Here is an 88865-nt window from a genome sequence, read left to right as displayed (position 1 = left end):
TGAAGAGCCGTATGCGGGAAAGCCGCACGTACGGTTCTGGAAAGGATTATACATTGCGAAATGTGTATTTACTAAACAGGGCCGTCAAGACATAGGAACAGTACGGTAATTGAGATGTGCAGAGAATGGAGGCGGAATGTTTATTACAGGAAGGGTCCGCAGAACGATAGAAGAATTGGAAAAATACAGGGTGACTCATAAAAGAGGGCCGGACAGAATGTACATAGATACAAGAAGCCCCTTTTCCTTATATCCACCGGAATGCGGCCGCTACGAGGAGTGCTGTAATTCTGTCAGATGGGGTGGAAAGGATGCCCACTGCTGGATGAAGTTTGAGATGATCGTTCCGGAGAGGTTTGCAGGAAAAACACTTCTGGCAGAGTTTTCTACGGAACACACAGATGATTGGAATATTGCCAACCCTCAGTTTAAGGTTTTCCAAAACAAAGAACTGGTTCAGGGACTGGATGTTAATCACCGGGAAATGATCCTTTGTAAAGAGGCGGTGCCAGGTGAATGTCTGGTGTATGAGGTATCGGTGTATTCGGGCATGGATGATGCGGTATTTCCGGTCAGCCTGTCGTATGGGCAGTTTGATACCCTTGTGGATAAAGTGGTCTATGATCTCCAGGTTCCGATGAAAGTTATAGCGGAATTACATGAGGGGGACGAGAGACGGATTAGAATTGGAGCGATTCTGGAGCGTGCGGTAAACATTCTGGACTTCAGGGACAGCAGGACTTCGGGGAAGCTGTTCAGACAGAGCCTCCGTGAGGCGTCTTTGTACCTGGACGATGCGTTTTATAAAAAGGCAGAGGAAATGACGGGGCCTGCAGTATACGGAATCGGGCATACCCATATAGATGTTGCATGGCTCTGGACAGCAGAACAGACGCGGGAAAAGGCCGCCAGAAGTTTTACAAATGCGCTGAGGCTTATGGAGCGGTATCCTGAATACCGGTTCTTTTCGAGCCAGCCCCAGCTCTATGAATATGTAAAGGAAGATTACCCCGGCATATTCAGGCAGATTAAAAGGCGTGTGGAAGAAGGACGGTGGGAGGCAGACGGCGGAATGTGGCTGGAAGCCGACTGTAATCTTACATCGGGAGAGTCACTGGTCAGACAGCTATACTATGGAAAGAAGTTTTTTAGAGAGGAATTTGGGAAGGAATGCGAAGTATTATGGCTGCCGGACGCTTTTGGGTTCAGCGGCGCCTTACCCCAGATTCTAAACAAATCCGGGATCAAATATTTTATGACTGCAAAGGTCTGCTGGAATGAATATAACCGGCTGCCCTATGATTTGTTCGAATGGCATGGGATTGATGACAGCAGTGTTCTTGCTTATATTATAACATCGGTGCTTCCGAAAGAAGACCTGCAGGGGCTGAATGAGGGCTTTCCGATCAGTACGTATAATGGATTCCTGCAGCCGGATGTGCTGATCAAGACCTATGAAAGGTTTCAGCAGAAGGAGTTTAGCGACACCGTACTTCTTCCATATGGTTATGGAGACGGAGGCGGAGGAACGACAGACTGGATGCTGGAATATGGCAGGCGTCTCGAAAAGGGAATATCGGGCTGCCCTAAGTTCCGGTTTTCCAGTATATCCGGCTTTACAGAGCTTCTGGAAGAAAAAAGGCAAGGAGTACGCCTTCCCCAGTGGGTAGGGGAGCTGTATCTGGAATATCACCGGGGTACTTATACGAGCCGCGCCAAAACAAAAAAATACAACCGGAGGGCCGAATGCTTACTATCGGAGGCAGAGTTCCATGGTGCGCTTGCTTCTGCCTTAAGCGATGGTTATCAATATCCGCACAGCAGGCTGGAGCAGATGTGGAAAACTGTACTGCGCAATCAGTTTCACGATATTCTTCCCGGAACATCGATACCGGAGGTGTATGAAGTGTCTGACATGGAATACGAAAGTGTTTTTCAATGCCTTGGAGGAATTAAAAGTGAAGCGCTTGAAGAGGTTGCGGCGCTGATCAGCACTGACGGCCATTCACTGGCAGCTTTCCATGCGTCAGGGAGCACCTGTCCGCAGATTACCGAGGCAAAACTTCCGGACTGGTGCAGCGGAATTATGGATGAGAGGAACGGCTTTGTTCCGGTGCAGCCCCTCCACAGCGGAAAAGCACTGGTACTTTTGGAGGGCCTTCCGTCTTTTGGGTACCGTACTTACCGGTTAGCCGGGAAGGAAGAAGCGAAATGCGCACAACATCAGGTTCCGGATGTGAGAGCGACTACGGCAGAGATGGAAAACCAATACTGGAAGATCAGCCTGGATACGAATGGCGTTATTACTGGGATATATGATAAGAAAGAGAAGAGAGAGGTTCTGAAAAAGGGAGGAAAAGGAAATCAGCTTCTGGTTTTTGAAGATATGCCCCATAATTTTGATGCATGGGATATCACGGAATACTACCGCCAGAAAATGTGGAAAATAAACGAAGCTGAATCCGTATCCGTTACGGAAAACGGACCACTCCGGTGGACAATAGAAATTACAAGAAAATATCAGAGTTCCTGCATTGTTCAAAAGATGCATATGTATCATGTACTTCCGTATATTGAGTTTGAAACATGGATCGACTGGCACGAAGAACATACGCTTTTAAAGGCTTCATTTGAGGTGGATATTCATTCGGATTATGCAGCCTATGATATTCAGTTCGGCAGCATTCTAAGGCCTACGCATTCCAATACCAGCTGGGATGCGGCAAAATTCGAGGTATGCGGGCAGAAATGGGCTGACTTGTCTGAATATGGTTACGGAGCGGCTATTCTGAACGACTGTAAGTATGGATACGATATTCATAGAGGGGATATGCGTCTGACCCTATTAAAATCAGCCACTTATCCGAATACTAAGGCGGATCAGGGGGAGCATACCTTTCGATATGCCTTTTACCCTCATGCGGGAGACTGGCGGGAGGCCGGGGTGGTACCGTATTCAAAAGCATTTAACCAGATGGTCTTTACACAGCAGCTGGGCCCGCAGACGGGGAAGATACCAGGCCGTTACAGTATTGTGAAGGCACAACAGAACAATATTGTAATAGAGACGGTGAAAAAAGCGGAAGGGCGTGAAGGAATACTGGTAAGGTTTTATGAGGCATTTAACCGGCACTGCACGGTAGAGATCACATTTGGTTCCTGTATGAAAGAGGCCTGGGAATGCGATTTGATGGAAAATTTGATACAGGACATGGAATCGAATATCTCCTGCGGGGGCAATTCACTCTGGATTGAGGTAAGGCCGTTTGAGATAAAAACGTTATATGTCGTTTTAGACCTGGATTGACGGACTGATAAAAGGGCTAAAACGGAGGAAGAAAGGAAGGTTTCAATGACAACGAAGATAATAGAGACGAAAGAAACAATGACACCAAAACAGAGACTGCTGGCCGCACTGCGCGGTGAGAAGACAGACCGCACTCCATGGTGCCCGAATCTGGCATATTGGTATGATTTTAATCCGGAAGAGGCCAGGGGAAAGAGCATGATGCAGGTCATGCAGGAAATGGGTGCGGATCCATTGATCAGGGGATTTGATCCTACAAAAATAGAATATGAACATCTGCGGATGTATCAGACCGTCTATCAGGGGTGCTCCATTGAGGACGTATATGATAAAGAGAAAAGAACGATGACAATCCGTACCCCCATAGGATGTCTGACTGCCAGATATATCATTACGCCGGATGGTGAGACGTGGTTTTTATCGGAACATCCCATTAAAGAAGAGGAAGATTTTAAAATCGCCAGATACTTTTTTGACCATATGGAACTCATTCCGGATTATACTGCGTACAATAAAGCGGCGGCAGAGGTAGGAGAGGAAGCGCTCATTGTGCCTATGCTGATGCCAGAAATAAATCTGAAAAGCGCCTTTCAGTCATTGCTGGAATTCTGGCTTGGAACGGAGGAACTGGTATATGCTTTAATGGATTATCCGGAAGAAGTGGAAGCATTACTGGAAAGTATACGCAGAGTTGACCGGATTGCAGTGGAAATATCCGCTGGGTCAGATGCGGAAGTCTTCCTCACCTGGGAAGATACATCCACCACCAATATCTCCCCGTCCTATTACGAAAAATATATTCTGCCGGAATTAAATGAATGGTCTGAAATACTGGAGAGCCGCCAGAAGATGTATATGCAGCATGCCTGTGGCCACCTTCAGGCGCTTCTGGGGCTGATCGCCGGATCAAAGGTGCATGGGATTGAGTCGATATCCCCTGCGCCTACCGGCAATATAGTTATGAAAGAGGCACGCAGGGTGCTTCCTAAAGAAAAATTCCTTGTGGGAGGTATCGAACCGACAGAGTTTTTGAATTGGTCTCTCAGTGAATTGGAGGTTTATGTAAAAGAGTTGCTGAAGGACATGGAGGGATACCCGTTTATCCTTGCGAATTCCGACAGCTGCCCCCCGGGCGTAGAATATGAAAAGTTTTTAATGATTTCAAAAGTGGTCAGAAACCAAATTTAATGATCATGCCGTGGTCAGGTAACAGTTCAGGCCTATCTGAATCGTTGTCTGGACAGAGGGAGAAGAAGAATGAATACGTTATATCAGACAATAGCAGACTATGTCAATGACCTTACGATTATAGATACACATGAGCATCTGCCAAACTGGGAACAGGAACTGGAAGAGCCGGTGGATTTTTTCAGCGAATATTTATCATCGTATTTACAGGATGATTTGATCAGTGCGGGAATGCGCAATGAAGAGATGGCAACATTATCTCGATGCAAAACAGCGCAATCCGGGCAGGCACAGCTGGAAGAAAAATGGCAGATATTAAAGCCATATTTAAGCAGAGTTGAAAACACAGCATATTACCGGCAGCTGGACAGAACGGTGGAAGGATTGTACGGGATGCATTTTCCTGACTCACAGACGCCGTGGGACACCGTCCTGGAGTTGAATAAGAAGTTCCTCGCAGCCAGAGGGTCGGGAAGGTTTCAAGAAGTGTTATGGGAGAAATGTAAGATTGAAACTGCCGTCCAGGATACTTTTGACCTGGAATGCGACAGGCGGTATTACCGCCCGGCGCACAGGCTGGATGCCTTTATATTTCCGGAAACAAGGCAGCAGTTGGAACAGATTGAAGCGGACACAGGGATTAGGATCAATGGATTTGAGGATTGGCTTAAAGCATGTACACATTCAATGGAAACTGCTGTTGAAAACGGGGCAGTGGCCTTTAAGCTCGGGCTGGCCTACGCAAGAAGCCTAAAATACGGGCATTCCACAAAGAGTGAGGCGGAAAAAGACTTTCTGGACCTGTTTGAAGAGCGGCACCTGCCTGCGTGGAGAAGGGGGCTGTACGAGGGGGAAGCTTTTCAGAACTATATGATGCATTTTGTCCTGCATTTTGCAGCAGAACACAAGCTGGTTTATCAAATACATACGGGCATGCAGGCGGGATGTCCGAATTTCCTTGCAAACAGCAATCCCGAATTGTTAAACAATTTTTTTATAGAATACCCGGATATAAAATTCGATATTTTTCATATCGGATATCCGTATCATAAAAGCCTGGCGGCGCTGGCTAAGATGTTCCCTAACGTATATATCGATATGTGCTGGGCACACGTCATTTCTCCATATGCAAGCAGATGCGCGCTTGCCGAGTTTTTAGATACCGTTCCGGTTACGAAAATCAATGGATTTGGCGGAGACAGCCTGTTTTTGGATGCGGTTTACGGGCACCAGCTGATGGCCCGCGAAAATATCAGTATGGTACTTGCTCAGTGCGTGGAAGAAGGAACATATTCAATGGGGCAGGCAAAGAAATTTGCAGAAAGAATCTTATATCAAAATCCAAAGGAGCTGTTTGGACTATAATCCAAAGAAAAGGATAGAAAAATGAAAATTACAGAGTTTCGATGTGAACACAGGACTCATCCAATGGGGATTGATACCAGGAGACCAGAGTTTTCCTGGATATATGAGAGTGAAGTGCCGGATACCAGACAAGTACATTATCGGCTGCAGGTCTTTGACAAAGGCCGGAAATTATGGGATACAGGCGCGCTGGAAAGCGGGCAGTCGTTTGGAATAAAGTATGCAGGCCGGGAATTGGAGTCTTTTACAAGGTATGATATAGAAGCCTGTATTTGGAGTAATCATGGGGAAGCCGCTGAGTACAGCGGATGGTTCGAAACGGGACTTTTATATCAAAAGGATTGGACCGCAAAATGGGTGGTGCCCGAGCAGGTTCCGGCTTACCGAGAAAAACCCCAGGAGAGCGCAGAAATATCCTATTCAAGCATTCCAATAGATGACATCAAAATGCAGCCGGGACAGATGATACGTATGGAATTTAAAGTAAAACCATGCCTGCGGTCCGCCAGAATCTATGCAACCGCACATGGGATTTACCGTCTTGAACTGAATGGCCGCAGGGTGGGAGATATGGAGTATGCACCGGGCAACTCTTCCTATGACCATTGTCTGGAGTATCAGACGTATGATATCACGGACGGTCTGAAGACAGGAGATAACGCGCTGGGTATGACAATATGCCCAGGCTGGTACTGCGGGAAGGTGGGCCTGACCGGAGACAGCTGCCAGTATGGTACATTATTGGCCGGGCTGTTTCAGATAGAGGTCTTGTATGAGAACGGACAGCGTGAACGGTTTGGTTCGGGAGAGACATGCTGTTCCGAGATGGGACCGGTAAAATATGCCGATCTTTTTGTTGGGGAATGTTATGACGCCCGGGAGGAAAGAAAAAATTTCAGCCTGCCGGGATATTGGTCCAGGGAATTAAGGCCGGTTCAGACAGCAGATTATGGATATGAGAATCTGTGTGCGCAGACAGGTGAACCGGTACGTGTATGTGAGACATTGAGTCCGGCGCGCATCTATCAGTCTCCCAGGGGTGAAACAATACTCGATACGGGGCAGGTTCTGTGCGGCAGGGTAAAAATGAAAGTACGCGGAAAGCGCGGCACAAAAGTTGTCCTGGAGCATACCGAGACGGTGGATCAACATGGAAATTTTGTGCGCAATATCATCGGAGAATTCGTACTGCAGACGGATACCTATATTCTCCATGGAGAAGGTCCGGAAATATTCGAACCCAGCTTTACCTATCACGGTTTCCGTTATGTCAGAATCAGCGGATATCCGGGAGAGCCAAAACCAGAGGATTTTGAAATTCAGGTGATCTATACGGATATGGAAATGACAGGTGGATTTTGCTGCTCTGACGAGCGTCTGAACCAATTACAGCACAACATCCTGTGGAGCCAGAAAAGTAATATGGTATCCGTCCCCACCGATTGCCCCCAGCGGGAGAAAGCAGGTTTTACAGGGGATGCGCAGATATTTATACCGACAGCATGCAGAAATATGGATGTACTGGAATTCTTTATGCGCTGGCTGAAGCTCATGCGGGAAGAGCAATTGGAGGATGGCCAGATCCCCATTATTGTTCCTTATTTGCCGGCATATCATCCCAACAGTACAACTCCGTATCAGACCCATACCTCTGCGGGATGGGGGGATGCAGCCGTGATCGTGCCGTGGCGGCTGTATCAGGCATACGGCCAAAAGAGCATTTTAGAAGAAAACTATGCAATGATGGAAAAATGGATCGAATATATTCGATATACGGCAGAACACGAACATCCGGAAAGTACGGACGGCACCGGAGGAAATATAAAAAGGGAAGAGTGGGAAAAGTATCTCTGGAATACGAATTTTCACTTTGGGGACTGGCTGACTCCGAGTGTAAGCATAGACCAACAGACCGGAGATGTAGATATGCTGAGAAGCGCCTATCGTACGATGGACATCGTTCCCACCTGCTTTTACGCGTATTCTACAGAGTTGATGGCGCAAATTGCCCAAGTCCTTGGAAAATATGACGATGTGCAATACTATAAGCAATTAAATGAGAATGTAAGAAATGCATTTATCCGTGCATTTACTGACGGGAAGGGTATGATAAAGACCAAATTACAGGGTATTTATGTTTTAGCGCTTCAGTTTCATTTGATTCCGGAAGAATATAGGAAGCATACATCCGCGATGTTAGTCAGACTGATCGAGGAGAATGACGGCAGGCTTGACACTGGATTTCTCTCCATTCCGTTTTTACTGGATGTGCTGGTGGAAGAAGGATATACAAAGACTGCATTCGACATTCTATTTCAGGATGAATGCCCGTCCTGGCTTTATGAAGTGAAGATGGGAGCTACTACTGTGTGGGAGATGTGGCAGGCGGTTAAGCCGGATGGAGAAGTAACCTGCGCTTCTTATAATCATTATGCTTTTGGCTGTGCAGGAGATTGGATGTACAGGGAAATCGGCGGAATTCATGCGGCCTGTGAAGGCTACAGGGAGATTGTGGTAAAGCCTCTTATAGATCCCCGTATTACGTATGCATGGAGCAGGCATCGAAGCCCCTATGGAAATATCGAAGTATATTGGGAAGTAAAGAATGGACAGATATATATGGAGGCAGAGATTCCTTGCGGAACAGCGGCAAAGATATACATACCGCGCAGGAATGGGACCTATAAGGAAAAGCAGGCAAAATCGGGGCATTATATATTTCAGGAGCCGTTCGTCTGAGTGGAATAGATGAAAAAGGAGAAAGAAGAAATGAAGACAGAAAACAACAGATTGAGAGCCGTGACAGCAGGCGTGATGATATGCTTTTTCCTTTTTGGGTATTGCGATTCTGTTAGAGGGGCAACGCTGACGGATGTTACGAGTGCTTTTAAAGTCAGCTATGGTGTCGGCGGCGCTTTGATGGTGGTTCACTACATAGGATATTGTGCTTCTTCTCTCTTTTTTGGGAGTATGACAGGTAAAATCCACAGGAGGACAGCTCTTATTGTTTCAAATGTTAACATTGCAGCAGGAATTTTCATTTATACCTGCGCCCCGAATATATACGTATTTTTAATCGGCATCCTGTTGATCGGCTTTTCACTGGGGCTTTATGAGTATGCAGGAAATACGACGGTTGCGGACATTTATCCAGAAGAAAAAAGAGGAAAATATACCAATTTGGTGGCGGGGATGCATGGTATCGGCGCAATCATAGGACCTGCCGCCTTTGGGCTGATCTTAAGGAAGGGCGGAGATTATAAGACTGCATTTATGATCATACTGCCAGTTATTTTGGCGGCGGTTCTTTTGTTTCTCAAGACGGGTTACCCAAAACAGGCCTATCTTGACGACAGTCCATTAAGAATCAAGGACATTCTGAGAGCGATGCTTATTAAGAAGGCAGGAAAATATTATGCATTGGCAACCCTGTATATTGCGGCTGAAGCCGGTATTATCACCTGGATCACTGCATTTTTTGTAGATGAGAAGGGACAGGCGCTGAAACAGGCGGCGCTTTGGCTGAGCCTGTTCTTTGTTTTTCTGACTGCAGGCCGGTTTATCGGGAGTATGTATGTTGACAGATTCGGCATTAGAAGAGTATTAATCGCGCATTTTTCTTTGTCCGCCTTGTGTATTATTCTGGGTGTTACATTACCGGGGGAAGCAGCAGTGCTTCTGCCATTATCCGGACTTTTCCTGTCGGTAATTTTCCCGACGCTGGGGGCGGGGATCTCGGTCGAGTGTCATGAGAACACAGCGGTCACAATGGGCGCTTTCTTTGCATTTGCTGCGCTTGGCGGCGCAGCTGGCAGCTGGGCAATTGGGCTGTTTAGCCAGATTTTGGGGACGAGGGCAGGCATAGGATCAACTGCGGTAATCTGCCTTGCGGCATTGCTCATTGTCCACAAGGCTGTCCGTTAATAAGGGCGGCCACACGAAACAAGTCGTGTGGCCGCCCTTTTGCTTTGTGATCACTTTGCGGTATATTTTTGAAATTATTCTGCTACGATAGCACCTGTAGGACAGGCTGCTTCACATGCTCCACAATCTACGCAAGCATCAGCGTCGATTACGTATTTGCCGTCGCCTTCTGCGATAGCTCCTACTGGGCATTCGCCTTCGCAAGAACCACAGCTTACACATTCATCATTAATTACGTGTGCCATAGTATGTATCCTCCTTTATGATATAAATGGGCAGCCGCATCATTCGTACTGCCACTATCCCCATTCTAATACAAACGGGATAAATATACAAGCAGTTTTATGCTTTAAATCAGGTACAATTTTCAATAAGCATTTATCTTGAATACGGATAGGACTTCCAGGCATCAAGTTTCCGGTATTTTCATAAAATTTATTAAATTTAAGAAAATATTCCTTTTTTTTTCACAAGATTAGTGTATAGTATATAGGTAATAATCTGGGACAGCATATAAAATCTGGAGGCAGTTATTTTATGAAGAGAAAATGGACAATCATCACTACTGCGATGTTATGCATCATTTTGACCGTTTGTGCTTGCAGCAAGAAGGAGGACACTCCTACCTTTACCGGAGATACTACAGAGGAACCGCCATATCAGGGGAACCTGAATGCGATTTCCCCGTCAGCATATGATAACGCAGAGGGCCTGAAGCTTGAACCTGGCTCCTATATTTCTATTATAGGAAAGGATAACAGCTCTGCCTACTGGAAAGAGATTAAAAGAGGGGTTGAACAGGCTGCCGAGGATTTGAATAAGGCGCTGGGATACAGCGGGGATGACAAAGTAAAGGTGACCTATAATGCTCCGGGCGGAGTGGAAGACATTGACGAGCAGGTAAATATTCTGGATGAGGAACTGGCCCGCTATCCGGATGCTTTGGGGATTGCAAGCATTGATGCTGAGGCGTGTACGGTACAGTTTGACCTGGCAACGGAGAACGGGATTCCGATTATCGCGCTGGACTCGGGAAATTCCTATCAGGGGATACAGTGCACCATTAAGACTGACAACGAGGAGGCGGCAAGAACCGGCGCCTATAAACTCTGTGACGAGATAGAGGATAAAGGCAGTATCCTGCTTCTGGTGCATGATTCGAAGTCAGCTACAGGCAGGGAGCGCGAAAGCAGTTTTAAGAATGAGATCGAAAGCGGCCATCCGGATGTCACAATTGCCGAAACGCTTTACCTGGATAAGATGGATGATATGAAGAAGGCCATCGCAGAGGAGCAGAATAAGGCCAATAAAGAAGACAAAGAGGATAAGGACGACAAAGAACAAGTTAAGGAAGATAAAGAACCAGTTAAGGACGACAAAGAAGAGGTTAAGGAAGAAAAGGAACAAGCCAAGGAAGTCACTGCGGACAGCCTCACAGATGAGGATGTGATCCAATATTATCTGGAAAAGCATCCTGAGATCAAAGGCTGCTTTGGAACCAATGTAACAGCTACTCAGCTGGCAGTATCCGCACTCAGCCATGCAGAGAAAACAGAAGAAATCGTTCTAATGGGATTCGATGCAGGAAAAGAACAGCTGGATGCCCTCCGGGACGGAGAGATTAAAGGCCTGGTTGTACAGAATCCCTTCGGCATTGGATATGCATCCGTGATCGCAGCGGCACGTACGGTCCTGGAAGTGGGCAATGAGGCCGAGGTAAATACCGGGTATATCTGGGTTACGCAGGAGAACATGGAAGAGGAATCCATACAGAATATGCTGTATGAATAGATTGCTTAAGAAGATAAATAGAGTATAAAGAAGCAGCCGCAGATAGCAATATGCTATTTTGCAGCTGCTTTTTTCGCTTATCTGCCGGAATCTGCCCGGCTGAGAGAGAAGATGAATTCGGTTCCGACACCCTCTGTGCTTATGACGTTGATGTGTTCATCGTGAGCCTGTATGGCTTCTTTAACGATTGCAAGGCCAAGGCCGGTCCCCTTCTTGTCTTTGCCGCGGGAGAGATCGGATTTGTAGAAGCGCTCCCAGATCTTATTCAATTCTTTGCGGGGAATTCCGAGGCCGGAGTCTTTGACGGATATGAAGACCTTTTCGCTTCTGCCTGTGACTTCTACTGTTACGGTGGATTCATTCTCACTGAATTTAATGGCGTTGTCCATCAAGTTGTAAAGTACCTGCTGGATTTTACGTCTGTCCGCGTATACAAGCTGTACATCCGGAAGCAGGAGAAGTTCGATAGAGATCCGCTTGTTCGTACATGCGCCTTCAAATGAGGCAGCGGTATTCTTGATCATTTCCTGGATATCAAACTCTGTTTTATGCAGAAGTAGTTCTTTTGTATCGAATTCATTAAGGGTAAGCAGGTCCTTGGTCAGGTCAGTCAGCCGCTCTGTCTCGAACAGGATAATGCTGAGATATTTTCCGTGGAGCTCAGGCGGGATGGTGCCGTCCGTCATGGCCTGTACATAGCCCTTGATCGACGTCAGCGGGGATCGGAAGTCGTGGGATACGTTTGCCACGATTTTTTTCTGGTATTCTTCCATGTCCTTGAGCTGTGAGGACATATAGTTCAGGGACGCGGACAGATAACCGATCTCATCATGGGTAAAGACCGGAATCTCATAGGTCAGGTTGCCAGATGCATACTGAGTCGCCGCCTCCGTGATGGTGCGCAGGGGGCGGTATATGAAGAAATGGAATCCCAGCAGAAGTAGAAAGGAGAGCAGGAAAATCACGGCGACAGTAATGTAGATCGGGAACATCATCTGGCTGCATACCTCCTGGATCGCAGAAACGGGCTTGTGGATCAGGATATATCCTTTGATATAAAAACCCTGCGTTACCGGCGCCATAACAGTGATCATATCCTCATTGAAGTAACCGTGATAATCTCCGGTGATATACTGATTGCTCCCGATCTCCGCCGGGTCAAAATCGTCGATGGCCTCGGGCGCCTTTGTATTGTCCAGATTAGAGGAGGTGATCATAGTACCGTCCGACTCCACAAACCAAAGCGAAGAATTCAGATAAAGATTCATACCGTTCAACTGCGAATGTACCGCATATGAGGTGGAATCCCCGGTGAAGTAGGAGGGCAGGTAATCGCTGGCAACCAGATTGGCCTGACGGTAAAGATTCTGGGAATCGTTCTTTTCCAGCCTGTCCAGCACGAGCTGGCTGGACAGAATTCCCACGGTGAAGAAGCTCAGGAAACCAAATATGATATAAATGACAATAAACTTTAAGTACAAAGTACTTTTCATGCTGCACTTCCTTTTGCATCAGGTGCGCTGCGGCACGCTGCTATTTGACCTCAAACTTGTAACCAATGCCCCAGACGGTGCTGAGTCCCCAGGATGGATGATCCTTGATCTTTTCCCGCAGCCGCTTAATATGGACGTCGACGGTCCGAGTGTCTCCGATGTATTCATATCCCCAGATCTGGTCGAGGAGCTGTTCCCGTGTGAACACCTGATTCGGGGACGCAGCCAGGAAATAAAGCAGCTCCAGTTCCTTGGGAGGCATATCTACGGGATGCCCGTCGCAGACAACGGAATAGTTGGTCAGATTGATCGTGAGGCCGTCGTATTCAACGCATTTTGTCTTATCTTCCGCGGGCTCCTCGGGTTTGACGGGCTGATACCTGCGCAGGACTGCGCGGACCCGTGCGACCATTTCCTTGGAATCAAAGGGCTTCATAATATAGTCGTCGGCGCCGAGCTCAAGTCCGAGTACTTTATCAAAGACTTCTCCTTTTGCGGAAAGCATGATGATCGGCGTAGAGGATTTGGCGCGGATCTCACGGCACACCTGGTACCCGTCGATTCCCGGAAGCATCAGATCAAGGAGAATCAGGTTGGGATGATAGGTTTCATAGGCGGAGAGCGCATCCTCTCCATTATATACAATCTTTGTATCAAAGCATTCCTTTACGAGATAAAGGGAAATAAGTTCTGCGATATTTTCGTCGTCATCGACAATTAAAATCTTTTGTTTTGCAACCATGATTAGCCTCCTTGCTATTTCAGTTCTACGATTGTGACTCCGGCATCTCCCTCGCCGAACTCTCCGAGACGATAGGATTTGACGTGTTTTTGGCGGCGCAGGAATTCGTGGATTCCCTTGCGGAGCGCGCCGGTGCCTTTTCCATGTACAACACGGACGGTACTTAAATGAGAGAGTATGGCATCGTCCAGGTACTTATCCAGCTCGGATACTGCCTCATCCACTGTTTTCCCAAGGAGATTGATTTCCGGGCTGACGGACAAGGATTTGCTCATCTTCAGCTTTCCTTTCGAGGTACGTTTCATACTCTTAACGGTGTAGGACGCCGGCTCTTCTATGATCTCCAGATCGGAGATGTTCACCTGCGACCGGAGGATCCCCATCTGCACCGTCAGATTGCCGCGGGAATCCGGCATGGAACTGACGGTTCCGGTCAGGTTCATGCTCAGTACCTTTACGGATTCCCCGAGTTTAAAATCACTCGGTTTATATGCTTTTTTAGGCTTCTTGACGGTCATTGTGCCGGAAGAGGATGTCTCTTTCAGCTTCTGGCGGAGCCGCGCACGCTCTTTCTCCATCTCGGCTGCTGAGATGCCTTCTTTGCCGAACTTCTGGAAATTCCTGATTGTTTCATCGGCCAGTTCTTTTGCTTCCCGTAAAATGGTTCCGGCCTTTTCGTTTGCCTCCTTGAGGATACGCTCCCGTTGCTCCTCGATCTTTGCCTGCTTTTGTTTTGCCTGGTTTTTCAAGGCTTCCACTTCCCGTTTATAGGTCTCGATGGCCTCTCGTTCTTTTTCAATGGTGCGCTTGCTGGATTCCAGGTCGGTCAGCAGATCCTCAAAGGATGCATCCTGTTCTGTCAGATGCTGCTTTGCGTCCTCTATGATATAATCCGGAAGCCCCAGCTTTCCGGAGATGGCAAATGCGTTACTCTTTCCCGGGATACCGATCAGCAGGCGGTAAGTGGGCTTCAGGCTCTCTACGTCAAATTCACAGCAGGCATTTTCAACGCCGGGGGTTGAGAGGGCATAGACCTTTAACTCACTGTAGTGCGTGGTTGCCATGGTGCGGATGTTACGTTTATGCAGGTGTGATAAAATGGCAATCGCCAGTGCGGCTCCTTCGGTAGGATCGGTGCCGGCGCCCAATTCATCAAAGAGCACCAGAGAGTGCTCATCCACTTCCTGCAGAAAGGAGACAATGTTTGTCATGTGGGACGAAAAGGTACTCAGGCTCTGCTCGATACTCTGTTCGTCTCCGATATCTGCGTAGACCTGGCGGAAGATCGCAAGCTCTGAGCGGTCTCCTGCAGGAATGTGCAGGCCGGCCTGGCCCATAAGTGTGAACAGGCCCACTGTCTTGAGCGAGACTGTCTTGCCGCCGGTGTTGGGGCCGGTTATAATCAGCAGGGTGAAATCCTCTCCCAGCGTCACGGAGATGGGGACTACCTTACGTGGATCCAGCAGTGGATGGCGTCCTTCCCGGATGCGGATGCGCCCCTCTTGATTCAGGACCGGCCGGCTTGCATTCATGGAAAGGGCCAGGGAGCCTTTTGCAAAGATAAAGTCCAGATCGGTCAGAAGTTTGTAGTTGTTACGGATTTCTTCTATATATAATGCAGTGTCTTCGCTCAGCCGTGCAAGAATTACCTGGATCTCTTCCTGCTCCTTTGCATACAGTTCTTTCAAATCATTATTCAGCCGGACCACAGCCATCGGTTCTATGAATAAGGTGGATCCGGTAGAAGACTGGTCATGGATCATTCCATTCACCTGGTTTCGGTATTCGGCCTTGACAGGGACACAGTAACGGTCTCCGCGCATGGTGATGATCGGATCCTGCAGATAGGTGCGCAACGATCCGTTGACAAGATTCGTCAGCGTAGAGTGCACCTTATCATTCAGGGAGCCAATGCTGCGGCGGATACCCTTCAAAGTACTGCTGGCATCGTCGCTGATCTCGTCCTCCCCCTGGATACAGCGTTCAATCTCTGTGGTAAGAGGCGTCAAAGGTTCCAACTGTTCAAAATACACATCCAGGCAGTCCGCCAGATCATCCTGTGTATCGTGGCGCCCGTATGACTTGGCGCGTGCGGCTGTTTTCAGAAGCTTACATATGCGGAGCAATTCACCGCTGCCGAGGGTACCGCCGATCTCCAGCCGCTTAAGGGATTCACCTACAGGGAATGCGTCGCTTAAAGAAAGTCGACCTTTTTTTATAATCCTGGTAAATGCAGCTGAGGTCTGTTCCTGGCACGTGTTGATGCGTTCCAGATCGGTCATGGGCTTCAGTTTGCGGCAGAGCTGCCTGCCTCTCATAGAAGAGGCCTGCTCCTCCAATATAGCTATGATTTTATTGTATTCTAGTTTATTTAAAGTCTTTTGATTCATCTTTTTCACCTTTTGTCTGAGTTCACAGGTAAATTCTCTCGTTTACTGTACACGCCCGAATGGTGTACAGTAACATTCTACCCTATTTAACGCATATTGAAAAGGATAAATATTGAACAATCCGTATGAATCGGTTATACTATAAACTAAAGGAGATTAGAGTCTATGCCGTACGATGAAGATCCGAAACAGAAGCCGGACCAGGGCCATGAGGAGCAGAAGGAAGAACAGTTTTCTTTCCTGCAGGAGACGATTAAACCCAAACCAGTCACCAGAAAGAAAATCCTCACACAGCTTGCGAGAGTGGGGATATATGGACTGATTTTCGGGGCGTTCGCCTGCCTTAGTTTTTTTGCGCTTAAACCATGGGCGCAGAGCAAATTTCAGGGGAATCCCAAGACCGTAACGATACCGGAGGACGAAGAGGAGACGGACGAGCAGCAGACCGCAGAATCTACCGAAGGAGAGACGGTGCCGCCTGTACTTGATGCCGACAGTTTTCAGGAAATCATGAAAAGTGTGTACGAGACTGCAAAAGAGGCGGACAAGTGTGTGGTTTCTGTGAATCCGGTCAGAGAAGACACGGCATTCTCTGTGGATACCGGTCCTGGTGCAGGTGTTGCAGGACTTATTGCCGCCGATAACGGGCAGGAGCTGTTGATACTCTGTGATAGTTCCGTATGTCAGGATGCTGAAAAGTGGAAGATCACCTTTGCTGATGACAGCCAGTACGGAGCCTCCTTGAAGAAGCAGGACAAGAACAGCGGATTTGCAGTGTTTGCGATCCCGCGGGCCAAGATTACAAATACGACCTGGAACGCTGTGAAAGTAGCGGTTCTCGGAAATTCCAACATTACGACTAAGGGGGATGTGGTTCTCGCCCTTGGCAATACATTCGGGTATGCGGACGGAGTTGGATATGGAGTTGTAAGTTCCAACTCTTACGACGAAACTCAGGCTGACGGTCAGCGAAGCATTCTGGCCACCGATATTCCGTCAGAAGCCGGAGGTACAGGGATACTATTCAATATGAATGGCGAAGTAATCGGCATGATCGACCCAGGAATCTGGGGCGGCGCGCAGAACAATACCGCCAAGGCCCTGGCGATCTCTGATTTAAAGGCCACAATTGAACTGCTGGTGAACGGGGAGAGCGTACCGTATGTAGGTATTTACGGCACAACGATCAACGATACTCTGTCAGAAGCGCAGGACATGCCCGCAGGGGTTTACGTGATGGAGATCAATCCGGATTCCCCGGCCATGTCTGCAGGAATACAGAATGGAGATATTATTCAGGAAGTTGCGGGCACAAAGATATCGAATACCTTATCCTATGAGAAGGCGGTTATAAGCTGCAAAGCAGGAGAAAACGTCAAGATAAAAGGTAAGCGCCGCGGGGCGAATGGGTATGTGGATATAGACTTTACTGTTACAATTGGAAGTCAGGAATAAACGATAAAAAGGAAACTTAGAAAGGCTGCCGGGTAGATGGCAGCCTCAATTATGGGAGGATATGATGAGATATATTAATGATTTACACGAAGGAGAGACGATACGCTGCATTTATCTTTGCAAGGTTAAGCGTTCCGCGGAGACAAGGAATGGAAAGCCCTATGATAACCTGCTGCTTCAAGATAAAACAGGAACTCTGGACGGAAAAGTATGGGATCCCAATTCCCAGGGAATAGCCGATTATGATGAGAAAGATTTTATTGAAGTATTCGGCGAGGTCATCAGCTACAATAACAATCGGCAGCTCAATATTAAACAGATAAGAAAAGCCGCAGAGGGGGAATACGACCCGGCTGATTATATGCCGACATCCGATAAGAGTGTGGACGGTATGTTTGAGGAGCTGCGTTCCTATATACGCCAGATATCCAACGATTACCTGCGTCAGGCAGTGGAATATTACTTTGTGGAGGATGAAGAATTCATAACGGCCTTTAAAGGACATTCTGCAGCGAAGACAGTCCATCATGGTTTTGCCGGAGGGTTGCTGGAGCATACGCTGAGCGTGGTAAAAATGTGTGAATACTTTGCCGGAGCCTATGAGATCTTGAATAAAGACCTGCTCTATGCATCTGCGATCTGCCATGATATAGGAAAAACAAAAGAACTGTCCGCATTTCCGGACAATGATTATACCGATGACGGGCAGCTGCTGGGACATATTATCATCGGTGTGGAAATGGTAAGTGAGGCAGTCCGCGCGATTCCAGGCTTTCCGGAAAAGCTGGCGAGCGAGCTGAAACACTGTATCATCGCACATCATGGAGAACTCGAATATGGATCTCCGAAAAAGCCGGCTCTGGCGGAGGCCATGGCACTGAACCTGGCAGATAATGCAGACGCGAAGATGCAGACGCTGACGGAAATATTCAAGGACAAGACGGGAACAGACTGGCTGGGATATAATCGGCTGTTTGAGTCTAATTTAAGAAAAACTTCTATATAAAAGCAATTGTTATGCGGATCCTGCGAAAATGTGGAGGAGGCCCAGGCATCCAGCCCATCGCAAAGCGATTACAATGGCTCGATGCGTAACAGTTCTGAATTGTCTGAACTGTTACATAAAGAGGTATTCCAGAGTGTGTTTGACCAATTGCACTTCAGCCTGATTATGCAGATTAAAGCGAATCAGGCAGTGATTGTGAATTGTCAGACGCACTCAAAAACGTATTAGAGGAGTTTAGTTATGCAGAAAAATGATATTGTCACAGTGACAATTGAAGATATGGGTGTGAATGGAGAAGGTATAGGCAAAGTGAATGGCTATACCTTATTTATTAAAGATGCGGTGATTGGCGATGTCGTGAAGGCAAAGCTTATGAAAGCGAAAAAGAATTACGGGTATGCAAGGCTAATGGATATCATAGAGCCGTCAGCCGACCGTGTTATACCGAAATGCCGGTTTGCCCGTAAATGCGGAGGCTGCCAGATACAGGAGCTGGCTTATGAGAAACAGCTGGAATTCAAGGAAAAGAAGGTAAAAGGAAATCTGGAACGGATTGGCGGGTTTGCTACGGAGCTGCTGGAGCGGATTATGGAACCTGCACTTGGAATGGAGGAACCCTTTTATTATAGGAATAAGGCGCAGTTTCCCTTTGGGACGGATAAGGATGGGAACCCCATAACCGGCTTTTATGCAGGCCGGACCCATGATATTATTGCCAATACAGACTGTGCGCTTGGTGTGCCGGTCAATCAGCAGATTCTTGAGCTGATACTTGCCTTTATGAAAGAATATGGCATTGCGGCTTACGACGAAAAGACGGGCCATGGGCTGATCCGTCATGCGTTGATCCGATATGGATTTGTAACAAAGGAAATCATGGTATGTCTGGTGATTAACGGGAAAATGATTCCACATAGTGAGGTACTGATAAAAGAACTGCGGAAGATTCCTGGAATGACAAGTGTATCGGTCAGCGTGAATCGAAAGAATACCAACGTTATTATGGGAGATAGTTACGAGGTTCTGTGGGGGCAGGGATTTATTACGGATTATATTGGCAGTATAAAATATCAGATATCGCCGCTGTCCTTTTACCAGGTCAATCCGGTACAGACGGAGAAGCTTTATGGCCTGGCCTTGGAGTATGCGGGGCTTAAGGGGAACGAGACCGTTTGGGACCTGTACTGCGGGATCGGAACGATTTCACTGTTTCTGGCCCAGAAGGCAAAACAGGTCTATGGGGTGGAGATTGTACCTCAGGCAATTGAAGATGCAAGGAATAATGCTAAGATTAATGGTATTGGGAATGCGGAATTTTATATCGGAAGAGCGGAGGATGTGCTGCCGGAGTATTATAGACGGTATGTCAAGGAACATCCGGGGGAGAAGGCTCATGCCGATGTGATAGTGGTTGATCCTCCCAGGAAGGGCTGTGAGGAGTCGCTGCTGGAGACAATGGTGGAAATGGAACCGGATCGGATTGTTTATGTGAGCTGTGACTCGGCTACTTTGGCCCGGGATTTGAAGTATCTTAGCGGGGCGGGGTATGAGCTGGTGAGAGGGAGGGCTGTGGATCAGTTCCCTATGGGGGTGCACGTTGAGACGGTTGTCTATCTTTCCAAACTTAAATCTGATGAACATGTCAAGGTGGAAGTTGACATGAGTGAATTTGAGCCAACAGGCTCAGAAAGGCGTAAATTAGGGACTTATGAGGAAATCAAAAAGTATATTTTAGAGAAATATGGTTTCAAAGTTCCGACACTATATATTTCTCAAATCAAGAGAAAAGTGGGGGTAGATTTACGCCCGAACTATAATCCACCAAAAAATGAGAAATATAAGCAACCACAATGCACACCGGAGAAGGAAGCTGCCATTATGGATGCACTAAAATATTTCAAGTACATTGAGTAGCAAAAACTGAATAATCGTTGATGAGAAAAGGAATGTTTTCTGAGAAGATCACATTCCTTTTTTTGTTGCTAAAAACGAAAGGAGGAAGCGTACTATGGCAGTGTTTAGAGTTGAAAAGACAAAAGATTATACGGTGATGTCAAATCATCATCTTAAAAACAAGAATATCTCGCTCAATGGGGGAGGCTCATAAGGAAGGATAGAAAAAACCTTGTACAACCGGCGTGGCGAAAGTCACGCCGGTTGTGCTTTGCTCGTGGGAAGTTCCGGCTTTTGAAGCGGTATGCGTATCCTCCCCACATAAGTAAAGAACACTTCGATGGTGACGTGCTTTCGTCCGTCGATCCTTTCGGGGCTGTGGATCACGATCCTGTCGATCAGTTCGTTGGCCGTGGCTGCGTCAAGCTCCTGCAGTTCGGAATACCGCTCCGCAAGATTTAGAAACCGTTCCACGTCCACAGCCTGCTTTGCGTCATCCTCGATCTCCCGTTCCAGCACGGAGGCAAGCGTCTTGATCTCTATTTGCTCTGCTTCATATTGAGCAGACAGCTTTTGAAACCGCTCGTCGCTCAGCTTGCCGAACACCGAATCCTCATAAAGACGCTGGATGATCTTGTCCAGTTCCTCCATGCGCTTCTGTACCCCTGAAAGAGCCTTTCGTTTCTGCGCAAGCTCCGCTTTTCGGCTTGCCTCGTCCTGCGCCAGCATATCGTGTATGAAATCGTCCCGATACGCCCGCACATAGGTCAGCGTCCGCTGTACGCATTCCAGTACCCGCTTCTGCAGCGTGATCTCGCGGATAAAATGAATCTGGCAGGAGCCTGTATTGCTCTTGTAGTTGGAGCAGACAAAGTGATCCTGCGTGTCGTCCTTGTAGGTGTTGCAGGTGCAGAAATAGAGCTTTGCTCCGCAATCCGCACACCGTACCAGCCCGGAGAACATACTTGTCTTTCCCGTCTTGGTGGGTCTGCGTTTGTTTTTACGAAGCTCCTGTACCCGTTCCCACTGTCCGCGCTCGATGATCGGCGGCTGCGTTTCCTCGAATATCCGTTGGTTTTCCTTTGGATTCTCCATTCGTTTTTTGAACTTCAAGGACTTGGTATAGGTCTTGAAATTCACAGTACAGCCCAAATACTCCGGTCGTTCCAGTATTTTTACTACCGAATTGCCGTTCCACTGATACAGGTTGTCCGGCATGGATAAGCCCTTTTGCTTTGCATTGTAGGCGGTCACGGTCAATACCCGCTCCCGCGTCAATGCCTTTGCGATCTGCATAGGGCCTTTTCCCTCGATACAGAGATCAAAGATATGCCGCACCACCTTTGCCGCTTCTTCGTCAACGATCCATTTCTTTTTGTCCTGCGGGTCCTTGATATACCCATAGGGCGGATTGCTGGCGAGGTGTTCGCCCGCTTCTCCACGCATTTTGACAACGGCGCGTATTTTTTTGCTTGTGTCCTTTGCAAAATAGTCGTTGAATACATTCTTGAACACCGCAAAATCGTTCTCGCCTCTGGCGCTGTCCACATCGTCGTTTACAGCGATAAAGCGGACGTCATACGCCGGGAAAATGAAATCCTGCAAGCGCCCCATGTACGAATACTCCCTGCCCAGACGGGACAGATCCTTGACGATCAGTGTGGAGACCGAATAGTCCTCCACATATTTCATCATTTCCTGAAAGCCCGGTCTTTGAAAGTTCGTACCGGAGTAACCGTCGTCCACAAAGAACATGGTGTTTTTGAAGCCGTGATCGGCAGCGTAGCGGGAGAGCAGATTTTTTTGATTCGTGATCGAGTTCGACTCCCCATCCAGCGCATCGTCCTGACTTAACCGGCAATATAGAGCCGTGATCTTATCCGGCTGCTGATTCATAACATACTCCTTTCCTCCCGTTTACGGGAATGGCAGCCGGGTAAACGGTTGCCCCCATTATACCATGCTGGTTTCTCTTTTTCTGCCCTTTTCAAATGTCTTCCTCCAATCTTTTTCCGATGACGCGCCGCAGCTTTACAAGCACGCTTTCCGCGCCGTCCTCCGCATAGCGGGGGATCACATGATAAACCGTGTTGCCATCGACGGTGATGAGTTCTTCTGTGCCGAATTCAAATTCAAAGGCGCCGTCTTTGTAATACTGTCCGATTCTTTCCGCGATCTCCGGGTCCAGACCCGAAGGGATATCGTATAACTTATTCTTTTCGTTCATTTGCTTTCCTCCTGCGGTATGTTTAAGGTGATAATGGCGGGTCGTCCAAGCCCCTGCTTCCTGCGAACGATCAAGCCGCTTTGCTCCAGTTCGTGAAAGGCGCGGGTGGCGACCTGCCGGCTCTTATGCAGCTTTTCCTTTGCCTCGTTCAGAGTGAAATACAGGCGTATCGTTCCGTCCGGTTCCGTAAAGCCGTTTTCAGCGGAGATACCGGCGCGATCGAGGAGCAAGGCATACAGTAACTTTGCGTCATTGGACAGCGCCATAGAAACCAGAAAGCGAGGCAGGCGCAGGTATGACGTAAGCGGTGTGCCTTTCCTGTAAGGGATAAGATAAAGCAATGTGTTCTCCTTTCCTCTATCCATCCTATCTTTTGGCAGATAGATATATTGTTCTTTGCTTTAAGTTACAGATAACTATATTTATTCTAATTTCCGTCTACATTCGGGCGGTCATGGGCGTAAGGAAATCAGGCATCCGGAAAGCCGAAATGACGGCACGCCAGACTGTCAGCTTTTCCAGACTCTGAAAACCCAGGACAGGCAAATCCTGTTATGGCAACACCTCCTTTCGGACTGTCTTGAAAACCTCCCTCTATATACCATTTCATTTTCAAGACGTTTTTTCGGGGACAAAGCAAGTATTTTTCAAATCCACCTGTCCGGGAAAATCCCGTTTAGGTGAAAGCCGTTCTTTGACGGTCAGAAAAAAGTCCCTCTATATATAAGGTCATTTTTTGGCCGTTTGGGGGTGGGGTTGAGCAAAACTTTTTCAAAAATTTTTCGCAAGAGCTCTGATGCTGGACAACACCCCTCCATAAGTAAGGACATTTTCAAATAAAAGAGGATGCCTGTTACAGCATATCCTTTAATAGCTTTCGAAGCTGCTTTAAGCCCCTATGTATGCTCTCACTCACGGAAGAGTAATCGCACCCCTCGGCCTCCGCAATCTCCCTGCGCTTCATTCCGAGGATATATTGCGCGTAAATTCTCCGCCTTTGGATTTCCGTAAGCTGATTCATCGCGCTATACAGCGCATCTTCATCCTCCTTGCGTTCGAGGATTTCCTCCGGCGGGAGCGGTTTCTTTACGGTGTCGTTTTCAATCCCGTCATCCCGATCAAGAGAATAGTAGGCTTTATACCGATAGGTGCGCACACGGTAAGCGTTTTCGCGGCGTTCAAACTCTAAAAACACCTCTGCGATCTCATCCGGCACTTCGACCGTTTCGCCGGGATTACAGAATGGGTAATACTTGTGTAAGTTGATTTCTTTCACTTTTGTTTCCTCCGATTTCTTTTTGTTGAATGGCAAAATCGAAATCAGAGGGCGGAGAGCGACAGCGGCATGGGCCGCCCATCCTATAAAAGAACGCAAAAAGCCGCACCCATAGAAAGAGTGCGGCTAAACCGGCATGGTTATCCTGTGGAATGATCCCTGCGAAAAGCAGAGAGTCAGTGTATAGAAGGCTGTTTAGTTGTATTCCGTTACGGCGGTATTTTTATTTCAAATCCATATTTCATATCGTCGCCTTTCGTATAAACAAATCGGGCGGCGGGGCGTTTTCAGCCTCGCCGCCCTTGCGGGTGTTTTATCGTTTTGTGCTGTCTACGTTATTTTTCGGTTTTTCTTTTCCGTGCGTACAGAAGCAGGACAATCATTGCTGCAACTGACAAGAACATGAGGCTGCTCCACAGCGTCAGATTGCTCTCGTCACCGGTCTTGGGCGAGGTGGGCTTTTCGCTCGGCTTAGGTGTGGGTGAGGGCGTCGGTTGTGCAGACGCCGCCAGCACCGTCAGCTTCACCGTGGCGCTGCCGTCCTGGAAGTTAACCTTGACGGTATGGTCGCCAACAGAAAGGGTCTCCAGGTATTCCGGCTTGATGGAGAGCTTCAAGCTGCCTTCCGCCGCACCGTAATTGGCACTGCCTACCGTTACGCCGCCGATCTCCAATGAACCAAACAGGCCATAGGTCAGATGATCGTCCTCGCTGCGCTTGAAGGTGAGGTCAAGATTCTTTCCGCTGCCTTTCTGCCAGGTAACGGACTGGATCGTGTTCCCGGAACCGTCCTTCGCTGTGTAGCTTATGGTCGGCTGCGGCGGGTTCTGCTTCACCGTAAAGGTCGCTGTGGCATCCGCGCCGTCGTCGAATTGTACGGCCATCTTATGCTCTCCGACAGAAAGCGTTTCCAAATACACCGGCTGCAGTTCGATGATGACACTGCCCTTCTTTGCCGTCCAGTTCGCTTTGCCCGAGGAGTCCTTTTCAGGGATCGCTTTGCCGTCGACTTCAATGCCGATGAAGTGGTCAAAGGTCGTCTCGTCATCCACGGAACGTTTGAATATAAATGTGAGCGCACTCCCGCTTCCCTTCGTCCATTCACCTCCGTTGCCTTTCGCGTTGTAATAGGAGATTTCCGTCCACTTCGCATAGAACGTCTTATCTCCCGTGCTGTTCGCAGTGATCCCTGTCACAGGACTTCCGCTAAAGGTTGCGTTGTCATACCAACCGTCAAAGGTATAGCCCGTCACATTTGGCAGGGCCGCTAACGTGATCGTATCGACAACCGTGTAAGTCGTGGGATTGCTGTTTGACGCTCCCTTCAGGTTCTGATAGCTGATGTTATAAGTTTCAGCCGTCCACTTCGCATAGAACGTCTTGTCTCCCGTACTGTTTGCCGGGATCTCCGTTATTACATTTCCGCTGAAGGAGGCATTATCATACCAGCCGTCAAAGGTGTGGCCCGTCGGACCGCCCGTTAAATCCACCAATGTGAGCGGCGTATCAGCAATCGTATAGGTTGCCGGGTTACTGTTTGACGCTCCGTTCACGTTCTGGTAGCTGATGTTATAAGTGTCAGCCGTCCATTTCGCATAGAACGTCTTGTCTCCCGTACTGTTTGCCGGGATCTCCGTTATTACATTTCCGCTGAATGCGGCATTATCATACCAGCCGTCAAAGGTGTATCCCGTCGGACCGCCCACTAAAGGCACCAATGTGAGCGGCGTGTCATCAATCGTATAGGTTGCCGGGTTACTGTTTGACGCTCCCTTCAGGTTCTGATAGCTGATGTTATAAGTTTCAGCCGTCCACTTCGCATAGAACGTCTTGTCTCCCGTACTGTTTGCCGGGATCTCTGTTATGGCGTTTCCGCTGAAAGAGGAATTATCATACCAGCCGTCAAAGGTATAGCCCGTCGGGCCGCCCGTCAAAGATGCCAATGTGAGCGGCGTAATGGCAATCGTATAGGTTACCGGGTTACTGTTTGACGCTCCCTTCAGATTCTGATAGCTGATGTTATAAGTATCAAGCGTCCACTTCGCATAGAGCTCCTTATCCCCCTTACTGTTTGCCGGGATCTCCGTGATGGCGCTCCCGGTGAAGGCGTCATTGTCATACCAGCCGCCAAAGGTGTGGCCATCTTTCTTCGGGTCCGCAAGGGTGATTGTATCAAATTGGGTATAGGTCGCAGGATTGTTTGCATCATTTGTCCCGCCATCTAAATGATATGTAATAGCATATCGGTAATATGGATCCTCAGCAAACGTCGCGCGGATTGTTACATGTCCTGTGCCTATGGTAAATATCGCCGGATTGTCAGTTACACCGGAAAGCGTTCCACCGTTTGCGTTGCTAACAACCCACCTGTCGAACTTATAGCCGCTGTTCGGTGTGGCTGTCAGCGTTACTTCCGTGCCCTGCGTTCCGGATGTCGGATTTGCCTCTCCTGTTCCGTTTCCGTCGTTTGTGACCGACACGGTGTAGGTTGGTGGTATTGATACTTGGATGTTAAATATTATTGTACCAGTTCCAGAATCTCCATAATACGGTGAATAAGTGATGGCCACCTTGTTATCTCCATTCTGAAACGGAGTGTTTCGTGGACCCCACCAATCACCATCCTGTCCCGGTTGGTAGTGAAAACCTTCTCCGTTCACAGACGTTCCTGTTGTTCCGTCATGATATGTCAGTTCTACCTCCAAACCGGTATAATCAAACATTTCCCCTATTACATAGGACAGTTTCGTAGGCGACTTAATCAGTTTAACAGCAGTTACATTTTTCTTGTCCTTAAATACCTTAATTGCATTGCTACGGCAGCTATAATCAACACCGTTAACATTAAATGTTGCAGTAATATAAACGTTTGTTTGCGAGTACAAGTCCTTCCTCGTCACCCGGAACTTTCCGTCAGAATCGATCTCAATGTCAACGTTCTCGCCAGTAGACGCAGACCATGTAACGGTCCTTGGCGTCACGCCGGATTTCCACCTTACAGATGCCTGTCCCTCATTTCCCTCACGCCACATGCCATCCGTGTTAGGGCATTCACTGATTTCCACGGCTTCTATGGCGTTTGACCAATAGTTTGAATCTGCCGGGGCAAGACGTCCTATTTGTGCATAATGATAAACAGAACCATCTAGTGATTCGACATATATAGTTATATACTCAAATCCCGAATGATCATATTGTTTTATGATTGTGAAATATCCATCTTTATCAATCTCAACAATGTCCTCCGGATAAGCTTCCCATATCACGTCTTTACATGCGTCTTCGGGCCTCACCGTCGCGGTTGCTTTTCCCTTATCGCCCACACGCCAGTCACCGTCACTCCCGGATCGGGAAATAACCTCTATGTTGAAGGTGATTCCTTCCGGGGGTTTTTCCGACTTTGTGCCGCCGTTACGCAGCATACCGCTCCTTGTCGGCGCGGGGGTGTTTCCCTCCCAGCCGGCGTAGAGAGTGGTGTGATCTGTTACGGTATCCGTGTCGAAATTCCATTTGCTGGTCGCTTCTTTGTCTCGATACCAGCCCGTGAAGGTATAGCCGTCCTCTGCCGGATCGGTCGGCTTTTGGAGGAGTTTTCCCTCTGTAACCGTTACGGCTTCCGGCGCGGTGCCGTGACCGTTGGCGTCGAAAGTGACGGTGAAGATGGCAGCAGAGGACTGCTTTTCATCTTCCGCATTGTCTTTGTTATCGCCTTGCGCCTTCCCCTCGTCTGATCCAGGCTGCTCGCCTGGATCGGAGGGAGTTGTTGTTTCCTCCGTGTTGTTCACCGGATTCTCGACAACGGTATCCGTGTTTGTCGCGGGAAGATCATTTTCTGCAAAGGCGCTGATCGGGACCAGCCCGATGATCATAATGAACGCCATCACGACAGCGAGAATTTTGCTGTTTGTTTTCATGGAAAAACCTCCTTCAAGATTGCTCTCGGAAGGAGGTTCATTACGATTGATGCTAAATCCTCCGAGGCATAAATGTCTCCTCAGAGGTGTTGTCCTCAGAGGTGTTGTCCTCAGAGGTGTTGTCCTCAGAGGTGTTGTCCTCAGAGGTGTTGTCCTCAGAGAACAGCAGATAGAATAATCCTTATAAAGGATACCACAAATACCCCGAAAAAACAAGGCTTTTGCGCATATTCCCGCATAATTCTTTGCGCATATTCCCGCATAATTCTTTTGGGTTTTTCTTGGGTTATAGCGAATTGTTACCGCTCCCATCCACAGTCCTTGTTTCTCTTTTGCCGAGGACATCTTTCCTTTCGAAGTTGGTTATCAGGAATTCATGATACAAATTGGCAAGCAATGCAAACTTGTACAAGTTTGCGAATTTTGCGAGGCGGCCCGATGGCCTGTCCTCGCAAAAATGCTTGTTGGTGACGTTTCCCCAAACCTCTGAGATCGTGAGTTTCACTCACGGCTGCGCGTCCTGAAGGACGCTGAAAGGTGCAAGGAAGCGCAAAGAAAAAACGCTATGCAAATAGTTCAATCATCTGCATAGCGCTTTTCATTTTCTCGTTTACCCGGCAGAAGCCATATTTTGATGATACTTCCTTATGACTCTCTGCCAAAGGCGAAAGGATTATTATCTCAGATGCTATCCCTTTCGGAAGAATGGGATTATTCACTAAAAGGGCTGGCGCGTATCAACAAAGAAAGTGTTGATGCAGTAAGGACAGCAGTATTAGAGCTGGAAAAAGCCGGCTATGTTGTCAGAGAACAGACCAGGGCCTCTCAGGGAACTTTTAGTCAGACATCATATACGATTTATGAAGAACCGCATTTGGATTTACCGATATCGGAAAATCCAATCACGGATAATCCGACAACGGATAAACCGATATCGGATAATCCAACACAATTAAATACTAATCAAGAAAATAAAAAAGAATTAAATACGGATGATATAAAAGACTCATCTAATCTTATCTCATCCCTAAATCCCTGCTCTTGTGAGTGTGGAAATGTGGAAACCTCAGATGAGATGAGAAAGGATGAGAAGAGAAATAATAAACACAATAATTATGATTATTGGAAAGGGCAGATTCAAATCAATCTGGACTATGAATCACTTAAGATAGCTTATCCGTATGATCTGAAACTCATTGATGAAATCATAGAAATCATGGTGGAAACGGTTATGTCTAACGGTGATACCATCCAGATTGCAAGTAACAAATATCCTCATTCTGTGGTGAAAGAAAGATTCTTGAATGTTGACTATGGCCATGTTCAGTACATCATTGATTGCTTCAAAGAGAATGCTAAGCTGAAGGAAATCAAGAATATCAAACAGTATTTGAAAGCCGTGATATTCAATGCACCGGCAACGATAGATAGCTATTACACAGCTATGGTTCAACATGATATGTACGGATATTAAGCAGGAAAGGAGAACGTGATTTATGCAAGAAGAAGTCGAACAGAAAACGATGGCATTGTCTGTAAGGACAACGAGGCTAACGGCGGAACTCTTACAAAAAGCGTTCCGTCATTTTTTAGAAGCACAGAAGAACCGGCCGAAAGAGTTTCAGCATGGCAAACAGACTTTGAAAGAACTCATGAAGCAGAATACCAATATCTCATCCATCGAGATAACTTATGACAATATCAAAGATTTTGAAGGTACGGCCAAGAAGTACGGAATTGACTTTGCCTTGAAGAAAGATATTTCAGAGAATCCACCAAGGTATCTGGTGTTCTTCAAGGGCCGTGATGCAGATGTGATGGAGGCAGCCTTTAAGGAGTATATGGCTAAGAACCTCCGTAAGGAGAAGAAGCCATCTGTGAAGAAAGCACTCTCTGTTTTCAAAGAGGCAGCCGAGAAGAATCACAAGACTCGTGAGAAAATCAAAGTCAAGGATCGTGGGGTGGAGCTATGAGTGATTTGAAGAAGAAAATCTTGCTCAATTCCCCATATCTAATTTTTGTTTATCTCTTTGATAAACTCTCCCAGGCATTCAGAGTTTTGGGTGGGGATATGAGCTACAAGATACTTCATATCGGAGATGGACTTAATTATTCATTCAGTCATCCGATGATAAGCTTCAAGCTCATAGATATTGCGATAGGAATTGCCGGAGCCGTAGTGATACGGCTTTTAGTTTACGCAAAAGGCAAGAATGCGAAGAAATATCGTCAGGGAATGGAATATGGCAGCGCAAGATGGGGAAATAAAGCAGATATTGAACCATATATGGACAAGGAGTTTTACAACAATGTCCTTCTTACGCAGACAGAAAGAATCACCATGTCATCCAGACCAAGTAAACCGAAGTATGCAAGGAATAAGAATGTCATCGTGATAGGTGGGTCTGGTTCCGGTAAAACAAGATTCTTTGTGAAACCGAATCTTATGCAGATGCATTCAAGCTATGTTGTGACTGATCCAAAGGGCTATACTTGGAGAGGATAGAGAAAGGGTGCGTCACACGAGATAAAAGTACATAAGGAAGGGAGGTTAAAACCGTGGCCAAAAAAGAAGAAATAAAAATCACAGCGTTGTATGAGCGACTGTCCAGAGATGATGAACAGGTCGGAGAATCCAACAGTATCCAGAACCAGAAAATGTACCTTGAAGAATATGCCCGTCAGCATGGCATGAGAAATATCCGGCATTTTTCGGACGATGGATACAGCGGCACGAACTTCAATCGTCCCGGCTTTAACGCCCTTCTGGAAGAAATTGAAGCAGGTCATGTGGCTGTCCTGATCGTAAAGGATTTAAGTCGTTTTGGCAGAAACTACCTGCAAGTCGGCTACTATACCGAGGTTGTTTTCCCGAAAAAGGGCATCCGGTTTATCGCCATCAACAACAGCGTGGACAGCGCCAACCCCTCAGACAATGACCTTACCCCGTTTTTGAACATCATGAACGAGTGGTATGCGAAAGATACCAGCAATAAAATTAAGGCGGTATTCAAAGCACGGATGAAAAACGGCATGAGGTGCAGCGGCTCTATCCCCTATGGCTACAAGCGCACCAAAGAGGACAAGCAGCAGCTGCTCGTGGATGAACCGGCTGCCGAGGTTGTCAGGAAAATCTTCCGTCTGGCGTGTCAGGGCATTGGAGTGACTGCCATTGCCGAAATGCTGTCAGCGGAAAAGATACTGATACCGTCTGCTCATGCCGCCAAGTATTTTCCTGAAAATTGCAGACATAGCGAGGTTGCAGACCCCTACCGCTGGAGTGCAACCACCGTAGGGTACATTCTGGACAGACAGGAATATCTGGGACATACAGTGCTGGGCAAATCCATCTGCGAGAATTTTAAAACGAAGCAGCGCAGAGCCGCCACAGCCGATGAACTGATGATTTTCCCGGATACCCATGAAGCCATCATTGAACAGGACACATGGGATATTGCCCATAAACTGCGGTTACAGAAGCGTCCGAAAGCAGCCAATGGAACCTATACCCACCGTCTGTCGGGCTTGATTTACTGTGCAGACTGCGGCGCAAGAATGAATTTTTGCAGCCCGGACAGGGTGAAAAGCGGAAAACGGTTTGATTCAGATTCAGCTTTTCAGTGCGGAAATTATCGGAATACTGCCGGTCAATGTGTATCCCATTTTGTCAAAACATCGGTTCTGGAAGCGGTAATTTTACAGGCAATTCAAGCGGTCAGCAAATATGTCCTTGAAAATGAAGCCGAGTTTGTTGCCCAGCTCAAAAGCATCTGGAATGAAAACCAGAGCAAGAACACAGACAGCGGACAGCGGGAACTGGAAGAAGCCAGAAAGCGCATGGCAGAGCTGGACACCATGATTCAAAACCTGTACGAAAGCTCCGTGAAAGGTGTACTACCGGAACGACAGGCGCAGCGCATGATCCAGCAGTACGATGAAGAACAAATCCTTCTGGAACGGCGGGTACAGGAGCTGGAAAGCCAGATTCAGCAGGAAACCGTAAAGAAAGCGGATACTGAGCGTTTTCTGGCACTGGTCAGAAAATACCGTGACTGCACAGAACTGACCGATGCCATGCTCTACTCCTTCATCGACCGGGTGGAAGTTCATGAAGCAACTGGTGGGCGCACCATCTACCGCCAGCAGAACATTGACATCCACTTTAATTTCATCGGCAGCTACTACCCGCCTGTTGAAACCGTGTCCGAGGAAGAACGCATTGCCGCCATAGATGCCGAGCAAAAACGGAAGAAGCAGGAAAAAGGCAGACGAGCCAACGAACGCAGGAAACAGAAAATAGAAGCTCTGCGGCTGGCAGCAGAAGACGGTGATTCGGAAGCGATTGCCCAATATGAACAGCATTTGAGCAAACTGCGGGAGCGAAACCAGAAGTACCGCCAGAAGGTTCGGGAAGCCCGAGAAGCTGACCCGGAATATCTCCGGCAGCTGGATGAAAAAGAGCGTATGCGTCAGGAAAGGCTCCTGGAAACCGAGCGTAAGCGTATGGAACGAGCCACCCGGAAAAAGAAGCTGTCACGAGCTGAGCTGAGAGAAAAAGCTAAAACTGACCCGGAAGCAGCCGAGCAATGGGCGGCAATGAAAGCCAAAGAAGCCGAAGCCCGGCAGCGCAAAAAGGAGCGTGAAGAAGCCCGGATAGCGTCAGACCCGGAGTATGCGGCTATGATGGCAGAGCGTAAGGCTGAATATACCCGCACACGGACAGCCAAACGCAAGGCTGAACACGATGCACTGGTTGAGCTTGCCAGGACTGCCCCGGAAGCTGCCCGGCAGTTGGCTGAAAAGCGGAAATACCAGAGCGAAGCAACCACAAAATCCCGTCAGAAAATGAAAGCGGCGGCAGAAGCTGGTGATCCTGATGGCATCAGGCGTTATGAAGCCTACCTTGACAAACGCAGGGAGGATTATCATAAAAAGAACCAAAGTAAGGAGGAAATTTCAGCATGAAAGAGTTAAAACCGAGAATCCACGAAAACGGCATGGATTATGTGCTGGTGGGCGATTACTATGTGCCGGATTTGAAGCTGCCGGAGGAACACCGCCCCATTGGTCACTGGGGACGGCTGCACCAGTCCTATCTGAAACAGTTTCGCCCGATGGTTTATAGTGACCTGCTTTTGTCCGGCAAGCTCCACACTGTCCTTGCCGATCTGAACAAACAGGCAACGGACAGGCTGCACCTGATTATCCGCCAGATGGCAGAAGCCGAGGGTGTGACCGAAGCCATGAAAGCTGAAAATCAGATGTTATGGGTGCAGTCCATGAACTCTATCCGCAGCCGGGCTGAGGAAATCATCAAGGTAGAGTTAATCTACTGCTGAAGGGAGGTGATGTCATGATTTTGGAAGAAATGTACAACGGGAGGTTTTATCCATGTGAAACAGTTGTCCCTACATCGGAAGTATACCGCAAGGCGGTCAAAGCCTGTGAGAAACTGATGGAACAGCTGTCCCAGCGGCTCAGCAAAGAGGACTATGAGCTGGTGAAGGAACTCCGGGCGCAGACAGCAATCGCCCAATGTGAAGAAAGCGAAAGCCACTTCAAATACGGCTTTTCCGCTGGGCTGATTGTTCAGCATGAAGCCTATGAACAGGTCAATGGGGAGAAATAGCCATGTTTCTGATAAAGATGTTGGCGTTGCCGCTGGTGGCAGTTGTGACCCTGATTCAATGGGTGGCAATCTTTCTGACTTCCTTTTCTGCTATCCTGTTTGACCTGCTGTCAGGAATTATCTTCATGATTACACTTGCCGGGCTGATGTTTGGAGTGTGTACCGGCATGGAAGCATTGAAAATGCTGGCAGTCAGCTTTGCAATCTTCATCATCCCCCAGATAGCGGAATGGCTGATTGAAAGAATTGTAGACATAAACTACGGACTGCGTGATTTTATCAAGTCCTGACCCGACAATTTCATATCGTTCACAAAGCGACAGGTATTCCTATGGGAACTATCTGCCGCTTTTATTTTTATCAACTTCAAGGAGGACTATTTTATGAAAATGAGCATTGGTGAAAAGAAAATCCTGTTTGTCTTTGGCTGCCCCAACCGTGAAGCAACGGTGGATCGTCTGTATCAGGTGGCAGACCTGATTCCCGACCCTGCCGGAAAGAAAGTCGTGGAAGCTCTGGCTGACAAGCTGGACAGCGAGGGCGTAGAAAAGTGGTATCGCTGCTTCTTCTACAATATGAAGCTGGAGATGGAAGCCTATTACCGGCACAAGGCTATTTTGAATCGCATCGTGGGCGGCAGCATGGAGGTTGACAATGACGAGATTGACGAAGATTGAGAAAGAAACCATCATCCTGTTCAACGAGGGAGAAAGCACTGCCAGCATCTACACCTACAATGCCGGGCTGAAAAAGCGGCTGGCAGCGTTCAGCAAAAAGTATCCTGATCTATGCTGTTTGGAAAAGCCGGAGCATCTGGGCGGCGTGTCCTATCTGATCGACAAGTCCCGGCTGTCCATCCGCTTGCAGCCGCCGTACAGCGAGGAACGCAGGCAGAAAGCCAGCCAGTACGCCCGGCAAAACGGTTTCAGTGGCAAGACAAAGTAATGTAGCGATAAGGGGCTTTTTGCGGTCAGAATGTCGGGTCTACACCCGATGTTCTGACTGTTACATACAAAGCGTTTATCATCTAAAAAGCGGTTGATAGACATTGGTTTCTATGGTATAATAGTATGAATTGATCTGCGAAGGAGGTGTAGGCTATGGCAAAAAACAAACTGGTTGCCCCAGTAGTAAAATGGGTTGGAGGTAAGCGTCAGCTTTTGGACGAAATTACCCCTTTACTTCCTAAGCGGATAACATCATATTGTGAACCTTTTTTAGGTGGTGGAGCAGTACTTTTTTCAATCCAGCCTACAAGGGCAATCGTAAATGATTTGAATCAAGATTTAATAACAGTCTACGAGGTTATTCGTGACGATGTTGAAAGTTTGCTGGAATCCCTTAAGAAGCACGAAAATACTGCTGAATACTTTTACGCTATCCGAGATATGGACAGAGATAAAGAAGTATATCAAGCTATGTCGAAAGTTGAAAGGGCTTCGAGACTGATATATCTCAACAAAACTTGCTTTAACGGATTATTTAGAGTAAATTCATCAGGCGAGTTCAATTCCCCATTCGGGCATTATAAAAATCCGAATATCGTTAACGAACCTATACTGAGAGCTGTTAGCAAATATTTTGGTGCAAGCAACATCACATTTTATAGTGAGGATTTTGCTGAAACGCTGAAACGGGTACGAAAAGGAGGTTTTGTTTATCTTGATCCCCCTTACGATCCTGTTTCTGATACAGCAAGTTTTACCGGATACAACAAAGGCGGTTTTGACAGAAATGAACAGATCCGCCTAAAACAATGTTGCGATGAGTTAACTCGGCGTGGTGTCAAGTTTATGCTCTCCAATTCCGCAACAGAGTTTATCAAAGAACTGTACGGGGAGTATGAAATTACCATAGTAAAAGCGAAACGAGCAATTAACTCTGATGCAAGCAAGCGTGGAGCCATCGAGGAGGTGCTTATCAGGAATTATGGGACTGAATGATACCGCCTGGGAGAACCTTTTTGATAAGTATCACATACTTGCTGAAATTGAAAGAAATGGTCAGTTTACTATTTCAGCCAATCAGATTAAGGAATTTCGTGAGCCGAGGTTGATGACCAAGTTTGACCACAAAGTCAATCTACCAACTATTTTTGCTGAAAATCAATTGGCGATTTTGCCTGTTACTCGTGGCGATTATGTTATCTCGTCATTTTCAGCATACAAAGAGTTTGAGCAACCGTCCACAGATGTTCAGCGAATTTCAATTCCAGCACACATCCAAAGTTTGATGCCTCAATTCCTCGTAAGTGAAGCTATTGCGTTGAACTGTGCAAACGCTTGTGGAATTTTGGAAGATTTTCTGGAAGATGAAGAATTAGTAGCAACAGTTAGTGGGCGTATGAGTTCAGGGGAATTTAACTTTAACATCGATTCTGCATCAGGAACAAGAGCGGTGTCTGTTACTAATTCCCAGATCGAAATCGATGCTGCATACGAAGGAATCAACTATCTTTCCCTATTTGAAGCCAAAAGGGATTTGTCAGATGATTTTCTTGTACGCCAGTTATATTATCCGTTTCGTGTTTGGAGCAACAGGGTTACTAAGATAGTTAAGCCGGTTTTTCTCATTTTTTCTAACGGAATTTTTAATCTCTATCAATACCAATTTGATGACCCGCAGAATTACAATTCGCTCAGATTGGTAAAACAAAAAAACTATGTAATTGCAACGGAGATTTGTCTGTCCGATATTGAAAATCTGTTAGGAACTGTACCTGAGGTTCAAGAGCCAGAGATCTCTTTTCCGCAAGCAGATAGTATGTCCCGCATCATCAACCTTATTGAATTGCTGCATGAAAAGCCGATGACTCGAAACAGCATTACAACGGAATATGCCTTTGATGTACGACAAACAAACTACTATACCGATGCTGGAAGATATTTAGGGCTTATCGATAAGGGACGAGATGAGGATAATAACATTCTGTTCCAGCTTTCAGAAAAAGGGCATCGTATTATGAATCTGGCTTATCGAGAGCGTCAGCTTGCGATAGTTTCACAAATATTGGAACATAAGCCTTTCAGGGAAACGCTTAAACTACATCTTCAAAATGGTGTTATGCCTGACAAAAATACTATTGTGCGAATTATGAAAAACTCAAATTTGTATAATATTGGTGCTGAAAGCACATATTTCAGGCGTTCTTCCACTATTATCGGCTGGACAAACTGGATTTTGAGTATCATTGATGATTAAATAGTCGATGGTATAAATTGTTCCAGAGAGGAGGTGTGGTTGTTATGGCAAATGATCAAAATTCGCAAAGACCCAAAATTCAATCCCATGGCTATAATGGGAGTGAGCCTACTCGTATTTGTCCTAAATGCAAACAAGAAAAACCGCTAAGCGAATTTGGGTTCAGACAAATGGAGAATGGTGAGATTAGAAATCAGTCATGGTGCAAGGACTGTAGATCATCTTACTAAACCTTGTTGGCTTGTCAAGGAGAAGTGGACACCTTGATAAGCAAGGGTTAGAAACATTGCTCCTCTGACCGTCTATCGTAAAAGATAGGCGGTCTTTTTTTGTTCAATCATCAAAAGGAGACGATACACATGAATGAAAAACTGGAAAAGCTGAACCGCCAGAAAACCGCAGCCGAGAAAAAGCTGATTGCCGCCCAGCACAGAGAGAAGCAGCTGGAGCATGAGAGGAAACGCCTGACACGGAGCGAGAGAACCCACCGGCTTTGCACTCGTGCCGGGATGCTGGAGAAGTTTCTGCGTGAGCCTACTCTGCTGACCGATGACGATGTGATGGAACTTCTGACCTTCCTGTTTCACGGCGATGCCGCCCAAAAGAAACTGGACACGCTGATTGAGGAGCGGAGAAAAACGCTGACAATGGACGGCAGCGAGAACCCCTTGTTTTAACAAGGGCGCAATTATACACCGCCTAAAGGTGGTGCATTGCGTTCTGCCGAAAGCCCCTTGCAGGGAGCTGATGATTTCCGCACAGGATAAACCCTCTGCTCCAATCATCCAGTGGAAGCTGCACTTCCCCTGCGCTGGCTAAAGCCAGCTACCCCTTTGCCCCCTGCTGTCCGAAAATCCCTGCCGGACAGGAATTTCCGAACAACAGGAATAGAACCCGATGACCTGACCGCTTGCAGCTTTGCAGACGGTCTTTTGTTTTGCCAAAGGAGATGATGAAGTGGCAAACCCTCATTTTGAAATCAAAATCACGAAGAGGAGCAAACGGCAGTCAGCTGTTGCCGGAGCTGCCTACCAGAGCGGCGAGAATCTGTTTTCCGAGTATGACCAGAAGCACAAAGACTACCGGAAAAAAGTAGGTGTGGTCTACACGGAAATCATGCTGCCGTCCCATGCCCCGCCGGAATACGCCGACCGGGAACAGCTCTGGAACGCAGTGGAAGCCGTTGAAAACCAGTGGAACTCCCAGCTTGCCAGACGGTTTGTGCTGGCACTGCCCAGAGAAGTGCCGGAGGAACTGTATCCCCAGATGGTGCAGGACTACTGCAACCAGTTTTTTGTTTCCAAAGGCATGATTGTTGATTTTGCCATCCATGACCCCAAGCCACCGGGACACAATCCCCATTGTCATGTGATGCTGACCATGCGGGCAATGGACGAGCATGGGAAATGGCTTCCCAAAGCCAGAAAGGTTTATGACCTTGACGAAAACGGTGAGCGTATCCGACTTCCATCTGGGAACTGGAAAAGCCATAAGGAGGACACCGTTGACTGGAACGAGCAGTATCATGGGCAGGAGTGGCGCACCGGCTGGGAAACAGTACAGAACCGTTATCTGGAAATGGTGAACAGCCCTGTCCGTGTCGATCTCCGTTCCTATGAAAAGCAGGGGCTGGACATCATCCCCACCGTCCACATGGGAGCAGCTGTCACACAGATGGAACGCCGTGGCATCCAGACCAATATCGGCAATCTGAATCGGGACATCAAAGCCGCTAACCGCATGATGAGCGTGATCCGCAGCACCATTCAGAATCTGCGTGACTGGATTAGCGATATTCTGGAAGCCCGGAAAGAGCTGCTGGCAGAGAAAAAGCCGGAAACCGCATTCCCTGACCTTATCAATCTTCTGCGGGATTATCTCAATCTGCGAAAAGCAGAACGCCGGGACTGGTCAAGATACGGTCAGCAAAAAGGTGCAACGAAAGATTTACAGTCCTTTGTCAACGCAACCAATTATCTGAAAGACCATGAGATTTTTACGCTGGAGCAGTTGGACAGTGTGCTGGAGGAAGTGAAGCAGAAATCCGGCAGCATCAGCACCGGCATGAGGAAAGCCGAGAGCCGCATGAAAGTGATTACCGGCATCCAGAACGCCATTGCCGATTGTCAACAGCATAAAGCTGTCCATGACAAGTATGTGCGAATCGGCTGGAAAACGGTGCAGTCCGTTTATGCGGAAAGCCACCGGGACGAGCTGGACGCATACAACAAGGCGTACCGTTTTTTGAAAAAGCATGGTGTTGACTTGAATGTTGATCTGGAAGCCCTGCAAGCGGAGTATGAACAGCTGCAAACTTCTCATGCAGAATATACCGGACAGCTGGCGGCGGTACAGGAGGAATTGAAGCCGCTGAAAGAAATCCGTTACTGGGTCAGCAAGGTACTTGTCCCAGAACAGGCAGAGGTCAAAAAGAAACCGGAGCCGAAGCACTCTGTCACTGAGCAAATCAAGGACTATCAGGAGGAATCCAGAAAAAAGGACGAGCAGCACCGGCAGGAGAAAAAACAGAATATGGAACTGTAAGGCATCTGATTTTCAAAAGAAATCAGGTGCCTTTTGTTTTGCCCGGAGGTGATATTTTGAATGTATTTGAAGCGGTCAAACAGAATGTAACCACCAGACAGGCAGCGGAGCTGTACGGCATCCCTGTCAGCAGAAACGGCATGGCGGTCTGCCCTTTTCACAATGACAAAAATCCCAGCATGAAACTGGACAGGCGTTTTCACTGCTTTGGCTGTCAGGCTGATGGGGATGCAGTGGATTTTGTTTCCCGGCTGTTTGAGCTGCCCAGCAAGGATGCCGCCATGAAGCTGGCTGATGATTTGGGGATTGCCTATGACAACAGGCAGAAGCCGACCGTCAAACCCCATATCCGGGAACCTACCCCGGAGCAGAAATACAGGCAGGAAGAAATGCACTGCTACAAAGTCTTATGCGAATACTTCCACCTTCTCCAGGAATGGGAACAGCAGTATGCCCCGCAAACGCCGGAGGATGACCTGCATCCGCTCTTTGTGGAAGCCCTGCAAAGAAAAACCTACACAGAGTATCTGCTGGATAGTTTTCTGGACGGATCGCCGGAAGAACACCGGGAGCTTGTAGCACAGCAAGGAAAAGAGGTGATGAAACTTGAACAGCGAATTGCAGAATGGACAGCAGCTGGAACTCTGCACCGTAGAACAGGTCAGAAGCAGCCTGGAACAGACCGAGAAAGGTAAGGTATCCAATGCCGCAGCCAACTATAAACGGGTGTTTCAGCTTGACCCTCTGCTGAAAGGAGCTATCCGAAAAAATCTGCTGACAGAACGAGTGGATATTGTGAAGCCCCTCGGCTGGTATCGGGACAGCCCGACCCTGACCGATGTGGACATCAAATATCTGCTCTTGTATTTTGAGGAAAACTATGGGCTAAGCATCGAGAAAAAGATACAGGATGCCGTGATGGTAATTGCCAACGAAAACCGCTATCACCCTGTCCGGGATTTTCTCAATGCCTTGCAGTGGGACGGTACGGAGCGCATCCGCTATTGTCTGCACCGTTTTCTGGGAGCTGATGCCGATGATTACACCTGTGAAGCCATGCAGCTGTTTTTGCTGGGAGCAATCTCACGGGCGTTCCGTCCTGGCTGTAAATTTGAAATCATGCTCTGTCTGGTGGGCGGTCAGGGAGCCGGAAAATCCTCATTCTTTCGCCTGCTGGCAGTTCAGGATGACTGGTTTTCCGATGACCTGAAAAAGCTGGACGATGAAAATGTGTACCGCAAGATGCAGGGACACTGGCTGATCGAGATGTCGGAGATGATTGCCACAGCCAATGCCAAGAGCATTGAGGAAATCAAGTCCTTTCTCAGCCGCCAGAAGGAAACCTATAAAGTGCCATACGAAACCCACCCGGCTGACCGAAAACGGCAGTGTGTGTTCTGCGGCACTTCCAACACGCTGGACTTCCTGCCCCTCGACCGCACCGGCAACCGCCGTTTTGTGCCGGTCATGGTACATCCAGAGCTGGCAGAAATCCACATTCTGGACGATGAACCGGCAGCAAGAGCCTATCTCATACAGGTCTGGGCAGAAGCGATGGAGATTTACCGCAGCGGAAACTTCAAGCTCCGGTTCAGCCCGGCAATGAACGAGTATCTGAAAGTCCACCAGCGTGACTTCATGCCGGAGGACACCAAAGCCGGGCAGATCATCGAGTATCTGGAAAAGTGTTCGGATAATATTGTCTGCTCCAAGCAGCTGTTCCGGGAAGCCTTGGGACACAGCTTTGACGAGCCGAAACAATGGGAAATCCGGGAGATCAACGACATTATGAACAACAGCGTGACCGGCTGGAGGGCGTTTTCCAATCCCCGGTACTTCCGCAGCCCCTATGGGCGTCAGAAAGGCTGGGAGCGCATCCAGCTCGACAACGGAGGTGGAGATTTTCAGGAATTAACGCCGGAGGAAGTGGAGCAGCTGGAACTTCCCCCTGAGTGGGTGAAGTAAAAAATCAGTGTCGGTTGCCGTTTTGTTGTCGAGCCGGTTGTCGGTCTGGTTGTCGGGCGAAAGTCTGAAAACCCCTGATTTGATGGGCATTTTCTCTCCCCTGACAACCATGACAACCGACTTTTATAAAAAAAGAAGAAAAAGAAAATAGAGCATCTGCCCGACAGAGTTTTAAGGTTTTCTGATGTCCGTTGTCAGGACTTCGTTGTCAGCCTTTCCTTTGTCGGGCTTTTTTACAGGAGGTGTCGCACATGGAACAGGTAGCAGCCAAAACGAAAGCAGGACAGGCAAGTCCGGCAGGAACATTTAGCATGAAGCTGGGCAAGACCACCTATGTGGTGGGCGTTCATTTCAGCCAGACCGCAAAGGACACGCTGGAGGACAAAATGAAGCGGCTGATGAAGGACGATGTGAAATCATCGAATTTTTGATGCAAAACTCGGTGAGATATTCCCTTTATTTATCTTGACAAAACACTCCCGAAAGGTACAGTCATAAACGAGGTTGGAAAACTTCTTCTTCGTGGTGGATATAGCCTGAAAGCCTTGAACACCATCAATTTCAAGAAGTCAATGCATTACAATCCCTTCGCATATATCCGAAGTGAGAAAGATATTTTGAAACTGGTGAATACTATCATCGCCAATACCAAAGGCGACGGTGAAAAGTCATCAGAAGATTTTTGGGTGAAAGCAGAAAGGCTTCTCTATTGTGCGCTCATTGGATATATCTACTATGAGGCACCTGAATCAGAAAAGAACTTTACAACACTTCTTGAAATGATTAACGCAAGTGAAGCCAAAGAGGATGATGAAGATTATGAATCGCCAATAGATTTGATGTTCAAAAGGCTGGAAAAAAGGGATGCTGAACACTTTGCCGTAAAGCAATACAAAAAGTACAAGCTTGCGGCTGGCAAGACTGCTAAAAGTATCCTTATTTCCTGTGGCGCAAGGCTCGCTCCCTTTGATATCAAAGAGCTTAGAGACCTGATGGCGTATGACGAATTGGAGCTTGATACATTGGGTGATAGGAAGACAGCACTCTTCCTCATCATGAGTGATACAGATACCACTTTCAATTTCGTTATCGCTATATTGCAGAGCCAGCTTTTTAATCTTCTGTGTGATAAGGCAGATGATGTTTACGGAGGAAGGCTGCCGGTTCATGTGAGATGCATACTCGATGAGTTTGCCAACATAGGACAAATACCAAACTTCGATAAACTGATCGCCACCATTAGAAGCCGTGAAATATCGGCTTCTATTATTTTGCAATCGCAAAGCCAGCTTAAGACCATTTACAAGGATGCCGCAGATACCATCGTTGGTAACTGTGACACAACCTTGTTTTTGGGAGGCAAGGAGAAATCGACACTAAAAGAAATCTCTGAACTTCTCGGAAAAGAAACGATAGATAGCTTCAATACTTCTGAGAACAGAGGGACGCAGATTTCTCATGGCCTCAATTATCAAAAATTAGGAAAGGAGTTGATGAGCCAGGACGAAATTGCAGTGATGGACGGAGGCAAGTGTATTTTACAGCTAAGAGGTGTAAGGCCGTTCTTTAGTGACAAGTACGACATTACAAAACACTCACGCTATCAGTATCTTGCTGATGCCGACAAGAAAAATACCTTCGATATGGAAAAGTACATGAAGAAGAAAAAGCAGCTCATTGGGAAGAATGAGGTCTTTGATATGTACGAAGTGAACATATCGGAGAAAACAAATATTTAGCCATTATCGAATACGAAAAAGGAGGAAATTAACTTATGGCATTTTTTAATTCAGCAGTAGGAGTTTTACAGACTCTTGTAATCGCTCTTGGAGCAGGACTTGGTATTTGGGGAGTAATCAACCTTATGGAAGGTTACGGAAATGATAATCCAGGAGCTAATGCTCATGTACGGTAAAGTATCACAAGAAAATTATGTCGAATTGACAGCCGCCTCCGCTATACCGAATAAGGAAATAAAGAGTCCTCAAATTTTGCGCTACTAAATGAAGACGAGCGGAAGTAATCTCCCGCTCGTCAGTAAACTTAACTATGCCATATCAATCCCGCTTCTTTCCCGCCACCGGCACTAAGAACAGCGCGGGCAACAGCAGGAAAGCGGTACAGACCAGCCCCCAGGGTATGGACACCTGCTGGGCTACCAGCCCCACAATAGGCCCGCCGATGATCTGCCCGAAAGAGTCCAGCTGTCCGCTGGTGGAAAAGACTGTGGCGCGCATTTTCTCATCCACATGGTCGTTCATCCAGGCGGCCAGCACAGGCTCCTTGATGGTGCGCATAAGCCCCGCCAGCAGGAACACCAACAACATGAACCAAAAGCTCCGCCCCACCGCGAAGAGAACCAGGCACAGGATATACCCGGCGCTGGTGGACATGACCACACTGGTTCGGCTGACAGTCCCTTTTTTCTCCATGCGGGCGATGAGCAACTGAGAAGCCAGAATACCTAAGCCGCTGCCGATAAGACTGATAACACCGAACCAAGTGACGCTGTTCAGCGGCCCGATAACGGGTATTACCGTGTCATCCAGAAAATGAGCGGTGGAGAGCCGGTCAAAGCCTTCACTGGCAAGTCCCCCGCATAGTGTGATTGCTAAGAGCGCCAGCAACACAGGTGCGCCTTTCACAAAGCCCAGGTTGAGCTTGAACAGGCAGACAAAGTCTTTAAGCAAGCCCTGCCGTTCCTCAATAGCAGGGGAGAAGTTGGTTTCTGGCATGATGCGAACCAACACCAGCCCCAACAACAAGCACAAACTGCCCCCCAAGATGACAGGCATTTGCAGGTTTATGTTTCCCAGCAGTGTGCCCAGCACCACGCCCAGAACGCCGCCGATTTGCCCCATTTGACTGCCCCGCAGGAACACCTTGTCTATGGGTTTGTCCTCTTCCTCCGAGGCAATCCACGCCTCCAGAGCGCCGGTGATGAAGGTATCACCGCAACCCCAGACAACCTGGGCCAGCAGAACCGGCGCGAACCACGGTAGCGCACCCTCCATCAGAAAGCCCAGGCCGTAGAGGAACATTCCAATCAGCACCGAGCGCCGACGGCTATACAAATCCGCCACCACACCGGTGGGTATCTCGAACAGAAAGCAGGAGGTCTCCAGAACCGTCCCTACCAGGACAAGCTGGAAAGCATCCAGCTGCACCACCTCCAGGTGGTACACGATGGAAAGCACTGTGGACATAGAAACCGCCAGGGAAAAGACAAATCGGAACAGCAGGTAGACAGAATATGCCTTTGAATTTTTAGCAAACATGAAGTTTCTGTTTTTGCAGTTTGCCATATGAATACCTCCGATACTGAAATTAGAACAACATGGCTGTTCTTCTTCGCGATATTATAGCAAATGGGCTTTGTGTTGTCAATGTAAAGAGAAGCGAGAGCGAGAGCGAGAGCGAGAGCGAGAGCAAGTTTCTACCACGGTGCCAAAATCCGCAATTCTGCAGTTTTGCCCCTCGCGGGAAACTTGTTGGGGAGTGCCTTCCCCAAACCCTGCTCATGCGCCCTTACGGGCGAGAAAGGAGGTCACACCATGCGAAAGAAATACAACACGCCCCACCGCAGCCGCGTTGTGAAAACCCGGCTGTCCGAAGATGAGTATGCCGACTTCACAGCGCGGCTTGCGCCCTATGGTATCAGCCAGTCCGAATTTCTCCGGCAGGCGATACGGCGGGCGACCATACGCCCGGTTGTCCATGTGTCGTCGGTCAATGACGAGTTGCTTTCCGCTGTCGGGAAGCTGACAGCCGAGTACGGCAGGATCGGCGGCAACCTCAATCAGATTGCCCGGTATCTGAACGAATACGGCGTACCCTACAACACCCTTTCCGGCGAGGTACGCGCCGCCATATCCGACCTTGCCGTCCTCAAGTATGAAGTCCTCAAGAAAGTAGGTGACGCGGTTGGCAACACTCAAGCATATCAACTCTAAAAACGCCGACTACGGAGCCGCCGAGCAATATCTTCTCTTTGAGCATGACGAGTTTACCATGAAGCCCGTCCTTGATGAAACCGGCAGGCTTATCCCCCGCGAGGACTACCGGCTGTCCACGCTGAACTGCGACGGGGAGGATTTTGCCGTTGCGTGTATGCGGGCCAATCTCCGCTATCAGAAAAACCAGCGGCGGGAAGATGTGAAAAGCCACCACTACATCATCAGCTTTGACCCGCGGGACGGGCCGGACAACGGCCTGACCGTAGACCGGGCGCAGGCGTTGGGGGAACAATTCTGTAAAGAGCATTTTCCCGGCCACCAGGCCCTTGTCTGCACCCACCCGGACGGGCATAACCACAGCGGCAACATTCATGTGCATATCGTCATAAACAGCCTGCGGATTGAGGAAGTGCCGTTCCTGCCCTACATGGACAGGCCGGCCGATACGAAAGTCGGCTGCAAGCACCGATGTACCGACGCTGCCCTGCGCTACTTCAAATCCGAAGTCATGGAGATGTGCCACCGGGAGGGGCTTTATCAAATCGACCTCTTGAACGGCAGCAAGAACCGCGTCACCGACCGGGAGTATTGGGCGCAGAAAAAGGGACAGGCCGCGCTGGACAAGCAGAACGCCCCCATGATTGCCGATAGTATCACGCCCCGGCAGACCAAGTTTGAAACGAACAAGGAGAAGCTGCGGCAGACCCTACGGAAAGCCCTTGCCACCGCCGCCAGCTTTGACGAGTTTTCCTCTCTGTTGCTGCAGGAGGGTGTGACCGTCAAGGAGAGCCGGGGGCGGCTTTCCTACCTCACGCCGGACAGGACAAAGCCAATTACCGCCCGGAAGCTGGGCGACGATTTTGACCGCGCCGCTGTCTTTGCCGTTTTAGAGCAAAACGCCGCCAGAGCAGCCGAAGCGCCAGCCAGATCCCCCGATCCCCCACGCACCATAAAAGACCGCTTGCAGGTTGCCAGAGCCGAGATAGCCGCCCCGAAACAGGACGGAGTGCAGCGGCTTGTGGACATTGAGCAGAAAATGGCCGAGGGCAAAGGCCGGGGCTATGAACGCTGGGCGAAGATACACAATCTGAAGCAGGCCGCCAAAACGCTGTCCGTCTACCAGCAATACGGCTTTACTTCCCCGGAGCAGTTAGAAGCCGCCGTTGACACCGCCTATCAGAAAATGCGCCAGACCAGCGGCGAACTGAAAGCACTGGAAACGAAGCTGCAAGGGAAAAAGAAGTTGCAGCGGCAGGTGTTGGCCTACGCCCAGACCAAGGCCGCCCGCGACGGGCTGCGGGCACAGAAATCCGAGAAAGCCCGCGCCGCATACCGGCAGGCCCATGAGAGCGATTTTATCATAGCCGACGCAGCAGCCCGGTATTTCAAGGCGCATGGCATTACCAAGCTGCCCGCCCGGAAAGCGTTGCAGGCCGAGATCGAGCAGCTTATCTCCGAGAAAGACGGCCTGTATAACACCTATCACGAACAGAAACAGCGGTTCAAGGAGTTGCAGACCGTCAAGCGGAACATCGACCAGATTTTGCGCCGGGACGAGCCGCACCGCAGAAAGGAGCAGAGCCATGAGCGATAACCTGCCCCACATGGACTACCGCCAGCACCGGCGGGCGCGGCGGCTGGTACATGAGTGCTGTAACTACGATGAGGGGAACTGCCTGCTATTGGACGACGGGGAGCCTTGCGTGTGCGTCCAGAGCATTTCCTTTTCCCTCATGTGCCACTGGTTCCGTGTGGCTGTCCTGCCCCTTGACGGGGAGCTGGCCGCAGCCCTCTTGTGCCGGGGAAGCCGGAAACGGTGTGCCGTCTGCGGGGCGGCCTTTGTCCCCAAATCCAACCGGGGAAAATACTGCCCCGACTGCGCCGGGCGCATGAAGAAAATCAAAGCCGCCGAGAGAAAGCGGAAACAAAGGCAGAGATGTCACGCTTTAGAGCCTTTCAAACCCGCATAAATCAAGGCTTTTTTCGTGGGTGTCAAAGGGTACGCGATACATTTATCCTTTTCCCCCGGAAACGGCGTTTTAATGCGTGACAATACGCCAAAATCAACCCGAACACAGGGAGGTGATCCTATCGCTGATTATATCAGGGCAGACACGCGGCTGCCCGCCTATCTGCCGTATCCCCGTTTCCTGCTGAAAATGGAGATTTCACAGACCGCCAAGCTGCTGTATTCGCTGCTGTTAGACCGTTCCACCCTCTCCCAGAAAAACAAGTGGCTGGACGACGAGGGCAGGATTTATATTATCTATCCCATCGCGGAGATAGCAGAAATACTGGATAAAGGCAGCACCACCATCAAGGGGGCGCTTAATGAACTGGACACGGCGGGGCTGTTGGAACGGGAACGGGGCGGCTTCTCCGCACCGAACCGGCTTTATGTCAAAGTACCGCCAGTGCCACAGGTACAGTTTTCAGACCAACTGATGGCCGGAAGTCCGCCCCTCATAGAGCCGGAAAACCGTCCTACTGATGGTCAGAAAACCGACCTTATGATGGTCGGAAAACCGTCCCCTAACCAAACTACTATAAACAACCTTACAGAGAGCCAAACAAAGGGAGTGAGTGGGGGGCCGTCCGCGCCCTATGGCCGATATGGAAATATTTTTCTGTCACAGACCGAATACGACGAGTTGCAGGCAGAGTACCCTGACAGGCTGGAACGGTTCATCGAGGAAATGAGCCGCTACCTTGCCGCCAACGGGAAAAGCTACCAGAACTATGCCGCCGCCCTGCGGATATGGGCGGGGAACGACAAAAAGGAAGCCCCTAAAAAGGGCATACCAGACTACTCATGCAAGGAGGGCGAGAGTTTATGAAGAATGAAATCAACGCGGTTTTGGAGAATATGACGACCACCATCCCGGAGCCGGAGGACTACACCGGCGAGGACGGTTTACTGTACTGCGGCAAGTGCCGCAAGCCGAAAGAAGCCTATTTTGCGCCGGATAAGGCCGCTATCTTCGGGCGCGACCGCCACCCGGCAGAGTGCGACTGCCAGAGAACCGCCCGCGAGGAACGGGAAGCCGCCGAAAAGCGGCGCAGACACCTTGACACCGTGGAAGAACTGAAACGCCGGGGCTTTACCGACCCCACCATGCGGGACTGGACTTTCGAGAACGACAACGGCAGGAACCCGCAGACCGGGCTTGCCCGCCGGTATGTGGAGCATTGGGAAGATATGCGGACAGACAATATCGGCTGCCTGTTCTGGGGCGGCGTAGGCACCGGCAAAAGCTACCTTGCAGGCTGTATCGCAAACGCCCTCATGGAGAAAGAAATCCCCGTCCGCATGACGAACTTTGCTCTTATCCTCAATGACCTTGCCGCCAGCTTTGAGGGGCGCAACGAGTACATTTCCCGCCTTTGTCGTTATCCGCTGCTGATCCTTGACGACTTCGGCATGGAACGCGGGACGGAATACGGGCTGGAACAGGTGTTCAATGTGATTGACAGCCGTTACCGCAGCGGCAAGCCGCTGATCGTCACGACCAACCTTACGCTGGACGACCTGCACAACCCGGAGGACACCGCCCATTCCCGGATTTATGACCGCCTGCTTTCCATGTGCGTCCCGGTACGCTTTACCGGCGACAACTTCCGGCAGGAAACCGCCAAGCGGAAAATGGAGAGCATGAAGAAACTGATTACCGACTGAAAGGAGTATTGCCTATGGCAGATAACAAGCAGCACGACACCCGCACCACCCGCCGCCCTGACTGTGTGACGGAAATCCGCATGGGCAATTCCGTCCTTGTCGTGTCCGGCTATTTCAAGAAAGACACCACAACCACAGCCGCCGACAAAATGGCGCGGGTACTGGAAGCGGAAGCCGCTGCTACACAGGAGCCGACTTATCCGGCGTGAACCGGGGCATGGAAAAGCGGCCATGCCAGGGAGCATGACCGCTGGAACGAAAATCGGAAGTGCTTTAGCAATTCTTAATCTCATTCTCTATAAAATAATTTGCAATTTCAAAGGCTTTTATTCTTCTCTTTGCCAATGTGATTTGTGATTTATAACGCTCGGAATTATCCTTTGATTCAAATGTTTTTACTGTTTCTCTTAGCTTGTGCAGAGTTGAATCAATTTGCCTTTTGGCCGCGGTTAATTCATCTATTGTATACTTCATGTTTTCTCCTTTAACTTCTGATTTTTTTGTTAAATCAGAGTATACCACGGAGTTATGAACTTTTCTACTGCAAATATGGGACGACAACCCATACCATAAAAATCGGAAAATTGAAAAGCTGTAAAGAAGCAAATTTAACGCTTTTGCCGCTGTACAGCCCCCGCCGTTCCGTGGTACAATGAAACCACGGAATAGTGGGGCTGGCTGTCGGAAACGGAGGATTTTATGTTAAGACAAGCCACCCAAAACCTCATTACCGCCCTTTATCCGAGATTGTCCCACGAGGATGAATTGCAAGGCGAGAGTAATTCCATATCGAACCAACGCTGAAAATACTGATAAAAACAACCCGCTCTACGAGACGGAAATATCCAATGCAAAATGGTGGGCTTACGATCTGCCGGGAAACACAGGCTGGATAGCTTATATCGTCTGCCTTGTGCTCTGCTTTGCTCGCGGGTTCACTGTGTTTGCCGCAGACGCCTGTATTCCCGCAGCGCTGATGCTGCTCGGCGTGTCGGAGCTTATCAGAGAGCGCATCGCCGGGCTTGACCGCGTTCTTCCGCGGTCATATCTGCTAATGGGCTTCGGCGCGCTCACGCTCGGCGGGGCGCTCGGAGCGGCGGTATCCGTCACCGGGCTGATATTTCTTGAAAAAAGACTGCTGCCCGCACTGATGCTGGCTGGAGGCGCGCTTTGCTGCATCTTCGCCGGACTGCTTTACAGGGGATACCGCAAAAGATGAGGCCGGAGAAACGCAAAATGGAAAAATACCGCATCACCGTCCATGAATTCGGAAAGGAAAACAGCAGCGTCATCGTCATGCTTCACCCGCTTGGCGTCTGGTGGGACATATTCAGCTATGTGATACCGCTCCTCGAAAAGGATTGGCGTCTTGTTATCCCGGCCATGCCCGGGCACGACCCCGACCGACCTGAGCTTGACTTCACCAGCGTGGAAGAGATCGAGGAGCAGGTTACGTATTGGCTGACAGAGCATGGGCTTGACCACGTGAGCTGCCTTTACGGCTGCTCGATGGGAGGCGGGCTTGTCACACGGATGCTGGCCTCACACAGGATAGAGACCGACTGCGCCGTCATTGACGCCGGGATTACGCCTTATCAACTTCCGAAGCCGTTCACGTGGGTCATCGGCGCGCGTGATTGGCTCATCATGGAACTTGGCAAGCATATGAGTGTCAAGGCGCTCGGCGGGATGGTGGATACCTCCAAATACACCATGGAGGATCTGCAGTATATCAAAAGAGTCTTTTCCGGTATGAGCTCAAGAACCATCTGGCGCGCGTTTTACTCAGCCAACAACTATTCCATGCCCGATCCGGTACCGAAACTCTCCTGTCCCGTCCGATATTGGTACGGCGACGCGGAAAAGAAGGCGCGCAAATGGGATATCGCCTACATAAAAAAGGTCTTCCCCGATACTGTCTTCGTAGAGCACAAGGGACAGGATCACGCCGAATATTTTTTGCTGCATCCGGAAGATTTTTGCAGGGAGCTGACCGATTTCATCCGCACAGAGGGAGGCCAAAATCACCTTTGAAATTATTTTGCCGGGTGTCCGGTCAGAAAAGAGCTCTCCGTTTCAGGCGGAGCACCATAAGGAAGCATCAACAAAATATGGCTTGTGCCTGATAGACGGAAAAACAGAAAACGCTATGTAGATTGGTAAATCCATTTACATAGCGTTTTTTCTTTGCACCTATTTGATTTTCAGCGTTCTTTGAACGCGCAGCCGTCACCGAAGGTGGCGATCTTAAGGGGTTTGGGAAATAGTCGCCAACAAGCATCTTTGTGAGGCCAGGCCATCGGCCCACCTCGCAAAAATTCACAAACTTGTACAGGTTTGCATCGCTTGCCACCTTGAAAAATTTATGATCACGGGCGTCTTTTCGACAAAAAATCGCAAAAACTGTTTTGCGGTCCTTGAAACTATCCTGATATTCGGATATAATGTATTATGTATTTTTATATTCACCGGAGGCTGGTATGAAAGGCTATATGTCGGCGCGTGAGGCGTCATATAAATGGGGCGTATCAGAGAGCCGTGTGCATAAGCTCTGCCAGGCGGGGCGCATTCCCGGTCTGGAACGTTTCGGTCGCTCGTGGGTGATACCTGCCGACGCAAAAAAGCCTGAAGATCCACGCAGAACAGGAGGTGATTCGCTTGCCGGAAAAAGATGATTTTCTATACAGCCGCTTCCTTAACGGCGACACCGCTTCTTACGATGCGCTCATGCTCCGTTACGGGGACAGCCTGACGATCTATTTGCAGGCGATCCTCCACGACTGGCAGGACGCCGAGGATATGATGGTCGAGGCGTTCGCCCGCATCATGGTCAAGAAACCGCAGATCAAGGAAGGCTCCTTCAAGGCGTATCTGTTCAAAACCGCCCGCAATCTGGCGCTTCGCTTATCGTCAAAGAAACGCGCGGATATTTTCAGTCTGGACGATTTGGCTTATGAGCCCGTCGCAAGCGAATACATAGAGGAACACCTGGCGGCAGAAGAACAAAAGAGGGTTTTGCACCTCTGCCTTGACCGTATCGATCCGATACTGAAAGAGGCGCTGTGGCTGATCTGTTTTGAAGACATGAGCTACGCCGAAGCAGCGGAAATTATGAAGGTCAACACAAAGAAAATAGACCATCTCCTGACACGGGCGAAACAAAAGCTCCGTGAAGAACTGTTGAAGGAAGGGATCAATCATGCGCACGAATGATGAGCGGCTTGCCGCACTGCATAAAAGAGCCGGTGAAATCAAAAAGGAAAACAGAAAGCGCCGGGTACGGCTGATCCAGTTTACAAGCTGCGCTGCCTGCTTTTTGCTTGTGATCGGGCTTGCCCTTTGGATGCCCGTAACAGAAGGAATGCCCCTGTCGAGCGGCACGGACAGCATGAGCGCCAGCATCTTTTCCGGCAGCGAATATCTTGGCTATATCGTGATCGGCATTGTGGCGTTTTTGCTGGGATGCGCAGTAACAGTATTCTGCTTCCGTTTGAAAAAATGGCAGAAGGACAAAGAAAACGAGGATGACGCCTATGATCGAAACGATTGAAAACGCCGTACAGCTTGGCGTGGCGCTGATCCTCGCCATTGCTTCCGCAGGTCTTACCTATCGGAGAAAAAGCAAAGCCTACGGCACCCTTGCGCTTTTCTATGCCGCCATCGCGCTGGGCGATCTGTACTGGCTTTTGTATCTGGGCTTTTACCGCGTCACGCCGCAGTATTCCTATATCTCGGAGGTGGCATGGTATGCAGCCTGGCTGTTCCTGCTTTTGCTTTTGCGGCAGGTGCAGGGAGAAAGACCCCTTGGCAGGCACCCCATGCTTTGGCTTATCCCGGTCTTTACCGGGGGTATGTGCATCTTTTACATGCGCTGGGGCGATCATGTCGGCAATCTGATCTCCGCCGTTTTCATGACGCTTTTGCTCTGGCGCGCCCTGCCGGGATGCTTTACGAAAGAAAGCGGAAGCAGCGCAAAAAGGTGGTTTTCCATCGCCGTGGCCATCTTCTGCCTTGTCGAATATATCATGTGGACGCTCTCCTGCTTCTTTGGCGGCGATACCCTCGCAAATCCGTACTTATGGTTTGACGCTCTCTATACCGTTTGCATTGCGCTCATCTTTCCGGCGCTCGGAAAGGCGGTGCGGGAATGAATTATATCGAAAACATCTACATCTGCATTGCCGCGCCGCTGATCGTGTCCATCCTCTGCCTCAGGGGAAGGCGCAGACGGTCCATGCTGTTTTTCCTCGGCGGGATGACCGCCTGTCTTGCCGCCTCCTATATCAGCACCTTCCTTGCCATGCTGCACGGCGCGGATATGACTCTGGCGTCCATCGAGATCTCCCCTATGGTGGAGGAGGTCTTGAAGCTCGCTCCCGTGCTGTTCTATCTTTTGGTGCTGGAGCCGGAAAAGGAGGATATCATGGGTACCATGATCATGGTGTCCGTGGGCTTTGCCACCTTTGAAAACGTGTGCTATCTGACCGGAAACGGCTCGGCCCAGCTTTTGCACCTTCTGATCCGTGGCTTCGGCACGGGAGCCATGCACGTGGTCAGCGGCATGATCGTAGGCATGGTGCTTTATTACCTCTGGGACAGGTTGTATCTTCGCTTTGCCGGGACAGCGGGACTTCTGGCCCTTGCCATCACCTATCACGCCATCTATAATCTGCTGGTGGCACAGAGCGGCGCGGCGGCGCGTATCGGCTATATCCTCCCCATGCTGACGGTGCTGCTTGCGCTGACCTTCGGGCGAAAGCGCCTAAAGAATCTGGCGCGCTGAAACAAAATAGACCCTTCGGAACAGGCTGCTTTGATATGAGCGGCCTGTTCTTTTTGCGCCCGAAAAAATTTTTTTGAGTTTTTTTCAAAAAAAGCGGGGAATTTTCGGATTTCATGTATCTATATAAGTGAAAGTGATTTTTCAAACTGAATTTTGGAAAAAGGAGGGAATACCTTGTGAGAACGGCAGAGGAAAGGCTTGCGCTTCTTCACAGGCGGGCCGACCTTCTGGAAAAGAAAAAGGAGCTGGCTTTGGTGAGACTTCTCGGCGGCGTGTCCGGCAGCCTTGCGGTCTGCCTGCTGGCGCTGTTTACGCTGTTCGGACAAGGCGGGCATGGAATCGCCTCATCCGGCTACGCGGCGACCTCCCTTTTGTCGGAAAATGCCGGAGGCTATGTACTGGCGGCGCTGATCGCCTTTGCGCTGGGCGTTGTGGTGACGGTGATGCTCCACAAGCGCAGGCGACGAACAGGGCCGGACCGGCATAACCCGGAAGAAGAATGATTTTTCGTCATCAATAAAATGATCTAAGAAAGGATAGGATCGAGATATGAAAACAAAAAACAGATTATTTGCCATGCTGATCGCATTGATACTGATGGCGGGACTGTTCCCTGTTCAGGCAAAGGCCGAAAAAACCAAGCTCATTGTTACAGCGATAGACCAGACATACACCTATAACGGATTGATACAGGGCGAGGGTGATACGATCTATGCGGATCCGGCTCAAATCGCTCAAAAGGTGCGGGTAGAGGGCCTGAATGCGGGTGACTATATCTCTGTCGTCATGATTTTCAGTCAGGGGACCGAGGCCGGGAAGTATGGCATCACGGTTGGACCTATGTTGGGCGTGAGAAACAGTAATAACGAAAATGTGAAAGACAACTACGACATCGAGTTCGTGACGGGCACAATGACCATCGAGCCGGCGGCGCTCACCGTCACCACAGGCTCCGCTTCGAAGGCCTATGACGGCATGCCTCTTGAGGAAGGAACCGCCACCATAGAAGGTTTTATAAAGAACGATACGGCGACTGTAAAAGCGACCGGCTCCAGGACCGATGCAGGCACATCTGACAACACCTACGAAATCGAATGGGGCGAGACAAAAGCGAGCAACTACAAGATCGTTGAAAAGCTCGGAACGCTGACTGTAACCCCTGTAGAAGCCAGTATCACGGTGTACAGCGCATCCAAGATGCAGGGCAAGGCCGACCCGGACTTCACCGGCAGTGTTGAAGGACTCGTTGCCGAGGGCGACCTGGGAGAAGTCGAATACGTCCGCATCGGCACAGACGAGGCGCCAGGCGACTATGCGGGCGTGCTCGATGCAGTATATAAGGCAAACCCGAACTACAACGTGACTGTGACAAAGGGCAATTTCACCATCACGCCGGTTACCATAACCGGAATCAAACTAAACAGTGACAACGCCAAGAAGGTTTATAACGAGGGCGACGAGCTGGATTTGGCCAGCATGAAGCTGGAGGTCAGCAGATCCGACGGTAGCAAGGATACGGTCGCCGTCACGGAGGACATGGTCACCGGCTTCGACAGCGGCAAGACCGGCAAGCAGATCATTACCGTGACCTATGAGAGCTTCACCGATACCTGCGAGGTGGAGGTCAAGGCGAAGACGAATCCGCCGACGCCGCCCGCGATAAGCTATGCTGCAAAAGACAGCCTCGGAAACACTATTCAGTCCGTCACCTGGCAGAAGGGCAGCAGAAATACCATGGACATCACGATCAAGCGCAGTGAGGACGACAGCCTGACCTTCGGCAATTTCGCAAGCCTTGAGATCGGCGGCAAAACCGTTGACGCAAGGTATTATACCGCGGCGGAGGGCAGCCTGAAGCTGACTGTCAAGCCTGAATATCTGGAGACGCTTTCGGTTGGAGAGCACACCATTAAGGTGAGTTTTGACGACGGCAGCGCTGCGGTGAAGCTGAAGGTGCTCGCAGCCAACGCCGGCGGCAACCCGGAAATAGACTCCGGTAAACCCGCTCCGAATACCGGCGACGAGAGCAATCGCGCGCTTTGGAGCAGTATCATGCTCATATCGCTGACAGTGATGGTCGTCCTTATGCTGCCGACCCGGAAAACAAAAGCCGAAAAGTGATATTTCCACAGAAGGAAAACAAGATATTATCAAGGGCGGCGAGGCGTTTTCATCCCCGCCGCCCGATTTGTTTCCACGAAAGGTGACGATATAAAATATGACCTTGAAATAGAAACACCTCTGTGACAGGCTACAGCAAAACAGCTTTCAATGAGCTGCCCAACCGGACGGTGATCCACAATCCCGAACGAGCGGGAGGACAAAAGCACGCCGCCTTATGAGCGTTGACATATGAAAACAAGATAAAACCAAGTAAAATCAACGCTTTTAAGGGCAGAGGGCAAACAGGTTGTCTGTGAAAACTGAATAACCGAGCGAAAAGGGATGTTTCTATCAAGGAGCATCCCTTTTCGTATGCCAGGACGCCGCAGATTTTCGTTCAAGAATGTCTGCGGCTTTTTCATGCCCGAAACCAAAAACCAAGCAAGGAGGTGCACACCCTATGGCAGTTTTTCGTGTGGAAAAGAACAGCGGCTATACCGTTATGTCCAACCATCATCTGCGCAACAAGGAACTGACCCTAAAGGCAAAGGGGCTGCTATCGCAAATGCTGTCCCTGCCGGATGACTGGGACTATACGCTGAAAGGTCTTGCCTTTATCAACCGGGAGCAGATCGACGCGATCCGCGAGGCGGTAAAGGAGCTGGAAACAGCCGGATATATCGTCCGGTCAAGAGAACGCGACGAGAAAGGACGGCTGCGCGGCGCGGACTATGTGATCTATGAAACGCCGCAGCCAGAATCGGATTTACCTACGTTGGAAAATCCAACATTGGATAATCCAACGCAATTAAATAAAGATATACAAAGAACTGTCTTATCAAAAAAGAAAAATCAAATACGGATGTATCAACTACCGATTCCATTCCTTTCCCTTATGAAAGTTAACGTGGCTTTGAAAACATTTTTTGACCGATCCGTGACAACGGCACGTTGCTTTTCTCAAAAATAATGTGCAAGCGTCGGAACCGTCACAGACTCTTGTCCTGCTCCATACCGCGAGCTGGGGACAAAATGCTGTCCACGTTCCGCCTGACGGCATCGTATTCCCGCAGCCGATTTTTCAGTTTGTCATAGTCTGCATATAGCTTCTCCTTTTCTCCCGTCAGGCGGGCGTAGTCCTCTTTCAACTTTGCTGCATCCGGCAGCTTGCCGGTGACGCCCGCATCTTTCAGGGCGGCGGTGGTTTGCGCTCCGCTGTCCTGCAGCTCCGCGATTTTGTCCTCCAAGTCCGTGTACTTTCCGATCCCGTTATGATCCAGAAATGCCATCGTCCGGGCGGCGCGTTTCAGGTTTTCAATCTTTGCCCAGCGTTCATAGCCCGCCGATTGCTGCGCCTTGATGCTGTTCTCTATGTCGATCATCAGGGAAATGCCGCCGCGCTCCTGCTTCGGCGTTTTCAAAATGACCTTGCCCTTGATACGCTCGGCTATAGCTTCCTCGGTGTAGGCTGCGCCCAGCGTCTTTGTGCGTGTGAAGCGTTCCTGTCCGGGTGCGCGGAAGGAGATATACTTCCCACGCTTTACCTCGTAGCCCTCGGCTTCCAGACGGCGCAGCAGGTCGTCCAGATCGGCAGCGGCGGGAATGAGCCGATCAATGGCCGCTTTCAGCTTTGCCTTGTAGCTTGTCCCTTTTTGCTGCGCGTTCCACTCGGCGTATTGCTTGCCGCGCTCCGCACCGGGGATCACGACGGACAGCCCGTTTTCCTGACACAGCCTGTCGCTGGCGCGGCGGATTTCTCCGTAGCTTTTTCGGTTGGAGATATACTTTTTGTGCGCGGCAAAGTCCACGGCGCAAAACAGGATGTGATTGTGTACGTGCCCCTTGTCAATGTGGGTGGCGATCACATACTCGTATTTTCCGCCGAGGATTTCATCGGCAAGCTGCTTGCCGATCTCGTGGGCTTTCTCATAGTCCACTTCTCCCGGCGAAAAGGCCTGTATCAGGTGATGAGCAAGATTGTTCCCCTTGTTCATGGCCTGTCTGCGGGTAAACTCAAACTCAATATCCGCTGTTTCGATGGAGCAGCCGAAGAAGGACACCAGCAGCTTTTCGTCGGTCTTTGCCGGGTTGGTGATATAGTCCAACGCTTTCTTTAAGGTGCTTTTAACAGGATGGATCTTTGTGACTGCCATATCTCTGTCAACGCCCCCTTTATGTCCTCGATGTCCTGCGCATACAGCGTCCCCGTGGCATTGACGCGCCGGGCGATCTGGTTGATATTCCTGCCGATCTTTTGCAGCTCGGCGGTGTGTGCCTTTACGTCGCTGTAATCCATTTTCACTACATAGCCGTCTATGAGCATATTGCGGGCATACACGGAGAAGCAGCCCGTTCCCATCTGCTGCATTTTCCGCTGGATCATGGCGCGTTCCTCCGCCGTCACCGGGACGCGCAGCACAATGTTTCGTTTTCGTACCGCCATTCTTTCACCTTCCTTTCCGTTCGCGTAATACGGGTTTGGGACTATCCCAACAAGCAGAAATGCGAGGCGCAGGGGCGCGGCATTTTGGGACGTGTGGCTACACTCCCTATGCTTGCTACGGTATCTTCCCCTACTCCCTACAACGAACGGAAACGGCTTTTTGCCAAAGATAAGCGTCCGAGATGAAAAAAATTTACAATCAACCCGCCGAAAATTTCCCATACCCCTTGTAAAACGCGGAAAAATCGTGTATAGTATGAGGTGATATGAGGCATATCACCGAGGCGATCATGATCGGTGATTAGATTTTTACACCCGGCAAGCGGGATAAAGCGAGGCGGATACCCATGCGAGACGTAGCGAAACTGACGCCGGATCAGCTCAAGCGGCGGCAATCCTTTCTGGAACACGGCTTTGAGATGTTTTCTTCAAGGAGCATTGAGGCGGTTTACCTGCCGGACGTGGCGAAGGCCAGCGGGCACGGCATTGCGACGCTGTACCGCTATTTCAGCACCAAGGCCGAATTTGCCCTGGCGGTTGCCGAGTGGAAATGGGGCGAGTTCTTCCGGGAGAACCGCAAGCGCAGCCCCATCCACAATCTTGAGGACAAGACGGCGGCGGATATGCTGGACTTCTATCTGGAATCCTTTTTGGAGCTGTACCGCAAGCACAAGGCGCTGCTGCGCTTCAACCAGCTATTCAACATCTACATCCGCGCGGAGAACATCGACACCGGCACCGTGGACGCCTATCGCGGCCTGATGCAGCCCATCGTCGAGTATTTCCATGTGATGTACGAAAAGGCAAAGCAGGACGGCACCGTCCGCACCGATGTTTCGGAAACGGAAATGCTCTCCACCACCATCCACCTGATGCTGGCGGCGGTGACGCGCTACGCGGTGGGGCTGGTGTATCAGCCGGAGGACGGCTTTGATGCGGAGCAGGAATTGGAAGCCCAAAAGAGAATGCTCTATCGGGAATTTACCACGCGGTAGAAAATGCGGAAATGTATCGGAGAAATACCATGAAACCCATTGACAAAACGGCGAAAATGTGCATAATCGCTGCAAGCGGAGCGGAACGGATAAGGGTAGCCATACCCTTTTCTCCGCGCGCCTTTATAACGGAATACACCAAGCGCAACGACAACGCGGGGGCGGTTTGCCCCGCCGGGTCGCTGCGCTTTTTTGCGTGAACGGGGGTGGTTTTTCGTGAGCTTCCTCCACTTTGCCAGCCGGGACGATCCGCGGCCCGGAGCCTGTTTGAACCCACTCCAAAATCCTGAACGAAACGAGGTAAGGATATGAAAAAGAACGCCAACAGAGCATTGAGCATGCTGCTTGCGCTCATTATGATTGTCGGGCTTCTGCCAATCAGCGCCTTCGCGGAAAACGATGCTCCGACCACGGGCACGGACATTGCCATCGAGAACATGGACGGCAAGGAAGAAGATACCGCTAAGGAGAGCGCTTCACCCTCCGATCCGGGCGAGCTGCCGGGATCAGACGAGGACAAGGAGCAAGGCGATAACAAGGGCGGCGAGGATAAAACCGCCGAGAGCAATCCGTCGCCGGAGCCCGCAAGCTATACCCTCACCCTCAAGGCCGATCCCGCCGAGGGCGGCACGGTAGAGGGCGGCGGGAGCTATGACGCGGGCACGGAAGTCACCGTCAAGGCCACGGCCAATGACGGCTATGTCTTCACGGGCTGGTACGTGGAGCCGGAGGAGCAGAGGGACGCGGAGGAACGCCGCGACGAGGACAGGCGCAGCGAGGACGCGGAATACACCTTTACGCTCAACGCAGACCTGACGCTCTGCGCGGTGTTTACGCAGCAGCCGCAGCCGGATGAACAGACGCCCGCCACACCAACGGACGGCGAACCCGGCGAGAATACGGACGAGGTATCCGGCGATACGGGGGACGGCGCAGCAGGCGGGAAGCGGGAAGCCCCCGCAGGCGAGACCTTCACCGTCACCTTCGATACAAACGGTCACGGAACAGCCCCTGCTTCCGTTACCGTGGAGGACGGCGCTACCATCACCGCGCCCAAAGCACCGGAAGCGGCCGGTTTTATCTTCACCGGCTGGTACACGGAGCCGGAAACAAAGAATATCTGGAATTTCGGAAAAGACACGGTAACCGGTAATCTCACGCTTTACGCGGGCTGGGAGGAAGCGCCCGCTCTGGCCCTGCGCGGCATGTCCGCCGCGCCCGCGCTGCGCGACGGCGCCAAGGGCGTCAAATACAACATCAACGTGGTAAAGAACATCCCCGGAGGCGAGTTCTGGCTCTCATGGATCAATGATGAAATGTATCCCAAAGAGCATAAGGCAGAAGTTGCTTCGCTTGTCTATTGCCATGTGAAAGAGGACAGTGGATGGTTCTTTGTGGGAGCTATTATGGAGGGAGGAGGAGAAACAAGACCCCTGGGAAGACTGGGTGCGGGAGATAAGTTGTGTGTGGCGTTCCATATGCCGGCCCATGATGTAACGATCACGCCCTGTTTTGTCCGTGCCTCAAACGGCACAGGCGTAAACGGATACGAGCTAAATTTCGTGTACGATTCGTCCCAGGGAGCAATGGTAAGAGACGCAAATAACCGGCCAAGAGCTCCCGAAGGGGACGGCGTCAGCGTTTTCGCATCTCCACGGGATGGCTATACGGTGGATCAGGTCCGGATCTGGGATACGAGCAACAACAGGGAGGTCCCCATCGAGACGCTATGGCCTTCTGGCATACGCGGCGATAATATGTACGCCTTCACTTTCCAGATGCCCAAAGGCAACGTGGAGGTCCGGGTGAGCTTCAAGCGCCTGGAGGGCTGGCGCGCGTTGAGCTGCTCCGTCGGGGAACACGGCAGCGTGCGCCTGATCGGAAGAAACGAGAGCATCAAGGACGAGGGCAGCGGCCCGACCACCCTGTACATGGCGGAAGAACCCGGGCGGCATTGCAGGCTCGAGATCATCCCGGATAGCGGCTACGAGCTCGGCGAGGTCCGCTTCACCAACGCCGCGTATTCCTCTTATGTCCAGGGCGAGACCACGGAGAGAACCTACTATTTCGATATGCCCGACAAGGAGGCGCAGATTTCGGTCTCCTTTGTCCCTGGCAGCTATCACCGGGCGACCTTGACCATGTCCGGACCGGGGAATGGTGCAACCCTATACAGCAAAGGCGGGACGCAACAGATCCGGGTCAACGCCTCCGGCGCAACGGACTATAAAGAGATACAAACAGGTACAGAACTCTATGTATTGGCTGGTTATGGTGGGGAAAACTTTGTAAAGTCCATTACCGTCACACGGAAATCAGGTCAGTCCTTTACTGTGGAGCAGGGAGAAAGCTTCCTCATGCCGCCGGAGGCTGTCACGATCAGGGTGCTGGTTGCAGAGCTAACGGCTCCGGTTATACTGACAGACTCCTTACCTGAGGGAACGGTAAGGAAAGCGTATGAAGTATATTTGGAATCCAACCCACCGGCGAAGCCCACGGGTTTCTTTTCAGTCTACAAGCCGGCATGGGAGATATCATCGGGGAGTTTGCCGTCGGGGCTAAACCTGGACAACTATAGTGATGGGATAGCACGGATTAAGGGCATACCGGTACAGGCGGGACGCTATACCTTTACGGTGACCGCAAGTAACGAGAAGGGCAGCGGCAGCAAGCAGTTCACGCTGGTCATCAAGGACCCGACCTATTATGATGTGACGGTGAGCAGAATGCCCGAAAACGGCGGGACGGTTTCGGGCGCGGGACGCTATGCCGAAGACAGCCGGGTGCTGCTGTCGGCAAAGCCGGAGGAGGGCTTTGCGTTTGGCGGCTGGTATCAGGGGATCACCCTCCTCAGCGATCAGGCGAAGGATTATGAGCTGACGGACGCGATTAAGCGCGCCTACGAGCTCGAGGCGGTCTTTTACCCGCTGCAGCCGTTCTCCGTCGCCCTGCGCACGGCGGACAGCACGATGGGAAAGGTCTCCCTCACGGTAAACGGCGGCGCGGCGCAGACGGGCGAGAGCATCAGTCAGACCCTTTACGAGGGGAGCAGCGTAAGCTTTGAGGCGATCCCGGAGACGGGCTATGCCTTTAAGGAATGGCGCGGCGCGAGCGGCCTTGCCAATCCGCACAGCGTCAGCTATTTGGATCAGGCCTACGACCTGACGGCGGTGTTCGTAAAGCCCTATCCCCTCTGGATCGGCGACACGCAGGTGGACTCCTCCAACCTGGATAACATCCTGGGTCAGACCGACAGCCAGGGCAGACCCACCGCGTCCTATGACCCGGCCACCAAGACCCTGACGCTGCATAACCCCACGATCAGCGGGGCGCATGACCGGGCGAGGATCTACAGCGAGGATTCACTGACGATCAGCGGCGAGCTCACAATCGGCAGCAGCGACCGAGGCGTCGCGGTTTACACGAGAGGAGACGGGGCGCTCAATACCCTGACGATCGCCGCGGGGTCAAGCATCGCAATCACATCCGACAATGAAGCGATCTATGCCGAAAGAGCCGATGTGCATATCAAGGGCGGCACACTCACGGCAGCATCGGGCTACCGCGCCGTCAACATAAAATACCGCGGCAATTTCATCATGGACGGCGGCGACGTGTCCCTTTCCGCGCCGAATATCGCCCTGATTGCGTGGAAAGGCGGCTCCAGCCAGACGCCTTATTCCGGCGAGCACTGCATCACCGTGGGCGGCGGCGTGATCCGGGCCTATTCCGAAACGGAAGATCCGTTCCTGGCGGGGGACGGGGTCATCAGCTATCCCGCCAACTACCGGGCCGTTGACGCGGAGAACAATGTTTTGACCCTCGGCAGCAATCAAAGCAGCTTCGGGGTGAAAGGCACGACGATCACCATCGAGCCGAAGCCGCAGCTCACCGGCTTCGAGATCAGCTTCAACATCGTCAACGGCACATGGGAGGGCGGCACGGCGCAGAAAACCGTGACGCTTGCCGAGAACAGCACGATCCAGGCCGGCGACGTACCCAAGCCCCAGCCGGCGAGCGGCTATGGCGTCGGCGCGTGGGACGTCAACCCCGTGGGCCAGAGCGTGACCGGCAACGCGACCTATACCTGGAGCTACTTCCATTACAAGGTCGACTACGATACCCAGGGCATGGGCACGGCCCCCGCGCAGACGCAGAGCATCAACAGCGGCAGCAGCGCCAACGGCAGCCCCGACGTGGAGTGGTACGGCAGCGCGGCAGAAGTTCCTATGCTCAGCGGGGACGATCGCTTCCGCGTGTACGACGCCCAGGGTCTGATCTGGTTCACCGACCCCAATGACGACAGCAGCGCCGTAAAACCGGATACGCCGATCGGCGGGGATACGACGCTCTACTGCATGTGGGTGAGGGGCGACAAGGTCGTGGACGCGGTGAGCCTCAGCGTCTTCCCCAAGGCGGGCGACCCGATCCCGCAAAACCACTGGTATCCGGGCGGCGAATGGGGCGAGCTGAGCGCGCAGTTTGTGCGCGCCAACGGCACGGATTATGAGATCGGCGCGGTCAACTGGGACCCGGACGGCGATACGACCTTCAAGCAAGGAAAAACCTATGAGCTGCGCGTCCAGGTCTCGACCGGCGACACGGAGAGCAGCCGGACCTTCCTCAAGGGCCACGCCACGGTGAAGCTGGACAGCAATTATGCGATCACCAACCCCGAGGTCTGCTACGCCCTGAGCGTCGACGGCGCGGCGAGCGCCAAGATCGACTATGTCAATCCCACGGAGAGCTTCGTGACCATCAAGTATACCGTGCCCGCCCCGTCAGTGAGCAAGCCCGTCAACGTCACCGTCACGGGCAAGACGGCCAGTGCGGACTACGACGGCACGGAGAAGAGCGTCAGCGGCTTTAGCTTCACTGCCAAGGACAGCGACGACGGCGACGTGAGCGGCGTCACGGTCACGCTCAAGAGCGCCCACGCGGACGCGGCCAGCATCGCAAAGACCGACGCCGGCGCATACGGCATGGGCCTCCAGGCGGAGTACTTCGACGTCACGCTGCCGGACGGCTATACGCTCGGTACGGTCACGGTGAAAGATGGCAAGCTGACGATCGCGCCCGCCGACATCTCCACGGCAACGGTCAAGATCGAGGATCTGGCTTATAACAGCTCTGGGGTATGGCCCGAGCCGACGGTCACATGGAACGGGATAACGCTCCAGAAGGGCAGCGACTACGACGTGGTCTGCGGTCAAGACGTCAACGTCGGCGACAAGACGGCAACGATCACCGGCAAGGGCAACTACACGGGCAAGATCACGGCTCCCTTCAAGGTCATACCGCTCGACGCCTCCGACTTCGAGGTAATCATCGAGCCCGAGACCGTGGAGTACAACGGACAACCGTGGACTTTTGTTGCCGGCATGGCTGACCTTGGTCAGAACAAGATCTCGGTCGCCGTCTCAAAGTACTTCTCGTCAACGCCGCTCGAGTCGCCGAGGGACTTTGATTTGAGCTGGTCCGACAGCACAGAGCCCGGCACGGTCACGGTCACCGCAACGATGAAAGGCAACTACACGGGCAGTGCGACCGGGACATTCCGTATTGTTGATCCCGCGCAGCCGCCGCAGGGGACCGTGGAGGCCGATCCCGCCAGCCTGACCTTCGACCCGGCAGAGCACGGCTACGGCACGATCTCCCCAAAGCCTCTCACGCTGCGAAACGGTACGTCGGGGAGCGTCACCGTCAAGTCCCTTGACGGTCTGACAGCTTTTGAGGCCACGCCTCTCAACGCTGCCGCCCAGCCCGTCAGCCTGCCTTTCACGCTTCCGGCAGGCGAGAGCATGAACATCGCCGTTAACCCCAAAAGCGGGCTTTCGGCGGGCACGCATAGCGAAACGCTGACCATTGCCTACAACGACGGCACGGATCAGACGCTTTCCGTCGCGCTGAGCTTCACCGTCACGGGCACGCCGCCACAGCCGACAACCAAGCACACCGTGACCTACATCGTGGTCAACGGCACCTGGGCAGACGGTACGACAACGCCGAAGACCGAGGAGGTCGAGGACGGACAAAGCCCCACGCAGATTCCAACGGGTATGCTCCCCGCCGAGAACTACGAAGGCGGCGCGTGGAGCCCTGACCCCAATGGCGCGACGATCACGGGCGATACGACCTTCACCTACACCTTCGACGTCAAAAATCTGGATGTGGTAGGCATCGTGAATTGGGATGGCGATGACAACCAGCAGGACAAGCGCCCTGAGAAAATCATGGTGCGTCTGCTGGCCAATAACACGGAGCACGCATCACAAGAGGTGAAAGCAGGCCCAAGCGGCCTCTGGACGTTCAGATTCGACAACCTCCCCGCCTCCGATGCGCAGGGTGCCATCGACTATACGATCACCGTCGATGAGATTCCGGAGTACACGACCAAGGTGGAAAAGGTGTCTGGCACGCAGTTTGTTGTCACGAACACGCTGAATGGCACCGTGAAACCCAAGCATACCGTGACCTACAATGTGATCAACGGCACCTGGGCGGACGGATCGAATGGCCCGAAGACCGAGGAGGTCGAGGACGGACAGAGCCCCACGCAGATACCCACCGGCATGATCGCCTCCGAAGGTTTCGAGGGCGGCGCATGGAGCCCCAACCCAAGCGGCGCGACGATCACCGACACGGCGAGCTTCACCTACACCTTCACGGCGAAGCAAAACCCGCCTGGGCCTGTCACTGTGACCGGGATCAAGCTCAACAGCAACGGCGCCAAGAAGGTTTACACCGAGGGCGAGGCGCTGGATGTGACCGGCCTGACGCTGGAAGTGAGCAAGTCTGACGGCAGCAAGTCAACGGTCGACGTTACAGCGGCTATGATCTCCGGATTCGACAGCAGCAAAACCGGTAAGCAGACCCTGACCGTGAGATACGAGGGCTTCACCGCTACCTACGAGGTGGAGGTCAAGGCGAAGACGAATCCGCCCGTGACCACCTCTACCATCAGCTATAACTTGAACGGCGGTACGCTGAACGGCAAGACGGGAACCGTGACGATCCAGGCGGAGAACGGCACGACCATCACGCTTCCCGCTCCCACAAGAGAGGGTTACACCTTCGATTACTGGGAGGGTTCCCGTTACAACGCGGGCGACAGCTACACCGTAAACGGCGATCATACCTTTACGGCACAGTGGAAGAAGAACAGCACGACGCCTGGTACGAGCGATCCCGGAAAGACTTCACCGAAGACCGGCGACGAGAGCAATCTGGCGCTGTGGAGCAGCCTCATGTTCCTGTCCCTTGCAGGGATGTTAGTTGTGGCCGTGGGTACAAAGCGCCGCAGAAAAACAAGATAAGCAAATACAAGCAGTGGCTGCAAGGAAAACCCTTGCAGCCACTGTGTTTTATCTCTGTATTATTTTCATAAATAATTTGCATTTTCAGGCAGAACCCCCCCTTGACAAATCAAATCTCAAAAAAGGATACTCGAAACCTACGCAAAACAGAACGGCTTTACCAATCTGCGCTGGTACACCGACGACGGTTTTTCCGGCGCGAACTTCCAGCGGCCCGGATTTCAAGCCATGCTTGCGGACATTGAAGCCGGGAAAGTGGGTACGGTCATCGTCAAGGACATGAGCCGGTTAGGGCGAAACTACTTGCAGGTAGGGTTTTACACGGAAATGCTGTTCCCTCAAAAGGGTGTGCGTTTTATCGCTGTCAACGATAATGTGGACAGTGCCAGCGAGGGCATGGACAACGATTTTACCCCGCTGCGAAATCTGTTCAATGAATGGCTGGTGAGAGATACGAGCAAGAAAATCAAGGCAGTGAAAAAGTCAAAAGGCATGAGCGGCAAGCCTGTTACCAGCAAGCCGGTTTACGGCTATGTGATGGACGAGGACGAGAATTTTATTATAGACGAGGAAGCCGCCCCGGTGGTGCAGCAGATTTACCAGCTTTGCCTTGCCGGGAACGGCCCGACCAAGATTGCCCGTATGCTGACGGAGCAGCAAATCCCCACGCCGGGGACGCTGGAATATCAGCGGACAGGCAGCACCCGCCGTTATCACCCAGGCTATGAGTGCAAATGGGCGACCAACACCGTCGTTCATATCCTCGAAAACCGAGAGTACACCGGATGTCTGGTGAACTTCAAAACGGAAAAGCCTTCTTATAAGGTCAAGCACAGCATAGAGAACCCCGTCGAGAAGCAGGCCATTTTCGAGAACCACCATGAGCCGATCATCGACAAGGAAACATGGGAACGGGTGCAGGAGTTACGCAAACAGCGCAAACGCCCGAACCGCTACGATGAAGTGGGGCTGTTCTCCGGGATTTTGTTCTGCGCCGACTGCGGCCATGTGCTGTATCAGCAGCGGTATCAGAACAAAGACCGCAAACAGGACTGCTACATCTGCGGCAGCTACAAGAAGCGCACCCGCAACTGTACGGCGCACTTTATCCGCACCGATCTGTTGACCGCTGGTGTCCTGGCAAATCTCCGGCAAGTGACCGAATACGCAGCCAAGCATGAGAGCCGGTTTGTGAAACTACTTGTCCAGCAGAACGAGATCGGCGGCAAGCGAAAGACCGCCGCAGCCATCAAGCAGCTTGAACAGGCGCAGGAACGCATTTCTGAAATCAGCCGCATTATCAAGCGGCTGTATGAGGACAATGTAAACGGCAAAATCAGCGATGAGCGTTTCATGGAACTGTCGGCTGACTACGAAGCCGAGCAAGCGGAGCTGAAAAAGAGAGCCGCCGCCCTGCAAGCCGAACTGGACAAGTCACAGGCAGCTACCGTCAACGCCGAGAAATTTATGGGCATTGTCCGCAAGCACCTTGCCTTTGAAGAACTGACCCCCACTCTCTTGCGGGAAATGATCGAGAAAATTGTGGTGCATGAGTGCAGCTATGATGAGAACGGCACCCGCAGGCAGGACATTGAGATTTATTACAGCTTTGTCGGCAAGATTGACTTGCCCGAATAACCGCCCGACCTATCCGACACAATGGCCAAGTGTCGGATAGGAACGGCAAAATTTTTTGCACTTCTATTGCTTCTTTATCACACATAAGCAAAGAGCCAGGGCATGAAGCAGCTCATGGCCGGCGGCGGTGTTGCACTTATCGGAATCACCCTTGTGCCATTACTTTCCGGCTTGTTCGGTTAAGGAGGGCGTATGGGATCGATTCTCGAAAAGATTGCTGAATGGTTCAAGGAACTTCTCATAGAAGGAATCACGAGCAATTTATCGGGGATGTTCGATACCGTCAATCAAAAGGTCGGTGAGATAGCCGGCCAGGTTGGGCAGACACCATCGGCCTTTAACGGTGGTGTCTTCTCAATGATACGAAGTTTATCAAACAACGTGATTTTACCGATTGCCGGTATCATCCTAACCTTCGTGATGTGCTATGAACTTATTCAGATAGTCATAGAAAAGAACAATCTGCATGATGTGGACACTTGGTTCTTCTTCAAATGGATTTTCAAGACATTCGTGGCGGTACTTATCGTATCAAACACATGGAATATCGTGATGGGAATCTTTGATGTTGCACAGCATGTAGTTAATCAAAGTGCCGGTGTCATTTCAACGAGTGCCAATATCAATACGGCAAGTGCCCTTGGAGATATCCAGTCGCAACTTGAAGCGATGGAGGTAGGGGAATTACTTGGATTGTGGTTTCAGACGATGTTTGTCGGTTTAACGATGAATATCTTATCTATCTGTATCTTCCTTGTGGTGTATGGCCGTATGATTGAGATTTATTTGGTGACAAGTGTAGGGCCTATCCCTCTTGCAACGATGGGAAATCGTGAATGGAGCCAGGTAGGACAGAATTATCTAAAATCACTTATCGCCTTAGGGTTTCAAGCCTTCCTCATCATGGTCTGTGTAGGTATCTATGCAGTAATGGTCCAGGGAATCTCAAACGCAGGAAATATGAGTACGGCAATCTGGGCCACCATGGGATATACGGTGCTTCTATGCTATACGCTATTCAAGACAGGTAGCCTCTCGAAGTCTATCTTCGGAGCGCACTAAGGGGGTGATGAAATAGATGGCTTATGTGACAGTTCCAAAAGACTTAACGAAAGTCAAAAGCAAGGTGATGTTCAATCTCACCAAAAGACAACTGATATGTTTTACACCGGCGGTTCTCATAGGGGTGCCGCTTTTCTTTTTGGTAAGAGGCAGTGTGGGAAACTCAACGGCGACATTACTCATGATACTGGTGATGCTGCCGTTTTTCCTATTTGCCATGTATGAGCGAAACGGTATGCCGCTTGAGGTTTATCTAAAGCACATGATCAATACCAAGTTCATCAAGCAGAAAGAAAGACCATATCAGACCAACAATTTTTATTCCTGTTTGCATAAACAGAGAAAGTTAGAGAAGGAGGTAAGAGCGATTGTCAAACAAGACAAAACCAAAAGAAAAAAGAAAGCTCACTCGTAAGCAGAAGAAAGAGATAAACGCTCTGGTATCTTCTGCAAAAGGTGATGGAAAAGCCCATAGCGCTCAGGATTCGATTCCCTATGAAAGAATGTATGAGGATGGGCTTTGTAAGTTAGACAGAAATCATTATTCCAAGTGCATAGAGTTTGAGGATATCAATTATCAGCTTGCTGGAAATGATGATAAAGCAGCGACCTTTGAAAACCTATGCGATTTCTATAACTACTTTGATTCTTCGATTGCGGTCCAGCTATCCCTTATATCAAGATTCACGAACCGCGAAGAATGGGCCAAAGTGATAGAGATTGCGGACCAGCAGGATGATTTTAACGGAATCCGAAAAGAGTATCGTGAGATGCTTCAGGATCAAAGAAGCCGTGGTAACAACGGCCTTGTGAAAACGAAGTTTCTGACCGTAACGGTGGAGGCTGAAAATGAAAAGGCGGCCAAAGCAAAGCTATCTCGTATTGAAGCGGATATGCTCAATCACTTTAAGATACTTGGAAGCTCTGCAAGGGTACTAAAAGGTAAAGCAAGGCTTGCCGTTCTTCATGGAATGATGCATCCGGAGGGAGAAAAGTTTGTATTCAACTTCAAGGAACTTCCGGCATCAGGACTTTCCAGCAAGGATTATATTGTTCCTTCGTCTTTCAATTTCGGACAGACAAGGCAATTCCACATGGGAGGACTTGTTGGATGTGTTTCATTCCTTCAGATTCTTACACCGGAGCTTAATGACCGTATGCTTGCGGATTTCATGGAGGCAGATGAAGGAATCATCGTAACTCTCCATATCCAGTCTGTAGATCAGAATGAAGCGATTAAGACGATAAAGCGAAAGATTACAGACCTGGATTCCATGAAGATTCAGGAGCAAAAGAAAGCTGTAAGAAGTGGTTACGACATGGACATTATTCCAAGTGACCTTGCGACTTATGGGGGTGAAGCAAAGAATCTCTTAAAGGAACTTCAAAGCAGAAACGAGAAGATGTTCCTTGTAACTTTCCTGGTGATGAATTACGCAGGAAGTAAAAGGAAACTTGACAATGCTGTGTTCCAGGCGGCAGGTGTGGCGCAGAAGTATAACTGCAAGCTGGTGAGACTGGATTATCAGCAGGAAGAAGGATTTGTATCATCTCTTCCACTTGGTCTGAATCAGATTAAGATTCAAAGAGGTCTTACCACAAGTTCAACGGCTATCTTCGTGCCGTTTACCACACAAGAACTCTTCCAAAGTGGTGAAGCTCTTTACTACGGATTAAATGCTCTTTCGAACAACATGATTATGTGTGACAGGAAGAAGCTAAAGAATCCAAACGGTCTTATCCTGGGAACGCCAGGAAGTGGTAAATCCTTTTCTGCAAAAAGAGAAATAACCAATGCATTTCTGATTACAGAGGATGACATCATCATCTGTGACCCTGAGGCAGAATACTATCCGCTTGTAGAAAAGCTAAAAGGCCAAGTCATTAAGATTTCTCCAACCAGTAAGCAATATGTAAATCCGATGGATATCAATCTTGATTATTCGGATGATGATAGTCCGCTTGCCTTAAAGAGTGACTTCATTCTGTCCTTCTGTGAGATTATCGCAGGTGGTAAGGCGGGATTGGAACCGGTGGAGAAAACCATTATCGACAGAGCGGTAAGAATGGTGTATCAGAAGTATCTATCTGATCCAAAACCGGAGAATATGCCGCTTCTTGAAGATTTATGGGCTGAGATACAAAAGCAGCCTGAAAAGGAAGCACAGAGGATTTCAGCGGCATTGGAGCTATATGTTCATGGCTCGCTCAATGTTTTCAATCACAGAACCAATGTGGATATCCATAACAGGCTTGTCTGCTTTGATATCAAGGAACTTGGAAAACAATTAAAGCAGCTTGGGATGCTCGTTATCCAGGACCAGGTATGGAACAGGGTAACGATCAATAGAGCAGAAGGAAGAAGTACCAGATATTACATTGATGAATTCCATCTTCTTCTCCGTGGAGAAGTGGCCTCATGGTCGGTAGAGATTTGGAAGAGATTCAGAAAATGGGGTGGTATTCCTACAGGTATCACGCAGAATATCAAAGACTTCTTATCTTCTCCGGAAGTTGAGAATATCTTCGAGAACTCTGACTTCGTGTATATGCTCAATCAAGCTGCAGGTGACAGAGAAATCTTGGCGAAGCAGCTTACCATCAGTCCACAGCAGCTATCCTATGTAACGCATTCAGAAGCAGGTGAAGGACTTATCTTCTATGGCAATGTGATTTTGCCTTTCGTTGACCGTTTCCCAGAAGATACAGAACTATATCGCATCATGACAACCAAGCCAAACGAGGTTATCAATGGATAGCCTTACTCATGTATCGCTCTTTAGCGGTATAGGAGGACTTGATTTAGCAGCGGAAGCGGCAGGGTTTGAAACGGTATGTCAATGTGAGTGGGCGGATTATCCGTATTCGGTATTAGAAGCCCGCTGGCCAGATGTACCGAAGTTTAGAGACATAAGGGAACTAACAAAGGAGGAATTTGCTTATCGAACAGGAAAAGAAGAAATCACAGTTATATCAGGAGGATTCCCATGCCAACCATTCTCAAGCGCAGGAAGACGAAAAGGTTTTTCGGATGAACGCTACTTGTGGCCGGAAATGTGCCGAGTTATTAGAGAGCTTAAGCCCCGTTGGGTGCTTGGGGAAAATGTTGCTGGCTTCATCAATATGGGCCTCGACAAAACGATCCTTGACTTGGCGAAGGAAGGTTACACCGTTCTACCATTCGTATTTCCAGCTTGTGGTGTCGGCGCGTGGCATGAGCGCACAAGAACTTTTATCCTCGCGTCTCATGTTTCCTACACCCCTTGCCAGCGATACCAACACAGTGAGCGATATACGAAAGTTGGATGTTTACCTGTCGGAAAACGGAGCACTAAAAAAGATAAACAAGGTAAGCGGAGCAAAGTGGAGTCTTCCGCTATCGGGAGCAGCATACTATCTGACGCCGATGGCATCGGACGGATTCAGATCAACACTAAAGCCGGCAGCCTACAAGGGGAAGAAGAAAACAGGAAACCTATCAGCACAGATGATATCGGAGCTTGCTCCAATATCGGACAAAGCAGCCCTGAATCCGGAGTTTGTGGAATGGCTGATGGGATTCCCTATAGGATGGACGGACGTAAATTGTGGGAAAGAGAACCTGATATACCAAAACTAACAGAGAAGGTGGAATTAAGGGCAGATAGGCTAAAGACTCTTGGGAATGCCGTATGTCCTCCACAGGCATATCCGATATTTAAGTTTATAGCGGATATCGAAACAGGAAGATGTAAAGATTCTTGCCCATGGGAAGGAGGTGAATGTTATCGCTAAGAAGCTGAAAGCAAAAGAAAAGATTAGACAGAAAATGTCTCGAAGCGGCCTTGTGGAAGAGAATCTATCCACAGGAGAAGAAAAGCGCTTATCCAAGAAGGAGAAGGAACTTGATTTCTCAAAACAGACCGCAGAAAAGAATCCTGAATTAAAATCTCAAGGCAAAAGGAATCCACGCTTTAACTTTTCAGAAGAAGACCTTGCAAATCCAAAACTGGAAAAGCAGATTGGGAAGGTTCAAAAGGCAGAAGAAAAGCTGGATAAGGCCTATGAGAAAATCCCCAAGAAGAAAAAGCTGGTGATGGAAAAGGGCTTTGATGAGGTGAAGGGCAAAAAGAAAGTCAAAATCCATTTTGAAGAGATGGATAAGAAACCTTCGCACAGACAAAAGTTCCATCAACCGGTGGAGCGCATGACTTCAAGTGCTGAAAATGTAATTCACGGAAAGATATATGAAGTGGAGAAGGAAAATGTAGGCGTGGAGTCTGGGCATCTTGGAGAGAGAACCGGTGAAGCGGCCATAAGGCACTCTGCCAGGAAAATCAATTCTGCATATAGGCATCATAGGTTAAAACCTTTTATCAATGCTGAAAAAGCAGAAAGTGCCTTAGAGAAGGAAACGGTTAAGCTTAGATATCAAAAGGCCATGGCGGAGAATCCGAAGCTTGCAAGCAGTCCATTATCAAGATTCATGCAGAAGCGAAAGATTCAGCGTGAATATGCAAAAGAGGTAAGGGCAGCCGGTCGTGCTGGCAGCACGATTGGTCAAAATGTCCGCAAGACAATTAAGGAATCAGGAAAAAAGGTGGCGGCATTCGTAAAGAAAGGCGGTAAATGGCTGGTGGTATTACTTCCAGTCTTTTTGGTTATCGTCCTTTTTGGAGGCGGAATCACAAGCTGCTCATCCATGCTTACAGGTGGTCTTAATTCTGTTATCGCAACAAGCTATACGGCTGAGGAAACGGATATAAACGGGGCTGAGGCTGATTATCTTGCAAAAGAGATAGAGCTTAGAAATAAGCTAAACAGCATAGAGACCGACTATCCAGGATACGATGAGTACCACTATAACCTTGCGGAGATTGGTCATGATCCTTATGAGCTAACAAGCTATCTGACGGTAATGTTTGAAGACTATACCAGGGCAGAAGTGCAAAGCGAACTGCAAAGGCTATTCAATCGCCAGTATTCCATTTCTTACGATGTTCAAAGGGAACGAAGAACAAGGACAGAGATACAAACACAAATCAACTATGAATGGGAATGGGATGAAGAAATCGGAGATTGGATACTCATCGAGACTGAGGAAGAAGTGGAAGTAGAAATCGAATACGACTACTGGATTCTCACAACAACTCTTACCAACAATTCTCTTGGAGGAATCCTGACGGGAAGCCTAACCGCTGACCAGAAGGAAAGATACGATGTGCTTCTTGAAACAAGGGGAAATCGTGAAGGACTCTTCCCAGATAGTCCGGCTCTTTCCGGCGGTATCAATATTGGTGAATACACCGACTACGATATTCCACCGGAAGCCCTGACGGATGCAAGGTTTAGAAGAATGATTACCGAAGCTGAGAAGTATCTTGGCTATCCGTATGTATGGGGAGGAAGCAGCCCAAGTACCAGCTTCGATTGTAGCGGCTTTGTGTCATGGGTTATCAATCATTGCGGTAATGGCTGGAATGTAGGAAGACTTGGAGCAGAAGGATTGAAACAGATATGCGCCATCATTCCACCATCGGAAGCAAAGCCTGGCGATCTTATCTTCTTCCAAGGAACTTACAACACAACAGGAGCAAGCCATGTGGCCATCTATTGCGGTAACAATATGATGATTCATTGCGGCAATCCGATTCAGTACGCCAATATCTCACATCAGTATTGGCAGGAACATTTCTACTGCTTCGGCAGACTCAACTAAAGAAAGAGAGGAACAATTTTTTATGGCAATGACAGTTGAAACAATTAAGAAAAACATTGAAAAGAATAAGGTTAAGATTCAAGACCTTCAAAGGAAGAATCGTGACCTGGAATCACAGCTTATCAAGACAGAGAATGAAGAACTCTTCAAGGTTGTAAAGGCAGTTAATCTTCCGAACAAGATTATCACCGAGCTTCTTAGAGCCTATGCAAGCGGCCTTATTGATTTGCCGGAAGACATTAAAGAACTCATTGAAATGGAGGATGAGTATGAAGATGAGGAATAAGCTTTCAAGATGCTTTCTCTCCCTTGTGGCGGTTGTCTTAATGATGACCGCCTTTTCTGTACCAGTCTTCGCCCAGGTGCCAGATTCCGTAAACGAAAGTGCGGATGCACCAAAGGAGGAAGAAACGGATAAGAAAGAGGAAGAGAAAAAGGATGAGGAAAAGAAAGAAGAAAAGACTCCACCACTCACGCCTGATGGAAATCTTACCTTGGTTGATGATATTAAGGCCACTTCTAACGGTGACAAGCAGTTTATGACGGTGGTTTCCAAGAATGGGAATTACTTTTATATCATCGTTGACCGAGCAGACAACGGCGAAAACAATGTTCACTTCCTGAATCTTGTGGATGAAAGAGACCTTATGGATTTGATAGAGGAAGGAACAACGCCGGCAGTATCTGAGGCGCCGCAGATTTGTTCTTGTACGGAGAAATGTGCGGACGGCCATGTAGATGTGAATTGCCCTGTCTGTAAGAATGACTTAACAAAGTGCAAAGGCATTAAGACTATCAGCGCCCTGGAACCGGAACCAGAACCGGAAAAGACGCTCAATGTAGGAGCTCTTGCAGGGCTTATTGGATTACTTCTTCTTGGTGGCGGCGGAGCATTTTATTACTTCAAGTTTGTGAAGCCAAAACAGGCGGGCGGAAATGTAGATGAGCTGGCTGACCTTGATTATGACGATGAGGATGACGATGACGAAGTGGAAACAGAAATCCTCGAAGATGAAGATGATGAGGATGAAAAGCCTCAGTTTTTCAAGGATAGGGAAAAGCATGTAGAGGCTTATGCAAACAAGACTTCTGTTATCAACGGTGAAGAAAAAACAAGAGAAGAAATCATTGATGAATTATTCGGAGGTGAAGACGAATGAAGTTAGTCATTTGTGAGAAGCCAAGTGTAGGGGCAGCCATTGCGGCTGCCCTTGGCATATCAAACAGAAAAGATGGTTATTTTGAAGGTGGCGATTACATCATCTCATGGTGTATCGGCCATTTAGTTACATTAGCGGAGGCAGGATATTATGACGAAAAATACAAGAAATGGAATTATAGCGATTTGCCTATTATTCCTTGCGAGTTCAAGTTTTCTCTTTATAAGGACAAGAAGGATCAATTCGAAGTCCTAAAGGATTTGATGGAAAGAAGTGATGTCACTTCTCTGGTGAATGCCTGTGATGCAGGACGAGAAGGAGAACTTATCTTCCGTCTTGTGGTAAATGCCGCAGGATGCAATAAGCCCCAAGAAAGATTATGGATTTCCTCTATGGAGGATAAAGCCATTATCGAGGGCTTTGAAAATCTGAAAGACGGAAGGGATTATGACTCGCTCTATGAATCTGCTCTTGCAAGACAAAAAGCAGATTGGCTTATCGGCATCAATGCATCAAGGCTATTTTCACTTCTTTACAAGACGAAGTTATCTGTTGGCAGGGTGCAATCACCGACGGTTGCTATGCTTGTTGAAAGACAAGGCAAGATAGATAACTTCGAGAAGGAAAAATATCATCTTCTCCATTTATTCATAAACGGCGCTGATGTGGTGAGTGAAAGATACCAGGATATGCAACTTGCTGTAAATGCCATGGATGAGCTTAGAGGAAAAGAAATCCTTTGTAAAAGTGTTGTGGTTGAAAAGAAAGCACAGAAACCTCAAAAGCTCTATGACCTTACCACTCTTCAAAGGGATGCGAACCGTATCTTTGGATATACGGCAAGCCAGACTCTTGATTATGCACAGGCGCTTTACGAAAAGAAGCTCCTGACCTATCCAAGAACCGATAGCAAGTTTCTGACATCCGATATGGAGGAAACGGCAAGAAGAATCATATCTCTAATCAAGGGCAAGGAGCCCTTTGATAAATGCCATGAGTTTGAAGCGAATATCAAGGCACTCATCAATGATAAGGGTGTATCAGACCACCACGCCATTATTCCAACGGCTGAAATTGAAAAGTATGATATCACTCTTCTTCCAAAGCAGGAAAGATATCTTTTGATGCTTGTGATGAACAGACTCTTTTCTGCAAGTGCTGAGCCTCATGTATATGAAGCTATCACGGCAAAGTTTGAATGCTGCGGTATAGAGTTCACCACCAAAGGAAAGAACATCTTGCATGAAGGATTCAAGGAGATTGAGAAGGTGTTCAGAAACCAATTCAAGTCCAAGGAAGAAAAGGAAGAGGAAGATGATTCAGAACAAGTCATTCCGACCTTTGAGGAAAACAAGGTGTACCAAGCAGATTCACTTTCTATGACTGAACATTTTACTTCTCCCCCAAAGAACTACACGGAAGACACGCTTCTTTCTGCCATGGAAAACGCCGGTATTGAGGATATGCCGGAAGATGCAGAAAGGAAAGGACTTGGAACGCCGGCCACGCGTGCTTCCGTCATCGAAAAGGTTATCTCTATGGGATTTGTAGAGCGAAAAGGGAAGTCTATGATTCCTACGGAAAAGGGTAAGAACCTCATCAAAGTGCTTCCAGAGATACTTGTTTCTCCGCTTATGACAGCGGATTGGGAAGATAAGTTGGTGAAGATTTCAAAAGGAGAACTTGGAGAATCCGAGTTTCTATCTGAGCTTAGCGAAAGTATCAGAAGTCTTGTCAAAGAGAATACATCAGTATCGGATGATAATCTGAAACTTTTCTCTCCTGACAGAGTATCACTTGGCAAGTGTCCACGCTGCGAATGCGATGTGTACGAGGGAAAACAAGGATATTTCTGCTCTAATCGTGATTGTAGATTTTCCATCTGGAAGGATAATAAATATCTTTTGTCCAGGAAGGTGAAACTATCTCCTAAGATGGTTGAATCTCTTCTTGCCAAAGGGAAGGTTTCTATCAAAGGAATGTGGTCTGAGCAAAAGCAGAAAAGCTATGACGGGATTCTTGTCTTGGAAGATACCGGAGACAAGTACGTGAATTTCAAAATTGAATTTGAACAGAAAAGAGGTAGAAGCAGATGAGTAAATACAGCCATGACCATGATTGCCCCTTTGAAGTGTTCATCACGAACCTGGGGAAATATAACGAAGGTGATCTTGTCGGAGAATGGGTGAAGTTTCCGACTTCTCCGGAAGAGATTCAGAAGGTGTTTGAAAGAATCGGTATCGGAAGCACAGACGATTTCGGGCAGCCCTATGAAGAATGGTTTATCACGGACTACGATATGTATGTTGAAGGTCTCTATGACAAGCTGGGCGAGTATGAAAGCCTTGATGAGCTTAATTATCTTGCCAATGTGATTGAGGATATGGATGATTTCGATTATGAAAGATTCTGTGCAGCCATAGAGACAGGAGAATATACCTCATCCTTGGATGAAATCATCAATTTAGCATCGAATCTTGATTGCTATGAGTATATTCCGGCAGCGAACGATTATGACCTTGGCTACTACTACATTGAAGAAGCAGGCATTTATGATACTTCTTCTCTTGGTAATCTTGGCAATTATATTGACTATGAGAGTTTTGGCCGTGATGTTCGTTTGGAAGAAGGTGGAGTTTTTGCCAGGGATGGATATGTGGTTGGTGAAAGAGATTCCTTTGTCAGAGTATATGACGGCAAAAGCGAGAGTATTCCTGAAGAATACAAGGTGATGAGTGTTCCTGAATCCGATGTAGATAGAAGCTTTACGCTTGGTGACTACAAAGTTGATGTGCAGCTCAATTCAGATAATGACTTCGATTACACCATTTACAAGAACGGGAAACATCTTGATGGAGGTGTCCTGGAAAATGAGAATGGGTTGGAAAATATTCCGGATTCAGTCTTTGATGAGATTAAGAAGATGCATGAGCTGGAAGAACATAGCCCAAATAACAAGGTATATGGGTATGTCTATGACGATAACGGGATGCATGGTGGAAAGATTGAGTTTGAAGGAACACCGGAGAACATGGCTCACTTCATCATGCATAACAAAATGCATCCGGTAGTTATAACGGATATGGTGGATCAATTCATTGTTTCATCTACTATGGGAGGATTCCTTGACCGTGTGGCATATCCGGCACTAAGAGAGGAAATCATAAAAGAGATTCTGCCTATTCAGATGGGCGACAAAGAAGCTATTGATGTAGCAAAGCAAGATGTAGAACGAGACCCGATATCAGAACTTGCTAAAGACCTTGATGACTTTGCCTATGAGTTTGACTTTTATGGTTATCAGGATGCAGTTGATGATAGAGCAGAACAAATCGAATCTCTTAAAGCTGATTTAGAATCCGGCAATGTAGAAGGACTGACAGACTATCTCAAAGAGATTATCGAGGATGGTGAATACATGGTACCGGAAGCCACAGCTCTTCTTGGGAGAATCGAAGCGATCGTTCCGCAAAAAGAAGAAGTGAAGGAATCTAAAGTAAGTTTCTACGCTGCTGAGGATATGGAGTTTCACTTGGGAAGGTATCAGGAGAATCTAACTGTTGAGCAGGCTATTGAAGCCTATAGGCAGATAGAGCATCCAAGAGGCGTAAAAGGCATAGGCGTACAATCAGAGGATTTTGATTGGGGGCTTGTTGGCGGAAACACATTAAATCTTTCTGACCTTCAATATGTACCAGAGGTTGCAGCTAATCTCCAGGTCCAGGAAGCGATTAAGACCATCTATCAGAACATGCCGGAGCTTACGGTTGTTGGCAGGGAAGAATATTTGAAGAATGCAGAGATTCTTCTTGAAGATGACTACGGCATGATTGACGGTATCATCAATAATGGGACTAAGGAAGAAAAGCAAGCTGAGAAGCCTTCCATCATTGCAGAGATCAAAGCGGCTCAGAAGGAAGCTGCAGAGAAGAAGCATGAGCCAAAGGAAAAGCACCACAATAAATCTCATGGACAAGAGCTATGAGCAAGCCAAAGTGGTGGAAGGAGGAATGGCAGTTTTGGATTCCCTATGAGAACGGCAAAAGAGAGTTCAATATCTTCTGCAAACATTGTTCCAGGGAATGCAAACAAAGTTTTCGGGTAGAAATCATAAATTGTCCTCATTATGACGGAGGAAGCCTAAAAAACATCCCTACAAAGGCTCGATATAGGCGAAAAACGGAGAATAGAGGACTTAAAAAATCAAAGGTAAGGTGATTTATCCTTCGAGAAAGCAGATGGCTTTATAGAGGGGAAAATCCTCAAAAACGCACCTTTGGAAAGAAAATGCGGAAGCACGCTCAGAAATGGGTGTGCTTCCGCTGTTTTTTTATTGATAAATTGCAACCTCGATGATATACTGATTTTATCATGATAAAAACATTATTTTGTTTGATTCACTTTGGAGGACAAAGATGAAAAAAGAATCAAAAGCATGTGGAAGACCAAGTGGAAGAATTAAAACAGCCAAAATTGAAGTAACGATAGAGCCAGAAATAAAAGAAGCTTTTATGGATAAACTTCGCTTGGAAGGGAAAAAAGCATCCACCGAGATTGGTCTGTGGATAAGAAATTACATAAAGGAAGATACTAAATAAGGAGTTGTGTTAAATGAAAATACTGTCTCTCTTCAGCGGTATAGGAGGACTTGACTCGGGATTTGAAAGTGTAGGATTTAAAGTTGTTTGGGCAAATGACTTTGATAAATATGCAGTTGAAACATATCGAGCAAATTACAAAAGTAAAATAGTGCTTGGTGACATTAATGAAATTGATGTAAATGATTTGCCTGATTTCGATGTCCTTATAGGAGGGTTTCCGTGTCAGCCATTTAGTATGATGGGAGCCGAACTAGGCTTTGAAGATACTCGAGGAACACTTTTTTTTCGAATAGCCGAAATAATAAAACATCGTATAGATATTGGAAAAAGGCCTAAAGCTGTAATATTAGAAAATGTTCGAACACTAAGGACTCATGATAAAGGGAAGACGTTCAAAACTATAAAGAATGTTTTGGAAAATGAGCTTGGATTTGTGGTTTTTGATGACATCCTTAATACAGCTGATTATGGTTTGCCACAAACGAGGAACAGAACTTATATTGTTTGCTTTTCGAATCAAGATATAGAATTCTCTTTTCCAAAAAAGAAAGAGCTAAAACTAACATTGCAAGACTTATTAGAAGAAAAGGTTGATGACAAATACTTTTTATCAGAACGAATTCTTCCGACCATTCTCTCCAATGGTACGGGAGGATATAAAGCAAAATCTGAAATTGATTTAAAAATAGCAAGGCCGCTGTGTGCAACCATGGCCAAGATGCATAGAGCATGTCAAGACAACTATGTTACTCAAGAAGGAAGAGTTAGGAGACTAACACCTAGAGAGTGCGCAAGGTTGCAAGGATTCAAGGATTCGTTTGTAATACCGGTTTCTGATTCTCAAGCATACAAGCAGTTTGGAAATGCTGTTTCTGTCAGCGTTGCTAAAGCTGTTGCGCAACAAGTAAAGAAATCGTTGATAAAAGTAGGTGAATGGACAGATGACTGATTACAGTATTGATCTAAAAGAAATAATCGCAATTATTAATAGTGCATTCATAAAACGCGAGAAAAACCAAAAGGTGATTCATAATGTTACCGAGATATTCACATGTGACACTGGTGAAGAATACCTTGATGGACGAGCAAAGTACATACAGTCTGAAATGAAAGAGAATTCGGATTTGAAAGATGCGTTTTCTTTATTGGCATCTTCATGTAAAGGTTGGAGTGAAGCTGGATGCGAAGAATGTGTAGTAAGGAAATATTGCAATTCATATATAAATAACAAACGCAAAATAAAGAATACTGATTTATCATTTGTTGATTTGTTTTGTGGGGCTGGTGGTTTGTCACTAGGTTTCACGCAGCTTGGGTTTTATGCGGCTCTAGCTAATGACATTGAGGACTGTTGTATAGATACATATTCGCATAATCACCCTGAAACACCAAGAAGTCATATTGTCCAGGGCGATATTAAGCTTGTTATAGATAAATTGGAGTCCCTTCTGGCAGATACGAGTATTAGCGTTGTTGTAGGCGGGCCTCCTTGTCAAGGGTTCAGTATGGCTAATAGGCAGCGTATTATCGATGACCCTCGCAACAAACTATATAAATACTATGTCGAAGTTGTTCGTAAAATACAGCCAAAGTTCTTTGTAATGGAGAATGTTAAGGGTATGTTGGGTGTATCAGAACAAGTAAAAGAAGATTTTATGCGTATTGGCTATTCTGTTGAATGCAAAGTGTTTAATGCAAAAGATTTTGGGGTTCCGCAAAACAGAGAGAGACTAATATTCATTGGGAATAGAGTTGGAATTGATAATTTGATGATTATAGATGAGATAATCGATTATTCAAAAAAATGTCCAAACAGAGTTCTTGAAGATGCCCTATTTGGCCTTAGAACTTTAGAGGCATCTAGAAAAAGAAATTCTACAGAAATAGATTCAGAAGAATCAGGCAAAAGAATAGATAGAAACAGAAGTAAGAATTCAAATGCATATATTGATGAGATAAATTGCGGGAAAACAAATGCAATAGTTTTTAATCACAAGGCCAGATATAATAATGATAGAGATATCGAAATCTTTGGCCGACTCAATCAAGGCGACAAATCTGATGATCCTAAAATCGCTGATATCATGCCGTATGCAAGAAGAAACGGCATATTCAAGGATAAGTATTTCAAGCTTGAGAACAAAAAGATATGCAAGACTATCACTGCACATATGAAGTTCGACTGTAATATGTATATACACCCAACTCAAGCCAGAGGCTTAACTCCACGAGAAGCAGCAAGAGTACAGTCGTATCCAGATGATTATTATTTTAGAGGAGCATACACTAAGACATATATGCAGATAGGGAATTCTGTTCCGCCTCTTCTCGGAAGGGCGATTGCATCGGTATTAAAGAAGTATATGTGAGGTGAAAAAAATGGAATCTAATCAAGCTATTTCAATCGTAGTTAATCAAATCAATGCTCTTGGGACATCCATAAGCGATAGCGATTACGATGGAGTCATTGTCAAGAAACTAGAAGCGTCTAATACTTTGGATGAGGGAAGAAGTACGAATCAAACGCACATTGCTATAACAGGCAGTCAGATGGATATTTTTCCGTATTTGCGATCCGACGGTTATTTTGAAAATGATGAGGCTTCTTTGAAAAAGTTTTTTGTTATTCAGATTCCTCTTAGGCTTTACGAGAGCAATGTGAGTTACCTTTCTGATGGCAATATTCCATCTGAAATGAGATTTGTGAACGGTTGTCTTGATTCCAAAACTTCTGTTGTTAGGAATAAGCGAAGGAATCAAGCTGATCAGATTCAAGTGTCCCTAATAAATATGGACGGCAAGGATTTTGTCGAGTTTAGAAAGCTTCTCATTACCGGTACCTATTTTGTCCTTCTAAAAAGGAAACAAGAATTTAAGTATGATGTTTTTGGCATAAAGGAAAAAGATGTACCAGATGAAATAATGAAGCTTAACAATCAATTCTATAATCTTTCCACGAGTACCGCAGTGGAACTAAATGATTTGCAACACGATTATGAAGCGGAACCTGCTGGGAATAAACTTACGCCGGAGTGGTTTAACGAAAAGGGTAAGGCATATCTTTATCTTGATGAAGAAAGTGAACGTGTCAGAAATGACTTCCTAAGAAAGTATAGTCCGGCGCAACTCAAGGAATTAGAAGGTATTAGCTTATTGCGAACTATATTCCTTAATGATGAGAACAAAGATAATCTCTGCTATCAGCTTGAGTTTGATTCACAAAACAGAGAGTTGTTCGGAAGTATCAAGAGCGGCACGGCTTATAAATACGGACTCCATTTCAGCAAGAAAAATGGCCAGTGGGCTACGGGGACGGGCCGTAATCCTCAATTTCTTTCTGTTGATGAAGCAATAGAGCTTGGAACGCAGATTAGAGATTATTTGGTTGATGGTGCAGAAATAATTCAAGCCGCAGGTGAACTTGACAGCCTGGATGATTATAGGGAGCTGTATAAAAAGCTTAACGAGGCCACTGATGGATATATTAATCGTGTTTGGTTCTTAAAGTATTATCAAATGATTGCCCCTAAGGTATTCCCGCCAATTTATAGTTGGAATGCTCAGACAACACTTCTCAAGGCGCTTGGAGAAGTACCGGATGATAATGCTGTTGTTAGAATGGGACAAATGCAGTTGTTTATTAGACAATGTGATGTGTCTTCGGTAGTTTTCTCAAGAACATTTTGGGCGAATTATGATAATTCGAATTATGATGAGGAAGAACCAGAAGTAGTTTCAGAAATTAGGTTTTTAACAGGGCTTCAATCGAAATACTCAAGAAATAGAGTTGTTTTTGGAGCTCCAGGAACAGGCAAGAGCTTTACATTAAACGAGGAAAGAAAAGACTTGGTTGGAGCTGACAACGAATCGAATTACGAGAGGGTTACATTCCATCCTGACTATTCGTATGCCAATTTTGTAGGTACATATAAACCAGTTCCTTGCATTGACAGCGAAGGAAGAGATTCAATCACTTACGAGTATGTGCCGGGCCCGTTTATGAGGGTATATGTGAAAGCTCTTAAGAATAGCCGAACAGATTCCATTAAACCATTCCTTTTGTTGATTGAAGAAATCAATCGTGCAAATGTAGCAGCTGTATTTGGTGATATATTCCAGTTACTTGATAGAGATGAAGATGGTGTAAGTGAGTATCCTATCCAGGCGACAGAAGATATCAAGAAATATCTTGCAAGTGAGCTTGGGGGATATCCGTCAGATTATGAGAAAATACGAATTCCGGACAATCTCTTTATCTGGGCGTCAATGAATAGTGCAGACCAGGGTGTTTTCCCAATGGATACAGCTTTTAAGAGAAGATGGGATTTTACCTATCTTGGCATAGATGATAGTGATGAACTCATTCGTGGAAAGACAGTTGTGCTTGGAACAAAGGTAAAACAAAAGGTTGAGTGGAATAAGCTGAGAAAAGCAATCAATAAGTTCTTGGCTGACAAAGGAATAAATGAAGATAAACAACTTGGGCCATATTTCATTGCACGAAAGATCGTTGTTCCTGCGAGTGGTGACGAGATTGACAGAGAGAAGTTTATCAACACTTTCAAGAACAAAGTTATCATGTATCTATTTGAAGATGCAGCGAAACAAAAGAGGCCATCTCTATTTGAAGGTTGTTTCGAGGGCAACAGCAGGTATTCAGAAATTTGCAGAGAATTTGAAGAAAAGGGAATTGGAATCTTTAACCACGAGATTCAATTAAATGCAGAACCGGAGGATTTGACGGGACCTGAGACTAGTGAAAATGAATAGGGGATGACTTGAGGTATGATCTCTAAATATGTGAGGGAACAAAAGAGATACACTCAAGCGGAATTGTCATCGCTGTTTGAGTGTTCGGAAGAAAAGGCAGTCCCTATTATCAGAAAGCTTAAAGAGTTCAACGTCTTAAAGGCTGTTCGAGCAAACGATATTCAGAAGGATTTATCGGAGCTTTATGAGGAAGATATAGAGGTTGCAGATGTAGAAGAAGGAGAAAATGAGTATTACTATGTTTTCACCTTTGTTGGTGTTATCGTGGTTTCGGGAAGGGTGTTAAAATGCTTCCCCAAATATCTTCTGCATCAAGAATCTCCCAAGGAAGAATTAAAGCAAGTCATAAAGGTTCTTGAAAAATACAATTCCAAAGAACAGATTGTTCGTATGTTCAATGATAGCAGCGAGAATAAATCCTTTAATCTATTGGCGGTACTGTTGTTTCTGTTGCAAGATTATTATGAGAATGGTTCGTATAGCAACACGGAGGATATTATAGAGAGCAATGGTTCTGGTGAAATTCTTTGGGATAAAACCATCAACGAAACATTTACGCTTATTTCCGAGAATCGACCGTATTACATTGACTTGCAGACGAAAAAAAGAGTCACAGACGATTATGATTATTTCAAAAGGCTGCATGAAGCTGTTTTGACAATAGCATCAAAAGAGCTTGAGAATGCAGATGTACTTGATTTGTTTGAGATAACGCCGGTGGATTTATCGGATGAAGTAATTGATGATTTTGGAGAAAAGGAATATATCCTGTATAGGATTGACAAAGAACTTGCTACGCAATTCAATACCAGAAAGCAGCTTGTTCTAAAAACGCTTTATGCATATATAGCTCATAGCGGGAACCTATATGACACGGATGCATTGTCCCTGTTTGGAACGAATAGCTTCAATTTAGTCTGGGAGGATGTATGTGCTGAAATAATGGATAACAAATTGAATTCAAGATTGGATTCATTGAAGTTACCAGTACCGCTAAGGAAGGATAAATACAATCCTAAGGCAAAGCTGATTGATTTAATTGAGAAACCTCTCTGGACAATCACGGAACATAGAGCCAAAGATACTTTGATTCCAGATTTGGTCAGCATATTGGCAAACGATGACACTTCGTATTTCGTGATTTTCGATGCAAAGTATTACAATGCGAAGCTTGAAAAGGGAACAGTTCCTAAAGATCAGCCAGGAATTGAATCCGTCACAAAACAGTATCTATATCAACTCGCTTATCAACAGTTTATAACGGACCATAGCTTTAATGGTGTTGATAACTGCTTCTTGTTACCAACGGAGCATGATGAGGTTATAGATAAAGGGGAGGCATCGATGAGTATGCTTAATGCTCTCGGACTTCAAGATATTAAGATTAGATTGCTTCCGGCAAAGACGGCTTATAGTCATTACTTGTCCGGAAGAAAGTATGATATTGCAGACTTAAAGATTTCAACCAAATTGCTTTACTAACTACGATTCTTCGTCGTAATACTATTTATATCAGTTAGTTTACTAAATCTAATTGATAAATCACCTTGATAAATCAGTATTCGTTGATAGACAAACGAATACTGAACGTGTATAATAGACGGGGAATATCTGTCGGGGTATTAACGTAGCCCTTACTAGCAAAATTCACTTCCGGTATCTTGATAGAGTTTTCTTAATTGTTAAGAAGGTATTACCCAAAATAGTTATGAAAAGGAATGGTGAAATGGCATGAGAAAGAACAGATGTATGCTTTCAATTCTTGCTTTAGTTCTTTGTATTTGTACGCTCTTAAGCGCATGCGCGGGCAATTCGAGAAACCTTAAGGAAGAGTTGCCTGGAAAGTGGGAAATTTGGCATTGGTACTACAATGAAAAAGATGGAGATAATGGATTCTTTGAGAGTGTAATGTATTGTGAATTTACGGATGGAAAAGTTTCTGTAACGAGTGAGGATGGCACTGTTATTCGTGAAGGTACCTATGAATTTACGGGTAATGATACGCTTGACGTCGAGTACACAGATGGAACTGTTGCATCTATCCAGCTTATTGCAAGTAATCATGATGGTCAAGATCAGATTCAGTTTATGGATGTAAATACAAAATACACATTAACACTTGAACCATTGGAATAATCCGCGAATTAACAATTGAAGTAATGGACGAAAAAAAGTGAGAGTGGAAGTGTTTCTATTCTCACTTTTTTGGTAATGATTATGAAAAAAATAGCTATCACATCTATAATTCTCATTATAATACCGGCACTTTTGTTCGTTCCGCTATATATCATCATTTCGATTACTGCTGCGCACAACGATATAGACTATTCACGAGATGTAATTGGTACTTGGGAAGCTTTCCAATATTACGAAGATTCTAAAATGTTTGTGTGCGATGATGAAAATGCTTTAGTGCTTGATTTAACAGTAGATTCACTTTCCGTAATTGGAACAGGAACAATCTTAAAAAATGTTGATAGTATAGACTATAAGTGGACGAGTGGCGTTTCTATATCATATCAATCCGATATGAGTGAAACTATATTATTCGTTTCATTCAACTCTCGTGGAAATTTACAAATCAAAACGGAGGATGGAAGCAAAACAATTCTTCTAAGGAGAGTGGTAAAGTAGATATGTTTTTGTATTATTTGCTCAGAAAGAAATGGCATTTAATAGGTTTTGCTCTGTTGTCGATTTTTGCGTCTGTAATGATGTCTCTTTTTTCATTGCATATAGCAGATGTTTTTAATGCTGCAGAAGTGAGCAACTATGATAGAGTTGTAGAGTTGTTAATTCTTATGTTTGCATGGTATTTGTTTATTCGTCTTATGGACTATTATTCCGAACTGTGCGGAATATATATGGTAAATGCCGTTAGAAGAGATATAAAAAATGATATGTTTAATGCTGTTATCTCAAAAGATCCCTCCTTGTTTATAGAGAAAAACAGTGGCGAGTATATTTCGGAATTCACCAATGATATTACTATGATTGAGACGAAGTACCTAGTACCCATGAGAGAGTTACTTGTCTATACCATCACTATCTTCACCGTGAGTTCTGCAATTATAACCATTGATCCGAGAATGGCATTAATCATAGTTGCAGGTACAATACTTTGTCTTCTCTTTCCAGCCATTGCATCAAAGTATACTTCACAGAGAATGATGAGGTTTTTGGAACGTTTTGATATCTTTGTTCAGTATTTGAAGGACGTTTTTAATGCATTGTTTTTGTTTAAAAACTATGCTGTAGAAGCAGATGTTGTAAACCATGATTATTCCGGGCGATTAGCCCATGCGCTGAAGCGCGTTCAGCGCACGGGTATCGCCGTTTAGCAAAGGCTGGTCG

Annotated in this window: 70 protein-coding genes and 6 pseudogenes; 63 read left to right on the top strand and 13 right to left on the bottom strand. The window is 48.2% G+C overall.

Features of this window, described 5'->3' with window-relative positions; all coding sequences use genetic code 11:
* The first annotated feature begins 136 nt into the window (after positions 1-136).
* From GKG43_RS14430 to GKG43_RS14410, 5 genes are all read left to right on the top strand, one after another.
* On the top strand, positions 137-3307 hold the full coding sequence (locus tag GKG43_RS14430) for a glycoside hydrolase family 38 C-terminal domain-containing protein (protein WP_055151487.1): 3171 nt from the start codon (positions 137-139) through the stop codon (positions 3305-3307).
* Positions 3308-3352: 45 nt separating this feature from the next.
* The gene (locus GKG43_RS14425; protein ID WP_055151484.1) at positions 3353-4495 is read left to right on the top strand and encodes a uroporphyrinogen decarboxylase family protein; all 1143 of its coding nucleotides are present in this window, start codon (positions 3353-3355) and stop codon (positions 4493-4495) included.
* A gap of 69 nt (positions 4496-4564) precedes the next feature.
* The gene (locus GKG43_RS14420) at positions 4565-5860 is read left to right on the top strand and encodes an amidohydrolase family protein (RefSeq protein ID WP_055151481.1); all 1296 of its coding nucleotides are present in this window, start codon (positions 4565-4567) and stop codon (positions 5858-5860) included.
* A gap of 21 nt (positions 5861-5881) precedes the next feature.
* Positions 5882-8599, top strand: a complete 2718-nt coding sequence (locus GKG43_RS14415; RefSeq protein ID WP_083487017.1) for an alpha-L-rhamnosidase — start codon at positions 5882-5884, stop codon at positions 8597-8599.
* A gap of 30 nt (positions 8600-8629) precedes the next feature.
* The gene (locus GKG43_RS14410; protein ID WP_157355616.1) at positions 8630-9784 is read left to right on the top strand and encodes an MFS transporter; all 1155 of its coding nucleotides are present in this window, start codon (positions 8630-8632) and stop codon (positions 9782-9784) included.
* A gap of 74 nt (positions 9785-9858) precedes the next feature.
* Here GKG43_RS14410 and GKG43_RS14405 read toward each other — a convergent pair whose 3' ends face one another.
* Positions 9859-10029, bottom strand: coding sequence for a 4Fe-4S binding protein (locus GKG43_RS14405; RefSeq protein WP_025655834.1), 171 nt, complete (start codon positions 10027-10029; stop codon positions 9859-9861).
* A gap of 292 nt (positions 10030-10321) precedes the next feature.
* Between GKG43_RS14405 and GKG43_RS14400 the strand changes: the two genes are divergently transcribed.
* Positions 10322-11575, top strand: a complete 1254-nt coding sequence (locus GKG43_RS14400) for a substrate-binding domain-containing protein (protein WP_055151475.1) — start codon at positions 10322-10324, stop codon at positions 11573-11575.
* 77 nt (positions 11576-11652) lie between these two features.
* On the opposite strand, the gene GKG43_RS14395 is transcribed toward GKG43_RS14400, so the two are convergent.
* The 3 genes from GKG43_RS14395 to GKG43_RS14385 are packed head-to-tail and all read right to left on the bottom strand — an operon-like array spanning position 11653 to position 16200.
* On the bottom strand, positions 11653-13068 hold the full coding sequence (locus GKG43_RS14395; protein ID WP_050640713.1) for a HAMP domain-containing sensor histidine kinase: 1416 nt from the start codon (positions 13066-13068) through the stop codon (positions 11653-11655).
* 40 nt (positions 13069-13108) lie between these two features.
* Complete coding sequence (locus GKG43_RS14390) at positions 13109-13810, bottom strand: response regulator transcription factor (protein ID WP_050640712.1); 702 nt, start codon at positions 13808-13810, stop codon at positions 13109-13111.
* 14 nt (positions 13811-13824) lie between these two features.
* Complete coding sequence (locus GKG43_RS14385) at positions 13825-16200, bottom strand: endonuclease MutS2 (RefSeq protein WP_055151473.1); 2376 nt, start codon at positions 16198-16200, stop codon at positions 13825-13827.
* A 165-nt stretch (positions 16201-16365) separates the two neighbouring features.
* Here GKG43_RS14385 and GKG43_RS14380 point away from each other — a divergent pair, with 165 nt between their 5' ends.
* The 3 genes from GKG43_RS14380 (at position 16366) to rlmD (ending at position 20575) form a co-directional block, all read left to right on the top strand.
* Positions 16366-17655 carry a S1C family serine protease gene (locus GKG43_RS14380; protein ID WP_055151470.1) on the top strand — a complete coding sequence of 430 codons (1290 nt, stop codon included), beginning with the start codon at positions 16366-16368 and terminating at the stop codon, positions 17653-17655.
* A 64-nt stretch (positions 17656-17719) separates the two neighbouring features.
* Positions 17720-18661 (top strand): HD domain-containing protein, encoded by a 942-nt coding sequence (locus tag GKG43_RS14375; protein WP_055151467.1) that lies wholly within the window; start codon positions 17720-17722, stop codon positions 18659-18661.
* A 240-nt stretch (positions 18662-18901) separates the two neighbouring features.
* Complete coding sequence (gene rlmD, locus GKG43_RS14370; protein WP_129879241.1) at positions 18902-20575, top strand: 23S rRNA (uracil(1939)-C(5))-methyltransferase RlmD; 1674 nt, start codon at positions 18902-18904, stop codon at positions 20573-20575.
* Between the two features lie 234 nt (positions 20576-20809).
* Here rlmD and GKG43_RS14365 read toward each other — a convergent pair whose 3' ends face one another.
* The 5 genes from GKG43_RS14365 to GKG43_RS14345 form a co-directional block, all read right to left on the bottom strand.
* Positions 20810-22450, bottom strand: a complete 1641-nt coding sequence (locus GKG43_RS14365) for a recombinase family protein (protein WP_129879240.1) — start codon at positions 22448-22450, stop codon at positions 20810-20812.
* 91 nt (positions 22451-22541) lie between these two features.
* A complete protein-coding gene (locus GKG43_RS14360; protein ID WP_129879239.1) occupies positions 22542-22781 on the bottom strand; it encodes a hypothetical protein in 240 nt (79 codons plus the stop codon).
* The gene (locus tag GKG43_RS14355; protein ID WP_129879238.1) at positions 22778-23146 is read right to left on the bottom strand and encodes a replication initiator protein A; all 369 of its coding nucleotides are present in this window, start codon (positions 23144-23146) and stop codon (positions 22778-22780) included. Before GKG43_RS14355 ends, GKG43_RS14360 begins: the two co-directional genes overlap by 4 nt.
* A gap of 488 nt (positions 23147-23634) precedes the next feature.
* On the bottom strand, positions 23635-24057 hold the full coding sequence (locus GKG43_RS14350; protein WP_129879237.1) for a sigma factor-like helix-turn-helix DNA-binding protein: 423 nt from the start codon (positions 24055-24057) through the stop codon (positions 23635-23637).
* Positions 24058-24392: 335 nt separating this feature from the next.
* On the bottom strand, positions 24393-27971 hold the full coding sequence (locus GKG43_RS14345) for an InlB B-repeat-containing protein (protein WP_173020110.1): 3579 nt from the start codon (positions 27969-27971) through the stop codon (positions 24393-24395).
* A 634-nt stretch (positions 27972-28605) separates the two neighbouring features.
* Between GKG43_RS14345 and GKG43_RS14340 the strand changes: the two genes are divergently transcribed.
* The 18 genes and pseudogenes from GKG43_RS14340 to GKG43_RS14255 all read left to right on the top strand — a co-directional run.
* Complete coding sequence (locus GKG43_RS14340) at positions 28606-29445, top strand: DUF6017 domain-containing protein (protein ID WP_129879235.1); 840 nt, start codon at positions 28606-28608, stop codon at positions 29443-29445.
* A gap of 22 nt (positions 29446-29467) precedes the next feature.
* Positions 29468-29944 carry a PcfB family protein gene (locus tag GKG43_RS14335; protein WP_129879234.1) on the top strand — a complete coding sequence of 159 codons (477 nt, stop codon included), beginning with the start codon at positions 29468-29470 and terminating at the stop codon, positions 29942-29944.
* Positions 29941-30459 (top strand): annotated as a pseudogene (locus tag GKG43_RS14330) (type IV secretory system conjugative DNA transfer family protein); the annotation flags it as partial. The gene GKG43_RS14335 and the pseudogene GKG43_RS14330, both read left to right, overlap by 4 nt.
* Positions 30460-30530: 71 nt before the next feature.
* The gene (locus GKG43_RS14325) at positions 30531-32936 is read left to right on the top strand and encodes a recombinase family protein (RefSeq protein ID WP_129879232.1); all 2406 of its coding nucleotides are present in this window, start codon (positions 30531-30533) and stop codon (positions 32934-32936) included.
* Positions 32933-33310, top strand: a complete 378-nt coding sequence (locus GKG43_RS14320) for a TnpV protein (RefSeq protein ID WP_129879231.1) — start codon at positions 32933-32935, stop codon at positions 33308-33310. Before GKG43_RS14325 ends, GKG43_RS14320 begins: the two co-directional genes overlap by 4 nt.
* Before the next feature lie 14 nt (positions 33311-33324).
* The gene (locus GKG43_RS14315; protein ID WP_129879230.1) at positions 33325-33600 is read left to right on the top strand and encodes a DUF6809 family protein; all 276 of its coding nucleotides are present in this window, start codon (positions 33325-33327) and stop codon (positions 33598-33600) included.
* A 2-nt stretch (positions 33601-33602) separates the two neighbouring features.
* Positions 33603-33890 (top strand): CD1845 family protein, encoded by a 288-nt coding sequence (locus tag GKG43_RS14310; RefSeq protein WP_129879229.1) that lies wholly within the window; start codon positions 33603-33605, stop codon positions 33888-33890.
* Between the two features lie 93 nt (positions 33891-33983).
* Positions 33984-34277 (top strand): hypothetical protein, encoded by a 294-nt coding sequence (locus tag GKG43_RS14305; RefSeq protein WP_087283479.1) that lies wholly within the window; start codon positions 33984-33986, stop codon positions 34275-34277.
* Complete coding sequence (locus GKG43_RS14300; protein WP_129879228.1) at positions 34255-34545, top strand: molecular chaperone; 291 nt, start codon at positions 34255-34257, stop codon at positions 34543-34545. The genes GKG43_RS14305 and GKG43_RS14300 overlap by 23 nt, the downstream gene beginning before the upstream one ends.
* Before the next feature lie 155 nt (positions 34546-34700).
* A complete protein-coding gene (locus tag GKG43_RS14295; RefSeq protein ID WP_129879227.1) occupies positions 34701-35543 on the top strand; it encodes a DNA adenine methylase in 843 nt (280 codons plus the stop codon).
* The gene (locus tag GKG43_RS14290; RefSeq protein ID WP_129879226.1) at positions 35530-36801 is read left to right on the top strand and encodes a transcriptional regulator; all 1272 of its coding nucleotides are present in this window, start codon (positions 35530-35532) and stop codon (positions 36799-36801) included. Before GKG43_RS14295 ends, GKG43_RS14290 begins: the two co-directional genes overlap by 14 nt.
* A gap of 359 nt (positions 36802-37160) precedes the next feature.
* The gene (locus GKG43_RS14285; protein WP_129879225.1) at positions 37161-37478 is read left to right on the top strand and encodes a DUF3847 domain-containing protein; all 318 of its coding nucleotides are present in this window, start codon (positions 37161-37163) and stop codon (positions 37476-37478) included.
* 280 nt (positions 37479-37758) lie between these two features.
* Positions 37759-39345: a MobQ family relaxase gene (mobQ, locus tag GKG43_RS14280; protein ID WP_129879224.1), complete on the top strand. Its 1587-nt coding sequence runs from the start codon at positions 37759-37761 to the stop codon at positions 39343-39345.
* 56 nt (positions 39346-39401) lie between these two features.
* On the top strand, positions 39402-40040 hold the full coding sequence (locus GKG43_RS14275; RefSeq protein ID WP_129879223.1) for a CHC2 zinc finger domain-containing protein: 639 nt from the start codon (positions 39402-39404) through the stop codon (positions 40038-40040).
* On the top strand, positions 39982-41310 hold the full coding sequence (locus GKG43_RS14270) for a virulence-associated E family protein (protein ID WP_173020111.1): 1329 nt from the start codon (positions 39982-39984) through the stop codon (positions 41308-41310). The genes GKG43_RS14275 and GKG43_RS14270 overlap by 59 nt, the downstream gene beginning before the upstream one ends.
* A gap of 251 nt (positions 41311-41561) precedes the next feature.
* Positions 41562-41741, top strand: a complete 180-nt coding sequence (locus GKG43_RS14265; protein WP_024400493.1) for a transposon-encoded TnpW family protein — start codon at positions 41562-41564, stop codon at positions 41739-41741.
* Positions 41742-43049, top strand: a pseudogene (locus GKG43_RS14260) (type IV secretory system conjugative DNA transfer family protein); the annotation flags it as partial.
* A gap of 35 nt (positions 43050-43084) precedes the next feature.
* Positions 43085-43213, top strand: a pseudogene (locus GKG43_RS14255) (Maff2 family protein); the annotation flags it as partial.
* A gap of 154 nt (positions 43214-43367) precedes the next feature.
* Here GKG43_RS14255 and tet(40) read toward each other — a convergent pair.
* A complete protein-coding gene (tet(40), locus tag GKG43_RS14250; protein WP_002578914.1) occupies positions 43368-44588 on the bottom strand; it encodes a tetracycline efflux MFS transporter Tet(40) in 1221 nt (406 codons plus the stop codon).
* Between the two features lie 276 nt (positions 44589-44864).
* Between tet(40) and mobC (GKG43_RS14245) the strand changes: the two genes are divergently transcribed.
* The 6 genes from mobC (GKG43_RS14245) to GKG43_RS14220 all read left to right on the top strand — a co-directional run bounded on the left by mobC (GKG43_RS14245) (position 44865) and on the right by GKG43_RS14220 (position 49151).
* On the top strand, positions 44865-45263 hold the full coding sequence (gene mobC, locus GKG43_RS14245; protein WP_002596229.1) for a plasmid mobilization relaxosome protein MobC: 399 nt from the start codon (positions 44865-44867) through the stop codon (positions 45261-45263).
* Positions 45235-46860 (top strand): relaxase/mobilization nuclease domain-containing protein, encoded by a 1626-nt coding sequence (locus GKG43_RS14240; protein WP_002596230.1) that lies wholly within the window; start codon positions 45235-45237, stop codon positions 46858-46860. The genes mobC (GKG43_RS14245) and GKG43_RS14240 overlap by 29 nt, the downstream gene beginning before the upstream one ends.
* Positions 46850-47236, top strand: coding sequence for a cysteine-rich VLP domain-containing protein (locus tag GKG43_RS14235; protein WP_002596231.1), 387 nt, complete (start codon positions 46850-46852; stop codon positions 47234-47236). Before GKG43_RS14240 ends, GKG43_RS14235 begins: the two co-directional genes overlap by 11 nt.
* 72 nt (positions 47237-47308) lie before the next feature.
* The gene (locus GKG43_RS14230; protein ID WP_006356266.1) at positions 47309-48103 is read left to right on the top strand and encodes a replication initiator protein A; all 795 of its coding nucleotides are present in this window, start codon (positions 47309-47311) and stop codon (positions 48101-48103) included.
* Positions 48100-48942, top strand: a complete 843-nt coding sequence (locus GKG43_RS14225) for an ATP-binding protein (RefSeq protein WP_002596233.1) — start codon at positions 48100-48102, stop codon at positions 48940-48942. The genes GKG43_RS14230 and GKG43_RS14225 overlap by 4 nt, the downstream gene beginning before the upstream one ends.
* Before the next feature lie 14 nt (positions 48943-48956).
* On the top strand, positions 48957-49151 hold the full coding sequence (locus GKG43_RS14220; RefSeq protein WP_002596234.1) for a transposon-encoded TnpW family protein: 195 nt from the start codon (positions 48957-48959) through the stop codon (positions 49149-49151).
* Positions 49152-49215: 64 nt separating this feature from the next.
* On the opposite strand, the gene GKG43_RS14215 is transcribed toward GKG43_RS14220, so the two are convergent.
* The gene (locus GKG43_RS14215; RefSeq protein ID WP_002596235.1) at positions 49216-49416 is read right to left on the bottom strand and encodes a hypothetical protein; all 201 of its coding nucleotides are present in this window, start codon (positions 49414-49416) and stop codon (positions 49216-49218) included.
* 286 nt (positions 49417-49702) lie between these two features.
* Between GKG43_RS14215 and GKG43_RS14205 the strand changes: the two genes are divergently transcribed.
* The 9 genes and pseudogenes from GKG43_RS14205 to GKG43_RS14160 all read left to right on the top strand — a co-directional run.
* Positions 49703-50161 carry a hypothetical protein gene (locus tag GKG43_RS14205; protein WP_154253406.1) on the top strand — a complete coding sequence of 153 codons (459 nt, stop codon included), beginning with the start codon at positions 49703-49705 and terminating at the stop codon, positions 50159-50161.
* 17 nt (positions 50162-50178) lie between these two features.
* A complete protein-coding gene (locus tag GKG43_RS14200; RefSeq protein ID WP_154253407.1) occupies positions 50179-50976 on the top strand; it encodes an alpha/beta hydrolase in 798 nt (265 codons plus the stop codon).
* Positions 50977-51600: 624 nt separating this feature from the next.
* Positions 51601-52155 (top strand): RNA polymerase sigma factor, encoded by a 555-nt coding sequence (locus GKG43_RS14190; RefSeq protein WP_129880003.1) that lies wholly within the window; start codon positions 51601-51603, stop codon positions 52153-52155.
* Positions 52142-52492 carry a DUF4179 domain-containing protein gene (locus GKG43_RS14185; protein ID WP_129880005.1) on the top strand — a complete coding sequence of 117 codons (351 nt, stop codon included), beginning with the start codon at positions 52142-52144 and terminating at the stop codon, positions 52490-52492. The genes GKG43_RS14190 and GKG43_RS14185 overlap by 14 nt, the downstream gene beginning before the upstream one ends.
* The gene (locus GKG43_RS14180) at positions 52476-53093 is read left to right on the top strand and encodes a hypothetical protein (protein WP_129880007.1); all 618 of its coding nucleotides are present in this window, start codon (positions 52476-52478) and stop codon (positions 53091-53093) included. Before GKG43_RS14185 ends, GKG43_RS14180 begins: the two co-directional genes overlap by 17 nt.
* Complete coding sequence (locus GKG43_RS14175) at positions 53090-53725, top strand: PrsW family glutamic-type intramembrane protease (protein ID WP_129880009.1); 636 nt, start codon at positions 53090-53092, stop codon at positions 53723-53725. The genes GKG43_RS14180 and GKG43_RS14175 overlap by 4 nt, the downstream gene beginning before the upstream one ends.
* Before the next feature lie 176 nt (positions 53726-53901).
* Complete coding sequence (locus GKG43_RS14170; protein WP_129880011.1) at positions 53902-54228, top strand: hypothetical protein; 327 nt, start codon at positions 53902-53904, stop codon at positions 54226-54228.
* Positions 54229-54274: 46 nt separating this feature from the next.
* Positions 54275-55846, top strand: coding sequence for an MBG domain-containing protein (locus GKG43_RS14165; RefSeq protein ID WP_129880013.1), 1572 nt, complete (start codon positions 54275-54277; stop codon positions 55844-55846).
* 442 nt (positions 55847-56288) lie between these two features.
* A pseudogene (locus tag GKG43_RS14160) lies at positions 56289-56716 on the top strand (helix-turn-helix domain-containing protein); the annotation flags it as partial.
* A 101-nt stretch (positions 56717-56817) separates the two neighbouring features.
* Here GKG43_RS14160 and GKG43_RS14155 read toward each other — a convergent pair.
* Positions 56818-57981: a relaxase/mobilization nuclease domain-containing protein gene (locus GKG43_RS14155; protein WP_129880015.1), complete on the bottom strand. Its 1164-nt coding sequence runs from the start codon at positions 57979-57981 to the stop codon at positions 56818-56820.
* On the bottom strand, positions 57942-58271 hold the full coding sequence (mobC, locus tag GKG43_RS14150) for a plasmid mobilization relaxosome protein MobC (protein ID WP_129880017.1): 330 nt from the start codon (positions 58269-58271) through the stop codon (positions 57942-57944). The genes GKG43_RS14155 and mobC (GKG43_RS14150) overlap by 40 nt, the downstream gene beginning before the upstream one ends.
* Positions 58272-58618: 347 nt before the next feature.
* On the opposite strand from mobC (GKG43_RS14150), the gene GKG43_RS14145 reads away from it, so the two are divergent.
* The 21 genes and pseudogenes from GKG43_RS14145 to GKG43_RS14045 all read left to right on the top strand — a co-directional run bounded on the left by GKG43_RS14145 (position 58619) and on the right by GKG43_RS14045 (position 88852).
* Positions 58619-59266 carry a TetR/AcrR family transcriptional regulator gene (locus tag GKG43_RS14145; RefSeq protein ID WP_129880019.1) on the top strand — a complete coding sequence of 216 codons (648 nt, stop codon included), beginning with the start codon at positions 58619-58621 and terminating at the stop codon, positions 59264-59266.
* A gap of 308 nt (positions 59267-59574) precedes the next feature.
* Entirely contained in the window at positions 59575-66582 is a 7008-nt protein-coding gene (locus tag GKG43_RS14140; RefSeq protein ID WP_129880021.1) for an InlB B-repeat-containing protein, read from the top strand.
* A gap of 108 nt (positions 66583-66690) precedes the next feature.
* Positions 66691-68220: a recombinase family protein gene (locus GKG43_RS14135; RefSeq protein ID WP_347562935.1), complete on the top strand. Its 1530-nt coding sequence runs from the start codon at positions 66691-66693 to the stop codon at positions 68218-68220.
* Positions 68221-68307: 87 nt separating this feature from the next.
* Positions 68308-68403, top strand: a pseudogene (locus tag GKG43_RS23725) (Maff2 family protein); the annotation flags it as partial.
* Between the two features lie 9 nt (positions 68404-68412).
* Positions 68413-69282 (top strand): VirB6/TrbL-like conjugal transfer protein, CD1112 family, encoded by an 870-nt coding sequence (locus GKG43_RS14125; protein ID WP_129879894.1) that lies wholly within the window; start codon positions 68413-68415, stop codon positions 69280-69282.
* A 16-nt stretch (positions 69283-69298) separates the two neighbouring features.
* Complete coding sequence (locus GKG43_RS14120) at positions 69299-69697, top strand: PrgI family protein (protein ID WP_129879892.1); 399 nt, start codon at positions 69299-69301, stop codon at positions 69695-69697.
* An 88-nt stretch (positions 69698-69785) separates the two neighbouring features.
* Positions 69786-72041, top strand: coding sequence for a VirB4-like conjugal transfer ATPase, CD1110 family (locus GKG43_RS14115; RefSeq protein ID WP_243125893.1), 2256 nt, complete (start codon positions 69786-69788; stop codon positions 72039-72041).
* Positions 72034-73056 carry a DNA (cytosine-5-)-methyltransferase gene (gene dcm, locus GKG43_RS14110; protein WP_129879888.1) on the top strand — a complete coding sequence of 341 codons (1023 nt, stop codon included), beginning with the start codon at positions 72034-72036 and terminating at the stop codon, positions 73054-73056. The genes GKG43_RS14115 and dcm (GKG43_RS14110) overlap by 8 nt, the downstream gene beginning before the upstream one ends.
* Positions 73040-74980 (top strand): C40 family peptidase, encoded by a 1941-nt coding sequence (locus tag GKG43_RS14105; RefSeq protein WP_243125892.1) that lies wholly within the window; start codon positions 73040-73042, stop codon positions 74978-74980. The genes dcm (GKG43_RS14110) and GKG43_RS14105 overlap by 17 nt, the downstream gene beginning before the upstream one ends.
* A 22-nt stretch (positions 74981-75002) precedes the next feature.
* Positions 75003-75266 (top strand): DUF4315 family protein, encoded by a 264-nt coding sequence (locus GKG43_RS14100; RefSeq protein ID WP_243125891.1) that lies wholly within the window; start codon positions 75003-75005, stop codon positions 75264-75266.
* Positions 75256-76014, top strand: a pseudogene (locus GKG43_RS14095) (DUF4366 domain-containing protein); the annotation flags it as partial. The gene GKG43_RS14100 and the pseudogene GKG43_RS14095, both read left to right, overlap by 11 nt.
* Before the next feature lie 122 nt (positions 76015-76136).
* Complete coding sequence (locus GKG43_RS14090) at positions 76137-78236, top strand: type IA DNA topoisomerase (protein ID WP_129879886.1); 2100 nt, start codon at positions 76137-76139, stop codon at positions 78234-78236.
* Entirely contained in the window at positions 78233-80125 is a 1893-nt protein-coding gene (locus GKG43_RS14085; protein ID WP_243125890.1) for an antirestriction protein ArdA, read from the top strand. The genes GKG43_RS14090 and GKG43_RS14085 overlap by 4 nt, the downstream gene beginning before the upstream one ends.
* Positions 80126-80555: 430 nt before the next feature.
* Positions 80556-80738, top strand: a complete 183-nt coding sequence (locus GKG43_RS14080; protein WP_129879882.1) for an antitoxin — start codon at positions 80556-80558, stop codon at positions 80736-80738.
* Between the two features lie 13 nt (positions 80739-80751).
* Positions 80752-81690, top strand: a complete 939-nt coding sequence (gene dcm / locus GKG43_RS14075) for a DNA (cytosine-5-)-methyltransferase (protein WP_129879880.1) — start codon at positions 80752-80754, stop codon at positions 81688-81690.
* Positions 81683-83110, top strand: a complete 1428-nt coding sequence (locus tag GKG43_RS14070) for a DNA cytosine methyltransferase (protein WP_129879878.1) — start codon at positions 81683-81685, stop codon at positions 83108-83110. Before dcm (GKG43_RS14075) ends, GKG43_RS14070 begins: the two co-directional genes overlap by 8 nt.
* A 10-nt stretch (positions 83111-83120) precedes the next feature.
* Positions 83121-85511 carry an AAA family ATPase gene (locus GKG43_RS14065; protein ID WP_129879876.1) on the top strand — a complete coding sequence of 797 codons (2391 nt, stop codon included), beginning with the start codon at positions 83121-83123 and terminating at the stop codon, positions 85509-85511.
* A 15-nt stretch (positions 85512-85526) separates the two neighbouring features.
* On the top strand, positions 85527-86993 hold the full coding sequence (locus tag GKG43_RS14060; protein WP_129879875.1) for an LlaJI family restriction endonuclease: 1467 nt from the start codon (positions 85527-85529) through the stop codon (positions 86991-86993).
* Between the two features lie 249 nt (positions 86994-87242).
* Complete coding sequence (locus tag GKG43_RS14055; RefSeq protein ID WP_129879873.1) at positions 87243-87647, top strand: hypothetical protein; 405 nt, start codon at positions 87243-87245, stop codon at positions 87645-87647.
* An 81-nt stretch (positions 87648-87728) separates the two neighbouring features.
* Positions 87729-88145, top strand: coding sequence for a hypothetical protein (locus GKG43_RS14050; RefSeq protein WP_129879871.1), 417 nt, complete (start codon positions 87729-87731; stop codon positions 88143-88145).
* A 2-nt stretch (positions 88146-88147) separates the two neighbouring features.
* The gene (locus GKG43_RS14045; RefSeq protein WP_129879869.1) at positions 88148-88852 is read left to right on the top strand and encodes an ABC transporter transmembrane domain-containing protein; all 705 of its coding nucleotides are present in this window, start codon (positions 88148-88150) and stop codon (positions 88850-88852) included.
* Positions 88853-88865: the final 13 nt, after the last annotated feature.

The sequence above is a fragment of the Eubacterium sp. BIOML-A2 genome, from assembly GCF_009680135.1.
GTDB lineage: Bacteria > Bacillota > Clostridia > Lachnospirales > Lachnospiraceae > Faecalicatena > Faecalicatena contortus_B.
Note: the sequence above shows the minus strand (reverse complement) of the source record. Positions and strands in the feature narration are given on the sequence as shown.

Bases quoted from the DNA above. Each gene is read 5' to 3' on its own strand.
- GKG43_RS14430 (WP_055151487.1), top strand. From the start codon at position 137: ATGTTTATTACAGGAAGGGTCCGCAGAACGATAGAAGAATTGGAAAAA.
- GKG43_RS14425 (WP_055151484.1), top strand. From the start codon at position 3,353: ATGACAACGAAGATAATAGAGACGAAAGAAACAATGACACCAAAACAG.
- GKG43_RS14420 (WP_055151481.1), top strand. From the start codon at position 4,565: ATGAATACGTTATATCAGACAATAGCAGACTATGTCAATGACCTTACG.
- GKG43_RS14415 (WP_083487017.1), top strand. From the start codon at position 5,882: ATGAAAATTACAGAGTTTCGATGTGAACACAGGACTCATCCAATGGGG.
- GKG43_RS14410 (WP_157355616.1), top strand. From the start codon at position 8,630: ATGAAGACAGAAAACAACAGATTGAGAGCCGTGACAGCAGGCGTGATG.
- GKG43_RS14405 (WP_025655834.1), bottom strand. From the start codon at position 10,029: ATGGCACACGTAATTAATGATGAATGTGTAAGCTGTGGTTCTTGCGAA.
- GKG43_RS14400 (WP_055151475.1), top strand. From the start codon at position 10,322: ATGAAGAGAAAATGGACAATCATCACTACTGCGATGTTATGCATCATT.
- GKG43_RS14395 (WP_050640713.1), bottom strand. From the start codon at position 13,068: ATGAAAAGTACTTTGTACTTAAAGTTTATTGTCATTTATATCATATTT.
- GKG43_RS14390 (WP_050640712.1), bottom strand. From the start codon at position 13,810: ATGGTTGCAAAACAAAAGATTTTAATTGTCGATGACGACGAAAATATC.
- GKG43_RS14385 (WP_055151473.1), bottom strand. From the start codon at position 16,200: ATGAATCAAAAGACTTTAAATAAACTAGAATACAATAAAATCATAGCT.
- GKG43_RS14380 (WP_055151470.1), top strand. From the start codon at position 16,366: ATGCCGTACGATGAAGATCCGAAACAGAAGCCGGACCAGGGCCATGAG.
- GKG43_RS14375 (WP_055151467.1), top strand. From the start codon at position 17,720: ATGAGATATATTAATGATTTACACGAAGGAGAGACGATACGCTGCATT.
- rlmD (WP_129879241.1), top strand. From the start codon at position 18,902: ATGCAGAAAAATGATATTGTCACAGTGACAATTGAAGATATGGGTGTG.
- GKG43_RS14365 (WP_129879240.1), bottom strand. From the start codon at position 22,450: ATGAATCAGCAGCCGGATAAGATCACGGCTCTATATTGCCGGTTAAGT.
- GKG43_RS14360 (WP_129879239.1), bottom strand. From the start codon at position 22,781: ATGAACGAAAAGAATAAGTTATACGATATCCCTTCGGGTCTGGACCCG.
- GKG43_RS14355 (WP_129879238.1), bottom strand. From the start codon at position 23,146: ATGGATAGAGGAAAGGAGAACACATTGCTTTATCTTATCCCTTACAGG.
- GKG43_RS14345 (WP_173020110.1), bottom strand. From the start codon at position 27,971: ATGAAAACAAACAGCAAAATTCTCGCTGTCGTGATGGCGTTCATTATG.
- GKG43_RS14340 (WP_129879235.1), top strand. From the start codon at position 28,606: ATGATACTTCCTTATGACTCTCTGCCAAAGGCGAAAGGATTATTATCT.
- GKG43_RS14335 (WP_129879234.1), top strand. From the start codon at position 29,468: ATGCAAGAAGAAGTCGAACAGAAAACGATGGCATTGTCTGTAAGGACA.
- GKG43_RS14320 (WP_129879231.1), top strand. From the start codon at position 32,933: ATGAAAGAGTTAAAACCGAGAATCCACGAAAACGGCATGGATTATGTG.
- GKG43_RS14315 (WP_129879230.1), top strand. From the start codon at position 33,325: ATGATTTTGGAAGAAATGTACAACGGGAGGTTTTATCCATGTGAAACA.
- GKG43_RS14310 (WP_129879229.1), top strand. From the start codon at position 33,603: ATGTTTCTGATAAAGATGTTGGCGTTGCCGCTGGTGGCAGTTGTGACC.
- GKG43_RS14305 (WP_087283479.1), top strand. From the start codon at position 33,984: ATGAAAATGAGCATTGGTGAAAAGAAAATCCTGTTTGTCTTTGGCTGC.
- GKG43_RS14300 (WP_129879228.1), top strand. From the start codon at position 34,255: ATGACGAGATTGACGAAGATTGAGAAAGAAACCATCATCCTGTTCAAC.
- GKG43_RS14295 (WP_129879227.1), top strand. From the start codon at position 34,701: ATGGCAAAAAACAAACTGGTTGCCCCAGTAGTAAAATGGGTTGGAGGT.
- GKG43_RS14290 (WP_129879226.1), top strand. From the start codon at position 35,530: ATGGGACTGAATGATACCGCCTGGGAGAACCTTTTTGATAAGTATCAC.
- GKG43_RS14285 (WP_129879225.1), top strand. From the start codon at position 37,161: ATGAATGAAAAACTGGAAAAGCTGAACCGCCAGAAAACCGCAGCCGAG.
- GKG43_RS14265 (WP_024400493.1), top strand. From the start codon at position 41,562: ATGGAACAGGTAGCAGCCAAAACGAAAGCAGGACAGGCAAGTCCGGCA.
- mobC (WP_002596229.1), top strand. From the start codon at position 44,865: ATGCGAAAGAAATACAACACGCCCCACCGCAGCCGCGTTGTGAAAACC.
- GKG43_RS14235 (WP_002596231.1), top strand. From the start codon at position 46,850: ATGAGCGATAACCTGCCCCACATGGACTACCGCCAGCACCGGCGGGCG.
- GKG43_RS14230 (WP_006356266.1), top strand. From the start codon at position 47,309: ATGCGTGACAATACGCCAAAATCAACCCGAACACAGGGAGGTGATCCT.
- GKG43_RS14225 (WP_002596233.1), top strand. From the start codon at position 48,100: ATGAAGAATGAAATCAACGCGGTTTTGGAGAATATGACGACCACCATC.
- GKG43_RS14220 (WP_002596234.1), top strand. From the start codon at position 48,957: ATGGCAGATAACAAGCAGCACGACACCCGCACCACCCGCCGCCCTGAC.
- GKG43_RS14215 (WP_002596235.1), bottom strand. From the start codon at position 49,416: ATGAAGTATACAATAGATGAATTAACCGCGGCCAAAAGGCAAATTGAT.
- GKG43_RS14205 (WP_154253406.1), top strand. From the start codon at position 49,703: ATGAATTGCAAGGCGAGAGTAATTCCATATCGAACCAACGCTGAAAAT.
- GKG43_RS14200 (WP_154253407.1), top strand. From the start codon at position 50,179: ATGGAAAAATACCGCATCACCGTCCATGAATTCGGAAAGGAAAACAGC.
- GKG43_RS14185 (WP_129880005.1), top strand. From the start codon at position 52,142: ATGCGCACGAATGATGAGCGGCTTGCCGCACTGCATAAAAGAGCCGGT.
- GKG43_RS14180 (WP_129880007.1), top strand. From the start codon at position 52,476: ATGATCGAAACGATTGAAAACGCCGTACAGCTTGGCGTGGCGCTGATC.
- GKG43_RS14175 (WP_129880009.1), top strand. From the start codon at position 53,090: ATGAATTATATCGAAAACATCTACATCTGCATTGCCGCGCCGCTGATC.
- GKG43_RS14165 (WP_129880013.1), top strand. From the start codon at position 54,275: ATGAAAACAAAAAACAGATTATTTGCCATGCTGATCGCATTGATACTG.
- GKG43_RS14155 (WP_129880015.1), bottom strand. From the start codon at position 57,981: ATGGCAGTCACAAAGATCCATCCTGTTAAAAGCACCTTAAAGAAAGCG.
- mobC (WP_129880017.1), bottom strand. From the start codon at position 58,271: ATGGCGGTACGAAAACGAAACATTGTGCTGCGCGTCCCGGTGACGGCG.
- GKG43_RS14145 (WP_129880019.1), top strand. From the start codon at position 58,619: ATGCGAGACGTAGCGAAACTGACGCCGGATCAGCTCAAGCGGCGGCAA.
- GKG43_RS14140 (WP_129880021.1), top strand. From the start codon at position 59,575: ATGAAAAAGAACGCCAACAGAGCATTGAGCATGCTGCTTGCGCTCATT.
- GKG43_RS14125 (WP_129879894.1), top strand. From the start codon at position 68,413: ATGGGATCGATTCTCGAAAAGATTGCTGAATGGTTCAAGGAACTTCTC.
- GKG43_RS14120 (WP_129879892.1), top strand. From the start codon at position 69,299: ATGGCTTATGTGACAGTTCCAAAAGACTTAACGAAAGTCAAAAGCAAG.
- GKG43_RS14115 (WP_243125893.1), top strand. From the start codon at position 69,786: ATGTATGAGGATGGGCTTTGTAAGTTAGACAGAAATCATTATTCCAAG.
- dcm (WP_129879888.1), top strand. From the start codon at position 72,034: ATGGATAGCCTTACTCATGTATCGCTCTTTAGCGGTATAGGAGGACTT.
- GKG43_RS14100 (WP_243125891.1), top strand. From the start codon at position 75,003: ATGGCAATGACAGTTGAAACAATTAAGAAAAACATTGAAAAGAATAAG.
- GKG43_RS14090 (WP_129879886.1), top strand. From the start codon at position 76,137: ATGAAGTTAGTCATTTGTGAGAAGCCAAGTGTAGGGGCAGCCATTGCG.
- GKG43_RS14085 (WP_243125890.1), top strand. From the start codon at position 78,233: ATGAGTAAATACAGCCATGACCATGATTGCCCCTTTGAAGTGTTCATC.
- GKG43_RS14080 (WP_129879882.1), top strand. From the start codon at position 80,556: ATGAAAAAAGAATCAAAAGCATGTGGAAGACCAAGTGGAAGAATTAAA.
- dcm (WP_129879880.1), top strand. From the start codon at position 80,752: ATGAAAATACTGTCTCTCTTCAGCGGTATAGGAGGACTTGACTCGGGA.
- GKG43_RS14070 (WP_129879878.1), top strand. From the start codon at position 81,683: ATGACTGATTACAGTATTGATCTAAAAGAAATAATCGCAATTATTAAT.
- GKG43_RS14065 (WP_129879876.1), top strand. From the start codon at position 83,121: ATGGAATCTAATCAAGCTATTTCAATCGTAGTTAATCAAATCAATGCT.
- GKG43_RS14060 (WP_129879875.1), top strand. From the start codon at position 85,527: ATGATCTCTAAATATGTGAGGGAACAAAAGAGATACACTCAAGCGGAA.
- GKG43_RS14055 (WP_129879873.1), top strand. From the start codon at position 87,243: ATGAGAAAGAACAGATGTATGCTTTCAATTCTTGCTTTAGTTCTTTGT.
- GKG43_RS14050 (WP_129879871.1), top strand. From the start codon at position 87,729: ATGAAAAAAATAGCTATCACATCTATAATTCTCATTATAATACCGGCA.
- GKG43_RS14045 (WP_129879869.1), top strand. From the start codon at position 88,148: ATGTTTTTGTATTATTTGCTCAGAAAGAAATGGCATTTAATAGGTTTT.